The following is a 115,343-nucleotide window of genomic DNA, read 5'->3' on the forward strand; positions in this document are numbered from 1 at the left end:
CTGCGCTTCCTCGGCTCCTTCAGCATCGCCGGGTCGTTCAGCTTGCCCACGGGCTCGGGGTGATCGTGGCTCGTCGTCGACGACTGCAGCTGCTCCTCCGCCCAGCGGAGGAAGACGGGCCGTATCGCCGCCTTGTCCTGGGCCGAGAGGTACCCGTAGATCCAGTCGACCGTGAGGCCGAACGACTCGCCGGCCCAGCGGGCGCGGTCGCCGGTCGAGAACCTGCGGACGAAGGGATCCTGCGGATCCCCCTTGTTCACGCGATCGACGATGTAAAGAAGGATCTTGCGCGCGCGGGCGGCGTAGTCGTTGCGGGCCGCCTCGTCGCTCGAGACGAGCGACATGAAGGCGAACAGCTCCGCGTGCGCCTCGCAGTAGATGCGGGCGTGGGTGCAGTCGCCCTCGGAGGGGATGTTGCCCTTGTCCATCGCCGCCGCGGCCTCGGCCGTCACGGCGGCGAGCTCCTTGAACAGGGGGTTCGCCTGCGTGGCGCGCGCCCGGAGCTTCGGCAGATCGGCCGCGCGCACCCAGAGCCGCGGGTGCCCCTTGGTCGGCGTGGCCGGCGGCGCGGGCGGCCCCTCGAAGCGCGGCGCCGCGGCCGCGAGGGCCGCGGTGGCGGACTGGGTGCCCTCGCCGCTGTGGACCGCCGGCGGCCCCGGGGTCTGCCGCCGCTCGCAGCCGGCGAGGAGACCCGCGAGGCCGAGCGCCAGCCCGAGCGACGCGAGCGACGCCAGCGACCGCCGACCCGTCATGTCGCGCGTTCCTTGAGGTACGTGAACGTCCGCTGGAGGCCCTCCTCCGTGGAGACCAGCTGCTTCCACCCGAGCGCCTTCAGCTTCGTGTTGTCGAACCGGTTCCCCTTCCACGAGGTCGCGCTCTTGTAGGGCGTGAAGATGGCCGGCAGCTGCCCCTTCGAGTAGGCGTGGTAGCGCTCGACGAGCTTCGATATCCCGGTGAGGGCGAAGTAGGGCACCGTGAGCGAGCGGATCGGCTTCACCTCGCGCTTGTAGCGGGCGAGGTAGACGTCGGCCGTGGGCAGGTCGTCGTCGTGGACGTTGTAGACCTGCCCCCGCGCGACGTCGCTCCGGCCGGCGACGGCGATCGCCTCGGCGCAGTTGTCGACGTACGAGAGCGGGAGGATGTTGCGGCCGCCGAGGTGCAGGAACACGCCGAAGAGGCTCATCCCGACGCGGCTGGAGAAGGCGTTGCCGCCGGGGCCGTAGATGACGCCGGGGCGGAGCACCGTCAGCGGGAAGCCGTAGCGCGCCTGGTACTCCCAGAAGAGCTTCTCCTGCCGGAGCTTCGCCTGCGAGTAGAGGTCGCGCTGCGCGGGCCGCGCCTCCAGGGGCGTGTTCTCGTCGACGATGTACCCCCGCGGGAGATCGGCGACGCCGTAGACGCCGAAGGAGCTGACCAGGACGACGCGCGGCGATCGGCCGGTGTGGACGAGCGCCTCGAGCAGGTTCTTCGAGGCGACGACGGTGCTCAGGAACATGTCCGCGGGCGCGCCGCCCATGGCCGCGGCCACGTGGTAGACGACGTCCACGCCCTCGACCGCGCGCTCGGCGGCCTCCTTCGTGGCGAGGGAGCCCACCGCGATGTCGAGGGGGACGCCCCGCCGCTTCTCGATCTCTTCGAGCCGCGAGCGGTTGCTCGCGGGGCGGACGAGGCAGCGGAGGTCGGTCTCGCCATGGGCGAGCAGCCGGTCGACGAGGGCCGACCCAAGGAAGCCGTTCGAGCCGGTGACAAGGACTTTCATGTGCGCGCCTTCTCCTGCGGGACCTGGCGGAAGATCTCATCCATCATCCACGCGACCCGGATCATGTCCCGGTACGAGATGGGCAGCTCCGCGCCCCGCGTGATGCTGTCGTAGAAGAGGCCGATCAGGCGGTTCAGCCCCGAGAAGAAGTGGAAGTCGCTGCGGGCGAACCGCACAACGTTCTTGCCCCCCTCGCGGAGGTACGAGAGGGCCTGATCGAAGGCCGGGACGACGCGCCCGATGGCGCTCGGGAGCTTCGGCGAAGCGTCGAGGGTGACCGTGCGGCTCGTGAAGTCGACGTGGAGCGTGTTCTTCGTGCCGTAGACGCGGAGGAAGTGCCCGGGCGGCCGCGCGTGCGACGAGAAGGTCCCGTAGGCGCTGACGCGCGCGCCCTGCACCGTGACGCGGAGCTCGTCGAGCATGTCGTCGCGCGAGTCGCCGAACCGCTTCTCGCGGAGCGCGTAGGCGGTCGCGGTGACCTTCGGCTGCTCGTCGTCCACGAACTCGACGATCTTGTTCAGCAGGTGATCGACGTTGTTGTGGAACAGCTTGCCCGGGAGGCGGTGGACCCAGTGCGAGCCGTCGCCGAGGAGCGCAGCGCCGAAGGGGCCGGCGAGGTTGTAGCCGAAGCAGCTCTCCACGTGGACGGGATCGCCGAGCACGCCGTCGCCGACGAGCCTGCGCATCTCGACGGCCGGGGGATCGAACTGGTACTCCCAGCCGACGGTCATCTTCTTCCCGGCGGCGGTGCAGAGCTCGATGAGGCGCCGCACGTCCGCGAGGTTCAGCGCAGTCGGCTTCTCCACGTAGACGTGGGCGCCCGCCTCGATGGCTCGCCGGGCGAGGAACAGGTGCGACTGCGGAGGGGTGGTGATGTGGACGACGTCGGGCTTCTCGACGTCGAGCAGGCGGTCGAACGAGTCGTAGTGGCTCGGGATGCCGTAGCGCACCGCGATCTGTTCGGCCATCAGGAGCTCCAGGTCGCATACGGCGACGACCCGAGCCCGCTCCGGCATCTTCTGGATCTCTTCTATGTGGCCGTCGGCGATCTTGCCGCAGCCGACGATCGCGATTTTGAGGGTCATGCGGCGGCGGAGCGTACCGCAACGTGGCAGCCGAGAGCTAGGCTCTCCGCCGGCCCGCCGAACAGCGTGGACGCGTCCACGCGCATCCACGCGCATCCACGCGCATCCACGCGCGTGGAGGAGCTTGATGACGGTCGCGGCGGCCTCGGGTAGGCTGCGCGGCGCAGCATAAAGAAGGGTGGTGATTCGTGCGCGTGCTCCATGTTCTTCATACGTCGCTGCCTGTCATTGCGGGGTACACGATCCGCAGCGACTACATCATCAAGCATCAGGCCGAGCACGGGATGCGGCCGGCGGTGGTGACGTCGGCGCAGCAGGGGTCCGGGGATGCGCTGAAGGACGAGATCGGCGGCATCTCGTACTGGCGGACGCGCGAGCCAACCGGCAAGAAGCTGCCGCTGGTCAGGGAGCTCTCGCTCGTGCGGGCGCTGGAGGCGCGCGTCGAGGACGCGATCCGGGAGTTCCAGCCCGATCTCGTGCACGCGCACTCGCCGATGCTCGTCGGGCTTCCGGCGCTCGCGGCGGCGCGCCGCTTCGGGCTGCCGCTCGTCTACGAGGTGCGCGATCTCTGGGAGAACGCCTCCGTCGACCGTGGCAAATTCAAAGAGGACTCGGCGCCTTACAAGATCGCGGCCGGCCTCGAGACGATCGTCTACAAGTACGCTGACGCGACGGTCACGATCTGCGAGGCCCTGAAGAACGCCGTCGCGCCGCGGGTGCGCAGCACGGACGCGCTCCACGTCGTGGGCAACGGCGTCGACTCGGACAAGTTCGCGCCGCGGGAGGCTCCTCCCGGCGCCTGGGAGCGCTTCGGGCTCGCCGGGAAGAAGCTCATCGGCTACGTCGGCACCTTCCAGCCGTACGAGGGGCTCCAGACGCTCATCGCGGCGATCGGCGACATCGCGCGGGAGATCCCGGACGCGCACGTCGTGATCACCGGGGCCGGCGGCCAGGAGATGGAGCTCAAGGCGTTCGCCCGCGAGCGAGGGGTGGAGTCCAAGGTGACCTTCACCGGGCGGGTGCCGCACGACGAGGTGTTCAACATCTACGCGATGGCGAGCCTGCTCGTGTATCCCCGCATCCGGACCCGGACGACCGAGCTCACGACGCCGCTGAAGCCGCTCGAGGCGATGTCCATGGCCCGGCCCGTGATGGTGAGCGACGTCGCGGCCATGGGGGAGCTCGTCCGTTATGGCGAGACCGGGTTCGTCTTCAAGGCGGGCGACAGCGCCGATCTCACGAAGCGGTGTGTGGAGGCCCTCAAGGATCCGGCGCGCCTCGAGCAGGTCGGCAAGAACGCGCGGGCGTGGATCCTCAAGGAGCGGCAGTGGCCCACGCTGCTCTCGCGGTACGAGACCATCTACGAGCAGGCCATCGCCGTGCGGCGCGGACACGGCAAGTCGCGCGTCGGCGAGCCGCGCGCGGCGTGAAGGGCGGCGACGCCAGCCCGAGCTTCCCACGGCCGACGGCCAGCGTCGCTGCCGCGTAAGCGTCGCGATCCCTAGGCGCGTCCTTGCGCGATCCGGGGTATGATCGCGCGGCCCCATCCCGCCCCTTCGGGAACTGGCAGGAGGTCTCTCAACGTGTTCGAGATCAAAGTCGACCGGATCATCGCCATGGTGGATTTCGTCCTCGAGGGGCGTGTCCGCCTCGAGGAGATGGAGAACTTCGTCAGCGAGCTGAGGAAGGCGTGCGAGAGCCTCCAGGGCCGGGAGATCAAGATCAAGGCCGATGTCCGCGGGTTCAGGCCGATGTCCCCCGATGTGGCGGAGAAGATCCGCGCCGTCCAGGAGTTCGGCCTGGAGCTCGGGGTGATGCGCGTCGCCGAGATCATCGAGAGCGACATCGTCGCGCTCCAGCTGAACCGCGTGGCGCGCGAGAGCGGCACGGACAAGGTCCTCCGGCGCTTCTGGGACGAGGACGCCGCCCACGAGTGGCTCCTCCACGGTGATCCTGAATAGCGCTGAGGCGCGGGCGACGCGTCGCTAGAAGAGGGGCGGCGGGTCGCAGGGGTGCGGGGGGCGGTACTGCTTCAGGATTTCGGCCACTGCGTCTAGCGGGAGGGCGGGGGCGTGGTGGCCGCTGTGGCCGGTCATGTCGACGCCGCCGAACATGGCGTTGAGGATCGCCTCCTCCACGACGTCGACGGTGGCCTCGTAGAGGGCGTCGATCTCGGTGTCGAGGACGAGCTCGGCCATGTGGCGGCCCGGCGCGAGGGGGTGCACGCTGAGCGAGCGGCTCGAGCGGGGGGCGCTCCATTGCTCCGTGGGGACGCGAGGCACACGGTTCGCGGTGCTCCACGCGAGGACGATCTCGCCCGAGTTGTTGGCCGCGTAGCCGCCGGTCCGGCCGATCGCGAGCGCGGCGCGCCGCGCTAGGCGCGCGAGCTGACGATGGATGAGCGGGGCGTCGGTGGCGACGAGCGCGATGATCGAGCCGGCGGGGCCCCGCCGCGGGACGTGGTTGAAGCGATCGCTGATGAGCCGCCCGACCGGGACCCCATCGACGCGGAGCAGCTCGCGATCGCCGAAGTTCGACAGCACGAGCGCCCCGACGACGGCGTCGACCCCGCCGACAGGGACCGAGCGGCTCGAGGTGCCGATCCCGCCCGCGAAGTGGAACGTCTGCATGCCCGTGCCGGCGCCGACGCACCCCTCTGCCACGGGGCCGCTCCGGGCCTCGTCGATCGCCTCGTCGACGTCGGCCTGCGTCACGTGGCGCCCCACGGCGTCGTTGAGGAAGCTGTCGTCGCACTCGGCGACGACCGGGATCACGACATCGTAGTCCTTGCCGATCTTGGGATGGCGGCGCGAGAGCCACGCGACGGTCGCGTCGAGGACACGGCCGACGCAGAGCGTGCTGCAGAGCAGGATCGGCGTCTCACAGAGGCCCCACTCGTTGATCTGCGAGAGGCCCGTCACCTCGCCTGCGCCGTTGAGCACGTAGCTCGCGGTGAACACCCGATCCAGGAAGACGTCGCCGTCGGCCGGGACGACCGCGGTGACGCCCGTGCGCACGGGGCCGAGGCCAGGGACGAGCTCGCCTTCGCCCTCGATCTTGGTGACGTGGTGGACCCGCACCCCGGTGACGTCCGTGATGGCGTTGTCCGGACCCGTCGGAAAGCGGCCGATCGCGACGCCGAGATCGCGCAGCCGAGGGCGCCTGAGCGCGGCCGAGGGCGCGCTCATGGGCCGGCGACCTCGCCGTTCGCGGCGGAGACCGCGTCGGAGAGGGGCGCGGGCTCCGCCGGGAGGGGCGCGGGCTCCGCCGGGAGCGGCGCGGGCCCGGCGTGCGCAGGGCAGGGCGCGGCCAGCAGGCCCGGGTCGGCGGCCGGCGAGGCGGCCGCCGCGCTCGCGGAGGGCGCGGCGGCGCTCGCCGCAGGCGCCGCCGCGGTGAACGCGGGCCGCGGCGTCGTGGCGGCCCGGGCGTCGCGGTGGCGCTTGAGGCAGCCGGCCAGGATCTCGCCGATCAGCATCCGGTAATCCATCCCCGCGACCTTCGCGATCACGCAGAGATCGCTGAAGTCGGGCGTCAGGCCGGGCAGCGGGTTGATCTCGATGACGTACACCCTGCCGTCCTTCGTCATGCGCAGATCGACCCTGGCCACGTCGCGGCACCCGAGGGCCGCGAACGTGTCGCGCACGACCTTCTCGATGCGGCGGAGCTCCGACGGCGTGACCTGCGCGGGGCACTCGAAGCGCACGCGCGGCGTGTCCGTCTGCTTCTCCTCGTAGCCGTAGACGGGGTAGGTGGGCGGGTCGACGAAGACGACCTCCATCGGCGGCAGCACCTTCGGCCGCCGCTCGCCGAGCAGGCCGACGGTGAACTCGCGGCCCGTGATGTACTCCTCGATGAGGGCCGGCTGGTGGTAGCGATCGACCAGCTGCTTCGCCGCGGCGCGCGCGGCGGCCTCGTCCTTGACGACGGACGCGGAGGTGATCCCCTTCGAGGTCCCCTCGGCGTTGGGCTTCACGATCACCGGGTAGCGGAACGGCTTCAGCTTCTCGCGCCCGGTCGTGACCACCTGCCACTCGGCCGTCTCGATGCCGGCCGCCCGCAGGATCTGCTTCGTGAGGCCCTTGTCGAGCGCGAGCGAGAGCGTGGTCGCGTCCGAGCCGCTGTAGGGGATGCCGAGCAGCTCGCAGAGCGCCGGCACCTGCGCCTCCCGGCCGCGGCCGCGGAGCCCCTCGGCGATGTTGAAGACGACGTCGACCCCGGAGGCCGCGAGCGCGCGCGGCAGGTCCGGCGTCGCCTCGAGCGGGACCACGGTGTGGCCGTAGCTCTCGATGGCGCTCGTGATCGCCTGGATCGTGCGCGGCGAGTCGAACTCGGCCTCCAGGTCGTGCATCGTGCCGGGGCCCGCCTTGTCGGCCGCGGCCGTGTCGCTCCGCTTCATGTTGTAGGTGAACCCGACGCGGAGGGCGGTGCGCTTCGCCCGGCGCTGCTGGTTGCTCTCCAGGAGCGGCAGGAGCCCCCGCCGCTTGCAGGCGCTCCTCACGATGGCCCGGATGACGCCGTCGAAGTCGACGCCGCGCTGCGCCGCCGCGACGAAGACGCTGGCGCCCGGCTGGAGGGTGGGCAGCCCGTCGACCTCGAGGAAGTGGACGTCGTGGCCCTGGCTGCGCGAGGGGGACGGCGAGACCCGGAACTCGCAGCGGGCGTGATCCTTGAGGTCCAGGGCGCGCACGACGCGCGCCGTGAGCGACCGGATGCGCTCGATCGTGGCCGGGGGCAGCTGCGCGGGCCGGCGCGTGACCTGCTCGGGCTTCGCGTGCTTCAGGTTGAAGTCGTAGACGTTGTAGCTGCCCGGCACCGCGGGATCGATCACGAACTCGATCGGGGTGAGGACGCCCTCGGGGATGCCGGTGCCGCTCGAGCGCGCGCCGTTCGTGTCCTTGAGGCCGTCGACGAAGGCGCACGCGACGTCGATGCCGGCGATGTAGTGCTCGACGAGCAGGCCCGCCTCGAAGCGCGCGAGCTGCCGCTCGACGACCTCGGCGAGGTGGTGCGCGTCCTCGCAGACGCTCCACTCCCGGAAGATGCCCTTGGAGGAGCCCTCGAAATTCGGCTTCACGATGACGGGGAAGCTCACGTCGTCGAGCGCGCCGCTCTCCAGGGTGGTCCGGTTGACGAGGCGGGCGCGCGGGGTGGCGACGCCGTAGCTCGCGAGGACGCGCTTCGTGAGCGACTTGTCGAGCGCGACGTTCAGCGTGTAGGCGTCGGAGCCTGTGTACGGGATGCCGAGCTCGTCGAAGAGCGACGGATAGAAGGCCTCGCGCGTCTTGCCCTTGTGGCCCTCGGCCGTGTTGAAGATGAGATCCGGCTGGAGCGCCTCGAGCCGGGCGAGGACCCGGGAGGCCGGGCCGCTGACCTCGATCCGCTCCACCTCGTGCCCGGCCCGCTCGAGCGCGCCGGCGATGGCGGCGATCGTCTCCGGGCTGTCGAACTCGGCTTCCTCGGCGGAGCTCGTGATCTTCAGGTTGTGCGTCAGCGCGATGCGCATGGTCTCTCCTGGGCCGGTCGTCCGGGCCGCTGCTCCCCCGGTGCTCTGCCGGAGGCGCACGGACGTGCGAGGTTACGGCCAGCGGGCGTGATTTGCCGCGGAAAAAACGGGAAGCGCCGATGGGGGCTCCGGGGCTCGGCGGGCTCCCGCTCGCGCGGAGGTCGTGCTAGCGACCCCGTGTGGATCGTTTCGCCGCACACGACGCCGACCGCTCTCCGCCGCCCGAGCCTGGCCTCCCTCACGAGGAGCTGAACGAGCCGCAGGCGCGCGCGGCCAGCCACGCGGCGGGGCCGCTCCTCATCTTCGCGGGCGCGGGGAGCGGCAAGACCCGGGTCATCGTGTACCGGATCGCGAACCTCATCGTCACGCACCGTGTCCCGCCCTACCGGATCCTGGCGGTGACGTTCACGAACAAGGCGGCGACCGAGATGAAGCGCCGGCTGGAGGGGCTCATCGGGGCCGACATCGTGAAGGACCTCTGGGTGGGCACGTTCCACGCGGTGTGCGCGCGCCTGTTGCGCCGGCACCACGAGGCGGCCGGGCTCGACAAGAACTTCATCATCTACGACGACGACGATCAGCGGGCGGTCATGAACCGCGTGCTCAAGGAGCTCAACCTCGACGATCGGCGCTATCCGCCCCGCCAGGTGCTCTCGCGCATCCACGCGGAGAAGCAGGAGGGGCGGGGGCCCGCCGAGTTCGAGCGCAAGGGCTACTTCGACGACGCGATCGCGCGGTGCTTCGAGGCGTACGAGCGGCACCTCAAGGCGGCGAGCGCGGTGGACTTCGACGACCTCCTGCTCTCCGTGCTGCGCATCGCGGAGGACCCGACGAGCTACGCCGGCGAGGACCTCCGGGGGCGCTTCCGCCACGTGCTCGTGGACGAGTTCCAGGACGTGAACCAGGTGCAGTACCGGCTCGTCCGGGCGTTCTGCAAGAGCCACGACAACCTCTGCGTCGTCGGCGACGACGACCAGAGCATCTACCGCTGGCGCGGCGCCGACGTCCGGATCGTCCGCGGCTTCCGGCGCGATTTTCCGCACGCGACGGTGGTGAAGCTCGAGCAGAACTACCGCTCGATCGGGCACGTCGTGCGGGGCGCGCTCGGCGTGATCCGGCACGCGTCGGATCGCGAGCCGAAGGAGCTCTGGACGGCGAACCAGGACGGCACGCCGATCGACGTGGTGGCGGCGGACAGCGAGCACGACGAGGCGGCGTGGGTGGTCGAGGGCGTCCGCGAGCTCATCGCGCAGGGCGTCTCGCCGAACGAGATCGCGGTGTTCTACCGGATCCACGCGCAGTCGCGCGTGCTCGAGGAGGTGCTGCGCGAGGCGCGCATCCCGTACCAGATCATCGGGGGCACGCGCTTCTTCGAGCGGGCGGAGGTGAAGAACCTGCTCTCGTACCTGCGCGTGATCGCGAACCCCAAGAGCGACGTGGATCTCAACCGCATCATCAACGTGCCCGCCCGCAAGATCGGCCAGAGCACGGTCGACAAGCTCATCCAGGCGGCGGACTTGCTGGGCGTGTCGCTGTTCGAGGCGATCGATCCGCTCCTGGAGGGGAGGGTGCCGCCGTCGGCGATGCCGGGGGGCCAGCTGCCGCCGCTCGCGCCGGCGGCGAAGCGCAGCCTGCTCGGCTTCCGCGATCTGATCCTGGGGCTCATGACCGAGGCGAAGAGCGCGTCGCCGAGCGCGCTGGCGGAGGAGGTGCTCGCGCGGTCGGGCTACGCCAAGGCGCTCGAGCAGGAGGACAGCGTCGAGTCGGAGGCGCGGCTCCAGAACTTGCGCGAGCTCGTGCAGTCGCTCGTCGACTACGAGCAGGAGGCGACCGCCGCGGGCGACGAGGCGACGCTCGCGGGCTACCTCGAGCGGGTGAGCCTGGTGTCGGACGTCGACGCGCTCGCGGACGTGCCCAAGGTCGCGATGATGACGATCCACGCCGCGAAGGGGCTGGAGTTCCACGCGGTGTTCCTGACGGGCATGGAGGAGGATCTGTTCCCGTTCCGGAGCCAGGATCCGAACCGCAAGGGCGACATCGAGGAGGAGCGCCGCCTGGCCTACGTCGCGATCACGCGGGCGCGCGAGCGGCTCTGGATCACGCACGCGGCGCGGCGGGCGATCTTCGGCCAGACGCGCTACGGCCTGCCGAGCCGCTTCCTCGCGGATCTGCCGCCGGCCTCGGTGCGTCCGATCGCGACGCCCGCCAGCATGATGGCGCAGCGCCGGGTCGAGGGCGGGTTCGGCGGGGGCGGCGGGTACGCCGCGTCCGGGCTCCGGTTCGGCGGCCAGGAGCGCTCGTGGGAGGGCCGCGAGCGGAGGCCCGGGGCGCAGGCGCAGGGTGAAGAGCGGTTCGCAGGGGCGCGGTTCTCGCGGGAGGGCGAGCCGGCGAGGGGGGCGATGGCGCGGAGCATGGACGTCCCCGACAGGGCGCCGGGCGAGCGGTATGTCGAGCGGGAGGCGGTCGACCCGGGCGCCGAGGGCGGCGAGGGGCTCGCGCTGCGGCGCGGGATGCGGGTGTACCACGAGCGGTTCGGGCCGGGCGTGGTCGAGAGCGTGGATCCTGGGGCGGATCCGATCGCGACGGTGAAGTTCTCCGGGTGGGGGAAGAAGCGGATCAAGGTGGCGTTCCTGCGCGCCGGGCCGTGAGAAGGGCGGGGAGCTGGTCGCGCGTTCGCCAGGGACGATTCCGGCTGCGCGAGGCACGTGGCGGAGGTCGGGTGAGCGTCGGAACATCGCCTCGACCACCGAATGAACGGTTGTCCGGACAGCTCCCATCCACGCTGGTACAGAGTCCCCGCGGACGGCGAGGAAATAGCGAGTCTCGACCTAGAGCCACACCTCGCCCAGCAGCGGCAGCACACCCAATCTCACGTCGCGTGACGCCCGGCCGAGGCGCTCTGCCAGCCGCTCTCCCTGCATCGCGGGGAGCGCGACGGCGGGGCGATCGAGGGGCAGAAAGAAGTTGTCCCAGTGCGAGAAGAGCACCGCGCGCGGCGACAGGGCGCGCGCGACGCGCTCGGGGAAATCGCGCGATGCGGTCCAGCCGGCCACACAGAGCAGGAGCAGGTCGGGCTCCCTGCAATCGAGGCCCGCCTCGACGAGCTCCGCGCTGCCCAGGTGGACGATGCGCCGGCCCGCGACCCGGATCTCCACCGCAAAGACGGCGCCGCACCGGTAACGCTCGGCCCGGAGCGGGACCTGGTCGCAATCGGAGATGTCGCCGGGGAAGGGGACCCGGCCGAGCAGCAGGCGGGAGTGGGCGCTCGGGAAGAAGCGCAGCTGGAACGGGCCGACCTCGGCGACCACGGGCTCGCCGCCCGGCGCGCGCTCGACGTCGCGCGCGCGCGCCGCGGGGACGCCGGAAGCGCGGCAGAGCGCCGCCGCGGAGCGCGAGCCGAAGACCGTGGCCCCGGTGCGGAGCGCTATCTCCGGGATGTCGAGCGCATGATCGAAATGGGTGTGGCCCGCGACGACGGCATCGGCGCGAGGCGCGTGGCGCGCGATGGCGGCCACGTCGGGGACGAGCTGACCAACCACGCAACGGAGGAGCGGAGCGCGCGTGAGATAGGGATCGATGAGCACCACCGCGCCGGCGTGCTCGATGGCGAACCCCGCCGTGCCCAGCCACCGCACCCGGACCGCGCCCGCTGGCGCGAGCGACCGCGGAGAGAACGTGTCGGCGATCATCGGCGCGGGCTCGTCCGGCCGGCAGACGGGGTGAGTCGGTGGGGCGTGCTCATCGGGATCGAGACCGGATCGAGATCGAAGCGTACGCAAGTGTCCGTGTTTCGGGCGACCGAAGCTCGTCCGCTCGGTTACGATTGTCCGTCGTGGCAGACCGAACGCGCGCCGGCACGATCGCCGCCCTCGCCGCGCTGTACTTCGCCCAGGGCATCCCGTTCGGCTTCCAGGCGACGGCGCTCCCCGTCTTCCTTCGGGCGAGCGGCGTCTCGCTCTCCGGCGTGGGCTTCGCCGGAGCGCTCGCGATCCCGTGGGCGGCAAAGGCGCTCTGGGCGCCGCTCGTCGACCGCTACGGCTGGGAGCGGATAGGCAGGCGCCGCTCGTGGATCCTGCCGCTCGGGGTGCTGCTCGCGCTCACGTGCGCGGCCGCCGCGTTCGTCCCGCCGTCGCGCCACCTCGGCGCCCTGCTCGCGCTGGTCTTCCTGATGAACCTGCTCGCGGCCACCCAGGACATCGCGGTCGACGGGCTCGCGATCGACCTGCTCGGGCGCGGCGAGCTCGGCCTGGCGAACGCCGCGCAGGTGGTCGGCTACAAGGTCGGAATGCTCGCCGCCGGCGGGCTGCTCGTCTGGGCGAGCGCCTGGATCGGCTGGGGCGGTCAGTTCGGGGCGATGGCGGCGCTCGTGCTCCTCTCGGCGCTGGCCTCGCTCGCGCTGCGCGAGCCCCCCGCGAGCGAGGTCGAGGCGCACGCGCGCCGGTCGCTCCGGGAGGTGCTCGCGACCGTCATCGACGCCCTGCGGGCGCCGGGCGCGCTCTGGGTCGTCGCCTTCCTCGGGACCTACAAGCTCGGGGAGGCGATGGTCGACATGATGTTCAAGCCGTTCCTCGTCGATTCCGGCTTCCTCCCGCACCAGATCGGCCTCTGGGTGGGCACGTACGGGCTCGTCGCGTCGATCGCGGGCTCGCTCGCGGGAGGCCTCCTGTCGCACCGGATCCCGCTGCTCGCCGCCGTCGGGGTGACCTCGGCGCTGCGAACCGTGGCGATGGCGGGCGAGTGGCACCTCGCCGCGGCGGGGGCGCCCACCGCGAATGCCGTCGTCGCGGTCACCGTGGCCGAGCACCTCTTCGGCGGCGCCCTCACGACGGCGGTGTTCGCTTTCATGATGTCGCGTGTCCGGCGCTCGGTCGGCGCGACGCACTACACACTGCTGGCCAGCGTGGAGGTGCTCGGCAAATCACCCGCGGTGTGGCTCTCGGGCGCGCTCGCCCAGCGGCTCGGCTATGCAGGCCTGTTCGCCCTGGGGACCGTGATCTCGGTTGTCTTTCTCGGGCTGCTCTTGCCGCTGCGCGAGCGGAGAGCGGGCGAGGGGTGAGCGGGCCCGGCCGTCCCATTTTGCCCCACTGCCCCATTTCGCCCCAGTTCCGTGACGTGGCGAAATTGAATCGTAGAGGCAAGTAGGACGCCGAAGACGCCGAAGACGCCGAAGACGCCGAAACGCCGAGGGAAAGAGGAGAGATGGAGAATTTTTGCTCTCTCCTCTTCCCTCGGCGCCCACGGTGCCCACGATGGCTCTTTTTCTCACGAGCTCAGGGGACAGCCTTCTTCGTCGCGGCGCTTGCTGGTGCGAAAGACGATGATCCGCTCGCCCACTTCATGATATAACCAGACAGCGCTACGGCTGACCGCTGCAAGAATCGCTCGTGACCGCGCTCGCCCGACTTCATCCATCGCTCGCCCGGCCGGAGACGACCCTCATCCCCCCAGGGAGGTGAGAGCCTCCTGGGGGCCAGGGAGCTCGAGGTCGGCCACGATCCGGGAGGCGAGCGCCTGGTAACGGCCGTGCCGTCGTGCCGCACGCGCTGGTTGATGAATGACGCCTTCAGCGCTCCGCCTTCGGGCAAATGGAGCACCATCTCAGCATCGCCCAATTTGTAAGAAGTATTTTCTAAGTCCACAGCGTGCGGCACCTCGCCGCACTGCGCGGCGCCGCTATGCCGTCGCCGCGACGAGGAGCTCTCCCATGAGAACCGCCTATCTGTCGATCTCTGCCTCTACGCTCGCGCTCGCCTCGATGATTTCCGGCTGCATGGCGACAGCCGAGCCGCTCGACGATAACGAAGACTCCATCGGCGAGGGCGCGGCGGCGCTCCTCTCCTGCTCGGTGCTCCCCTCCGGCAACATCGTCACGAACGGCAGCTTCGAATCGCCGAACGTGTCGTCCGGCACGTCGTCGATATACAACGGCTCGATCACCGGCTGGCAGGCCGCCTATGGCCAGATCCAGATCCATGACCACTCGAACGGCATGAGCCCCGCGCACGGCAGCCAGCACGTCGAGCTGGACGCCACGGACTCGAGCGGCATCTATCAGAACCTCACGACCGTGCCGGGAGCGACCTACCAGCTCCGGTTCGCCTTCGCCGCGCGCCCCGGCACCAACGCGAGCCAGAACGTGCTCGGCGTCGTCTGGGGCGGCCAGCAGGTGGCCACCCTCACGACCGCCAGCTCCGCGTGGGTCAATTACACCTATACCCTCGTGGCCTCCGGCACGACGACGCGCCTCCAGTTCAACGATCTGGGCATCTCGAACGGCCAGGGGACGCTCCTCGACAATGTCACCGTGGTCGCCGCCGATACGGATCAGGACGGGGTGTTCGATTCCTGCGACAACTGCCCGGCGCAGGCCAACCCTTCCCAGGCCGACGCAGACGCCGACGGCATCGGCGACGCCTGCGAGCCCCCCCCGCCGGCCGAGCCCCTGTGCGTGGTCGTGCAGCGCGGCACCTACGGGAGCGTGCAGGATGCGCATATCCAGCCCGGCGTCTCGTGGCCGTACGGCGATTACCCGTATGTCGTCATGAACACGTTCCCCGAGGGCGTGCAGCTGGGCGTGCTGGCCTTCGATCTGTCGTTCATCCCGGCGGGCTCCGACGTCGAGTCCGCGACCCTCTCGCTGTCTCACACGTGGAAGGAGAGCGCCAGCACCATCGAGCTGCACCGCGTGAACGGCCCCTGGCAGGAGTCGACCGTGCACGCCGGCAACTTCCCCGGGTACAACGCGGCCGTCGAGGCCTCGATCTCCACCGTCGCCCAGGCGAGCGCCGTCGTGACCACCAACGTGGCGGCCCTCGTGCAGTCCTGGGTGGATGGTTCCCCGAACTACGGCGTCGCGCTCCACGATGTGAACGGTCGGACCGACATCCGATCGAGCGAGCAAACGAACGTCACCCCCCGGCCGAAGCTCGAGGTCTGCTACACGCCGGCCCAGTAGCGGGATCTGGCCGAGGTGCAGAGGGGCACGCCGGGGCACGATCCCTCGGACGTCCCGGGCGATCTCGGGATGTCGCGACGTCGCGCCTCCTTCGTCACCTCGGCCACGCTCGTTTGCCGAGAACCTGACGCCGCGCTCCGCCTTTGATAGCAAGCGGAGCCGCGGTGATCTCGCGCAGGAAGCTCCTCCTCGGTCTCGCCGGCGCCGCCGGCGCAGCCGCCCTCTCACGGGCGCTCGCCCCGGGCTCCCCGCGCGAGATCGCGGCGCGGCGCGCCCTCAAGCTCCCGATCGCGCCGAGCGGGTGGCCCTTGCCAGGGGCCCGCGTCGTCGCCCCCTCCGCCGTCTTTCCGCCGGATTTCGGGGTCCGCCGCGTCTACCTCGACGCCGGACATGGCGCCCCTGGCAACTCCGGCAACCTCTCGTGCTTCTGCGTCGACGAGCAGGACTTCACCCTCGCCGCGGCGCGCGCCCTCGCCGAGCGGCTCGTCGCCACGGGGCGCTTCGAGGCGCGCGTGGGCAGGACCGGCGACCGGCCGTTGCCCTACGCGGAGCGCGTCGAGGACGCCGCCCGGTGGGGCGCCGACGCCTTCGTCAGCCTGCACTCGGACGTGCGCGGCAGGACCGAGACGTGGTCGCCCGGCCAGGGCCGCCAGTGCCCGCTCAGCCTCGCCGCGCCGGGGTTCGCCGTCCTGTGGTCCGACGAAGGCGAGCCCGCCCTCTGCGCCCTCCGGCTCGCGCTCGCGCGCGGCTTCGCGAGGCGCATGGAAGAAGCAGGCCTGTTGCCCTACGACGGCGCCGCGTACAGCGGCCTGTACGAGCCGGACACCGCCCAGCCCGGCGTCTTCCTCGACCGGCGCCCCCCGGGACAGCGCATCTTCGTGCTGCGCCGCCCCTCCATGCCCTCCATCCTCGTCGAGACCCACCACGCGCTCGACGCCCGCGAGGCGACCCGCTGGACCGAGCCCGCCACGCTCGACGCCTTCGCCGCGGCCGCCGCCGCCGCGCTGGCCGATGCGCTCGGCGCTGCGGGTGCGCCGGCCTGCGCGCTCGGCGGCGCCGGCGCGCCGGCCTCCCCGCCGCCTACCTGAAGCGCGTCAGGATGCCCGCGCGTGCGGCATCTCCTCGGGCGCCTCCAGGCGGATCGAGCGGAGCCGCAGGCAGAGCGCGAGCGCCTCGTCGAGCGTGTTCACCAGGTAGAACTCGAGCGAGCTCCTCACCTCGGCCGGCAGATCGTCGAGATCCGCCTCGTTGTCCGCCGGCAGCAGGATCTCGAAGATCCCCGCGCGGTGCGCCCCCAGCACCTTCTCCTTGATCCCCCCGATCGGCAGCACCGTCCCGCGAAGCGTGATCTCCCCCGTCATCGCGATGTCGCTCCTGACCGGCCTGCCCGACAGGGCGCTCACCAGCGCCACCGCCATCGTCACGCCCGCGCTCGGCCCGTCCTTCGGCACCGCCCCCGCCGGAACATGGATGTGAACGTCCCGCCGCTGCAGCCGATCGGACGGCACGCCGAGCTCCGCCGCGTGCGCACGCGCATAGCTCAGCGCCGCGCGGCCGCTCTCCTTCATGACGTCGCCCAGCTGCCCCGTGAGGACGAAATCGCCCTTGCCGGGCATCACGCTCGCCTCGACGTGCATGATGTCGCCACCCATCTGCGTGTAATACATGCCGGTCGCGACCCCCGGCTGATCGTACTGCAGCCTCCGCTCAAGGCGCATCTTCGCTCGGCCGAGCAATTCCTTCACGTCTTCGTCGGCGCCCACCACAGCCCGCTCGATCTCGCCGCCCGCGATCCTGCGCGCGGCCTTCCGCGCCAGCGCGCCGAGCGTCCGTTCCAGCTGGCGTACGCCCGCCTCGCGCGTGTATCCGCTGATGATCCCGCCGAGCGCCGTGCCCGTCACGCGCAGCTGCTCCTCGCGCAGCCCGCACTCCTTCCGTTGCCGGGGGAGCAGGTACTTCCGGGCGATCTCGTGCTTCTCCTGCTCCGTGTATCCGGCGAACAGCGCGGGCTCCATCCGGTCGAACAGGGGAGGGGCGATCGTCTCCCGGAAGTTCGCCGTGCAGATGAACAGCACCTCGGACAGGTCGAACGGCAGGCCGAGGTAGTGGTCGACGAAGCCGTCGTTCTGCGCCGGATCCAGCACCTCGAGCAGCGCCGCGCCGGGATCGCCCTGGTAGGAGGCGCCGAGCTTGTCGACCTCGTCGAGGACGATCACAGGGTTCTTCGAGCCCACCCGCTTGATGCCCTGGAGGATGCGGCCGGGCATCGCGCCCACGTACGTGCGCCGGTGGCCGCGGATGTCCGCCTCGTCGCGCGCCCCGCCCAGCGAGACGCGGACGTACTTGCGCCCGAGCGCCCGCGCGATCGACTCCGCGATGGACGTCTTGCCGGTCCCGGGCGGACCGAGGAAGAGCAGGATCGGCCCGCGGGAGATCGCGCGGCTCCGCTCGCCTTCGCTCCTCGCCTGCTCCAGGCGCAGCTTCCGGACGGCCAGGAACTCGAGCACCCGGTCCTTCACGTCGCCCAGGCCGTAGTGATCCTCGTCGAGGATCGCCCGCGCCCGATCGAGATCGACGTGGTCGTCGGTCCGCTGGTTCCAGGGCAGATCCGCCACCCACTCGAGCCACGTCATGAGGACCTGCGCCTCGGGCGACGTCTCCCGCCCCATGCGCCGCAGCCGCGCGAGATCGCGCCGGGCCTCCTGCAGGATCTCCGGCGGTAGGTTGGCCCGCTGCAGCTTGTGCTCCAGACGTGCCGCTGCGTTCTCGTCCTCTTCTTCGCCGAGCTCCTTCTGGATCGCGCGCAGCTGCTCGCGCAGGTAGATCTCCCGCTGCCGCTCGCCGAGCTCCTCCTCGACGGTCGTCCTGATCTTCTCCTGGGTCTCGACGATGCCGATCTGCCGGTAGAGGTGCAGCGCGAGGCTGCGCATCCGCTCTTCCGTCGAGAGGATCTCGAGCAGCGCCTGCTTCTCGGGGGTCGGGAGGTCCAGGTAGAAGGCGATGTGGTTCACGAGCTCGGCCGGGCCGTACATGCTGCCGACGAACTGCTTGAGCACGTCCTCCGGCGCGCCGCGGTGCCGGCCGTACTCGACGGCGCGCTCGCGCACCTCGCGGGAGAGCGCCTCGAGGGCGCCGTCCTCCTCTGGACGGAGGGGTAGATCGGCGAGCTCGATGACGGGGGCGCGGATCACGCCGTCGACCTCGGTGTAGCGGGGCGCGGCCGCTCGCCGCTCGCAGTAGAGCACGAGCTGAAGGCCCGACCCGAACCGCTGCACCTGGGTGATGCGGGCGATCACGCCGATCGAGAAGAGGCCGCCCGCGGTGGGCTCCTCGGCGGCGTCGCGCTGGGCGACCGCGAAGATGCGCTTGTCTTCTCCCTCGACCCGGAGGGCGGCCTCCACCGCGCGGAGCGTCTTCAACCGTCCGACAGTGATGGGCGTCGCTATCCCAGGGAAGAGGACGGTGTCGCGCAACGAGAGCACGGGCAACGATCGGCGCTCGGGCATGACCGGCCTTTGTGCGAACGTCATGCCATGGAGGACCGTACCGAAAACTCCTTTCGGCGCGGAAGCATCGAGAATCGTGGTCAGCCGAGCGCGGAGCGGTGGTAGGGTCGGCTCGCGATGCCCGCGGACACCTTCACGTTTCAGGCGGACGACGGCCGAGAGCTCTTCGTGTACCGCTGGCTCCCGGACGGCGGGGCGCGCGGCGTCGTCCACGTCGCGCACGGCATGTCGGAGCACGCGGGCCGCTACGCGCGCCTCGCGCAGGCGCTCTGCGCCGCCGGGTGGGCCGTCTACGCGAACGACCACCGCGGCCACGGCGCGACGGCGCGCGGGAGCGACGAGCTCGGCTTCTTCGCGAGCCAGGGCGGCTTCCAGCGGGTCGTCCGCGATCTCGCGCAGCTCCTCGCGCGCGCGCGGGGCGAGCACCCCGGCCTGCCGGTCGTCCTCTTCGGCCACAGCATGGGCGCCGCCCTCGCGCAGGAGATCCTGATCGAGCATGGCGGCTCGATCGACGGCGCGGTGCTCTCCGGCGCCGCGGGCAAGGCGAACGCGCTCGTGGACGCGGGCCGGCTCGTGGCCCGCGCGGAGCGGAGGCGGCTGGGCGAGCGCGGCAAGAGCCAGCTCCTCCAGACGATGAGCTTCGACAGCTTCAACAAGGTGTTCGCGCCGACGCGCACGCCCTTCGACTGGCTCTCTCGCGATCGCGCCGAGGTCGACGTGTACATGGCCGATCCCCGCTGCGGCTTCCCCGCGACGACCTCGCTCTGGGTCGACCTGCTCGACGCGATGGCGGCGCAGGCGCGCCCCGAGCGGCTCTCGCGCATCCCGAAGGACCTGCCCCTCTACGTCTTCTCCGGCTCTCGCGATCCGGTCGGCGGGCTGCTCAAGGGCGTCACCCAGATGATCGAGGCGTACCGCGCCGCCGGCCTCCGCAGGGTGGCGCAGCGGTTCTACCCCGGCGGGCGCCACGAGATGCTGAACGAGATCAACCGCGAGGAGGTCGTGCGGGACCTGCTCGCGTGGCTCGCCGCCGAGGTGGCGGGCGAGGTGAGAGCTCCGGAGAGGCCCGCGCAATCGGGCGCCGGGCCGCGCGCCGGCGCCGCGCCCGGCTGACGGCGGGGGCCGGCATGGGCAGCAAGGGGCGGCCGTACCGCACGCTCACGATCGATGGCTTCGAGGTGCTCGTCGGCCGCGGCGACGACGACAACGACGCGCTGACCTTCGAGATCGCCGAGCCGCACGATCTCTGGCTGCACGTGGCCGGCGGTACGCCGGGCAGCCACGTGATCGTGCGCAACCCCGAGCGCGTGGAGGTCCCGCGCGAGGTGGTCGAGCGCGCCGCGGCGGCGGCGGCGTGGTACTCGAAGGCGAGGAGCGCCGCCAAGGTGGAGGTCCACGTCTGCCGCGCGGCCGACGTGAGCAAGCCGCGGGGCGCGCCCGCGGGGCTCGTTCAGCTCGCGCGGTGGAAGAGCGTGCGCGTGCGGCCGGAGATCCCCGGGCGCGATCCGGGGTAAGCGAGCGTCGACGAGCGCCGGCGCGCGTCGTGCAATGGCCCCTGCTCGCCAGGCGCTCGCGAACGGCTAGACTGTCGCCGTGCAGCTTCGTATCGAAGGGGATCGATTGACGCTCACCCTGGAAGGCGCCGAGCGGCTGTGGGCCGTGAGGCTCCGGCCCATCGTGGTGCCCCGCGAGCACGTGGCGCGGGCGGAGGCGGCGCTGCCGCCCTCCACATGGAAGGAGATCCGCGCGCCCGGGACGGCCCTGCCGGGGGTCATCAAGGCGGGGACGTACTTCACCGCGCACGGCAAGGAGTTCTGGTACTGGGTGCGGAGCCGGAAGGAGCACCCGCTGACCATCGAGCTCGAGGGGGAGTGGTATCGGCGGCTCGTCCTCACCATCGACGATGCTGCCGGCTGGGCAGAGCGGATCAACGCCTGGGCCAGCGGCTGAGTCATCCGAGCCAGAGGGCCGAGGCGGCGCACCGCCCGCGAGCGGCGGCAGGGTGACGGCGAGCCCCGCGGCGCCCCTGTGGCCGCGAAGGTGGAGCTCGGGCTCCCAGGATCCGGCGCGGTTCGCGGTCCGGGAGCGTCCGTGCGATTTGTGACGGCCGGCAGGGGCGCAGCGCAACCTGAGCGGGACGAGCTCCCTTCCCATCACCCGCAGAGGACCCATGACTCACTCGTATCGACTCGCTTCCTTCTCGATTCTCGGCTTGCTGGTCGCTTGCAGCTCGACGGATCCCGATGCCACGTCGGGCGCAGGCGCGGCCTCTGGAGGAGCCACCGGCGGCAGCAGCGGAAGCACGGCCACGGGCGACGCCACGACGAGCGGCGCCGGTACGGGCGACGCCGGCGCGGGCGGCGCCGGTACGGGCGATGCCGGCGCGGGCGGCGCCGGCGCGGCGGGAACCGGCGGCTCCGGCGGGGCCGGCGGAGCGGCGACGCCGGCGGATGCCGCGGCCATGGTCCCCGACATGGGTATCGGGGCCAACATCGGCAACACGCTGGAGAACACCACCGCCTGGGAGACGGGCTGGGGCCAGCCGCTGATCACGAAGACGTTCATCGACGGCATGGCCAGCCACGGCATCAAGACGGTGCGCGTGCCCGTGGCCTGGGACACCTACGCCGCCAACGGCACGATCGACGCCGCCAAGATGGCCCGAGTCAAGGAGGTGGTGGGCTGGATCGAGGCCGCCGGAATGTACTCGATCGTGAATATCCACTGGGACGGGGGCTGGATCTACAACGAGGACAACGCCGATAAGTACAAGCTCACCGACGCCGTCAAGACCAGGTTCGCGTCCTACTGGACGCAGATCGCCACGGCCTTCAGCGACGTCGGTCACAAGCTGATCCTCGAGGGCATGAACGAGGAGGGGAACTACTGGGTCAACGGCGTTCACGACGGCGGGACGCCGGACTACGCCGCCCTGAACGAGATGAACCAGCTCTTCGTCACCACCGTGCGCGAGCAGGGCGGTTACAACGCGAGCCGCGCCCTGCTCATCGCCGGCTTCGTGACGGACATCGACAGGACCTGTGTGAGCGATTTCAAGGTGCCGACCGATCCGGCCGGCACGAAGAGCCTCTTCCTCTCGATCCATTACTATACGCCCTACACCTTCTGCGGCCTCGACACGGTGGAGAGCTGGGGCTCTCCCAAGACGACGTGGGGCTCGGAGCCCGAGAAGGCGGAGCTGAAGAGCAAGTTCGACACGCTCGGCGCGTTCAGCGCGCAGCGGAGCATCCCGATCATCCTCGGCGAGTTCGGCGTCACGCTGGGCACGAACTACCCCCGTGAGCCCGCGTCGCGGACGCTGTGGATGCGGTCGGTGGTGGAGGCGGCGAAGTCGCGCGGCGTCGTCCCCGTGCTGTGGGACACGGGGACGGACATCAAGCGCACGGACGGCTCGTTCTCGACGGAGTGGCAAGCTGTCGTGAGCGCTGTCAACCGGTAGTCGGCGCTCCGGCGGCGCGGAGGGCGCGCCGCCGGTCGTCGCTTGGTTCGGCTACCGCGAAGCCGGACGGTGGCGCGAAACCACCGAGCGTGGCCCGCGTACCTGGGGTGGCTGGACGAGATGGATCGGTCCAGACCACATCAAGGAGAGGGGCATGTCATCGACACGCAACGTCGGGATGGCGAGATTTTCTGCGTCCGCCGTGCTGTTCTTCGCCGCGGGGGCCTTCGCCGCGTGCGCCGTCCCCGAGGGCGCCGAGCCGTCGGGCGATGAGGAGGGCGCAGGGCCCTCCGGCGATCCTGGTGAGCTGCAGGCTGCGGCCGAATCGACGGCCGAGGCCGACAGCGAGCTCAAGGTGAACGACTGCGTGAACCCGCACCCGTTCGCCGGTTGCAACGACGCGGCCGTCCAGAGCTGCGTTTGCGCGGCGGACCCGTTCTGTTGCGACACCCAGTGGGACTCGCTCTGCGCCGGAGAGGTGACGAGCCTCCATTGCGTGCCGCCGTCCGCGGCCGTCATCGGGCGCCTGCAGTGCGCCGCGCCGGACGGCGCGGGGACCGTCACGAGCGCGCTCGCGTTCGCGCCGGTCAGCATTCCCGGCCTCGGGAGCGGCGTGACGGACGCGAACGGCGATTTCAGGATCCCCATCTCGTCGACCGCGAGCGCGAGCGTGCACCTCGACGTCACGTACGACGGCGTCGTGAGCTCGAGCGGCGTGACGACGCCGCTCACCATCATGGACGACCTGCACGCCCCGCGCGGCCAGGGGGTCGACGTCGCCGGCAGCCCGCGCTCGAGCGGCGATCTCGACGTGGACGTGGTCACGCTGAGCGGCGTCGATTGCGAGCTCTGGCGGCTCGGCGTCGATACCCTGCGCGACTTCCACGCTGCCCGCGGGGCCCAGCCGCCCGCGCACGCGCTGCGCATGCTGCGCTGGAGCGGGGTCTACGTGGGCACGCCCTTCACGTTCTACGATTACATCAACATTCGCACGGACTTCCTCACGAGCACCTGGGGGAGCACGGCCGCGGAGCGCCGGAGGGTCATCACCCACGAGTTCGGGCACAGCGTGCGGCACGTCGCCGACGGCGATCTGAACCACTGGAATGGTGACGACGTGGCCTATGTCTATGGACGATCTCACGACGGCTCCGAGATCGCCAACCCGGGGTACGCCTTCAACGAGGGCTTCGCGAACTACTGGGAGCAAGCCCGGGTCGGCGCGCGCGGCCGCCTCTGCGGCGTCGGGTCCGCGTGCCCGTCGATCCAGTACCGGGACTGGAACGAGAAGCGCATCGCCAACGCGCTGCTCGATCTCTCCGACGTCGTGGGCGACGGCGCGATGATCCAGGTGCTGGAGGCGAACCCGGGTGCGATCCACAGCCTTTACGAGTTCCAGGCGCGCCTCCACGTGCAGAACCCCGCCGTCCCGGCCCCCGCCGCGGTGCCGGCCTGCCCGCCCGGCTTCAGCGATGACGGCGCGACGTGCTCCTCCACGGTGGCAAAACCGAGCTACGGGCGCGGCGTCGGCACGGCGCCGACGCTCTGCGGCGCGGGCCAGCAATACGACGCGGGTCTCTGCTATCCGGCCTGCGCGTCGGGCTACTACGGGGTCGGCCCGGTGTGCTGGCAGAGCTGCCCGTCCGGGTACTCGGACGACGGCCTCACGTGCCGGCGCGACGCGCAGATCATCAACGCCAACAACTCCGCGTGCCCCTGGTATGACGCCTGCGGCCTGACCTTCGCCAAGGGCTGCTCCACGTGCCCGACGGGGTATACCAACGACGGCTGCACGTGCCGGCGCGACGCGCACATCTTCGCCAAGAGCTCTTACGGGCGCGGCGCCGGCTCCGTGCCGACGAGCTGCGGCGCGGGCCAGCAGCTCGACGCGGGTCTTTGCTATCCCGCCTGCGCCTCCGGCTACAGCGGCGCGGGCCCCGTGTGCTGGGGGAGCTGCCCGGTCGGCTACGTCGACTTCGGCGCGACGTGCACGAAGGTCATTTCGAAGTGATCGGCGGGCCGTTTGCCTCCTCGAGGAGGGCGGGCCTCGTTGCACCCCGCCCACCCGCGCGGTAGGCCGAGGAGCACCCCGCCGCTCCGCGGCAGGCGCAGCACCGGAGAGGCGCTCTCCTGCACCACGAGCAGGGTACGAGCCGCCCTCGTCGGCCCCGCGCGGCGCCTCGTCTGTTCGGGTCGGGCGCCGGACACACGCCGACCGGAGCGAGCTCGTCACGCGGCTGCTCCCGGCAGCCCCGAGCGACGCGGACGCGGGCGACGTGCGCCCCCTCGCCGTCGGCTCCCTCATCCCCGAGGAGGGACGCGCCTCGCGCTGGCCTTCCTCGGCGCGAGGCCCTCGCCTTCGATCGTGCCGCGGAGCACTTCGCCGCCGCGCTCGAGGCGGCGCCGGCAGGCGAGGGCGAGGCGCACGGAACAGGACGACCGGCGGCTCGTCGCCGGCGCTCCGAGGGGCTCCTCGACGCTGATTGACAATGCCCCGGCGGCTCCCGCATCCTGGCCATCCCGCGACCCCCCGAGGCTTTGAGCCGCAGGAGATGCCATGAGCACCGTCCTCCACCGTCTGGAACAGTGGGCTAACGAATCTCCTGACGCGCCGGCCCAGCGCTTCAAATCTCAAGGCGAGTGGAAGACGCTGACCGCGCGCGAGTACCGTGACCGGGTCCACCACATCGCGCTGTTCCTCGAGTCCAAGGGCTTCGACGCGAGCCAGGTCGGCGCGATCCTCTCGTACAACTGCCCGCAGTGGGTCCACGTCGACCTGGCGGCGTTGCTCGTCGGGGGCAAGTCGGCGGGCCTCTACCCGAACTCCACCGCGAAAGACATCCAGTACATCCTGAACCACACCGAGGCGACGCTGCTCTCGGTGCAAAACAAGGAGTACTTTCAGAAGATCTCCGGAGAGAAGGGCGAGTATTCCGCCCCTGACAGCGTGAAGTGGATCCTCGTCTTCGATGGCGACACATCGATCTCTCCCAAGGCGATCTCGTACGAACAGGCCCTGGCCGAGGGCCGCGCGCTCGCGGGGCAGCCGGGCGCGAAGACGTTCGCCGACTACCTCGCCAAGATCGACCCCAGGGCCGGCGCGTTCCTTATCTACACCTCGGGTACGACGGGCAACCCCAAGGGGGCCATGCTGTCGCACGACAACCTGGCTTACACGGCCGACATGGCCGTGAAGTACTGGAACCTGCCGTTCGCGCGGGGCACGATGTTCTCGTTCCTCCCGCTCTGTCACATCGCCGAGAAGCTGCAGTGCGTCGGGGCCGGCCTTACCCAGCGCTACACAGTCAGCTTCTGCTCGAAGTTCGAGAACGTCTCGAGCGAGCTCCCCGAGGTGCAGCCCACGCTGCTGCTCTGCGTGCCGCGGCTCTGGGAGAAGATGATGGAAGGCGTGATGGCGAAGGTGCGCGGCGGCAAGGGCGCCAAGAAGAAGCTGGCCGAGTGGGCGCTCGCCGTGGGCGCCCGCGTGGCCCAGGCGAAGTACGCGCAGCGCGCGCCGAGCGCGCTCGACGCCTTGCAGCTCGCGCTCGCCGACAAGCTCGTGCTGGGCAAGGTGCGCGCGGCGCTCGGCCTTGGCAAGGCCGAGGTGCTCGCCTCGGGCGCGGCGGCGCTCGCGCCGCACATCTCGACGTGGTTCCGGGCGCTGGGCCTCGAGATCCTCGAGGATTTCGGCCAGACCGAGTCGACCGGCGTCATCTGCATGACCGAGCCGGGCATCGAGAGCGCGGGCACCGTGGGCAAGCCCGTGCCGGGCGTCGAGTTCAAGCTGGCCGAGGACGGCGAGATCCTGACGCGCGGCCGGCACGTGTTCGTCGGCTATTACAAGGACAAGGCGGCGACGGAGGCCACGCTCGAGGACGGCTGGCTGCACACCGGCGATCTCGGCGAGTGGAACGAGCGCGGGCAGCTCAAGATCCGGGGCCGCAAGAAGGAGATCCTCAAGACCTCGGGCGGCAAGATGATCGCGCCGCTCCCGATCGAGGAGAGGCTCAAGGCGGCGGAGATCATCAGCCAGGTGTGCATGGTGGGCGACGGCCGCAAGTACCTCTCGGCGCTGATCACGCTGACCGAGGGCAAGCTCGCCGAGCTGAAGGAGCGAGGCGCCCTGGGCGGCGACGCCGCGATCACGAGCCCCGAGGTGGTCGGCCAGGTGAAGGCGCACGTCGACGCCCTGAACGCGGAGCTCGCCAGCTTCGAGCAGATCAAGCGGTTCACGGTCCTCGGCCGCGAGTTCTCGGTGCAGGACGGCGAGATGACGCCGACGCTCAAGATGAAGCGCAACGTGATCGAGCAGCGCTTCCGCGGGACCATCGACGAGATGTATCCCGCCGAGTGAGCGGGGGCCGCGGAGCCCGGAGCGGGGGGCGCCTGCTCGACACGAGATCGTCTGGCTGTGCTCGTATCCGGAGCGGGTGAGCGCAGCTCGTCAAGTGGGAGGGAAAAGGCATGAGTCAATCAAGAAGCCACCTCGTCCTCGTGCCCGGCTTTGCGGGCTTCGATATCCTGGGCTCGGTCTCCTATTACTACGGCGTCACGGAGGTCCTCCGGAAGGCGGCCGCCGGGGCGTATCGGGCCCCGCTCTCGGTGCATTGCTTTGCGAACCTGCCCACGGCGAGCGTGGACACGCGCGCGCATGGGCTCCTTCACTGGCTGGCGGATCGCTTCAGGAAGGGGGTGTTCTACGGGGGCGTGGGCACTGACCAGCGGGACTGCCTGCATCTCGTCGGCCACTCCACGGGCGGCAGGGATATCAAGACGCTCATGCTCTTGCTCCTGGCCGCGACCGAGCAGGACCGGTCGGTCTACGGCGTCCCGGCGCAGACCCTCCTCGAGAGCATCTGCTCGATCCAGTTCCTCTCGACGCCGCACCGCGGGACGAACCTCGCCCACGTCTTCCGCCGGTGGAGGCCTGGCGTCATGTCCACGGCCGGCGTCGCCCACGGCCTGCTCAGCCTGGCTGGCCAAAGGTACTCGAGCGTCACGGCCCGCCTCGCAAGGAGCGCCCTGCGGACGCTCGGCCAGTCGGATGGCATCGCCCGCGCCGCGCTCGACACGATCGATCGCTTCCACGCCGCCAAGCGCGACGGCCTCTCCATGGCCGAGGCGCGCAGCGAGTACTTCAACGTGCTCTGCTGGTTGATGAACGTCGCGGAGGACACCGATGCCTTCGACGATCTCGATCCGCTGTCGTCCTCAGGCACGCCGCGGCGCGCCGGGGGCCACTCCCGACGTCGTCTGGCCGTGAGCAGCGTCGCCGCCTGGCGGCGCGAGCTCGCCGTCTGCGCCGAGAGCGCGAAGAAGACAGGGAAAGCCGGGCTGCTCGGGGCCGAGGTCGAGGAGGACCTGAGCGACTACTACAGGCAGAAGGGCATCGCGCTCCGGTCGATCGTCACCAGGGCGAAGCGCGATCCCGGCGGGTCGTTCCTGGGCGTCTTCAGCCTCCTTTATGGCATCACGGCCGACGTGATGGGTCGTCCGAAGGTGGTCGAGGCCCTCGGGCCCTCCTGCGCCGTCCCCTGGCTCGATGATCCGAGCCGGAGCGAGCAGCTCACGCCCGAGATGAACGACGGGATCGTCAACTCCGTATCGATGGTCTACCCGGACGCGGCGCATAGCATCCTTGTCGACGCCGACCACGCGGACGTCATGGGCCATTATCGGTTCATCGATCCGGAGGACGGCGACGGGGCCGATCCGACCTACGGCGGCTACGACCTGCTCCAGTCCCGCTCCGGCTTCGATCAGAGCCAGTTCGAGAAGCTCTGGAACAGCATCGGGGAGTTCGCGATGGCGAGCGACAGGTGCACGACCGCTTCGCGCCGCAGGCCGGCCGTCGTCCCTGCGGAGGCGCCGGCGGCGTCCCCGGCCTCGGCGGCGGCGGCGTCCCCGGCCTCGGCGGTGGCGCCGGCCTCGGCGCCGGCGGTGACCCACTTCCGCGCCGAGCCGTCGGACCCGGAGGGCGGCGCGTAGGCGCCCCCCGGCGACGGGGGACGCCCAGGCCGCCTTCGTGAATCAGGCGTTCGCGAGGTAGGCTTCGAGCTCGTCGGCGCCGCCGATGTACTTGCCGTCGACGAAGACCTGCGGGGTCGTGCCCTTGCCGCTCACCGCGCGGAGGCGGCGCGGCGAGGCCGCCACCTCCTCGTAAGGGATCTTCCGCGCGTCGAGGAGCTGCTTCGCCTTGGTACAGTAGCCACACCCCGGCTTCGTGAACAGCAGCACGTCGTGCGGCGCCTTCGACGACGGATCCAGGTACTTCAGCATCGTGTCGGCGTCCGACACATCGAAGGGATCGCCCGCGACCTCGGGCTCGATGAACATCTTCTTGATCACGCCGTCGTCGACCAGCATCGAGTAGCGCCACGAGCGCTTGCCGAAGCCGAGGTTCGCCTTGTCGACGAGCATGCCCATCTTCTCGGAGAACTCCCCGTTCCCGTCGGGCAGGAACAGGACCTTGTCGGCCTCCTGCGCCTTGCACCACTCATCCATCACGAACGCGTCGTTCACGGACACGCACGCGATCGTGTCCACACCGCGCCGCTTGAACTCGTCCGCGAGCTCGTTGTAGCGCGGCACATGGCTGCTCGAGCAGGTCGGCGTGAAGGCGCCCGGCAGCGCGAACACCACCACCTTCTTGCCAGCGAACACGTCCTTGGTGGTCACGTCCTTCCATTGACCGTCGACACGGGTGCGAAACGTGACATCCGGAACGCGCTGCCCTTCGAGGTTCTTCAGCATGACTGTCGTGCTCCTTGCGTGCTCTTCTCGTCGCCATCGGCGACGGCAACCTTGTCCAGCGTCGTGCGGCGCTCCACGCGGCGCTCTCGGGCCGGCGAGAACTTAGCCCCGAGCCTCGACGCCGGCCAGCGTGATGGCGAGCCCGACCGAGGGCCGCGCCGCAATGGCGAGCTCGACCGAGGGCCGCGCTGCGAAGGCAGCCCGCCTGGGCGGCGGCGGCCGCGCCGGAGGAGGCGCCCCGCTGGGCAGCCCGAGCGCCGCCGCGGGGGGCGGAGCCTCAGCCGCCCCGCGCCAGATCCACCGCGCGCCAGAGGTACCAGCTCGCCACCGTGCGGTACGGCTTCCACCGCGCGCCGCGCTTCTCGAGGTCCGCGCGCGCCGGCGGCTCGGGTCGCTTGAACGCGATCCCGAAACCCTTGCGGATGCCGTAGTCGTCCACGGGCAGCACGTCCGGGCGGCCGAGGCGGAACATGAGGAGCATCTCCACCGTCCACCGGCCGATGCCGCGCACCCGCGTGAGGCGCTCGATGATCGCCTCGTCCTCCATGCCGTGGACCTCCGCGAGCGTGGGGAGCTCGCCGTCCTCCGTCTTCCGCGCGAGATCGCGGAGCGCGAGGAGCTTCGCCTGCGAGAGGCCGGCGCCGCGGAGCTCCTCGTCGGAGGCGCGCAGGAGCTGCGCCGGCGTGGGGCCCTCGTGCGCTCGCGGGAAGAGCGCGCGCACGCGCGCGAAGATGGTCGCGGCGGCCTTCCCGGTGAGCTGCTGGTAGACGATCGACTCCGCGAGCGCGAGGAAGAGGCTCGACGTCCTGTCGATCCGCATGGCGAACGGCCCGACCGCGTCGATGACGCGCGCGAGCGCCGCGTCGGACGCGCGCAGGTGATCGACGGCGGCGCCCGGATCGAAGCCGAAGTCGCCGCCCGGCGCGGCCTCCGGAGCGCCGCGCGCCTGGCCGCTCTCGATCGCGAGGAGGCGGAGCTTCGTCGTGACGCCGCCGTTCGCGGAGAAGCCGCCTGCCTTGCCGCCGGCGGCGAGCACGCGGTGGCACGGCACGATGATGGCGAACGGGTTCCGCCCGAGCGCCTGCCCCACGGCGCGCGCCGAGCCGCTCGCCCCGAGGCGCGCCGCGACCTCGCCGTAGGTCAGCGTCGCGCCCGGCGGGATGGTGCGCGCGACCTCGTAGACGCGGCGGTGGAACGGCGGCACCCGATCCATGTCGAGCGCGACGGCGGACAGGTCGCTCGCCTCGCCGCGCAGGAGCGCGACGATCGCGTCGACCGCGCGCTGCACCTCGGGCGGCGGCGCCGCCGCCCGGGCGCCCGGGAGGCGCTGGAGCAGGCGCGAGCGCGTCTCGGGCTCGCGCGCCTCGGGCAGCTGCAAGGCGGCGACGCCGCGCTCGCCCCACGCGATGCCGCAGCGGCCGATCGCCGTGTCGAACAGGAGGAATCCGTGTGCAGTTGCTGTCATGGGGATGCTCGCGGGCAGGCAGGGCGCCCGCGTCCGGCGGCCATCCTAGGAGCGCGCGGCGAGGCGATCTTGGAAGATCTTGCGATCCCCCCTCGCCGCCTTCCGGAAGCCGCGGGGCGAGACGCCGGCCGCGCGGTGGAAGGTGCGGACGAAGTTGGAGAGGTCGCCGAACCCGACGTCGAGCGCGATGTCGGTGATCGACCGGGCCTCGTCGGCGAGGAGGCGCGCAGCGCGGCGCAGGCGGGCGCGGACCAGGTACTGGTGCGGGGTCACGCCAAGGACCTTCCCGAAGACCCGCAGGAAGTGGAACGGGCTGAGCCCCACCTCCCGCGCCGCGCCCTCGAGGTCGATCGGCTCGTGCGCGTGCTCGTCCAGCCAGAGCGCCGCCTCGACGGCGCGGCGGCGGTCGCGCGCCCCGATGTCCCGCGGCCTTCGCTCCCGGCCGGAGGCGACCTCGACGAAGCGGGCGGCGAGGAGCACCCCCACCTCGTCGACGCCGATGTCGCTCCTGCCCTCGGCGGCCGCCTGCGCGAGCTCGCCGAGCACCATCAGCTCGGGCAGCGGCGGCAGGCCGCCGGCCCGGAACGCGCCGCCGCCGTCGCCGAGCGCCTCGACCAGCGCCGGCGCGAGCTGGAGCGACAGGCACTCGTCGCCGACGACGTGCTCGTGCGAGCACGTGTACTCGTCGCCGGGGTGGCCGACCAGGAGCGACCCGGCCACGAGCTCGAACGCCTCCCCCCGGACGCGGTAGCTGAAGCTGCCCTTGCGCACGTAGGAGACGGAGAAGCCCCGGTGGAGCTCGGCGAACGGCGCGTCCCCAGGTCCAGAGCTGCACCGGTAGTCGACCACCGAGATGGCCTCGCCCCGCACCAGCGTCGTGACCTCCATGGGTCACCGAATGTATCTGCGGCGGCGAGGCCGAGCAACGCGCCCAGCGCTCGCCCTACGCCGCCGCCGCCGCGCGGCGGCCGTGCCGGGTGTGCGTTCATGGCGTTGGCTCCTTGGGCGTCTTGCCTGCGAGACGCAGCCGCCGTGAGCCGATTGCACCTGCATCGTCCGGTTCGGCCCGCCGCTCCGGGCCGGCGCGCTCCGCCGACCTCGACAGTCCCGTGGCGTTCCGGCGACGCCCTACCAGGCCGGTTACGGATAAGGTACCGCTTGCGCATCTCCGTGACGCTCCACGACCTCGGCCTGTGTGCGCTGATCGCCTCGCTCGTGCTCTCCGGGTGCAATGCGATCTCGGGTATCGACGATCTGACCTTCCAGGGCGTGGGCGGGAGCGGAGGTGGTGGTGCCGCGCCTGGCGCCGGCGGCGATGCGTCGGGCGGCGGCGATGCCTCCGGTGGAGGCGATGAATCGGGGGGCGGCGATGCATCGGGCGGAGGCGGCGATGCGTCGGGCGGCGGCGATGCGTCGGGCGGCGGAGGCGGCGGTGGCGAGTGCGACGGGAGTCCGTGCCCGGTGCCGCGAGGCGTCGAGCTCGTGGATCAGACGTTCACCGTGCTGCGCGGCAGTCCCGGCGCGGGTACCGCGGTCATGGACGTGTGCCCGGATGGACAGGTCACCCTCGGCTATCGAGGGGCCGTGGCGCCGCTGGCGGAGTCGTTCGTCCTCGGCAGGATCCAGGCGCAGTGTGGCCACCTGGAGCTCACCGGAGCCGGTCCGTATGCGATCACCACGACGCCCGGCGACGCGACGCCGATCCGGGGCGACTACGGCGACGAGCCGTGGGAGATCATGTGCCCTGAGAACGAGGTGGTCGTGGGCTTCGGCGGCCGGGCTGGCAGCTTCGTGGACTTCCTCTCCATCGGTTGTGCGCCGCTCCTCGTGAAGGGGGAGCCCGGCGATCTCCGCGTCGAGTTCGGGCCCCTCTCGTTTCCGGGCGGCGCGGGCGGCGAAGGCGGCGAGCCGTTCCCGGACACCCTCTGCGACGGCGCCCAGGTCCCGAACGCCGTTCAGACCGTGATCGCGACCGTCGTCAGCGCCTTCGGCATGGGTTGCGCGACGGCCTCGCTCACGTACTGACCCGCTCCATCTCGCCCCCGGGGAGCGCTCGTCCCTGGGGCGGCTTCGGGCCGTCGAGGGGGCCGCCTTCACTCCAAGGCCTGGCCTCCGGGGGGGCGTTCGGCGATGCCTCACGCGCAACGAAGGCCGAACCCGGGCGACGCAGCGCTAGGGCAGGGTGTCCTCGCGGGCGATCGACGACGCGCGGAAGCGGGCCACCTGCGCGTCCACCTCGGCCTGCGACAGGATGGCATCCTTGGCGAAATAGACCCAGTCGACGTCCTCCGCGTACGTCCGTGGCTCGGTCTGCCCAGCGGCGAGCTCGTCGAACCACAGATTGAAGTCGAGGTGCTGGTTGGTCTCGGGGACGTACGTCGCGCCGTGCGTGCAGAGCAGCGTGCCTTCGATGTAGTAACGGATGTCGGACTCGGTGATCTGGATGAGGAGCCTCTTCCAGCCGGACTGGTCCCCGGCCACATGGTTCGACTGCGTGTTCTCCAGCGTGGCCGTCTCCCACGAGGTCAGCCACAGCGTGCTGGTGTCTTCCTGACCCCACCCGCCGTTGGGCATGTACTCGAAATCCTGCTCCGAATAGCCGGGATCGGTCTCGGGGTCGTTGATCCACGGGCTGATCGCGAAGAACGTCTCGACCGGCTTGTCGGCGAGGTGCCGGGGCCCGGTCAAAGGCGTGTTGCTGAATCTTACCCGAGCGGAGTACGTCCCCAGGCGGAACTTGTCGTCGTTCGATTGAAGCTCTGCGTGCGAGGTGCTCTCGCCGGACCCGCGTGTGGTCGCCTCGAGCCGTAGCAGCCTGTTCGAGGCGAGATCGGGATCATCGATGAACGATACATTCGACGGCAGCCATCGGGCCCCGTCGACCCCGGGCGCTCCGTCTTCCGCGCGGACCCACCACCAGCTCGTGAGGTCGTTGTCGGTGATGCCGGTGTAGGTGAAATCGTCGAAGAGCTCGGCCGACACGGTGACGTGGCCACCGCCACCTCCGTCACCGCCGGCGCCGCCACCGCCGGCGCCGTCACCATTGGCGCCGCCACTGCCGGCGCCGCCACTGCCGGCGCCGCCACTGCCGGCGCCGCTGTTACCGTCGCTGCCGCCATGACCGCCGTTGCCCCCGGCATCGCCGCTGCCACCGTCACCGCCGTTGCCCCCGGTGCTTCCGGCACCGCTGCCGTTGGCGGCGGTGTCATTCGAGCAAGCCACCAGCACTTGCGCCGCAAGAAGCATCATGCCCGCACGGCGGATGCAGCGCACGCCGCGAAGCGCACCGTCCTTCGAAGCAACGACGCCCTGAGATTCGCGATGCGTTTTCATCAAGACTGCTCCATTCCAGATCGAGCGGCTGGCCGCACCCAGTGAGACGTCTGGTGAGGGGCCAGATACCACATCTTCCTGTTCCTCGAAGGAGAGCGAATCGGGTCTACGAGATGGAATGCCCCTTCGGTGGGCGTGGCGTCTGCGGGCTGGGCGCCGCCGCGGGCGACGGCTCCGCACCCGGGTGGAGCGGGAGCGGGGCCGCCGACCCGACGGGGGCTCGCTTCGTCTGCGCGACGGTCGCCTCGGGGCGCCGGGCGGCGCCGCGCCGATCGCGCCCCTCGACGTCTTGATCGGACCGGTTGAGCGTCACCTCGGTCGGATCGGCCGCCGCGACGGCGCTCGGGGCGGCCATCGCGATCTCGGCAGGAGCCAGCCACGCGGGCGGGGCGCCCGGCACCTCGACGCCGACGACGACGCGCACCGCCGCGAGCGCTGCTTCCTCCGCGAGCGGGAAGCTGCGCCGCCAGACCAGCGAGCACGACTGCCTGTCGCCGTCGATGTGCAGCGTGTCCAGCACCAGATCGAGCGGCTGCCCCTCCGTGACGCCGAACGCCGAGAGGCCATGCACGCGCGCGAGGGCGCGCGCCCCGGGGAGCCGCGTCCGCAGCGCCGCGAGCGTCGGGTGGAGCCCCGCGAGCACGAGCCACTCGTCGCCGACCAGCGCTTCGACGCGCTGATCGGGAGGGGCCGCCTGGAAGTAGCTCCAGTCGAAATCGTCGGGGATCTCGAGGAGGGGCCCCTCGAGCGCCTTGTGGGGCGTACGCCCGAGCAGCCGCCTGCGCGACGGCCACACGCTCCCGATCGGCGCGAAGCCCGCCGGGCGGTCGCGCCGCGAGGGATCCAGCACGGCCGGGCGATCGGTGCCGAACGGGTTGTCGGCCATGCCGATCCCCCCGAACGCGCGCTCGTAGGCGAGCGGGACCGCCTTCTCCGCGCCGCCGGGCTCGATCGAGAGCGCCTTGTCGAGGATCGGGCGCTCGCCGGCGAAGAGCGCGAGGCGCACGGAGAAGGGCGCCGCAGGCGGGCCCGGCGGCGCGTGCGCGTGGCCCGTGAAGAACACGTCGATGCGCGCGAGGTAGGGCGCGAGGTCGCTCGTCAACCGGACGCTGCGGCCCGGGTTGTTGTGATGGTGGATGTCGGCGTCGATGATCGGCTGCGGCTCGACGGGGACCATCGGCCCGCCCTCGACGAAGGCGAAGGTCGCCTTGGCGATCACCGTGAGGTGGAGCCGCCCGCGCGCGCGCCACAGGACCCCCGCTGCTGCCGTTCCGGAAGGCGCCGCGGGCGCGCTGGGAGTGGGCGAGGCATCCGATGTCACCGTGCCATGAGAGCACCGGGGCTTCACGAGGGTCAAGCCTGCCCCGCAACGACACCGGAGCGTCGTCGCGGGGTTCAGCCGACCGCCCGGGGAGCGTTCGCCCGTGGGGCGGCCTCGGGCTGCCGTCGGTGGTTCGATCGAATGAAATCGATGAGCTAGAGACGATACCCCGGATCGCCGGGTAGCTTGCCGTCGACGCGAAGAATTTTGACGTCCTTCCCAGCCGCGGATGCGCGAACGAATCCGATGGCCCCGTCCACCCTGCCCACGATCCACAGGACCGCAGCCGCATCCGGGACGTGCTTCGGCGGACCGGCTTGTCCACGAATCTTGCGATCGATCCAGTAGAGGCCAATTTGCTCGGGCGACATGCCGAGGACCGCCTTGTCGAAGCCGATGCGCTCCGGAGAACCCCTGGGATACGTGATAGGGACCAGCGGCTTCCCGTTGGCTACGACCGGGCTGCCCATGTAGGCGCGCTTCAGATCTCCAAACGAGATCTCGTTGGTGGGGAAGCTCTTCGAGACGACGATCGCCAGAGGTCCCACGTTCTCCGCGCCGTACGATTCGGCCAGCGTCACCGAGGTGATCGCCGCGAATGCGAATGCGCACGATATCAGGAGGGTTCTTCGATCGATCATCCTAGAAACTCCACGCGACCTGCGCGACCAGTTGATCCATGTCGGGGCTCTGCTTCTTCAGGTAGGGCATCCATACATGCACGCCGACGAGCTTCAGGACGACGTTGTCCGTGGGGCGGATGTTCAAGCCGCCGACGAGAGCGGCTCCCTCGTACACGGGGCTGGACTTGCCGAGGCGGTCGTACTCGAGGCCGAACCACGGCATGACGCCGTACCAGGGCAATCGATAGCCCGTTTGAAAGTAAGCGCCCCAGGTGCGGTTGTCGGGAGCCCATGTCCCCGGGATGATCCCAGCCGGCCGATAGTCGTCGTCGTAGCGTACGTCATGCATGATGTACTCGGACTGGAACAGGAACTCGCCCCAGGTGTACTTGAGATCGGCGGCCAGGCCGAGCTCGTCGTACCTCGCGGTGACGGGGAACTTGGTGACATACGCGCCGTCCTCCAGCGCTGCGACCTGCCCCGCGTCGGTGTAGCGGCCCTTGTAGCCCGATGTGCCGACCGTGACGGTGCCGTATGGAGTGTCTTGCTGGAGCCAGAGACGCCAGCCAACGGCCTTGTTCTTGTCCAGATCCATGTAGCTGTCGACCGGGCCGCGGCCGTTTGAAACGGTGAGGTGGTAGCCCACCTGTGTGTCGCTGATGCCATGGCTGCCATACGCTTCGATGCCGGTTTGTCGTTGCGGCAGCCACTCGGCGCCGATGATATAGGGGCGCGTGTTGCTCAGGATGACCGGTGACCCGTGGTCGACGTTCCAGATCCCATAGGGGGTGAGCCACTGTCCGGCCCGGATGTTGAAGAGCGGATGGGCTGCGTATTCGAGCCACGCGCGCTCGATGATCACCCCACCCACCTTCTTCGTCCTGGAAAAGTCGGTGTAGTCCGGAAAGGCGGCGCTGACGCGGGTGTTCTGGAACGTCGCCGGATCGAACATGATCGCCCCGTCGGGCAGGTAAGTGAAGCGGACCTCGATCAAGGAGCGGAACTTCTTGCCCAGATTCGAGTCGAGGTAGACGTTCAGATTGCCGACGTAGAAGCTCGGGTTCGGGCCCACGCCGGTCGAGGCGCCCGATGTCTTCGCGTCGCTGAGCAGCGTGGAGAACGTGAAATCAGCAAAGCCATAGATGCTGATCTTGGTCGCTTCGTCGGTCAGGTCCTCCGCGACCGCCTCGGCGGCCGGCGCGTACGCATCGGCTCCTTCGCCGGCCTTCGGGGTAGCGCTGGCGTCGACCGTGCCGGCAGCCCCTGTCCCTGGTTGAGGTGCCACGGCGCCCGGGGCCGGGCTGGCCGCCAGCGCAGGCGCGCTCGCTGCGCCCGGCTGCGCGCTCGTGCCGGGTTGAGCCGGAGAGGCTGGCTCCGGAGGTTGAGCCCCACCCGACGCGTCCGGTGCCGGAGCCGGCCCGGAGGGGGCTGCTGGACCAGCCGTCTCCGCAGGCGTCGGAGCTGCTTGAGCCGCCGCGAACGACGACCCGAGCAGCAGCGCGGAGGACATGGCCAAGATAACGTGAATGGGCACGCCACGGAATACAACGGATCGCGTTCTCAATTGATGCAGCTCCCTTCCGCGACGCACTGGTACTGGGCAACACCATAGGCGGTAAAGTCGCAGCATACGGTGCCGGTGAAGCAGTTGTCCGGCGAGAGCGTGCAGCCTTGAACCTGGCACTTCTGCGTCACGGCGGTATTGCAGTACGTGGCCTCGGTCCCCGCACACTCCGCGTCGCTGGCGCAGGGTTTTCCCGCCCCGACGGGCGGTCGGCGACAGTAGGATGGGGTGACCGTGAGATCGCACATGTGTCCGCCGGCGCAGTCGGCGGAGCTCGTGCATCCTTGGCTGGTGCAGTAGCCAGCGGTCCCCGAGACGGCGTGGCAGTGATTGTACGTTGCGTTGGGACAAGGCGTCGTCGCTGTATCGCATGCTGCGTCCAGGCCGGCGGGGGTCGCCGTGCATGGCGCCCCGGCGGACGCCCTGCTGAACCCGGTCGCGCATTCGCATGCCCCCGTCGCTCCAGTCACTTCGTTCTCGCCACAGGCATCGCAGGGGGCCGCGGCGTCAGCGCGGCCATATCCGGCTTTGCAGACACAGCCATTGGCCCCGGCCTCCTCGTTTTCGAGGCAGCGCACGCAGCCCGTCGTCGTCGCGGCATAGCCCTCGGCGCAGACGCAGAGCGCCGAGTATTCGGAGTTGGCCTTCAGGGTCTGGCCGGGTCCGCACGGCTGATCACTGTCGTAGACGCAGCCAATGATCGGGAGAGTGACGGCAGTTGCCATCAGGAAGACTCGGCCCCATCGCCGTGACGCCGACGCTGGAGATTCATGTGGCAGTCTCGCGCACATTGTGCTCGTTCCTTGTCGTTGGGTGAGTGGGGACACGGACCCGCTTGCGTCTGATCGCAGCACGCTCAAGTGGCGCTCATGGATTGTGCATGGCCGTGATGGCTCATGGATCCCCTCTTCGAGCTCAGCCAACCGCAAATTTGCGTTAAAAGCAATGCTTTCTCACCCCCCAACCGACGTTGGCTCCGCCGAGGCAAGGAATCCTGGCGGCGTGGGTTGACCAACGGATCTGTGTGAGTGTCACGCCTGCGATGTCGCTCCGAGGCTTCGCAGCGCCGCTCGAAGCGGCGGACATCCCTCCGGATCGTGAGCTTTTGCCCCGCGCCCGTATCGGGGCACGCGCAGCGCCGTCACACCCTCGATTCCGGGCGGGAGCTTGGGCCCGCTCCCAGCCGTGCCCGGCGCATCGCCGGCGCCGCGCCGCTCGGCCCCGCAGGCTGTGGAGTGAAGGCGGCAGGCCCTCCGGGGGGGCGGGGGCCTCAGGCTGCGCCCTCGAAGCCGGGCAGGGGATCGTAGTCCTGATCGGGGTCGTCCTCCTCGCCGGGCTCGGCGCAGACCGGCTCGTCGCCGTCCTCTCCCGTGCTGCCGGTGTCGTCGAGCAGCCCATCGAACGGCCCGGGGAGCGGCTCGTCCTCGTCCGCCTCGAGCAGCGCGTCCATGCCCTCCACCTCGCCGGTCTCCAGGTAACGCTCCCACGCGTCCGGGTGATCCCGGGCGCAGAGCGCCGAGAGCGCGGCGACGCCCAGGCGCACGATCGGCTTGCCATCCGTGCTGCTGCGGGGCCGCGCCCTCAGATCGCGCGGGGCGTACACCGTGAGCTCCAAGGGCGCCGCGTCCGCCACGTGGTAGTGGACGTACTCCCGGAGCTCTCCGCCCTTCTGGAGGGTCACGCGCTCGCGGTCGAACGTCCAGCCGAGCGCCCGCACGTGCCGCTCCAGCGCCTCCTCGTCGGCCGGGAACACGTGCAGATCGACGTCGCTGCCGCGGCGGATATGGCCGGTGGAGACCGAGCCGATGAGCCGCGGCGAGAACGGCGCGAGCGCGCGCATGGCCTCCAGCGCCACGATGCGCAGCGCGAAGAGCCGGCGCGTCCGCTGGCTCCCCTCGGCGCGCTCGGCGAAGAGGAGCAGCGCCTCGCGGATCTCGCCGTTGGAGGGCAGGTCCGCGGGCCGGTAGCGCGCCCGCCGTCCCTCCACCGCGCCGAGGATCCGCTTCGCGGCCATCCGCTTGGCGGTGAAGTACTGGTCCACGCCCTCCTCGTACATGAGGCGCGCGGCCTCCGCGGCGATGCGGGCCCGCATCCCGCCGAAGCGCTCGGCGCTCATCGGGCCACCCGCGCCGAGCGCGTCGCTGGCGCCGTCACCGCGCGCGTCGCTGGCGCCGTCACCGCGCGCGTCGCTGGCGCCGTCCCCCGCGCTGTCGCTGCCGCCGGCGCTGCGGCGACCGCCGGCTCGAGGGCCTGCCGCAGCCGGAGCATCGCGCCGCCGACCACCCGGCCGCCCCGCGGCGCCCCGAACAGGCGCTTCTGCACGACCTGCTGCGCCACGCCGAGGCGGCGCGCGATCTCGCCCTGCGACAGGCCGTCGAAGAAATAGGCCTCGACGACCTCCCGCTGCTTCGCCGTCAGCGCGGTCTCGACCGCGTCCCGCACCGCGGCGCAGAGCCGCTCTCGCCCGGGCGGCTCGGCCTCGCCGCCCCAGAGCCGGCGATCGTCGCCCCAGCGGTCGACGTCGTCGCAGAGGACCTCACGGCGGATCTTGCGCTCAGGCGAGCGGCTCCTTTTGCAGGTCATCGGAGGGGGCGGGCTCGCCGCCGATCGACAGGAGGGTCCAGTCTGCGCCGTCGAGCAGGAGCTCCACGGCGGCCTCGGGGCGGAGCACGGTCGCCTCGGGCGAGCGGCCGCCGACGTCCCAGCGGCGGAGCCGCGTGAGATCCGCGAGCGCCTTCGTGCGCCGCAGGCGCCGCCTGGTCGCGCCGGGCGCGCGCAGCAGGTGGAGGTGGTGCCGCACGAGCCAGACCACCCGCGGGCACACGAGCTCCGCGAGCACGTCGGCCCCCTCCTCGGCGTGGTCCGCGCAGGCGAACGCCTTGCCGACGTCGTGGAGCAGGGCCGCGGCCCAGAGCGAGCGATCCGCGGTCTCGCGGCGGGCCAGGTCGAATACCTGCAGGGAATGGAAGAGCGCGTCGCCCTCGGGGTGCCAGCGCGGATCCTGCGGCACGCGGTCGAGGGCGAGGAGGAGATCGAGGAGGTCCTGGTGCATCGACGGGAGGGCGGTCAGGCCGCCCGCGGGCTGCGGGCGAGCGGTGCCCCTTCACCCTGGGGCGCGGTCACACCCACCGGGAGGCCGCGCTCGCCGGGCGAGCCGAAGCATAGCGCGTGCGCCTGCGCCAGGAGTCAGGGAGTGAACAGGGTGGCCGATCGCTTCTTCGGCGCGGTTGGCGGGTGCGCGGCCGTCTCCTGGGTCTGACGTGCGCCTGCAGCCTCCAGGCGGACCAGCCGGAGCACGGTGCCCCCGACGATGATCTGGCCGTTTTGCGGGAGCAAGGCGCTCGTGATGCGCTGATCGTCGATCTTGGTCCCGTGCGTGCTTCCCTGGTCGATCACGCGCACCTCCTCCGCTCCGACGACGATCGTCGCGTGTTTTCGCGACACCTTCGGATCATCGAGGCGGATGAAGCAGTCGGGCTCTCGCCCTACCCTGAACTCTCCAGGGTGGAGCACGAACCGCCGACCTTCGAGGGGCCCGTTGCACACGAAGAGCTCGTAGGTGATCGCGGCGTTCCCGCCCGACGCCGGGATCGTGGGCCGGAGCGGGGCCTTGGCGATGCGCAGCCGCCCCTCGTACTTCTGCGTCCACATCTGCGGGGTTTGCCGGCCTCCCTCGGCCTTGATGCTCGCTTGCACGTACTCGCAGAGCTCGTGGACATCGACGTATCCGTCTCGGTCCAGATCGGCTGTGCCCGTCGACAGGCCCTCGACGAGGTGGCGCGTGAATATCGACTGCGAGGGCACCCCCACGGGCTGGTCGGCCTGCCATGCCAGCTGGACCGACGTCGTGGCGGAGATCACGACGCGACCCGAGCCGTCTCCCATGAACGTCCCGGCGATGTCGACGCTGTCCTGCTCGCTCTTGGCGGAGTTCTCGTACGCGCCGCTGTAGCAACAGTCGAGGATCAGGACGATGCGCTTCGCGGGGCACTGATCGATCTGGCGGCTGATCCATGCCGCGTCGACCGAGGTCGCGCTGAAGAGCTCTTTCTCCGTGTCGCGTGCGGCGAGGTGGAGGTGACCCCAGTCGTCCTTCAGGCCATGACCGGAGTAGTAGAGGACGAGCAGATCCTCCGGATGGCGACGATGGAAGAGGGCGCCGATGGCCTTCCGGACCTCGAGCTGGCTGCCATCGACGCAGAGCTGGACGCGGAAATCGCCGATGTCCGGGCTTTCCAGCGTGTCGGCGAGCTTCGATGCGTCGAGGGCGGGCGCCTGAAGCGAGCGCAACCTGCCGTCCGCATACATTCCGTTCGCGATGATGAGCGCGATGCGGTCCCGTCCACCGAGCAGTAGATCTCTGTCCAGGGCTGTCATTTGATTGCGCTGATGCGGCGCGCGAGGTCGAGCACTTCCTTCTCCCCGAGCGGCTTGTCCGAGGTGAACTCGACCTCCAGACCGTTCTTCCCCCGGATGCGAATGCGGCGCTTCGGCGCGCGGACGACCCACTCATTGACGAGCTGAATCACCTGAGGAAGCACCGCGGGGAGCGCGGCGACCGCGATCGCGCCGACGGTGAAGGCGTCTCCCTTCGCGTTCTTCGGGAGGCGCCCTTCGACGACGCGGGCCGGGGTCGCGCCTGCGGTGCCGACGTCGCGCATCAAGCTCTCGAGCATCGCGTCCAGCTGGTCCGCCTCGACCTCGGCGTCGTGAAAATTGAATTGCATGTCCATCGGCCATGCACCTCCTCGCTGTTACGAGTCGCCGAGGAGCGTATCAGCGCTCGCCGGAAGGTGCCAGCCGCGCGGGGGAGTCGCGTGGTGCGCGCGGCGCTGTCTCGACCTGCGGAGCGCGCCTGAGGCCTGCTTCGCGATCGTCCAGCCCATCTCATGTCCATGCTGATTCCCACGTGAGAGGCCTTGGCGGATCCGTGCAGGTCGGCCAGCAGCGAAGGTGCTCCTTGCGCGTCGTCGTGACTGCAAAGACACACGAGGCGGAGGTGACGGGAACATACTGCCGTGCGAGCTATCCTGCCCCTCGTGCTCTCCCTCGCCCGCCCCTCGGATGCCGTGATCCACGCCTTCCTCGCTCGCCAGGCGGATCGGCCGCTCTCCTACGCGGAGGTCGGCTGCACCGGCGCCGGCGACGGCCGCCCGTGGCCGCCTGCCGGCTTCAACGTCGACCACCACCGCGTGGTGCTCGGCCGGGGCGCCGCGCTCTTCGACCGCGCTGTCGAGGCGATGCGGTGCTGGGCACAGTTCCGGCTCGGCTGGGTCGAGCTCTGCTATCCCGACGCTCCCCTCCAGACCGGCGTCACCGTGGCGATCCTCGTCCGCGTGCTCGGGATTCACTGGCTCAACGCGTGCCGGATCGTCTACACGGTCGATGAGACGAGCGGCCCTGTGCGCCGGTTCGGCTTCGCCTACGGGACGCTCGAGGAGCACGGCGAGCGCGGCGAGGAGCGCTTTCTCGTCGAGCACGACGAGCATTCCGGCGAGGTCGCCTACGACATCTTCGCCGTCTCCCGGCCGAACCACCTCCTCGCCCGGATCGGCTTTCCCTACGCGCGCCGGGTCCAGGCGCGGTTCGCCCGCGACTCCATGCGCGCCATGCGCAGCGCCGTGACCTCGCCGCCGTGAGGCGCGCCGGGAGCCCTGGGACCAGCTGATCGCGCAGGCCGCGGGGCCCCGCCGGTCACGCCCTCTCCTTCACGAACTCCACAAGATCCGACAGGCTCGCTCCCGTCGCGTCGGCGCTCACGCCGAGCTCCTCGGCCGGCAGGCCCAGGCGGTTGACCCAGAACGTCGGATAGCCGAACCACCGGGCCCCCGCGGCGTCCCAGCCGGCGAACGCGACGAACGCGATCTCCTCGCGCGTGAGGCCGAACGCGTCGAGCGCCATCCGGTACGCGCGAGGATCCGGCTTGTACGTCCTCGCCTGGTCCGTGCTGAGCACGTGCTCGAACAGGCCCCCCAGACCGGAGCTCTCGATGGCGGCCCCGAGCATCTTCGGGGTGAAGTTCGACAGGAACGACAGCCGGATCCCCGCGCCTCTCAGCGCCCCGAGCGCCGGCAGCACGTCAGGCCACGCCCGGAGATCGAGGTACGCGCCGAGGAGCCGCGCCCGCTTCTCCTCTCCGAGATCGAGCGCCAGCGCGCGCTCGGCGAACACCAGCGCATCCGCCGTCACCTGCCAGAAGTCGGCATACTCGTGGGAGGCGACCCGGAGCCACGTGTACTCGAATTGCCGGGTGCGCCACGCCTCGCTCAGCAATGCACCCTTGCCAGGACAGAGCTCCTCCGCGAGCGCCGCGATCGGCCGCGGATCGAAGATCGGAAAGGCGTCGAAGGCGATCGCCTTGATCTTCGATCCCGCCGCCGGCCGCGGCGGCGCCGGCCCGTGCTGCGCGGCACAGGAGGTGGTCCCGGCCGGCGCCGAGCCCAGGAAGCCCGCCGCGGCCGTTCCGGTCACGCGGTGGAGAAACTCACGACGATTCGTCAACATACCAGCCTCCATCCGACCATCCGATGTGAAACACACGACCTGCGAGAGCGCGAGAACGCGAGTGCCCGAGCGCCCGAGCGCCCGAGCGCCCGAGTGCCCGAGTGCGAGAGTGCGCGGGGTCGCGGGTGCGCGAACGCACGCTGGAGAGCATGCGCGGTCCGCCGTTGCCGGGGGATCCACCATCGACGTAGACTCGGCATGCACCTTTGCATGGCGCGGAGCGCTCTCCGGCAGCAGCGCCCCGCGCCCCGGAGCCATGCTCGACTGGGACGATCTGCGCTACTTCCTCGCCGTCGCGCGGCACGGCAACCTCTCCGCCGCCGCGCGCGCGCTGAAGGTCACCCAGCCGACCGTGGGGCGGCGCGTCGCGGCGTTCGAGCGGCACCTCGGGGCGAGGCTCTTCCAGCGCTCGCCGTCGGGGTTCACGCTCTCGGCCGCGGGCGAGAGCGTGCTCGGCCACGCCGAGCGCATGGAGCAGGACGCGCTCGCGGCCGAGCGCGCCGCCGCCGGGCGCGACGCGGGCCTGAGAGGCCACCTCCGTATCACCGCGTCCGAGTGGCTCGCCACGCGCGTCCTCGGGCCGCTGCTCGTCCCGTTCCTCGCGCGCCACCCCGCCATCTCCGTCGATCTCATCGCGGACGCGCGGTGGCTGAGCCTGCCGCGGCGGGAAGCGGACATCGCCCTTCGCCCCGCCGCGTTCGAGCACCACGAGGTCTTCCAGCGCGAGGTCGCGCGGATCGGGTTCGGCCTCTATGCATCGGAGGCTTACCTCGCCGAGCACGGCCCGCCGGACTGGGGCCGGCAGTGCGAGGGCCACGCGCTCGTCACCATGAACGACGATCCTCCGGCGATCGCCGACCTGTCGTGGGTGCGCGCCGTCGCCGCGAAGGCCCGCGTCGCCGCGCGCACCAACGGCCGCGAGCCCCAGGCGACGATGGGGGCCGCCGGCGTCGGGCTCGTCTGCCTGCCCCGCTACCTCGGCGACGCGACCGCCGGCCTCCGCCTGCTCTCGCCGCCCTCGCCGCCGCCAGGGCGCAAGCTGTGGCTCGGGGTGCACCGCGATACGCGCGGGGTGCCGCGCGTGAAGGCGCTCGTCGCGTTCGTCGTCGACGCCCTCGGGCCGCTCCGGAGCGCCCTCGACCCCGGCGCGCGGCCGCGCGCGTCAGGCGGCGAGCGCCCCCGCTACCGGCCCTGATCGCGCTGACACGCCCTGAGCTGCTCGAACGGCGCGTCGCACGTCTGGGGCAGGAAATCGGTCCTGCACTCCCGATCGCGCCCGCTCAGGCAATCGAAGAGCGACGCGATCGACGGCGCGAGGAACTCGCAGGGGATCCGGTCCGCGGAGACGATGGTCTCGCCCATGCAATCGAAGAAAGGAGCGGTCTGCGCGTTGCAGGGGCGCTGCTCGGAGAGCAGGTCGGCGCAGCGCTCGCGACACCGGAGCTCCGGACACGTGACGCCGTCGAAGAGCGAGCAGAAGAAATCGCACGAGGCCTTCTGCTCTTCGATGGACGGCCGGCCGGAGCTCGCCGACTGCGACCCCTCGGCCGCGCCTGCGCCCCCGGCGCCGTCGGAGCTCTCGGGGAGCCCGTCGACGACGACGGCCCCGCCGCAGGCGCCCGCCCCCGAGAGCGCGACGACCGAAGCCAGGAAAGCGAAGAGCGGCGTCGTTCTCATCACGGCATCTTATAGCGCGGCAAGCACGGCAGGGGCGCGCCTCGGACGTCCCGCACGTCCCGCGCGCCCGCGCCGCTCACTCCACCGCCTGCGATTGCTCGATCGCGTCCTCGCGGCGCTCGCGGCGGTTGCACGCGAGCACCTTCTTGCGGACGCGCACCGCGTCGGGCGTGACCTCGACGAGCTCGTCGCCGTCGATCCACTCCATCGCCGTCTCGATCGTGAGCAGCCGCGGGCTGGCCAGGAGGACGTTCTCGTCCTTGCCGTGGTTGCGCACGTTCGACAGCTTCTTCTCCTTGATGACGTTGACGTCGGTGTCGTTCGGCCGGTTGTGCTCGCCGATGATCATCCCCTCGTAGACCTCGACGCCGGGGACGATGAAGAACATGCCGCGCGGCTGCAGGTGGTGCAGCGCGTACGGGGTCGCCACGCCGACGCGATCGGCGACGATGGCGCCGGTCGGGCGGCGCATCATCGGGCCGCCCCAGGGCGCCCAGCCGTCGAACATCGTGTTGAGCAGGCCCGTCCCGCGCGTCGCCGTCAGGAACTCGCCGCGGAAGCCGATGAGCCCGCGCGACGGCACCCGGAACTCGAGGCGGGCGCGGCCGAAGCCGGGGTTCGTCATCTTCACCATCCGGCCGCGCCGGGAGCTGAGGCGCTCGGTCACGATGCCGACGTAGGTGTCCGGCACGTCCACGACCACGAGCTCGAGCGGCTCCATCACCTCGCCGTCGATCTCGCGCGTCACCACCTCGGGGTTCGAGAGCTGCATCTCGTACCCCTCGCGCCGCATCGTCTCCACGAGGATCGCGAGCTGGAGCTCGCCGCGGCCGAGCACCACGAACGTGTCGGGCACCTCCGTCGGCTCCACCCGGATCGCGAGGTTCTTCATCGCCTCGCGCTCGAGCCGCTCCTTCAGGTGACGGCTCGTCAGGTACTTCGACTGCTTGCACTTGCCGGCGAAGGTCGACGTGTTGACGCCGATCTTCATCTTGATCGTCGGCTCCTCGACGACGATCCGCGGCAGCGCCTCGGGGTGCGCCGGATCCGTGATCGTGTCGCCGATCGTGACCGCGTCGATCCCGGCGATCGCGATCACCTCGCCCGCGACGGCGCTCTCGACCGCGACGCGCTTCAGCCCCTCGTAGGCGTAGAGCATCTTCACGTAGCCGCGCGACTGGCCGCCCTCGGCGAGGAGCGCGACGTCGGCGCCGGACCGGGCGGTGCCGCGGACCACCCGGCCGACCGCGAGCCGGCCCACGTACTCGTCGTGGGTCGTGTTGCAGACGATGACCTGGAGCGGACCGTCGGGGTCGCCGGAGGGGCCGGGGACCCGCTCGAGGATGGTCTCGAAGAGCGGCTCGAGGTCCTTCGCCTCGTGCTCGAGCTCGCGCTTCGCCTGGCCGAGCTTCGCCACGGCGTAGAGCGTCGAGAAGTCCATCTGCGCGTCGCTCGCCTCGAGGTCGCAGAAGAGGTCGAACACCTCGGAGAGCACCTCGTGGGCGCGCGCGTCGCTCCGGTCGATCTTGTTGATGACCACGATGACCGGGAAGCCGCGCTGGAGGCACTTCGAGAGCACGAAGCGCGTCTGCGGCAGCGGGCCCTCGGCGGCGTCGACGAGGAGGAGCGCCCCGTCGGCCATCATGAGCGTGCGCTCGACCTCGCCGCCGAAGTCGGAGTGGCCGGGCGTGTCGACGATGTTGATCTTGACCCCGCGGTACCGGATGCTCGTGTTCTTCGCGAGGATGGTGATGCCGCGCTCCCGCTCGAGGTCGTTCGAGTCCATGACCCGCTCGGCCACGACCTCGTTCTCTCGGAAGGCGCCCGACTGGCGGAGCATGTGATCGACGAGGGTCGTCTTCCCGTGGTCGACGTGGGCGACGATGGCGATATTGCGGAGATCGTTACGGGGCATATACGGCGGCGGCCGTGTAGCACGCGACCCACGGAGGAGCGAGCCCATCCTCGCTAGAGCCCGAACGTTCGGCCTGCACGGCAGCGGCGCGGCAGCCGCGCAGGGAGGCGCTCGGATGGAGAGCGCGAGGCGCGCGCGTGGCGCGGGCGAGCCCGCGCCGGGCGGGCGAGCGGAGCGCTAGCGATTGACAGCCGAAGGCGCGCGGCCATAGGGTGCGCGCCGTGCTGGTGCCCGGGCGTTCGCCTGGGCCGAAGAGGGAACCCGGTGAAATTCCGGGGCTGCCCCGCAGCGGTAAGCGAGAACGACCTCCACCCCAAGCACTGGCCCGACGAGGGCTGGGAAGCGGTGGACAGTAGGGAGCCGGCCAGGCCGGAGCGCTCGCGAGCCCGAAGACCTGCCAGCGCCCGGCGGCGGGAGACATCCGGCGCCGGTTCGACCTGGGAGCCTCGAGGGAGGCGGTGAGGTCCGAGCCGGTGCAGCTCTGCCTCTGCCACGTCCCGGATACCGAACCGCCCCCGCGTCGCCTTCCGGTCGCCCGCGGGGGCGAGAGGTCGGTCCAGCGCACCGTGCGATGGCCAGCCATTTCGTCCTCGCGGAGCTCGACGCGAGCGGCCCGAAGCCGCTCCGCGCGATTGCGGCGAAGGAGGACACGAATGCTGCGCGAGACGGTCACGACGAGCCACGGGCACCGCCATCCATTTCATCTGCTCGCCGCGTTATCCATGGTGCTGGCCGCCGCGCGGCCCGCGCGCGCCGAGGGCGACGCCCCCGCGGCGCCCGCCGCCCCGCCGGAGGCCGCCGCTGCACAGCCCACCGGTGAGGGCACGCCCGCGGGCGGCGCCGCGACCCCTGCGGGCAGCGCAGGCGCGCCCGAGGGCGACGCCGCGATCGAGGTCACGATCCAGGCGGAGAAGCCGGGCAGCGAGGCCGCGTCGCGCGTCTCCGTCGGACACCGGGAGCTCGAGCTCAGGCCGAGGCTGCGGCCGGGCGACATCCTCGAGTCGGTCCCCGGGCTCTTCGCCGTGCAGCACGCGGGCGGCGGCAAGGCGAACCAGTACTTCCTCCGCGGGTTCGACGCGGACCACGGGACCGACGTCGCCTTCTTCGTCGACGGCGTGCCCGTCAACATGGTCAGCCACGGCCACGGGCACGGCTTCACCGATCTCTACTTCATGATCCCGGAGCTCGTGACAGGGCTCGACGGCTACAAGGGGCCTTATTACGCCGGCATCGGCGACTTCGGTACGGCGGGCGCCGTCAACCTGCGCTTCGCCGAGAAGCTCGAGGAGAGCTACGCGCAGGTCAGCCTGGGGCAGTACGGTATCCAGCGCGGCCTCGTCATCGCCTCGCCGGATCTCGGCGACGCGTGGCGCGCTGTGGCCGCGGCGGAGATCTACCGGAACGACGGGCCGTTCGTGAGCCCGGAGCGGCTCAAGCGCTTCAACGTGTACCTGCGGGCCACGCACGATCTCGGCGACACGGGGAAGGTCCAGATGACATGGATGTCGTATGGATCGACCTGGCACGGCTCCGGCCAGATCCCCGCGCGCGCCGTGTGCGGCGAGGGCGAGCAGGGCGGGCTGAACCCGCCGCCGTCGGCGTTCGGACAGCCGTGCATCGACCATTTCGGCGCCGTGGATCCGACCGAGGGCGGGGCGACCGAGCGGCACATGGCGTCCCTCGCCTACTCGACGGCGTGGCGGGACGCCGATCTGAGCGCGCTGGCCTACCTCGTCCGCTACCGCTTCACGCTGTACTCGAACTTCACGTTCTTCAGCGAGGACGCCGTCCACGGCGACCAGATCGAGCAGAACGACGACCGCACCGTCGGGGGCGCCGATCTCCGGTTCCGCAGGCAATACGAGATCGGCGGGGCGAGATTCACGACCTCGCTCGGCGCGCAGATCCGCGCGGACGCGATCGACAAGTCCCTCCACCACGACGAGGCGCGCGAGCGGCTCGAGGAGAAGAGCAGGACCCACGTCGACGAGAGCCAGATCGGCGTCTACGTCGAGCAGGACGCCCGGCTCCGGCGCTGGCTCCGCGTCGTGCTCGGGGCGCGCGGGCAGTGGATCGACGTCAACGTGGACGACCCGGGCGAGGACCTCGAGAGGACGGGGAACAGGTCGAGCGGCACCCGGGGGCAGATGCAGCTGCTCCCGAAGCTCACGGCGATCGTGTCGCCCGTCGAGGGGCTCGATCTCTTCGCCCACTTCGGGCGGGGCTTCCACTCGAACGACGCGCAGGGCGCGGTGCTGGGCGAGGGGGCGGCGACGTTGATCACGCCCGCGACGGGCTATGAGGTCGGCGTGCGGGTCGCGCCCTTGCGCGGGCTGTCGCTGAGCGGGGCCGGGTTCCTCCTCGACGTGGACTCGGAGCTGGTGTGGAGCGGCGACGCGGGCGCGACCGAGGCGTCGGGGCAGACGCGGCGCTACGGGATCGAGATCGGCGGGCGCTACCGGCTCGGGAGCTGGCTCTTCGCGGACGTGGACGCGACCTTCACCCGCGCGCGCTTCCGCGAGAACGCCGGCAACGCGAGCGCGGTCGCCCTCGCGCCGACCCGGACGCTGACCGCGGGTGTCGGCGTCCGCCCGACGTTCGGCGCCTTCACGCCGTTCGCGGCGCTGCGGGTCAAGGCGATCGGCGCGCGGCCCGCGACCGAGGACGAGTCGCTCACCGCCGAGGGGTTCACGGTCGTCGACGCCAACGCCGGGCTGCGGTGGAAGCACGTCGAGGTGGCCGTGGACATCCAGAACCTCTTCGACACGACGTGGCGCGAGGTCCAGTTCGCGAGCGAGTCGCGGCTGCCGTACGAGCCGGCCCCGGTCACCGGGATCCACTACTCGCCGGGGTGGCCGTTCACGGCGATCGGGCGGGCGACGCTGTACTGGGAGTAGACGCAGCGCCGCCTGAAGCGATGTCGACTCCGATGGTCCGCGCCGTCCCCGCCGCGCGTTCCACTCCACTCATGCCGGGTGGTCCTCAGGAATGCGCGACAACCCTGCTCTCGACCCATCCACGGCGCCGTCATGGCCCCTCCACGCTGCGGCTGGCCGGGGAGCTGGGGCGCCGTAGCGCTCGCCAGTCGCGGTGTCCTCGAGGTCGGGTGGCTCGCGCTGGACACGCTCGATGGCTCCACGATCGATGAGTCCGCCTTGACACGCTCGAGCCGCTCCAGCGGGTCGCGGTGGCCCTGCGCGGCCGCCGGCGGACGCTCTCGACGCCGGTTCATGTGGCCATTGCTGTGCTCGTCGCTCGCCGCTGCCAGCCGCCGTGATGACGGCTCGCGGACGCGGAGAGCAGGACAGGAAGGGAGAGCATGGCGTGGCGAACGTGTAACCATGCTGTAGGCTGTGCCGCATGGATCCGACAGGGCTCGGCGCCGATCTGCAGTTCCGCATGCTGGTCGAAGGCGTGAAGGACTACGCCATCTTCATGCTGGACACCGAGGGTCGCGTGATCACGTGGAACGCCGGCGCCGAGCAGATCAAAGGATACTCCGCGCAAGAGGTGATCGGCACGCACTTCTCGCGCTTCTATCCGGCCGAGGCGATCGAGCGGAAGTGGCCACAGACAGAGCTCGCCGAGGCGCGGCGCGTAGGCCGCTTCGAGGACGAAGGCTGGCGCGTGCGCAAGGACGGCTCGATGTTCTGGGCGAACGTCATCATCACCGCCCTCCACGGCCCCGACGGCGAGCTGCGCGGCTTCGCCAAGATCACGCGCGATCTGACCGAGCGCAAGCGCCAGGAAGAGTCGCTGCGGCAGAGCGAGGAGCGCTTCCGCACGCTGGTCGAAGGCGTGAAGGATTACGCCATCTTCATGCTCGACCCCGAGGGCCGGGTGGCCACGTGGAACGCCGGCGCGGAGCGGATCAAGGGATGCTCCGCGCAAGAGGTGATCGGCACGCACTTCTCGCGCTTCTATCCGGCAGAGGCGATCGAGCGCGGCCGGCCAGAGGCGGTGCTCGCCGAAGCGCGGCGCGAAGGCAGCTTCGAGGACGAAGGCTGGCGCGTGCGCAAGGACGGCTCGTCGTTCTGGGCGAGCGTCCTCGTCACGGCCATCCGCGGCCCGAGCGGCGAGCTGCGCGGCTTCACCAAGATCACGCGCGACCTGAGCGAGCGCAAGCGCCTGGAGCAGATGGAGTCCAACGCGCGCCAGATGGAGGAATTCGTGGCGATGCTGGCGCACGAGCTGCGCAATCCGCTGGCGCCGATCGCCAACGCGACAAGCGTCCTCAAGCTCGAAGGCAAGGACAACGCCCAGGTCGTCTGGGCGGCCGGCCTGATGGAACGGCAGCTCGGTCAGCTCGTGCGGCTCGTCGACGACCTGCTCGACGTGAGCCGCATCACGCGCGGCAAGATCGCCCTGGAATCCAAGCGCATCGATCTCGCCGACGTGGTGACGCGCGCGGCGGAAGCGTCCCGGACCTGGATCGACGCGCGAGAGCAGGTCCTCGAGGTGCAGCTGCCCGCCGAGCCGCTCGCCATCGTCCAGGGCGACCTGGCGCGGCTCACGCAGGTGGTGATCAACCTGCTGCACAACGCGGCGAAGTTCACGCCGCCGCGCGGCTCGATCCGGGTCACCGTGGAGGCGGACGGCGCGCAGGCGACGCTCCGTGTCCTCGACAACGGCGCGGGGATATCGCCCGAGCTGCTGCCGCAGGTGTTCGACCTGTTCACGCAGGGGGATCGCGGCCTCGATCGCTCCGAGGGCGGGCTGGGCCTCGGCTTGCCGATCGTGCGCCGGCTTGTCGAGCTGCACGGCGGGACGGTCCAGGCGCTCAGCGAGGGGCCCGGCCGCGGCAGCGAGTTCATCGTGCGATTGCCGCGGCGGACGCGCCCTCTCGCGCCGCCGACGGTGGGCGCACCCGCAACGCAAGCCGGGCGCAAGCTGCGCATCCTCGTCGTCGACGACAACCGAGACTCGGCCGAGAGCATGGCGCTGTTGCTGAAGCGCATGGGCCACGACGTGCATGCGGTGTTCGACGGTCCTTCAGCGCTCGATCTCGCGGCGCAGCTCCAGCCGGACGTCGTGCTCCTCGATATCGGCATGCCGGGCATGACAGGGTATGACGTCGCGCGCGCGCTGCGCCGCATTCCAGGCCTCGCGGGCCTATCGCTGTTGGCGATGACCGGTTACGGCCAGGAAGCGGACCGCCGCATGAGCCGGGAGGCCGGGTTCGACGTGCACCTGGTCAAGCCGATCCGCGCGGACGTGCTGAAACAGCACCTGGCGGACATCTCCGCTCGTTCTGGAGCCGGCTGAGCGCCCCATCCCGTCACGCGCCCCCGAGGCGGCCGCGACTCCGCCGTGGCGTCGCGAGGCGCCATCACGCGAGCGGTTCGTCGCGCGCTGTAAGCTGCGCCTGGCCGCCCCGTTGCGGAGAGGTGCGCCGCGGCCATCTCGCCGAGGCCTCTTCAACGAGGGCTCCCATGCCGTTCTCTGTCCACACGACCCACGCCGCGGCGCGCTGGCGCCTGTCCACGGCGTCCGCCCCGCTCTTCCTGGCGCTCTTTTCGCTCCTCCTCCTCGCGGGCTGCGGCCCCCGCCTCGTCCCGTTCACGCACGAGCTCCGGGTGCAGCACGACCTGAGCGACAGCGACGTGAAGAACCTCCAATTCTACGTCTCGCACCAGATCGCGCTGCGCCGCGAGCTCACGGCCGAGAGCTCGCAGGTGACGAGCAGCCACAAGCTCCTGCTCGTCTCCGGGAAGGTCATCGAGGAGGTCGTCGTCGAGGAGCGCACGCCCGGCGTCGTGGTCGCCGCCCGCGGCGGCGCCCTGTCGGTGAGCTTCGAGCCCGGCGCGTCGCTCACGTTCTCCGCAGGCCCCGAGCCCTTCGCCTCCTCGCCGCCCGCGCCGCCCGCGCCGTCGTTCCCGGGCTTCGCGACCCCGCCCGACCCGTTCCCCGGCAACGCGGAGCCGCTCCTCGCCAGCCCGAGCGCGGCCGGCGACGGCGGCGGCCCCGGCGGCAACTACTGGCTCGCGGCCGGGCCAGGCCGCGAGATCCGTTACCAGGGCAAGGTGTTCTCGGCGATCGAGGACAGCCTGCGGGCGCACCTCCTGATCGACGCCGACGCGCTCGACGAGGTCGTCGAGCGCCGCACCGTCCTCCCGGGCGTCCGCCTCCCCGGCCGCTGACGCGCGGAGGCGCGCCCCGCCGCGAGGCGGGGGCGCCGTTGCGAGGGCGCGCGCCCTGCGCTTCCATGCCGCCCGCCTCGTGACCACGCCGCCGCCGCCCCCGACCGCCGTGCTCCGCGCCCCGCGCGTCCGCGCAGAGCTCGTCGCGACCGGCTGGGAGCTGTTCTCGGCGCTCCTGTTCCTCTCCGCCGTCGTTCCCGCCGCCCTCACGACGCCGTGGCCGGCGATCCTGCTGCTCGCCTCCCTGGCCGCCTCGGCCGCGCTCTCGGGCGCGCTGACCCGCCGCGGCGACCGCGGCTTCGCCGTCGCCGCGGCGATCCGTACCCTCTCGTGGCCGCTCGCGGTCTTGCCGCTCGCGTTCCGAGACGCCCCGACCGCGCCCCCCTCCTGGCCAGGGCCGCTCGGGATCGGCCGCGCGACGCCGCCGTCGTGGCTCGGCCTCCTGGTGACCGCGGTCGCCTTCGGCGTCATGGCGGGCGGCATGCGCCGCGCGATCTACCGCGCCCTGCTCCGCGAAGGCGCCGTCGAGGGCGGCGCCGGAGACGCCGCCTCGGCGCGCGCCCTCGCCGCGGCGCTCCGGCCGAGGCTCGCGGAGTCGGCGGCGACCGCGGGCATCGTCGGCGGGCACGTCATGCTGCTCTTCTGCGTCGCGTTCCTCCGCACCCAGAGCCAGGTCGTGTTCCAGGCGTGGTTCGAGGTCGTCCCCCTCCTCGCCCTCTCCGGCACCCTCGGCTTCACCCTGGCCGTGCGCCCCGCCACGCGCCCGACCGTGGCCGCCCTCGCGGCCGGCCCTTCCGGCGACCGCGCCCTGCTCGGCCGCGGCCTCGCCCGCGCCGAGCGGCTCCCCGACGTGCTCGCCTCCTTGAACTTCGCGCTGTGGCTCGGGTGCACCGCGATCGGCATGGCCTACGTGCGCGTCAGCGCCACCTCCAGCGTCGCCGACGCGCTCATGCAGCTCGGCTTCGGCGCCCTCTTCGCGTTCGGCGTCTCGTTCTACCAGCGCGCCTGGCACAAGGACTCCGTCGCCCGCGCGGTGGACCTCCTGCGCGCCTGGACGGGCGCGCCCGAGCACGGCGGCGCGCCCCCGATGCCCCTCCGGCGGCGCATGCTCCGCGACTTCGGGCTGCCCCTCCTGTTCACGGGGCTCCTCTCGCTCTTCTCCTCGATCGGCCTCTACCGCGCGCTCGCCACCGGCTCGTCCTTCGACGAGGACTTCAACGCCATCGCCGCGCTCTTCGCCTCGCTGTCCCTCCTCGTCCTCGCCGCCCTCGGCGTCGTCGCGCGGGCGGCGCGCGAGCTCTCCCGGCCGATGGCGCGGCTCGCCCGCGCCGCCGACGAGGTCGCGCGCGGCGAGCTCGACGCCGCCGTGCCGCGGCTGTCGGGGCCGAAGGAGGTCGTGGGCCTCGGCGAGAGCGTCGAGCGCATGCGGCAGGCCCTGTCCCGGACGATCGCCGAGCTCGAGGCCGAGCGCGCCGGCCTCGAGGAGAACGTCGCCGCGCGCACCGCCGAGCTCACGCGCGCCCTGTCCGAGCTGAAGCGGGCGCAGGCCGCGCTCATCCAGGGCGAGCGGCTCGCCTCCATCGGCGAGCTCGTGGCCGGCGTGGCGCACGAGATCTACAACCCGCTGAACGCCATCGCCGGCGCCGCCCAGCCGATCGAGGAGCGCGCCGCGGAGCTCCGCGCCGTCCTCGACGCGTACCGCGAGGCGGAGCGCGATCTCCCGGAAGACCGCCGCCGCGCGCTCGAGGCGCTCCGCGAGCGGCTCCAGACCGAGGCGGCGCTCGACGATCTCGTCGGCATCTCGACCCTCGTCCACCGCGCGGTCGAGCGCAGCGTCCGCATCGTCACGAACCTGAAGAGCTTCTCGCGCGTCTCGGGGGAGCCGCTGCCGGTCGACCTGCACGCGGGGCTCGAGGAGACGCTGCTCCTGCTCGGCCCGCGGCTCCGGCAGGCGCGCATCGAGGTGATCAGGCGCTACGGCGAGCTGCCGCCCGTCACCTGCCGGGGCGGCGAGATCAACCAGGTGTTCATGAACCTCCTCGTCAACGCCATCCAGGCGCTCGAGGCGCCGCCGGCGCCCGCCGCGCCGGCAGAGGAGGGGGCCTCCGGCGGCGGCGCGGCGCCGCGGACGCCCGGCGCGCCGGCGATCTGCGTCGAGACCTGGATCGACGAGGACATGGCGGCCGTCGCGATCTCGGACAGCGGGCCGGGCGTCCCGCCGGACCTCGCGCAGCGTATCTTCGATCCGTTCTTCACCACGAAGCCGCGAGGGCAGGGGACCGGCCTCGGGCTGTCGATCTCGACCGACATCGTCCGGAGGCACGGCGGCACCCTCGCCCTCGCGCCGGCGGAGGACGGGCGCGGCGCAGGCCCGCGCCCGTCCTCCGCCGGCGCGAAAGCCTCGTTCCACGGCGCGCGCTTCGTCTGTCGCTTACCCCTCGATCCTCGCCCAGCGAGCGCCCGTCCGCAAGGCGATGCCCCCCCTCCCGCACGGCCGCCCGCGGAGGCGTGCCCGCCCGCACGGCCGCCCGCAGAGGCGCACCCGCCCGTACGACCTGTCGCGCAGGCTTGACGCGCGCGCCATCGGCGCCGGTCTCCCACCCCACCTCCAAACGGAGCGCGAAGAGATTCATCGCAACCCGACCGCGGGCCCGTAGACCAGCTGTTTCAAACCGGATACGTTCAGCGAGCGATCCGACTCACCGCACAGCGCAATAAGGCCCTGAGAGACGCGAACGGCTCTTCTGGGGAAGCGCTGAGGAGAAACGAAGGCACCATGGAGCGCGCGATTCAGCGACCGGCAGGTCCCAAGGCTTCGAGCACCGATCCGTTGATCGGCAAGGTCGTGGCCGGCAGGTACCGGCTCGAGGCACGGCTTGGCGAAGGCGGCATGGGCGTCGTTTATCGCGCTCGCCACGTGCTGATCGACCGGGTCGTCGCCCTGAAGCTCATCCGGCCCGATCTCCGCGGAGAGACCCATCTCCGCGCGTGGATGCTGCGCGAGGCGCGCGCCGCAAACCGCGTTGATCACGCCCACATCATCGATATCCACGACATCGGCGAGACCGAGGAGGGCGAGCTCTATCTCGTCATGGAGTACCTCGTCGGCACGCCGCTCTCGGCGGAGCTCGCGCGCGGCCCGATGCCGATCGCGCGATCGGTGGACATCCTCGAGCAGATGTGCGCCGCGCTCGCGCGCGCCCACGACCTCGGCGTCGTGCACCGCGACCTGAAGAGCGACAACATCCTGCTCACCCACCGCGGCGGCCGGAAGGATTTCGTCAAGATCCTCGACTTCGGCCTCGCCGCCATCGCGCGCGACCCGCGCCTCGCCCCGAAGGGCGCGGTCTTCGGGACGCCCGAGTACATGTCGCCCGAGCAGGCGCGCGGCGAGGAGGCGACGGCGCAGTCCGACCTCTACGCGCTCGGCGTGCTCTTCTTCGAGATGCTGACCGGGCAGCTCCCCTTCCGCGCGAACGACCGCGACACGCTCCTCGAGATGCAGCGGACCCACGCGCCGCCGCGGCCCCGCTCGATCCGCCCCGACGCGCACGCGCAGGGCGAGGCGATCGTGCTGCGCCTGCTCGAGAAGGACATCCGCAAGCGCTACCGCGACGCCCACCACCTCCAGGAGGAGCTGAAGGCGCTCCAGCGCGGGCTCCCGGCCCACGCGTGGGAGGTGGAGGGGAGCGACGGCGTGCCGGTGCCGCCGCCGCCGCCGCCGCCGCAGAGCGCCGGCGTCATCGAGTGGGCGAGCCGGGCGGCCCTGTTCTCGCGCATGGTCTCCCGCGCCTACCCGTCCGGGCAGGTGCCGCAGGAGGTCCAGAACGGCCTTGCGCAGGCGTGGGACCTCGCCGCGCGCGCCAACAAGCTCGAGGGCGAGGTCGCGAGCCTCACCCGCAAGCTCGAGGCGCTCGAGCGCCGCGGCCGCGCGCTGCGCGCCGAGATCGGCCGCAAGGTCGAGGAGCTCGCGCACGAGGAGTCGCGCGTGATGCGCGAGGCGATGGCCGACGGCGAGGACGTCGAGAAGGTCCGCGTCGAGCTCGCCGCCGCCGAGAAGCTCGCGCTGTCGGCGCGCCAGCTGGCGGACGGGGCGGCCCGCCAGGGCAACCACGATCCGCTCGTCTACGAGCGCGCGGGCGCGGCCGGCGCGACCGCGCAGGCGAAGCGCGAGCAGCTCGGGCGTTACGAGCACAAGAAGAACACGCGCGAGGCGAACGCGCGCGACCTGCGCCGCCAGATCGACGAGCTCCGCGCCCAGCTCGCCCGCTACGCCGAGGCCCTGGAGGAGGACCTGGCGCAGGGGCGCGAGCGCGTCGCGGCGCGCACGCGCGAGGGGCTCGCCTACGAGAAGTCGTTCAGCGAGGCGTCGAACCTGCTGCTGAGCCACCTCCGCAACAAGCCGGAGTGTCGGGATCTCGTGGCGGAGCTCCTCACGTCCCACGCCAGCCCTGGCGCGGACTCGGGCTCGGATCAGCGGCTCTCCGGCTCGGATCGGCGGCTGAACAACGCGACCGAGCGCAACTGAACACGGCCGAGCACAGCTGAACACGATCGAGCGCGGCTGAAAGCGTCCGAGCGCAGCTGAATGCGACCGAACGCGACAGCGTGTGACGGCGTTCGGTCGTCAGCGCTCGTTTCTTTTCCCACCATCGTACGTAATCTCCCATCGTCGTACGTAATCTCCCTACGCCATCTCCTGACGACGCGCTGCTGACAGGCCTTCTCGTCGTGGGCGCGCATCGCGCCCTCTCGACGGCGTCTCTGGTGCATGGTAGCTAGCGCGCGCCTCGGGGGTCCGGTCACGGTGGAGGCATGCCTGGCAGCACTGGGCACTCCGTCACCCTCCGGTCGTCGAGGGACGAGGCTGTGCTGAAGCGTCGGCGTTAGAGCAAGAGCCCCTCCGGCACGCGCCGGTCCCCTTCCCCTTTACGCAGGCGGCCAACCCCTCGGAACCACGAAGCAGCGGGCGGCGATGGCGCCGTCTTCTGCCTCTGATTTTGCGATGGAGGCACACCGTCCATGAACGTTCTCCGGTCCCACAAGGCCTGGCTCGCGCCGCTGCTTGCCGGGCTCGCTGCGCTTGCCCTGCTGCTCAGCGGCGGGCTCGCCAGCGCCAGTGAATCCGATCTGATCCTCCCCGACCTAAGCACCCAGTCCTTCGGCGGCGTCGACGGCCGCACGCTCCTCATGGGCGGCATCGGCGTCTGCGCGCTCGGGTTCGTGTTCGGGCTCGTCACCTTCTCGCAGCTGAACAAGCTCCCGGTCCACCGCGCGATGCGGGAGATCTCGGAGCTCATCTACGAGACCTGCAAGACGTACCTGGTCACGCAGTTCAAGTTCATCCTGATGCTCGAGATCCTGATCGGCGCGGTCATGGTTCTCTACTTCGGCGTGCTGCGTCACATGGATGCCGCGAAGGTCGTGGTCATCCTGCTGGCCAGCCTGGTCGGCATCGCCGGCAGCTGCGGCGTCGCCTGGTTCGGCATGCGCATCAACACGTTCGCGAACTCGCGCGCCGCGTTCGCGAGCCTCAAGGGCAAGCCGTTCCCGACGTACGCGATCCCGCTCAAGGCCGGGATGAGCATCGGCGCGGTCCTCATCAGCACCGAGCTCATGCTCATGCTGATGATCCTGCTCTTCATCCCCGCCGACTACGCCGGCCCGTGCTTCATCGGCTTCGCCATCGGCGAGTCGCTCGGCGCCTCCGCGCTCCGCATCGCGGGCGGCATCTTCACGAAGATCGCCGACATCGGCTCCGACCTCATGAAGATCGTCTTCAACATCAAGGAAGACGACGCGCGCAACCCGGGCGTCATCGCCGACTGCACCGGCGACAACGCCGGCGACTCGGTCGGCCCGAGCGCCGACGGCTTCGAGACCTACGGCGTGACCGGCGTCGCCCTCATCTCGTTCATCCTCCTCGCCGTCCCCGACCACGCCGTCCAGGTCCAGCTGCTCGTCTGGATCTTCGTGATGCGCATCGTGATGGTCCTCGCGAGCATCGGCTCGTACCTCCTCAACGAGGCGATCGCGAAGGGGTCCTACGCCGACGCCGACAAGATGAACTTCGAGGCCCCCCTGACGCGCCTCGTCTGGCTGACCTCGATCGTGTCGGTCGCGCTCACCTACGCCGTGTCGGCGTTCATGATCCCGAGCCTCGGCGGCGACACGACGCTCTGGTGGAAGCTCTCGTCGATCATCACCTGCGGCACCCTGGCGGGCGCCATCATCCCGGAGATGATCAAGATCTTCACCTCGACCGAGTCGCGCCACGTCCGCGAGGTCGTGACCGCGTCGCGCGAGGGCGGCGCCTCGCTGAACGTCCTGTCGGGCCTGACGGCCGGCAACTTCAGCGCGTACTGGATGGGCATCGTCCTCGTCGTGCTGATGGGCATCTCGTACTACTTCTCCTCCCTGGGCCTCGGGCAGCTCATGATCGCCGAGAGCGTCTTCGCCTTCGGCCTCGTGGCGTTCGGCTTCCTCGGCATGGGCCCGGTGACCATCGCGGTCGACTCCTACGGCCCGGTGACCGACAACGCGCAGTCGGTCTACGAGCTCTCGCTCATCGAGAACGTCCCGAACGTCGAGGCTGAGCTGAAGAAGGATTTCGGCTTCACCCCGAACTTCGACAAGGCGAAGCATTACCTCGAGGAGAACGACGGCGCGGGCAACACCTTCAAGGCGACGGCCAAGCCGGTGCTCATCGGGACGGCGGTCGTCGGATCGACGACGCTGATCTTCTCCATCATCGTCGTGCTCACGAACAAGCTGACGTCGAACGTGGACAAGCTCTCGCTGCTCCACCCGCCGTTCCTGCTCGGCCTCGTGACGGGCGGCGCGATCATCTACTGGTTCACCGGCGCGTCGACCCAGGCGGTCTCGACCGGCGCTTACCGCGCTGTCGAGTTCATCAAGGCGAACATCCGCCTCGAGGGCGTGGAGAAGGCCTCGATCACCGACAGCAAGAAGGTGGTCGAGATCTGCACGCAGTACGCGCAGCGGGGGATGTTCAACATCTTCCTCGGCGTCTTCTTCTCGACGCTCGCCTTCGCCTGCCTCGAGCCGTTCTTCTTCATCGGCTACCTCATCAGCATCGCGCTCTTCGGGCTCTATCAGGCGATCTTCATGGCGAACGCCGGCGGCGCCTGGGACAACGCGAAGAAGCTCGTCGAGGTGGAGCTGAAGGAGAAGGGCACGCCGCTCCACGCGGCGACGGTCGTCGGCGACACCGTGGGCGACCCCTTCAAGGACACCTCGTCCGTCGCGATGAACCCCATCATCAAGTTCACGACGCTGTTCGGCCTCCTCGCGGTCGAGCTGGCGATCGAGATCGACCGCGGGACGAGCCTCGTGCTCGCGGGCATCTTCTTCGTGCTCTCGATGGTGTTCGTTTACCGCTCCTTCTACGGGATGCGGATCAAGTCGGACGAGAAGGCGACCGCCGCTGCCGGCGCTCGCGCCACGGCCTGAGCCGGGCGTCTCCTCTCGCGCTCGGCGCTCCCTGCGCCCTGGCGCTCCCCTCACACGCGCTGACCTCCCCCGCCGCCCGACGCCGCTCCGCTGTCGATGGCGCGCGGGGGGAGGGCCTTGCGCCCAGCGCGCCCGCACTATAGTGACCCTTCATGCGAGCGCTCTGCCCCACCTGCGGCTTCCATCACGAGGTAGTCCGGGTCCTCGAAGACGGACACGGCGAGCAGCGCAAGGACGTCTATCAGGTAGAGCCGCTCCTCGGCTGTGAGCGCACCTGGATCTCGGACAAGGAGCTGCTCGAAGCGCGCGCGCGCTTCGGTCAAGACGTCGTCGTGCCCGACGAGGACGACGAGTAGCGCAGCGACGACGGGCGCGCGGTGACGACAACCGTGCGGTGATGACGGGCGCGCGGTGATGGCGGGCAGCGCGGCGGCGCCGGTCCTCTGAGGGATCTTCGCCGCGGCCTCTGCGCGTGGCCGCCGGTCGTGTGGTGCTCATGACACGCCTGCTCGAGGGTCGGGCGGTCTCTGACAACAACTCGTCGCGTGAGGGGCATTGGGGCGCCACCGTCGCCAGGCATCGTCTGCGGCCATTACCCGGCGGAGACGAGGAAATGATGACGAGGCGGACCCTGAGGACGGCGTTGCTTCTGGTGCTCGCAGGCGGCCTTGCCGCGATCGGGAGCGGTTGCGGCGAGGATGGCGCGAAGGGCGCGCCCGGCGCGCCCGGTGAACAGGGCGCACCGGGCAAGGACGGCGCGAACGGTGAGCAGGGGAAGCCCGGTGAGCAGGGGGAGCAGGGGGAGCCCGGGGCGCCCGGTGAGCCCGGGGCGCCCGGTGAGCCTGGGGCGCCCGGTGAGCCTGGGGCGCCCGGTGAGCCCGGGGCGCCCGGGGCGCCCGGTGAGCCTGGGGCGCCCGGTGAACCCGGAGCACCCGGCGAGCCCGGAGCACCCGGTGAGCCCGGGGCGCCCGGCGAGGACGCGCCGGTGTGGAGCAGCGCCGGGAACCTCGCGGACTACGTGAGGGAGCGCGTCGCGCTGTTCGCCTCCGGCACCTTGCCCGAGGGCGAGCAGTTCCCGCTCCGCGCGGCCGCGACCGACACCATCCGGGCGCTCGCCGGCGTGCGCTCCGACATCGTTGTGACATGGCTCGATCCGCTGACCTTCAGCACCGCGCCGGACGCGCCCCGCTTCGGCGCCAACAACGATTACACAGCGTTCTTCGGCGAAGGGTGGGCCGCCACCGCGGGGGACGCGCCGCAGTGGAACGGCTCCGCCATGGCCGGGTGGCTCTGGGTCAACCACGAGTACGTCTCCGGGCGAAGCCCGACGGTCAGCTCCGCGCCGACCGGGCAGCACCTCACGCTGGCCCGGCACCTGCGCAAGCTCGGCGTCCTCACGAACGACGTCGAGTCGAACGTCTGGTCGCAGGCGGACGTCGACACCTATATCCGCTGGGAAAAGAAGGAGGTCGGCGGCTCCTGGCTCCGGACCGTGCAGGACCCGGCGACGGGCGCGTGGTCGGTCGACAGGAGCGCGACCGCCGTGCGCTACGACGCGACGAGCAAGACGCTGAGCCGCCTCGCGGGGCACGAGCTCTCGAGCCCGGGCCACGACGACACGACCGGCGCGGCGCTCGCGGGCGGGCTCGTGGCCGGCATCATGGGCGACTGCGCCGGCGGGCAGACGCCGTGGGGCACGGTGATCACCGCCGAGGAGAACGTGCAGGACTACTACGGTGATCTCGAGGCGAGCTGGTCGGGAGATCAGCGGTTCCTCGCCGGCCGGGGCTTCGACCCGGGCGCGCCCGTGAGCCCGGTCTTCGAGGCGAGCACCAGCGCGGAGTTCGGGCGCATCTCCGATCCGAACGGCCGGCAGCCGCGCGACCACTACGGCTACCTCACCGAGATCGACCCAGGGCAGCCCGCGGGCGAGTACGACGGCAAGACGCAGCCGGGCACGGGCCACAAGAAGTTCGGCTTCATGGGCCGCGCCCGCTGGGAGGCCGCGACGTTCGCTGTCGACGACGCGTGGAGGCTCGTGCCGGGCCGGCCGATCGTTGCCTACGGGACCGACGATCGCCGCGGCGGCCGCATCTACAAGTACGTGACCCGCGGCAACTACACGGCCGGGATGACGCGGGCGGCGATCCGCGCGCTGCTCGACGAGGGCAAGCTCTACGCGGCGCACATGGCAGGGCTCGACAACACGACCGGCAACACCCTTGTCGCGACCCACGCGGCCCCGACCGAGGCGGCCCCGGGCACGGGGCAGTGGATCGAGCTCTCCGTCGACAGCGCCGCCATCGCGCCGAACGCGGCCGCGCTCGGCGCGCCGGCCAAGACCGTCGGCGACGCGCTGCGCGACGTGAACTGGAACCGGATCGGCGGCTTCCAGACCGATTACGACGTCTGGCGCGCGCTGTTCACGGCGAGCAACAAGGTCGGGATCATGGAGCTGAACCGGCCCGAGGACATCGAGTGGAACCCGCGCGACCCGAGCGGCAAGCCGCGCCTCTACGTGGCGTTCACCAACCACACGGGGCAGACGTCGCTCGATCAGGGCGGCGCGGTCTACGATCCGGCGACCCACGCGACCCAGTCCCCGAAGCGCGCGGACGCGGTGGGCTCGATCTTCTCCCTGGAGGAGTCCGACCCCGAGAACCCGGGCGCGTCGACCGAGTTCCTGTACTTCGAGGTGTGGCACGGCTCGAAGGGGCAGGGCGACTTCGACGCCTCCTGCCCGGACAACCTGCTCCTCGACCGCGATGGCGGCGTGTGGTTCGGCACCGACGGCAACTTCGGCGTGGCCTCCCACGCGGACGCCTTCTACTACCTCGATCTCGACCCCGCCCACCGCGCGGGCCAGCCGGGCGTGACCCAGCCGAGCTTCGGCAAGGCGTTCCGCGTCGTGGCGCTGCCGAGCGACGCGGAGGCGACCGGCCCGTCCTTCACGCCCGACATGGGCACGATCTTCATGTCGGTGCAGCACCCCGGCGAGAACGCCTACAGCACGTGGCCGAAGGGCGACGCCTCCCTGTCGAGCGTGATCGCTGTCACCTTCCTGCCCGAGTGATCTCCGCCATGCCCGCTCGCCGCGCGCGCCTGCTGTCCGCGCCCCTGGCCTTCGCGGCGGTGTCCGCCGTCCTCGCCGCGGGCGCGCGCTGCGGCGGGGGCGGCTACGACCCGCTCGCCACCGCGGCCGCGCGCGCAGGGCACGCGGGCAACCCCGAGGCGTCGATCCCGCCGATGTGTTACGCCACCACGGCCGGCGGCGCGAACGGCTGCTGGACGTGCCACACGATCGGGATCGGACCGAACACGCTCGCCGATCACGAGCTCCAGCGCGAATACACGTTCTCGGACGCCGCCCGGAAGAACCCCTGGACGAACCTGCTCGAGGACCTCTCGGCCGCCGCCGCCCGGACGAGCGACGCGGAGATCCTCGAGTACATCCGGGAGGACAACTACGCGCCGCTGCGCGAGGCGCTCGCCGCGCGCCTGGATTACCCGGGCTACGTGCCGGATCTCGACCTCGGGGCCGGGCTCGACGAGGAGGGCTTCGCGCGCGACGGGAGCGGCTTCCGCGCGGTCCGCTACAAGCCGTTCCCCGGCAGCTTCTGGCCCACGAACGGCAGCGCCGGCGACGTGTTCCTCCGGCTGCCCGCCGCGTTCCGCGAGGACGCCTCGGGCGCGCCGTCGCGCGAGGTGTACAAGCTGAACCTCGCGCTGCTCGAGGCGGCGATCGCGTCGCCGTCGCCCCTGCCGAGGGAGGGCGCGGCCGGCCCCGCTGACGCGGCCGCCGGGCGGGAGGTGGAGCCGGTGAGCGAGCTCCTCGCCGGCGTCGATCTCGACGGCGACGGCGCGCTCGAGCCCGCGGTGACGCGGATCGTCCGCCTGCCCGCGCGGTACGCCGGCGGGGCGGCCGGTATCCCGGTGCGGGCGTGGCTCTACCCGGGCGGGGCGGAGCTCCTTCACTCGGTGCGGTACCTCGACCCGGATCGCCCGGCGCTGCTCGCCGCGCGGATGAAGGAGCTGCGCTACGCGCGCAAGGTCGACGAGCCGGACGACTGGGCCATCGCGCGCGCGTACGAGCGCGAGGCGGAAGAGAAGGACGAGGGGCAGCCGCCGTTCCACCCGGGCGGGCCCGAGGTCGGCCTGCGCAACGCGTTCGGCTGGCAGATCCAGGCGTTCATCGAGGACGAGCAGGGCCGGCTGCGGCTGCAGACGGCGGAGGAGCACCGGGCGTGCATGGGCTGCCACGGCGCGGTGGGGGTGACGGTGGATCACACCTTCTCGCTGGCGCGCAAGGTGCCCGGCGCCGCCGGGTGGCGGCACCAGGACTTGCGCGGCATGCCCGACGTGCCGCAGGCCGGCCACGCGGAGCCGGAGGTGCTGACCTACCTGCGCCGCGCGCGCGGGGCCGACGACTACCGCGGGAACGCGGAGATGCTCGCCCGCTTCTTCCCGGGCGGCGCGCTCGATGAGGCGGAGGTGCGGCGCGGCGCGCCCGGCGGCGACCGCGATCTCGCGTACCTCGTGGCGCCGTCGCGCGAGCGGGCCCTCCTGCTGGACAAGGCCTACCGCGCCCTGGTGCGAGCGCAGCGCTTCGAGGCGGGGCGAGACGTGGCGCTCGGGCCCGCGACGGGCATCCTGCGCGTCGTGGAGGGCGAGTCGACGGGCCTCGGCGAGGCGCAGCGCGTGTACCTCGACGGCAGGGCCCACCTCGCCTGGTGAGGCCTGGGGCGCGGGCGCGAAGAGGGCGGAGCGACGCGCGGCGGGAACGAGAAAAAACGCAAAGCGACGCGCGGCGGGAACGAGAAAAAACGCAAAGTCGCAAAGGCGCAAAGGCGCAAAAAAGAGAGAAGAATGAGTGAGCGCTGCTGGGCGCACGGCGACGCGCCGAAGCACGGAAACGGGCTGTCCGTGCAAGACGACGCCCGGAGCTGAGAGGTTCTATCTCTCTCCCTTGCGTCTTTGCGTCTTTGCGTCTTTGCGTTTCTTTTCTTCTTCTCTTCTCGAGTTGGCTCGTTCGTTGATTTATAAGCTTTCGTAACTGCTCATCTTTTGGATCTTTGTCCCACCTCCGGCCAGCGCTCCCACCCCGGCGCGCTATGGTGGCGCCCCTTTATCGAGCCGGTGAACCCTTGAACCTTGCTTCTGCCCCTCTCGCCGCGGACAGCACGCGGTCCGAGCTGCGCGTCCTCGCGCGCCTTGCGCTGCCGATCGCGGTGGCGCAGGCGGGGCTCATCGCGATGGCGCTCGTCGACGTCGCGATCGTGGGGCGTGTCTCGGTGAACGAGCTCGCCTCCTGCGCGATGGGGAGGACCCTCGTCCACACGAGCAACGCGCTCGGGACCGGCGTCTCGGCCGCTGTCGATCCGCTCGCGTCGCAGGCGATCGGCGCCGGTCGCCCGGGGCTGGCGTGGGCGGCGCTGCGCGCGACCCTGCGCGCGAGCCTGCCCGTCAGCGCCGTCGCGTTCGGGGCCGCGCTCGCGGCGACCTTCGCGCTCGCGCCCATGGGCGTCGATCCGGCGCTCGTCCCCGGCGTGCGCCGGTACATCCTCGGCCACGCGCTGTGGATCTTCCTCTGGCCGGTGTTCCTCGCCGGGAAAAACTTCCTCCAGGCCCACGGCGCGACGCGGCCCGCGCTCGTCGCCGTCATCGCGGCGAACGCGGTCAACGTCGTGGCCTGCAACCTGATGGTCCGCGGCGACGAGGCGCTGCGCTGGGTGGGCCTTCCGCCGCTCGGCCTGCCGCAGCTCGGCGCGCTCGGCGCGGGGCTCGCCGCGAGCCTCGCCAGCGCGGTGCTGTCGTCGATCGTGCTCTTCTCCGCCCGGCGCCGGCGCGCCGCGCCCCGCGAGGAGGACGGCGAGGGCGCGGTGCCGGTGGCGGTAGTCTACCGGCTCGGCGTGCCGATGGGGCTGCAGATCCTCGCCGAGGTCGGCGTGTTCGGGATGACGGCGCTGCTCGCCGGGCGGCTCGGCGCGACCGTGGTCTCGGCGCACCAGATCGCCATCGGGCTCGCCGCCTTCACGTTCATGGGCGCCATCGGCGTCGGCGGCGCCACCGCCGTCCGCGTGGGGCACGCGGTCGGCGCGGGCCGGTCGCCGCTGCGCCCCGGCGTGCTCGGGCTCCTGCTCGGCGCCGGCCTCATGTGCGTGAGCGCCTCGACGTACGCCGCGTTCCCTCGCGCCCTCATCGGCGCGTTCACCCCGGACGCCGACGTCCTCGCCATCGGCGTCCCGCTGCTCCGCATCGCCGCGCTCTTCCAGCTGTTCGACGGCATCCAGGCGGTCGCCGCCGGCGCGCTGCGCGGGGCGGGCGACGTGCGGTTCCCCTTCTGGGCCAACCTCGGAGCACACTGGGCCTTCGGCCTGCCGCTGTCGATAGGGCTCGCCTTCGGGCTCGACCTCGGCGTCCGCGGGCTCTGGTTCGGGCTCACCGCAGGGCTCATCGCCGTCGCGGCGGGGCTCTCGGCGCGCTTCGTCCGGCTGGCCCGCGCGCCGGTGACGCGGGCGCTGCCGCACGCCGGTTGACGTGCGCGCTCCGTTGGTTGGCTGGGCGCGCGGCGCCGGCGCCTCGGGCGAGGCGCCCGGCCGGCCCGCGCACGCTCAGTTGGGGGCGAGCGGCCCCGGCGTCTCGGGCGGCTGGTCGGCGAGCGGCCGGTTGCGCCCGTCGACGCGGAGCACGCGTGGCGTGTGCCGCCGCGCCTCGGCGTCGTCCATGTCCGCGAACGTCGCGATGATCACGAGATCGCCGGGCTGATTGAGGTGCGCCGCCGCGCCGTTGATGCACACGACGCCCGAGCCGCGCGCCCCGGCGAGCGCATAGGTGGTGAGCCGGGAGCCGCGCGTCACGTTCCAGATGTCGACCGCCTCGTACGGCAGGATGTCGGCGGCCTCCAGGAGGTCGGCGTCGATCGTGACGCTGCCCTCGTAGTGCAGATCCGCGTGGGTCACGGTCGCGCGGTGGATCTTGCTCTTGAACATCCGTCGGTTCATGCGTGATGCCCTCTGCCCTTCCCGACCAGGGACGGCGGCGCGCGCGCCGGGTCGAGCGCGCGCCGCAGGCCCGCGGGCGAGGCGGGCCTCCCCCGCCAGGGAAAGGACGGGCTACCTCATGCGCGCAGGCGTCGGTCAGTCAAGGAACAATCGCTGCCGCAGGAGCCGGCCGCCCGCCTGGTGGACGGCGTTCTCGTCGGGCAGCGGGTCGTCTGCGCCCGGCAGCGCGTCGGGGTGGCCGACCACGAGGACGACCTCGCAGGGGCCCTCGGCGACGTCCCGGAACAGCTCCTCGCGCGTGCCCGAGATGCGCCCGCCGCCGGCGCCGTCCAGCGCCACCTCCACGGACCACGGGCGTGTGCTCCCGCCCTGCACAAGGAAGGCCCTTACCGCGACCGGCGCTGGCACGCGCGTACCGGGCGAGAGCGCCATCGTGAGCCTGGCGCCCCTGCCGACGTGGCGCGGGGTGCCCGGCCCGCGGTCGCCCTGCTGCTGGCCGTCGCCGAGGGTCGTCGCGAGCGTGTAGTCGGGGAGCGGGGCGGCGCCCGGCGCGAACGGCGCGGGCCGCAGCGCGAGCAGCGACACGAGCGCCGCCGACACGACCCATCCGACCACGCCCACGGCCGCCCGGGCCCGCGCCGCCGGAGCCGTCCGCCGCGCGGTCCGCCGCTCGACGGCCAGCTCGGGGTATGGCAGGTCCTTGCGCGGCGGCCTGGCGATGGCGTCCGCGCCGTCCTGCGCGCGCTGGGCAGGCTGCCCGGGCGCCGCGCTCGAGCGCGCATCCCGCGGCGGCTCCGATGTCCCGGGCGGCACCGATTCGCCGTCGATCGCGCGACACACCGGCGCGTCCGTGGTGGACGGCGCGCTCGTCCCGCTGAGCGAGTCGGCGTCCGCGCCCAGCGGCGAGGCGTCGGCGACGTCGCTCGCCTCCTCCGCGTCGCAGTCCCACTCCTCGGGGCACCGGAAGCGGATCCCGGACTTCCGATCGACCGCTGGACGCGCCAGCGGAGACGGCGCGGGCGCACCGCCGCGCGGCTCCCGGAGCTGGGCGAGGAGCTGGTCGGCGAGCCGGGCGCGCGTCTCGTCGTCGAGGGGCGGCCGGACTTCGCGCGCCTCGCGCTCGGCGCTCGAGCGCGCCGCGGTCTCCGCGGCGTCTCCCGGAGCGTTCTGCGCGTCCTCCGGGCGCGTCTCTTCGGCGAGCCTGCGCCAGCGCGGATCGGTCGTCGGATCCCGCTGTGCGATGCGCGTCAGGGCGCGCAGCAGCTCGTCGTCGTCCATCAACAGCTCCCCACGTCGAGCCGCGCGGTACCGCGCTCGAGCCGCCGGCACCGGCTCAGGAGCGCCGGCGCAGCAAGGGGGGCGGGGAGGGGAGGGCGCCGCTCGCCGAGCGTCAGGGTAGTCACCCCGTCGCTCAGATTCGCCTCGTGGATCAGCGCGAGCGGTCGCTCGGGCATCTGATTCCCTTCCCCTGGGGATCGAAGAACCCCAGTTTGCTATTCACGTTATCCGGTTCTCATCGCGCCCGTCAATGGAGCTCAGGGCCGCGCCCGGGGCGCTTCTGCCCCCAGCGCTTCTCGGCGTGACTGTGAACGTAAACATGGTCGATGACGACACGCGATCGCGTTGCGGACGGCGCTGAAATTTTCTCACCATCACGTCTATTTTTTCGGTTTGGTCGCGTTGGTCGTGTTGGTCGCCCCGGCTGCGGTTGCGTCGGTTGCGCTGGACGCCTCGGCCGCCTTGGTTGTGTCGGCCGTCAAGACGCGCACGTTGTCACCGACAATCTCCAGCGCTGCTGGTTTTCCGCCGTAATGCGACGCCATGCCGACGTCGATCCGCCAGATCTTGTCGCCGCAGGCCGACGTGACGCCGTGCCTCTGGACTGTGTGGCCGACGACCATGCGCTTCGCGGACATCGCCGCGAGGGTCTGGTCCAGCGCCGCGCAGGGGGGCGACCCCGGGCTCGGCGGCGGCTCGATTGAGTAGAGGCGCGCCCACACCGGGCTGTCCTCGGCCGCGATCACGGCCGGCGCGGAGGGGCTCTTGCCCTCCATCCACGCGCGCACCTCGCGGTTGATCCGCGCGACGCCGTAGCGCGTGTGGGCCGGGAGCACGCCGCCGTGCGTGAAGACGGTGTCTCCGACCGCGATGATCACGTCGCGCGCCGCGAGCTTCTTGGCGTAGGGACCGCCGGGGACGAACGCGGCGGCGCGGGCTCGCGCGGGGGGCGGCACCGGCGTGAGGCGAGGGCCCGAGGTGTCGAGCCCCGGCACGTCCTCGAAGTCCTTGAAGCCGCCCTCGGTGACGTAACGGAAATCGAGCTGGACGTTCATCACCTCGTGGTTGCCGTTCAGCGCGTACACGGCGCCGCCGGCGGCGCGCGCCTCGACGGCGAGGCGATCGAAGAGGTCGACGATCTCCTGCTCGCCGTCGCCGCGGTCGATCTCGTCGCCCGTCTGCACGAGCACGAGCTTGCCGCCGATCCAGCGATCCGCGCCGTCGATCGCGCCCGCGATCCGCAGGGCCGCGCGCGTCGCCGCGAGGTCGCCGTGGACGTCGCCGATGGCGACCACGCGTTCGGCGGCCGGGTAGGCGTAGGAGCGATCCGCGTCGGGCGGCGGCGAGGCCGTGGCCGCGGCGGAGCGCGCGGGCGGAGACGAGGCGGCGGCGGCGGGGCCGTGCGCCGTCGAGGCGGGTCGGTCGGCGTCGCAGCCCGCGGCGAGCAGTGCGGCGAGCAGCGCGGTGAGGCGGGGAGCGGCTGACATCGGACGCGATCCTCCGGGGGATGATCGGGGGTGTACCATGGCGAGCGGTGGACGCGCCGCGGCGCGTCCGCGGCGGCGCCTCGACGCGCGCGATCAGGCCGGGAGCTTGGCGGAGAGGAAGGACTTCAGCTTGATCAGGTTCTTCGCGTCACGGCTGAAGCTCGGGGCGGTGTAGCTCGACGCCCAGCCGGTGATCTCGTGCATGAACGAGGTGCGGACCTGCTCGTCGCCGAGGATGTCGTCGACGGTGCGGCCGCGCGCGGCGCCCTTCTCCAGCGAGCGCACGTAGCCCTTGAGCCGGGCGTAGTCGCCGCCGAGCAGCTCGGCGATGAGCTCCGCGTCGCGGGCGAGCCGCGCGAGGGCCGGCGCCTGGTCGCGCAGCTCCGGGCTCTCCGCCGCGGCGAAGGACGCGGCGACGCGCAGCACGAAGGCGTCGTCGAGGAAGCCGAGATCCTCGATGCCGTCCGGGATGAGGTCGAGCGACTTGAAGAGGTAATTGAGGCCCCCCGCGAGCGAGCGGCGCGTGGCCTCCGGGCTGTCCGGCGAGGCGAGCAGGCTCGCCAGATCCGTGGCGTCCGAGGCGAGGCTGCGCAGCCACTCGGGGAACGTGTCGAGACAGCGGTCGTCGAGATCGGTCATGGGATCCTCCCGGCGGGAGCCGGAGGGTAGTCCGAGGGGCGCGGCGCCGTCCATGCCATCCATGCAGACGAAGGCGCTGGGCGCCGCTTCGGGCGCCGGGCGCCGGGCGCTGCGACCGGGACGTCCTTGTCAGCGCGAGCGCGCGTCGCCGGCGCGGGCGCGCGTCGATCGGGGCTCGCCAGCGGCGCGCCGCGCGGCGCGCGCGCTCTCCCGCGGCAGCCCCGCGATCATTGGTGCGTGAACCCGTACCCGACGAGCCCCGTGACGCTCGAGCTCGCGCGCACGCTCACCTGGATGCGCTCCGACGCGCTCTTCGAGGCCTCGGCCGCCCCGGCGACGCACGCGAGCGCGCGCGCTCCCGCGTCGCCCACGAGCCGCGGGAGCGCGGCGCCGACCTGGACCACCGCCTGGGCGTCGCCGAGGAGCCGGTGGCCGAGCGCCTTCTGGGCGTGCAGCAACGCCGGCAGGTTGGCCTGCAGCGTCGCCGCGAGCCGCGCGGCCATCTCGCCGCCCTGCACCACGCGCGTCTGGACCAGCGTGGGCGTGCAGGCCGCGTGGACGGCCGCGTACGCGCGGCAGCACGCCTCGCACTCGGCGTCGCCGCTCGGGGGCCACTCGATCCAGGAGCACTGCAGCTCCTGCCAGGTGCCCGCGCAGCGCTCGTGGCACGTGTCGTCGCAGCCGCCGTCGCACTTGCCGTCGCACTGCCCCACGCAGCGGCCCTGCGCGTCGTAGGCGGAGCACTGCCCCCCCCAGCACTGCCCGGTGCAGCGCCCGTCGCACGGCCCGTAGCAGCGGCCCCGGCAGTAGCCGGAGAGCCGCGCGGGATCGCAGTACACCACGATATCCTCGGGAGTCAGGTCCACGTTGCACGAGCCCCTGCACCGCGCGCCGCTCGGCTCGCAGTCCGGCTGCGTCAGCGTGACCCCCACCCAGGCGTCCTGGAGGAAGATGGCGTCGATCGCCGCCGAGACCGGGCCGCAGGCGCCGCTGGCCTGGCCCCCCACCTCGTCGCGAGGCGCCATCTGCGCGGGGGGTATCCCGAGATCCGCGCCCATCCGGCGGCACGCGTCGGCCACCTGCGCCTCGATGACGACCGACACGACCGCCATGTCCTTGGCGGCCTGCACGAACGTCCTCACCTTCGCGTTCGCCCGGGCGTCCGCGGTGAGCTGGGCCCCGAGGACGTCGCCCGGGCCGTGCAGCTCGGGGCAGGAGGCCTCGCCGGCGCCCTCGACGTGCCGGAGGTTCGCGGCGGCGGCGAGCTGGGCCCGGAGGACGTCGCCCTGGCAGCGCAGCTCGGGGCAGGAGGCATCGGCGGCGCCCTCGACGTGCGGGAGCTCGGCGCAGCTCGGGCCGGCGATGGACGCGAAGAGCGCGAGGGCGAGAAGCCCTCGCGCCGACCGAGCGACTTCACCGCGCATGCGTGGCGTTTACCACGATCGCGCGGGCCGCGCGCGGCGGCCTCCGGCTACGGGCGCGCGCCGCCGGCCGCGCTCGCGCTCTTCGCATCCATCGCCGGCCGCCAGCCGAGGATGCGCAGCGCGTTCTGCGAGAAGATCTTCACGACGTCCTCACGCGACATGCCGCGCTGCCTGAGCCGCGCGGCGAGCGACGGCAGCGCCGACGCGTCGCCGAGCCCCCTCGGCGGGACGATGCCGCCGTCGAAATCCGAGCCGATCGCGACGTGATCGACGCCGGCCACGCGGACCATGTGATCGACCTGCGCGACCACGTCGTCGACGTCCGCCTCGTTCGTGCCGTTCACGAAGGGGGCGTGGAAGTTGAGCCCCGCGACCCCGCCGCTCCGCGCGATGAGCCGCAGCTGCTCGTCCGTCAGGTTGCGCGGCCGGTTCGCCACCGCGCGCGCGTTCGAGTGGGTCGCGACGATGGGCGCGCCGTGCGCCGCGGCGATCGGGACGAGATCCGCGAACGCGGCGTCCGAGATGTGCGAGACGTCGATCAGGGCGCCCTGGTCGTAGACGCGCTCGCAGAACCGCTTGCCGAGCTCGGTCAGCCCGTACGCCGCCGGCTCGCCGGTCGCGGACGACGAGAGCCGCGAGTTCTTCGCGTGGTTCGGGCTGATGAGCCGCACGCCGCGCGCGATGAAGCGGTCGATCTGCGCGATGTCCGCCGCGAACGCGCCGGCCCCCTCGATCGAGAGGAAGGTGCTGATCTTCCCCGGCTCGGCCCGCGCCGCGCCGAGCGGGAGGAACACCGGGTTCTCGGCGATGATCGCCTCGATCGTCGCGAGGACCGCGCTGGCGTCCTCGATCTGCGGGCCCTCGGGGCGCGCCTGGTCGGGCAGGTAGATCGGCAGCACGATGCCGAGGTAGTGGCCCGCGACGAGCGTCTCCCTGCGGGCGTGACCTTCGCCGAGGCGCCTGTCGCGCCCCTTGAAGTGGACCTGCCAGGGCACGTCGACGTGCAGATCGACGACCGGCACGGGGGGCTCCGCGGGCGGGTCGCCGAGCGTGGGCTGCGGCGCGCCCAGGGCGCCGGCGGCGCAGGTGACGGCGAGCAGGGCGCGGAGCCGGGAGCTTCCGTTCATGCGCTCACCGGCTCACCAGCACGCCCAGCGCGAAGCCGACCCCGAGGCACACGAGCCCGATGAGCCCCACGAGCCACCAGGCAGCGCCCTCCGAGCCCCCGCCCTCGGCAGCCAGGGGGACCTCCACGACCCGCACGTCGTAGTGGCCGCCCGTGAGCGTCGGCACGCCGGCGGGCTGCTGCGCGCTGATGTGGGTTGGCCTGGCCGAGAAGGTCGCCGTGGGCGCCACCGACGGGGACGCCTGGATAGGCGGCGCTGACATGCGCGGCGGGGGGACCGTCGGGATCCTGGACCCGACCGGCGGCACGCTCTGCACCGGCTGCGTCACGTTCTGCGGCGGCAGCGCCATGTTCTGCGGCGGCTGCGCCACGTTCTGCGGCGGCAGCGCCATGTTCTGCGGCGGCAGCGCCATGTTCTGCGGCGGCTGCGGCGGCGGCAGTGAGGGCAGCTGGTGCGTCAGCGCGGGCGACGCCGGCGCATCGGGCCGCGCGCTGGGCGTCGCGATGCCCGTGCGGTGCGCGATGGCGCCCAGCGTCTGCGCCATCTCCTCGGCCGTCTGGAAGCGCCCCGCCACGTCCTTGGAGAGGGCGCGCTGGAAGAAGAGGCCCCAGGCCGCGAGGTGGGGCGCGACCTGCTCGATCGGGCGCACCTCCTTGGCGAGCACGGCGGTGAGCCGCGCGAACTCGTTCTCGGCAGGGAACGGCTGCGTCGCCGTGAGCATCTCGTAGAAGATGATGCCGACGCTCCAGAGATCGGCGCGCGCGTCGACGCCCTGCGCGTTCTTGATCTGCTCGGGGCTCATGTAGCCGGGCGTCCCGAGGAGCGTGCCAGCGCGGGTCTTCAGGCCCATTCCGCCGGCTGCGTCCATCACCTTCGCGATGCCGAAGTCGAGCACCTTCACGCGGAAGCCCCCGCGCGGATCGCGGATGAGGAACAGGTTCTCCGGCTTCAGATCGCGGTGGATCACCCTGTGGCTGTGCGCCGCCATGAGCGCCTGGAGCACCTCGTGGATGATCGGCACGGCCTGCTGCGGCGGGATCGGGTTGCCCGCGTCGATGTAGGCGGAGAGCGGGACGCCCTGCAGGAGCTCCATGACGAGGTAGGGCGTGCCGTCCTCGGCGCGGGTCGCCTCGAAGACCGAGGCGATGTTCTGGTGGGCGAATCCCCTCGTCGCCTCGGCCTCGGCGAAGAAGCGGTGGAGGACCTGCTCCTCCTGCGTGAACTCGGGGTGGAGCACCTTGATCGCCCGCTTGCCCTCGCCGCGCAGGCTCTCGGCCTCGTAGACCGCGCCCATGCCCCCCTCGCCGAGGAGACGCACGATCCGGAAGCGCCCGTTGAGCACGGCGCCCACGAGCTGATGGGAAGGGCTCGATGGGTCGATCACACGCGGACTCTACCAAAGCTTCACCGCGGCCCGCTCGCTGAAACCTCGGCGGCGTGCGGCTTCCGCGCGCGCTTCGGCGCGCGGCTTCCGCCGGCGCGGGTCAGGGCGCGGCGTTCGCCACGGCCGAGCGCGCGGCCGGGCTCGCGGGGAGCGGCGTCCGCAGGGCCTCGCCCGGCTGAGCGCCGGCGTAGAGGAGCTCGTAGACGGCGAGGCTCGTCATCACGCGCTTCGTGTAGAGCCGCGTCTCCTCGTACGGGATGCGCTCGACCCACAGGTCGAAGCTCTGCGAGGGGCGCTCCGCGATCCATCGCTTCGGCGCGCCGCCCCCCGCGTTGTAGGCGGGGATCGCCAGCAGCGGGTTGTCCGAGAACTGGCCGCGCAGCTCCGAGAGGTAACGGCAGCCGAGCGCGATGTTGACCTCGGGGCGCTTCAGCGCGTCGGCGCTCCACGGCAGCCCGAGCGGCTTGGCCACCCGCTTCGCGGTCGGCACGATGAGCTGCATCAGCCCGAACGCTTGAGCCGGCGAGGCGACCCGCGGATCGAAGGCCGACTCCTCGCGCATGATCGCGTAGGCGAGGGCCTCGGGGATCCCGCTCCGCTTGGTCTCCGCGGTGACGACGCCCGAGAACGGGCGCGGAAAGGCGAGCTCCCACGCGCCGCGCCAGCGCCCGACCGGGTAGTGATCGACCCACTCGCCCGCGAGCTCGACGGCCGTCGGCGCCGCCATGGCGGTGCGCAGGATGCTGTACGACTGCGGCAGCGCGCCCGCGCGCGCCAGCAGGAACGCCGAGGCCCACATCACCTCGCGCGGCGCCGTCTTGCCCCCGACGCCGAGCAGGTCGAGCTCGCGCCGCGCGAGCCTCGCTTCCCCCTGGCGCGCGAGCTCGACCGCGCGCGTGAAGGCGGGCTGCGCGAAGAGCGGGCTCCTGAGCTCGGTGTACGGCGCGCTCGCGTCGCGCTCCAGGGCCGCGGACAGGGCGCGCTGGGCGGCGGCCGGGTCCACGTCGGCGAGCCGCGCGTGGGAGAGCGCCATGTAGAAAGAGAGCGGGTAGTCGCGGATCACCTGCTCGAGCAGCGCCTTCCCCTTGTCGGGCGAGCCCGTCTCGATGTGGGCGCGCCCGAGGTAATAGGGGAGCCTGCCGGCGGCGTGGTACGCGCGCTCGTGCGGGAACCGCTCCAGCGCGCGCTCGAGCGGCCTGACCGCGCCCGCCCAGTCGCCGCGCTCCATCTCGAAGAGCGCGAGCTCGAACAGGCCGTCGGCGACCATGTCGCCCGACGGGTAGTCGTCGGGCATGGCGGTGAGCAGTTGCACGAACTGCGCCTGGTCCCCGAGCCCGAGCAGCGCGCGCGCGCCGAGGTAGCGCGCGTCGTCGGCGAGCCGGTGATCCGGGTATTCCTTCTCGAGCAGCGCGAAGCGCGCGGCCGCCTCGGCGTGCCGATCGACGCGGAGCGACGCGCGCCCGGCGTTGTAGAGGGTCTCGGGCCGCCGCGGGGCGGGCGGTCCGCTCGCGGGGGCGGGCGTCACGCCTGCAGCGGCGGGCGCCGCGCTTGCGGCGGCGGGCGCAGCCGGCCCGCAGCGCTCGATCGCCGTTCCGAAGAGGTCGGCGGCCTCGGCCCGCCGCCGGAGGCGCCCGAGCGCCTCGCCGCGCGCGGCGAACGCGTCGCAGGCGAAGGCCGAGGGCGCCTGCGCCTCGGGGAGGGCGATCAGCGCGTCGGTGACGGCGAGCGCTTCCTTGTCCTGGCGCGAGGCGAGCAAGGCGCGCGCGCGGGCGAGCAGATCGGCGGGGCCCAGGTCGAGGAACGGCTTGCGCCGCGCGAACGGCAGCGTCGACAGGGCCTGGTCCTGGATCTCCTTCGCCTCCCCGGCGCCGGCGCCGCCCGGCGCCTCGTCGATGACGCGCCGGGCGACACGGAGCGCCTCCTCGGCGTGGTCTTCGCTCGGGTGGCGGAGCAGCGCGCGGGCGAAGCGGAGCGCCTCGGGCACCCACGTCGACGCCGGCAAGCTGCGGGAGAGGTACGCGCGCCAGCGCGCGGCCGCGCCCTCGATGTCGCCCTTGTCGGCGAGCGCGCCGGCGACGACGCGATCGAGCTCGTCGGCGATCGCGACGTCCGACGCGACGGCGCGCGCGCGCTCGAGCGCCGCGTCGGGCTGCCCCGCCCTGGCCAGGAGATCGGCCGCCGCGAACCTCGCGTGATCCGCGAGCGGCCCGCCCGCCGCCGCGGCGGCGTCGTACTCCTTCGCGGCGCCCAGGGGATCGCCCGCGAGGGCGCGCAGCCGCCCGAGCTGGTAGCGGAACGCCGCCGCGTCCGCGGGCGACAGGGGCGCCGAGAGCGCCTGGGCCATCGCCGCGGCCGCGCCTGGGTACGCCTCCTGCTCGACGAGCTTCTGCACCTGCGCGAGCCGCGGGTCGTCGAGCACGAGGGTGAGGCGCTCGGGGTCGAACGCCGGCGCCTCGCCCGGCGTGCCCGGGACGACGGGCCCCGCCGGCGCTGCGCTCGGCGGGGGCGCCGGCTGCGGGCAGAGCGGCGGGCAAGCCGTCGCCCCGCGCTGCGCGGCGGGCGCGCCGGCGCACGAGGCGCCGAGCGAGGCGGTCAGCGCGAGCGTGGTGACCAGCGCGAGCGCGGCGGCCCCGGAGCGGGCATCCAGCCTGAACATGCCTGCACCATACTCCGGATCGCGCGGTCGCACAGCGTATCGAGGCGAGCGGCGCGCCAGCGAGCCGCCGGAGCGCCCTCTCGTGAGCTGGCGCGCCGGCGTTCGGACGTGAGAAGCGGGCGCGGCGTTACTGGGCCGCGTCGCAGGCGAGGTAGACCCGGATGGCCTCGATCGTGTCGTCGGAGAGCTTCGAGCCGATGGGCATCCCGTCCCCGCCGTTCGCCCCGCCGATCCGGATCTCCTCGAGGATCTCCGCCGCCTCGGCCCTGACGCTGGCGGGGTCGTCGACGTTGACATCGTCCGGAGCGCCGATGCGCGACGCGCCCTCCGAGGTCGACAAATGACAGGGCGCGCACTGGGTCTGGAGCGCCTGGTAGCCCGTATCCGCCTGCGCGGCCGAGTCCGGCGGACATTCACCGAGCGACGATCCCCCGGAGGTGTCGCCCCCGCCGTCATCACCGCCGCAACCTTGGAGAGCGCCAATGACGAAGGGCGCGAAGCAGAGCAAGAGCATCGTACGAACGGGCATCAAAGCACCTCAACAGCTTGTTAGGGGAAGGGGAGCGAGCCAGAGTCGAGCCTCCAGCCATGCAGGCCGGCCGGGCGCTGCGCGCCGATGGTGCCTGGGGCCGCGCACCGGGTCAACAAAGACGGATCGGTGTGAACGGAAAGAGATCAGGGTCGTCCGAGGGGGGCAACCTTGTACAAGTGCGAGGCGCCGCGGGTCGTCCGAGGGGGGCAACCTTGTACAAGTGCGAGGTGCCGCGGGTCGTCCGAGGGGGGCAACCTTGTACAAGTGCGAGGCGCCATGGGGATCCACGCATCGACGATGAGGCGGCCTTCGCTCCACGGCCTGTGGGTCTCCCGCTCGCCGATGCGCTTCTCTTTTGCTCTTTCACGAGCGGCATCCTCGCGTCGCTCGCAGAGCGACCGGGCGCCGTCTCCCGGATGTCACGCGCTGGTGCTGGCGCCGATACCAGGCGCGTGCGCTGACTCGGTGCTCGCTCGGGGCAGCTCGAACCAAAAGAGGCTCCCTTGGCCCACGACCGTGCGGAGCCCCACGCGGCCGCCGTGCGCCTCGGTCAAGCGTTTGACGGTGGCGAGTCCCAGACCCAGACCCGGCACTCGAGCGCCTTGCGCTCGGACGTGAGGCTCGAACACCATCTGCTCGAGGGCCGGCGCGATGCCGGGCCCGGTGTCCTCCACCTCGATCCGCACAGCATCTCTCGCGTCGAGCACCCGGATCACGACGCGACAGACCGCCGCGTCGCCGAGGTACTTGAGCGCGTTGCGGATCAGGTTGGCGAGGATGCTCGTCAGCACGCCGGGGCTCGCGGCCACCGCGCACGGAGCGAAGGGCTCCACGCGGAGCTCGGCGCCGAGCTCTACCGCGGCAGGGACGAGCTCGGCCATGAGATCGTCGACGACGGGGCGCACCTCGGCGCGCGCGCCTGGCTCCGGCCTCGCGCCCGCGCGAGCGAACTCCAGCAGCCCGTCGGTCATGCGCTTGACTCGCATGATGGCCTGCCCGCCCCGTTCGAGCGCCTTTCGCGCCGGATCTCCCTCGCCGCACCGCCGCAGGGCGACGTCCAGCGCGAGCGCAACCGCGCCGAGGGGGCTGAGCACATCGTGGGCGACCCGGCCGGCGAACTGCTCCAGCTCATCTGCTCGGCGCTCCAGGAGCACGCCCTGCTGCCAGAGCAGCCTCACATGGCGCCGGATCTGCACGGCGGCCGCCGCGCAGGCCAGCAGCGCGGACGTCACGCTCGCCGTGTTGAGCCCGAGCGCGATCCGACGAGAGTGAACGCGGTTGGTTGCGATCTCGATCCCCAGACGACCTGCCTGCCGTGCGTTGAGCTCGATGCTCGCCATCACGGCCTCGCTCGTCGAGTTGAAGTCGGCTCGCAGCGCGGCGTCCACGAGCTTGTTGGCCTCGTCCGGATGGCCGTTCGCCACCAGCGAGAGGACCCGGTCCGTGTCCTGATCGAGCTTTCCGAGCGCCTGCGCGACGGTCTGCCACTGCTTGAGCTCTCCTGGATAGACGGGCATTCCGAGGTAGGCGTCGATGCTCCGGGATAGATTGTCGCGCGCCTCGTCGAGCTCGTGGCGGTCGCGCGGGCGGCCTAGCGCGGCTTCGTTGACAAGGTCGCTCAGGAGCGCCTGGGTATGCCTCAGCTCGGCGCGCGCGGCCGCCAGGTGCATGATGCTCGGCGTGGCGTTCTCCGCCAAGCTCGTGGCCGCCGCGTCGATCTCGGCGGCTCGGTGCTCTGCGTAGCCAGCGGAGATCACGAAGCTCGCGATAGCGACGAAGAACGCCGCAAACAGCGACAGCAGGATAGACGGCAGCCGCTCGAGCATAAGAGAAGACTTCGACCTCGCCGGGTCCTTCCGCCCTCGCATCTCCATGCCGGGATGCTGTTCCGCCGTCCGCCCGAGCGCAACGCGGGAAGCGCGCCGGAGCCGCGGTGGATCGCCCTCGCTGTATCAGCGGATGTCCCCCAGGCTCCTGTCGAGGGATGATGAAATGACCACCACGTTCACAATTACGTTTACGTTGGTGAGCGCTGGGGGGTGGAGGGGATCGGGCTTGGTGAACACCGAAGCGGCCCCCCGGAGAGGGAGTCCGTGGGGCGGCGCGGGGGACGGACCGCTGTCTGAGCGCTGGGGGGTGGAGGGGGGCGGGCTTGGTGCCCTGAGCGCGACCGAACGAGCTTGGTGAACACCGAAGAGGCCCCCGGAGAGGGAGTCCGTGGGGCGGCGCGGGGGACGGACCGCTGTCTGAGCCCGCTCGACGCTCTATCTCCGGCGTGCTCAGCGCGCCGGAGATAGAGCGTCGAGCGGGCGAGTTCGGTGGGGCCCCCGCGCCGCCCCACGGACTCCCTCTCCGGGGGCCGGGCGGCCGGGACCAGCCCCCTCTCCGGCGATCAGGCCGCGCAGCGCTAGCTCACCCGCCGTCGCTCCAGGTGCGTCTTCATCGCCTTGAGATCCCCGTGCACCGCCTTCTTGAAGCTCCCGATGAACAGCCGCCCGAGCGTCTCCATGAACCAGCCCATCCCGGCGATCTCGCCCTCCATCTTGAGCAGCGTGCCGGCGCCCTCGGGCTCGAAGACATACCGGAAGCGGTAGGCCCCCCGCCCCGTGGTGCCCTTCTGCCCGTCGACGAAGAGGTCCAGACGCTTGCCAGGCTCGGCCGCCGTCACCTCGAACAGCTCGGTCGATTCCTTGCCGAACATCTTGCGGGTCTCACGCCACATCGCGCCCTTGCCGACGACGGCGCCCGTGAGCTTCTCTGCACGCACGAAATTGGGCATCCAATCGCCGAACGAGTCGATGTCGGTCGCGAGCCGGAAGACGTCCTCGGGCGATGCATCGAAGCGCTCTTCAATGGTGAACAGGAGCGGCATCTCGTTCTTCTCCTAGGCTTTCCCGCGCGGCGTGCCATCGTGCCGGAACCGCTCCTTCTCCGTCAACGAGCGCGTCGAGCGCGCGCAGCCGCCGAGACGCTGGCGCTGCGCCATCTCGCATCGTCCGGCTTCCGTCCGATCTCCTCGCGCGGCCCGGATCCGGCGTCGCGAGCTCAGCCCTTCTTGCCCGGCGGCAGCAGCATGCCCCGGTTGCCCGTCGCCCCCTGCATCGGGCGGTGAAGGACGATCTTTCGCCCCGCCTCGCGCCCGTGCGCGTGCGCCGCCGTCCGCTGGTTGCCCGCGTGGCGCAGGTGCTGCACGTGCGGGTGGCGCGTCCGATAATAGCCGTCCAGATCGGCGTCCCTCACCCAGACGAGCCCCTGCTCCACGGACACCTTCCGCTCCGTGTTCAGCTTCTCCAGGAACCCGAGCATCACCCCGGCCTGGTAGGTCCGGCGGTCCTTGTTGCCCTTCACCCCGTGGGTCCGCTTGTGCTCGCGCCACAGCTGCTCGGCCGTGTGGTGCAGGAACGCGTGCACGTAGGCCGCCATCTCCAGGTTCGCCGGCGTCCCGCAGATCTCGAGGACGCTGCCCCGCTTGCCCTCGAGAGGCACGTAGACAGGCACCCAGATCGCCTCGACGAAGAAGTGCTTCCCGAGGATGCCGCCGACGATCCGCTCCGTCTCGCCCACGCGCCCGCTCGGCGCGCCGAGGTGGCGGAAGCCGTACTGCCGCGCGGCGCGCGCCTTCGCGACGTCGAGGTTGTACTTCAGCATCAGCCGCTGCGCGGCGCTCATCGCCGCCTGCGCCTCGTTCGCGTTCGGGCTGTCGGCGAGCGCGAGCAGCCGCGCGATGCGATCGAGGATCCGCGCGTCCACGCTCGCCTCCGACGCGTCCCCGTCGCCGCGCGCGGCCGGATCCGCCGGCGAGCGTCCCGCGGCCGGCATCCCGGCCGCCGTCCCGTCGATGCCGAGGCGCGTGCACACCTCGCGGAACGCCGGCCCGTGCGCCGCCTCGTCCCTGACGCCCAGCACCTCGTGCACGTACTGGTGCGCCATCTCGTGCTTCAGCACCTCGATCACGACGCCCCACGGCTGCGTCAGGACGAGCGGCCGCGAGATCTCGATCGCGCGCGCCTCCGAGACCCATCGCCCGAGCCGGCTCGCGGCGTCGGACAGCTCGATGGATGCAGACCGCAGCTTTCGCCGGAAATGCGTGTAGTTCAGGCTCTGGTACGCCGCCATGAGCTCGCGCACGAGCGCGGCCTCCAGCTCGGCGCTGAGCCTGGCCGCCGTCTCGAGCGGCGGCTCGGGCGCCGGCGCGCCCGGCGCCGGCCGCGGCTCGGGCTGCGCGGCGGCCTCGGTCGACGCGGGTTCGGCCGGCGGCGCCGCGGCCCCGGAGGCCTGCTGCGCGCCGCGGATCCCGTTCAGGAAGAGCTGCTCCGCCATGCGAACGCCTCCATGGCACGCCTCGCGCGGCGGTCGAAGGGTTTTCTCGTCCCCCGGGCGGGCAATCCCGGCCGGCGCCGTCACCCCGATGCCACCGAGCCGACTCAGAAACGTTCCCGATACGCCACGTCCTCGGTAAACTCGCGCGCCTCCGTGCTCCGCTCCAAGGCGCTCAACGATCCCCCGTCGGTCGAGGCCGACGCCGCAAGCCGCTCGTCTCGCGGCCTCGCCCGCGATCTGGGCGCAGATCGCGCCGCGGCGCGCGCGCGGCTGCGCGCCGTCGCCCGCGTCCGCCGCCGTTACGGCCGCCTGTTCCTCGCGCTCCCGCTGCTCCTCATCGTGGTGGCGGACGTCCACATCCGCGGCGATCGCCTGCTCGATCTGGGCGGGAAGCACATCGCGAGCTACGTCGGCGCGATGGTCGAGAGCGCCGCGCTCTGGGGGCTCCTGCTCTTCGCGGCCTCGTCGCGGCGGGGCGCGTCGCGGTGGCTCGCGGCGCTGCTCTTCGTGGCGCTCGCGACGCTGTCGCTCGGCGGCCAGCTCTACTTCCACCGCCAGTACGCGACGTACCTCAACCTCGACGCGACGCTCTTCGGGACCTCGCTCTCGGCCAGCCTCTTCGGCCAGCTCCGGGCCGACGGCGAGAACTTCCTCCGCTCGGTCCTCCCGCCGCTCCTGCTCGCTATCGCGCTCGTGTGGCTGGGCCGGCGGATCGTGCGGCCCGGCCGCACGGCGTGGGCCCGCGCCGCCCGCCTCGCCGCGCCCGCGGTCGTGGTGGCCGCGTTCGTCCTGCCGTGCTCCTACCGCACGGTGCAGGCCTCCACGCCCGACGTCATCTACTTCCACGCGATCGGCGGCCTGCTCAAGGAGCTCGCCGGCGTCCAGACCACCGCGCAGGTGCGCCCCGGGCTCCGCACGCCGCCCTCGCTGCCGCCGGTCACCCCGCGGCCGGGCCCGCGGCGCAACGTCCTCTTCATCCTGACCGAGAGCGTGCGCGCCGACGCGACGTGCTCCGCGCGCGTGCCCGTGCCTGTCGACGCCGGCCAGGCGCCCGTCGCGTGCCCCGGCACGCCGCGCATCGACGCGGCGGTCCCCGATCGGCTCCCGCTCACGCAGATGCGCTCGAACGCCTCGACGACGGCGATCGGGCTCGCGGTGCTCTGGTCCGGCCTCCAGCCGACAGCGACCCGCGAGGCGCTCCACACGGCGCCGCTCGTCTTCGACTACGCGCACGCCGCCGGCTTCGACAGCGCCTACTGGACGAGCCACCACATGATGTTCGCCAACTCGCGCCTCTACGTGCAGGACCTGCCGGTCTCGCACCAGTGCGGCGCGACCGAGCTCGATCCGCTCGCCGACATCGATCTCGGGGCCGACGACCGGCTGCTGTCGGCGCACGTCCAGTCCGAGGTGCTCTCGCTGCGCGAGCCGTTCCTCGCGGTCGCTCACTTCGGGAACACCCACGTCCCCTACCTCGTCGACCCGGAGGACGCGCCGTTCCAGCCCGCCCTCGAGAGCAAGGCGCCGGACGACAACGAGGCGTACCGCAACTTCTACAGGAACGCGGTCCACCGTCAGGACGCGGCCATCGCGGAGCTCATCCGCTTCGTCCGCAGCTCTCCGGTCGGCGAGCGCACCGTCATCGTCTTCACGTCGGATCACGGCGAGGCGTTCCGGGAGCACGGCCAGCTCGGCCACACGGGCTCGATCCTCGACGAGGAGATCCGGGTGCCCGGATGGGTCGACGCGCCGCCGGGCACCCTGACGGCCGCGGAGGAGGGCGCGCTGCGCGCGGCCCGGGACGAGCCGGTCTTCCACACCGACGTGACGCCGACCGTGCTCGACCTGATGGGCCTCTGGGAGGAGCCGGCGCTCGAGGGGTACCGGGCGGCGATGGTCGGGCACAGCCTGCTCCGGCCGTCGCCGGGGCCGGTGGCGCTGGCGCTCACGAACTGCACAGGGATCTGGGGCTGCGCGTTCAAGAACTGGGGGATGATGCGCGGCAACATGAAGCTCGAATCCCGCGCCTGGGACACCGCCTGGCACTGCTACGACGTGCTCGCCGACCCCCGCGAGCAGCGCGACCTCGGGCCGGCCGCCTGCGGCGACCTGCCCCGCCTCGCGGACGCCCTCTACGGCGGCCCCGCCGGCAGCGTCGACGTCCCCGCCCACCTCCGCGATCTCGCGGCGGTGCCTCGCCACGACTGATCCGGATGACCCAGGACATCGACCGAGAGGGCGGCGCGCTCGCCGAGCCGCCCGCGTCCCCCGCCGTCATCCTGCCCGCGCACGCGGACGAACGCCCCGCGCGCGCCGACGCTCGCGCCGCGCGCGACCTCGCCCGCGCCCGCCCGCGCGCCGCGCGGAAGGCCGCGCTCCGCCGCGGCCGGCTGATCCGCGTTGCCCTCCTGGCCTCGCCCGCGCTCTGGCTCCTCGTCCTCGACGTGCTGCGCCGGGCCCGCCACATGACCACGTTCGATCGGCCGCACGCCGCGGGGTACGCCGCGACCGTGGCGGCGTCGCTGGGGTTCTGGGGCCTCTTGCTCTACGTCGCCTCGGGCCGCCGCGGCGCGGCGCGCGGCGCCGTGGGCGCGCTGTTCGTCGCGCTCTTCACGCTCGCGTGCGGCGTCCAGGGGGGCTTCCACGCCCTCTACAACATCTACTGTTCGATCGACTCCCAGATCCACTCCCAGTCGATCCCCTGGTCGATCGTGGGCACGCTCCCGCTCGGGCACCCGAGCGTGATCGCCCACTTCGCCGTCGCGCTCGGGTTCGCCCTTGGGGCGCTCCGGCTCTCTCGCCGGCTCGTGCGCCCCCGGCGGCTCCGGCGGCGCCTCGCCGCCGCGGTCGTGCCGCTCGCGCTGGCCGGCGTGGCGATGATCCCGGTGAGCTACCGGGTGATCCAGTCGTCGTCGGCCGACATGATCTACTTCCACGGCATCACCGCCCTGGTGAAGGAGCACCTCGGCATCACGAACGACTCCCCGGATCTGCGGGTGCAGCGCCGCCACCCGGAGCGCGTGCCGCGGCTCTCGGCGCGGCCTGCGCGGCCGCGGAACGTGGTGCTCATCCTACAGGAGAGCCAGCGGGCGGACGTGACGTGCGTCGCGTACGACCCGGCCTGCGACAAGGCGACGCCGTTCTCCAACGCCGCCGCGCCCCGCCGCATGCCGCTCCTGCAGATGCGCGCTCACGACTCGACGACGGCCATCTCCATCTCGAACATCTGGTCCGGCGTCCCTCCGACGGAGAGCCTCGCGGTGCTCGGCTCTGCCCCGCTGCTCTGGGACTACGCCCACGCGGCCGGGTGGGACACCGCGTACTGGACGAGCCAGAACCTCATGTTCGGGAACGCTCGGCTCTATGTGCAGGATATCCCTGTCTCGCACAGGGCGGTCGCGACCCAGCTCGATCCGGGCGCCGACCTCGATTACGGCGCCTATGATCGGCAGCTCACGGATCGGGTGATCGAGGAGTGGGACGAGCTCGTCGAGCCGTTCTTCGCGGTCGTCCATTACTCGAACGTCCATTTCCCGTACGTGAGCGATCCGCTCCATTCGCCGTTTCAACCGAGCGAGCTGACCAAGGCGCCCGAGAAGAACGAGCACTTCAAGAACTACTACAAGAACGTCGTTTACCTGTCGGACATGGCGGTTGGCCGGCTCATCGAGCACATCCGCGGGGCGCCGAGCGGCGAGCGCACGGTCATCGTGTACACGTCGGATCATGGCGAGTCGTTCCGGGAGCACTGGCAGCTCGGCCACACGAGCTCGCTCTGGGACGAGGAGATCCTCGTCCCGACGTGGGTCGACGCGCCGGAGGGGACGCTCGCGCCGGAGGAGCGGGCGAGCATCGAGGGCGCGAAGGACACGTTCGTGTGGCACCTCGACCTGGCGCCGACGTTCCTCGATCTGATGGGCCTCTGGGACGAGCCCGGCCTCGATCCGTTCCGCCGGCGGATGATCGGACATCCATTGACGCGGCCGGAGCGCACGGTCGCGCCGATGCCGCTCACGAACTGCACGTGGGTGTGGGGCTGCGCGTTCCGCAACTGGGGGATGATGCAGGGGCCGATGAAGATCGAGGCGCGCGAGTGGGACGGCGAGTACCACTGCTTCAATGTGCTCGACGACCCGCTGGAGCTCACCAACCTGGGCGAGCAGGCGTGCGCGCCGCTGCCCGACCTCGCGCGGGGGCTCTTCCACGAGATGCCGAACGTCACGCCGCCGGGGAGGCCGAAGGTCGACTGGGGCGGGTGAGCCTGTACGGGGCGCGGGCGGCGCGGGGCGCTACGCGCCGAGGCGTCGCTCGAGGTCCGCGACCTCCGGGCACAGGGAGCGAATGCGGCTGTACCGCGAGGCTGCTTCGCGGGCCAGGATCCCGCGCCCCTCTGCCGGCTCCTGGAGGACACCGCGCTTCTCGGCGAGGGGTTGATAGTATTGCTCCTTCGGGTTTTCGTGGGCCCGTACTTCCTTCCACGCCCACTCGGAGGGCAGATCGTGCCCGGCGAGGAGCCACACTTCAACCTCTTGCCAGGCGTTCTCGGCCAGAAAGCGTTTTCCCGGGGGAAGAGCGGTGCTGGCCAGCGACTCCAGTCTATCGAGCGCCTCGCGCCGCCCCGGTTTGCCGTCGCGATCGACGATGAGCAGGAAGCACTCGATCATGGCCTGATAGCGCAGGAGTATCTCCCGGAGGCGCTCCCACCGGAGCGCCTGGTCCACGCCGCCGAGGAGCGGATCGCGGCAGACGAGCACCTTGGCTTTACGGCCGATCGACTCGAACATCTTTGTGATGATGGGCTCGAGGACGTACTGATCTTTGCGAAAGTCCTCGGGGATGACGAGCACGCGATAGCTCACTGGGCGGCCTCGCCTGTGTCGTCAGCCATGAGCTCGACCATGTCCTCGAGCCAGCCCGAAGCGTGGAGGCGAGCGAGGTCCTGCGTCTCGAGGACCCGGTTCAGGTCGGGGAGGTCGACCACCTTGCGCACGCTCGACTCGTCGGCGCCGCGGAGCCGGTAAATAAGGAGGGCGCTCTCCCTGGACTCCGGACTGAGGAAGCCGAGGAGCTGGGGCGAATGGGTCGTCGCGATCACCTGGACATCCCTGGTGCGACACTGCTGCTCGATGAGCTGCACGAGGAGGTGAAGGCGTGTCGGGTGGATGCCGTTCTCGATCTCCTCGAAGAAATAGAAGTGAGCGGAGTCGGTGTCGAGCAGCGCGGCGAGGATCGCGAGAAAGCGCAGCGTGCCGTCCGAGGCGCTGTAGGCCGAGATCCTGCGCCCGCCCTGCTCCACGAGGTGCACGAGGACGCGTCCGGCGAAATCCTGGGGAAATTCGAGATCCATCACGTCGAGCGGCGTGAGGGCGCGGATCCACTCGAGGAGCGTGTCTCTTCGCTTCGGATCCTGGGAGATCGCTTGCAGCACGGACGAGAGGTTTTCGCCGCGATCCCCGAGCACCTGTCGGCCTGGCAACGAGGGGAGCCGCGCAGCGTCCGGTGAGAGATCCAAAAAGCGCATCGAGCGCAGCGTGTGCAGCGTCCGCTTTGCTTGTCTCCGGACGTAACGGGGATCCCTGACCTGCGCGATCGCAGGCGAGCTTATCGCAGGCGAGCTTGACAAGGTGGATTCCTCACCACCTCGCGCGAGGCGCACGAGCAAGCGGTCGTTGTCTCTCTGCGTAGGCGCGTTTTCAGCAGGGTGCGAGTCGAAGTCCATGTCTGTGCTCCCGTAGAGGGCCTCGCGTATGACCCTGGGAGCAGCGTTCGAGAGCCCGGTCGCGACGGAGATTCGATACTTTATGTGGTATTGGTTCTCAATCTCGTTGAGCTCTGCTCCGATCGAGAACTCTGCTCCTCCTCCGAAGACGACCTCCTTTGTACCGCCTCGGAGCCCTTTCCACTGAAGCTCGCCGCCCTCGCCGTACTTCTCTCCCAAGATCTCCGCCAGCGAATAGCCGCGGCCGACGCCATGGAGAAAGCGGAACGCGTCGCGGAGGTTGCTCTTGCCGGAGGCGTTCGTCCCGACGAGCAGGGTGAAGGGGCCCAGCGGGATCGCCGCCTTCCGGAAGCTCTTGAAGTTCTCGAGTGTGATCGAGGTCAGCATGGGCTCTCGGCGTGGAGTGTAGCTGCCGCGCTGCCCGTCGTTTGGCTGAATCGCTCGACGGTGCGCCCGCGCCCGGTGAAGCGTGCGGACTCTGGACAGGCGGCGGACGTTCCAGGCCCAGCACGCCCCGCGGTACGGGTCGGTGAGCCCGCGCTCGGCCTCGGCGCTCAGCCCTCCTCCAGCAGCGCCGCCTGCACGGCCCGGAAGCGCGCGCTCTGCGCCGCGCCCTTGCGCCAGGCCAGGTGGATCGTGTTCCGGGCGCCCCGGCGCCCCTTGGCCGGCCGCGGCCCCACCACGACGACCTGCTTCGCCGCGACCGCCTCGGCGATGAAGTAGTTCGGCAGGACCGCGATCCCGACGCCCGCGATCGCGAGCGCCAGCATCTCGTCGAGGCTCGTGATGCGGCAGGCGATCTTCGGCGGCAGCGGGGCCTTCCTGCCGAACGAGGCCCGCCACCACGCGGCGTGCATCGCGAGATCCGCGTCGAAGACCACGAACCTGTGCTCCGCGAGCTCCCGCGCCGTCTCCGGGCGGCCGCGCGCGCCGAGGAGCGCAGGCGACGCGACCGCCGAGAACTCCTCGACGTAGACGGGCCGCGCCTCGAGCCCAGGGGTGTCCTCGGCGCTCACGAGCAGGCTCAGATCGTCGTCCCCCGCGAGCAGGCGCCGCGCGAGCACCGAGGGCACGTCGAAGCGCACGTCGATGACGAGCTCGGGGTGCTCGCGGAGGAGCCGAGCGAGCCGGGGCCGCAGCCACATGCGGGAGAACGGGCCCGGCCCGCCGATGCGCACGGCCCCGCGGACCTCGCGGTGGTCGTCCGACGCCGCGGCGAGCGCGTCGTCGATGCGCGCGAACGCCTCGCGCAGCGCGCCGACCAGGCCCTCGCCCGCCGGCAGGAGCCGCGCGTTGCGCCCGACCCGCTCGAACAGCGGGACGCCGAGCTGCGCCTCCAGCGCCTTGATCTGGTGGCTCACGGCCGACGGCGTGACGCGGCGGCGCCTCGCCGCCTCGGCGAACGTGGGCGCGACGCCGGCCTCGAGCAGGGTGCGGAGCAGCTCGTAATTGATGAGCATGGCTCATCTATAGCGTGAGATCATCTCGCTGGTTTGCATCGACTCGAAGGCCTAGGTTCATCCCGTCACCGCGGGCCCGAGCGCCTCGGGCGCGAGGGGCGCGACCGCAACGGGCGCAGAGGCGCCCAGAGGAGCGAGACGCCATGAACGCGAGGGTTCTCTTGATCGTCACCAGCCACGCACGCCTCGGCGACACCGGGCAACCGACCGGGTTCTGGCTCGAGGAGCTCGCCGCGCCGTACCGCGCGTTCGTCGAGGCCGGGGCGGACGTCGACATCGCTTCGCCTCAGGGGGGTAAGCCGCCGGCCGACCCGAAGAGCGCCGAGGATCCGTCCGACGCCGTGCGGGCGTTCCTCGAGGACGAGCGGGCGAAGGCGAAGCTCTCGTCGACGCTCCGCATCGACGGGATCGCCGGTGACCACGACGCGTACTTCGTCGTCGGTGGCCACGGCGTGATGTGGGATCTCGCCGAGGACGCCGCCGCGGCGAGGCTGCTCGGCCGCGCGTTCGATCAGGGCAAGGTGGTCGCCGCCGTGTGCCACGGTCCCGGCGCGCTCGTGAACGTCCGGCTCGCGAGCGGCGAGCCGCTCGTGAAGGGGCGGCGCGTGAGCGCCTTCTCGGACGAGGAGGAGCAGGCCGTGGGCCTCGCGGCCGTCGTCCCGTTCGCCCTCGAATCGCGGCTGCGCTCCCTGGGCGCGCGCTACGAGCGAGGGCCGGTGTGGAAGCCGTTCGCCGTCCGCGATGGTCGGCTCGTCACCGGGCAGAACCCGGCGTCGTCGGCGCTTGTCGCGCGGGAGACGATCGCGGCCCTCGCCGAGAAGGAGCCGAGGGAGAGCGCGCGCTGAGCGGGCGCCGCGCGGGGCCGACGTCCACCGCCGCCGGGGAGCGGTCGGGGTCGCAGGCCGGCGGGGAGGCCGAGGCCGCCTTGGTCACAGGTCGCGGAGGTCGAGCGACCCGATGAAGTCGCCCTTGCCGACGTCGAGCCCGTTGTGCCGCAGGATCGAGTACGCGGTGGTGGCGTGGAAGTAGAAGTTGGGGAGCGCGAACTGGAACACGAACTCCGGGGCCTTCATGCCCTTGCCCGGCAGGAAGAAGAGCGGAAGCGTGCGGTCCTCCGCGCCCTTCAGCTGCTCCGGCTTCAGCGCCTTCACCTGCTCGATCGTCTTGCCGATGCGCGCGCGCAGCTCGGCGATCGTCTCGTCACGCGCCTCGAACTGCGGCGGCTCCACGCCGGTGAGGAGCGCGCCCAGCCTCACGGGCCAGGCGATGAGGGTCTGGATCTGACGCCTGAAGGGCCACTGATCGGGCGCGAGGCGCGCGGCGAGGAGCACCTCCGGATCGAACTTCTTCTGCTGCGCGTAGGCCTCCGCCTTGTCGAGCCAGACCAGGACCTGGCCGAGCATGCGAGTCATCTGGGGGAACGAGCTGTCGTAAAGGCTCATGATCTTCTCCTCGTCAGCAGGAACAGCCGGCGCCTCTGGTCCACCCGCGGCCTCCGCGCGTCAACTCCGCGCGCGCGCCGGCCACAGTCCACATCGCGCGGTCGCCTGGAGCGGCGGTCGAGCCCGGTGGTACGCTTCGAGGAGAAGTGACGAGCCCGGCGGAGCCTCAGGCGGCGGCGGGGCTCGCCGGGGCTCCGCGGGCCTTCCGGGGGACGCTCAGTCGACCTGGTGGAACACGCCCGCTGGATCGAGCGTCCACAGCCTCGCGCCTTGCCCGCCGCCGTCCGGCGTCCGGACGTGGATCAGCCGGATGCCCTTCTCTTCCAGCTCGGCGAGGATCGCGGGATCCAGGCTGGGCTCGAGGCGGGGCTCGAAGATGAAGTCCTCCGAGAAGTTGTGGTGCTGCGGGCGGTACGTCTGCGCGTGATAGCCCTTGAGCACGATCGGAGCGCTCGTCAGCCCCTCGATGCGCGTCCCCACCCACTTGTGGAGCGGCGCCGTGTACCCCGCCGTGGGGCCCGTGGGGGCCGGCGGCCAGTAAAACGCGGTCTCCACGGTGACGCCGGACGTCCATGAGAGCGAGCGCTCCTGGAGCAGCGCGCCCGCCACCGGGGGGCCGTCCGCGGGACAAGCGTCGAGCTGCACCACCTCCGAGGACACCGCGAGCGGCGTGCCGTCCCAGTCGAGCGCCGGCGCGGGCGTGGCGTAGGCGGCGCTCAGCATCATCCCGACGTCGCGCAGCGCGACCAGCGGGCCCAGCGACGGCGGCAGGAGCTCGGGCACCGGAGAGGCGGCGAGCGAATAGGTGATCTCCGAGGCCCCGGCGCCGTCCACGAAGGAGTCCGTGGTCGTCTCGCTATCGTACGCGTGGGACGCGGCCGGCCACGCAGCGGGGCTCCCCGAGAGCGTCGCCACCGATCCACCGGAGAGGTAGTCGAGCCGCGCGTCCTCGAAGAGCGTGCCGGCGAGCGCCGCCGGCGTGAGGAACCCGCTCTTCGCCGAGAGCCTCGCGCGCACCTTGAGCCGGTGGTTCGCGAACACGTCGCCGAACTCGCCCTGGAAGGTGCAGACCTCCCGGGGCTCGTCGAGCAGGAACGGCGTGAGGCTCGGCGTCGTGTCCGGGAGCGCGACCTCGCGCACCTGCTTCACGACGAGATTCCCAGGCTTCATCTTCTTGAACTCGTAATCGAGCAGGAACGACTTCCTGCCAGGGTTCAGCTCGCTGAACCGCGCCTCGACGCGGCCGAGCAGGGCGGCGAGCGCGTGGTAATCGTCCTCCCATCGCATCACGTGGCCGCCGAGCGGGACGAGCGTCGAGCCGGACAGGAGGTAAACGGAGGTCTCCTGGTCGAAGAGGCTCGCGGTCACGACCTCCGGCTGCGCTCCGCCTTCCGGGTTGGTGACGGACGTCGCCCCGAGCTGCGTCACGATCTGGATCTGGTCATTGACCAGCTCGCGCCGCGTGAGCGTCGCGACGCCGTTCGCCATCTCGTCCTCGTCGGGATAGGAGTGATGGACGAGGACGCCCATGCCGACCTCCGCCTCGTCCACGCCATGGAGGAGCCGGGCGAGGAAGGCGTTGTCGTTGTAGAAGCTCGCGTACACCTTGCGGATCGCGCGGAACACGCCGCGCTCGCCGGCCTCGCCGGGGTCGCACAGGCTCGGCCCCTCCTGATCCGCGTCCCGATCGTCGGCCAGGCAGCCGCTGTAGCTGTCGTAGAGGCCCGCGCCCGTGAAGACGGCGCTGTCCTCCACGTTGGTCGAGCTCCGGAACCGGATCTTCTTCGTGGGCGTGAAGCCCTCGAGCGCCGCCTCGATCGCCTGCCGCTGCCCCGCCGAGAAGGCGGTCTCCCCGGTGATCCGCGCGCGGATGGCCGCGAGATCGGCCTTGAGCGCCAGCATGTCGGGCGGGTAGCTGTGGCCTGCGAGGCGCTCCGCGATCTCGGCGCGCAGCGTGCGGCCGCCGGGCATGACCTGATCGAGGAAATCGTCCCAGAGATCGAACGACAGCGCGACCGCGACATCGGAGCTCTCCGGGATGGCGTCCCGCAGCAGGCCATAGTTCGCGGCTTTGCCCCCGAAATGGACGATATCCGCGGGGCCGAGATCCTCGGTGGACCCGGCGTAGGCGCCGAGGGGCTCCTTGGGCTGGATCCCGAGCTCGCCGGGCCGCTTCAGCGCGAGGAGCTGCTCCCTGTCCGCCGGCGCGATCCCTCCGGCCTCGAAGAGCGCGGCGCGGCAGATGGCCCCGTACTGCAGCGAGGCGCGCAGCGCGACCTCCTCGCCGTCGAGCGCCTTCGCCGCCTCCGCGGCGGCCGGATCGCCGAGGTAGACGAAGGGGATGCCGAACGAGGTCGCGAGGAGGGCAGTGTGCGCGTTCGGCGTCGCGGGCGACAGCGAGACGATGCCCGCCACATAAGGCACCTCCGCAGGGATGGAGTCGGTGAGCAGGATGTCCTCGGCCCGGAGCTCGCCGCTCGCATAGGCGGCGTCGATCGCGTCCGGCGGGACATAGCGGAGCCGGCCCACGGCCCAGCCCGTCGCATAACACGCGTCGCCGTCCAGCCACCGCTCGACCGAGCTCACCGGGAACCCGCTCGCCTCGAAGAACGCGCTGTTCTCCGCGGCCGACGCCGATTGCTCGTACGTCGGGAAATAGAAGGGCTGCGCCCCCTGGGGCGCGATGACGCTGTCCTTCACGAGCTCCAGGACGACGCGCGCCACCTCGGGATCGTAGGCCTCCTGGCGGACGAGCTGGATACCGTATTCCGGCACGCTCTCCGGGGTCGGCGGGAAGAGCACGGCGCCGAGGATGGCCTTCTGCCCCTCCTCGTGCAGCGAGACCTGGTCGAACTCGGCCTGCGACATGTCGAAGAACGGGTCGAGCCGCGTCGTGGCGAACTCGCCGTGGAACGGGAACTTGTTGCTGTCCTGGTAATAGACCTTGGTGGGATCGTGCATCAGCACGGTGAACTTCACCCAGCCCGGCGTCTGGAAGGTCGGGGGCCAGGCGGCGAAGGGCTCGAAGGGGAAGGTGATCTGGTTCTTCCAGTCCTCCGATGGAGTGATGTCGATCGGGTAGGTGTCGACGGGCCATGAAGCGCCGCCTCCGGCGCTCCCGCCATTCCCCCCACCGTCGCCGCCCGCGCCTCCTTCGCCGCCGGTGGCGCCCCCGCTGCTCGTGGCGCCGCTGCCACCCGTCGCCTCTGACGAGTCCTCTCCGCAGGCGGCGAGCGTCCCCGCGCCGAGGAGCGCGAGCGCAAGACAAGCCGGTCGACCGATTCGCTGAAGTCTCATGAACAACATCGCGGTACAACTGCCGTGCCACCGTGCGATGAGCGGCGCCTCGGGGCTGCGCGGCGGGGCGTCGCTGTCGCGCGCGTGGCGCACGCAGGCACAGCCGTACGGGCGGGGCGATAGCCGCTCGCGCTGGCGCCGCTCGCGGCCACCCTGCCGATTTTTCTTGGGGTTTCAACCGGTTCGGCGTTCTACGATGCCGCGATGACCGAGCGGAGAGCGGCGCTGATCGTCAACCCTGCTGCGGGCCATGCGGGTGATGTGGTCGAGTCGCTGCCTGCCCGGCTCCAGCGCGAGCTCACGCTGAGCGTCTACGAGACGAGCGCGGACCGCTCTGCCGCCGCCTGCGCCGATGCAGCGCGGCGCGAAGGCGCTTCGCTGGTGATCGCGGCGGGCGGCGACGGGACGATCTCCAGCGTGGCGTCCGCGCTCCTCGGGACCGATGCGTGCCTGGGCATCCTGCCGCTCGGAACGGCGAACTCGATCGCGCACTCCCTGGGAATCCCCGACGACCTGGAGGGCGCGATCGAGGTGCTCGTCCACGGCGAGCCGACGCGCATCGACGCCGCCCGCGCCAATGGGAAGACCATGATCCTGCTCTCGGCGGTCGGGCTGCACGCCGACACGGTCGGCGAGACCCCGCAGGACGAGAAGCAGCGCTGGGGTGTGCTCGCGTACATCCGCACCGGGCTCAAGAAGCTGATGAGCCTCGAGCCGTTCGCGGTCGAGATCGAGACGGAGGACCAGCGGATCCACTGCCGTGCGGTCGCGGTGACCGTCGCGAACATGGCGCCTCCGCGCACCGTGCTGGCGCAGGGGCCGCCCGTCCTGTCCCCCGACGACGGGCGGCTCGACCTCACCATCGTGTCGGCCACGACGCTGGTCGAGGCGGTCGCGACCGGGCTGCACCTCCTGAGGACCGCGATCGACGGCGAGCCGGCCGAGCGCGACAACGTCGGTTTCCTCGCCGCCCGGCGGGTCAGCATCACCACCGATCCGCCCCAGAACGTGCTCATCGACGGCGAGGAGTCCGGGACGACTCCGCTCGTGGTGGAGTGCCTCCCGCGCGCCCTGATGGTGATGGCGCCCCGCCGCGAGGAGGCGCGTGAAGCTCCGCCGCCGGCGGACGTCGAGGTGAAGCTCGCGGGCTTGCCCGAGCTCGAGGTCGAGCCGAAGCGGTGAAGCGCGCTCGGGCCGCGAAGGCCCGGGGAAGATCCAGATGGCCGGGGCCGGATCGTGGTCGTGGTCGTTTACGTTTACGTGGTCGTTTACGTGGTCGTGGTCGTTCACGTGGTCGTGGCCGTGGTCGTTCACGGCCTATCGTTGACGACCACGACCACGACCACGACCACGACCACGACCACGACCACGTAAACGACCACGACCACGACCACGACCACGACCACGACCACGTTCTGGGGTTGCGGCGGCGCGGCGAGCAGAATCGTGACGGACTCGTCAGGGAGGAATCGACGCCGCCCGGCGTAAGGAAACGTGGTTCTGCCGCGGCAGGGCTCGATTCTTGACCTTTCATCGGGAGTGCAGAGGAATGCGAACGACGTTCTGGGCTGGGGTGGTGGGAGCGTGCTTGGCTTGCGGCCTCTCGGGGCTGGGCTGCGGGGGAGACGACGACGGGGCGACGCCGAGCGGCTCGACGGGTTCGACGGGTTCGTCCGGGGGCGGGGGCTCCGGGGCTGCGTCCTGCTCCGGACTCGACACGTCGGTGCTCGTCAGCGAGCTCTCGCCAGCGGAGGTCGAGCAGGCGTGCAAGGGGTATCGCCGCTGCAGCGCCGAGGAGGTGACCGTCGAGTACGTGTGCCTCATGCAGGGCGTGCTCGGCGCGGCGTACGGGGACGATCCCGGGACCAACGACGCCGAGCTGCAGGCGAAGTGCTCCGAGCTGGTCGAGGGGTGCATGGCCGATCCGAGCCAGGCAGAGCAGCTGATAGAGCAGGCCCTCGTGGAGGTCGAAGCAGAGCCCTGCGGCCAGCCGAGGCAGTGCACGGCCACCATCGCGGAGATCGACGCCTGCGCCGCCGAGATGCGAGCGTACACGCGCGGTGTGCTCCCCGCGTGCAGCGCGCTCACCATGGCTTTCTACGAGCAAACCGACAGGGGCGACACGCTGCTCGACGGGGCTTGCGGCAAGCTCGGCGTTGGCTGCTTCCAGCTCTTCACGACGCCGAACGACGGGTGACCGGAGGCGGACGCGGCGCGCCTCGGGCCGCCTGCTCCCCGCTCCGGCACCGAACGCCGCGCTGGCTCGCGGCAAAGCGCCGGCCGCGCTTCCGGCCGCGCCTTTCCCCGGCCATCCCGGCGTGATAGACGGGATGGACGGGACCGACGGGAGCGACGTGTGGCATGAGGCTGACCGAGCGAGCCATCGAGCTGCCGGCGCTCGCGAGCGCCCACTCCCATGCTTTCCAGCGCGGGATGCGCGGTGAAGCGCAGCGGCCGGGGCCGTCGGGGGCGGACGACTTCTGGTCGTGGCGCAGCGCCATGTACGCGCTCGCCGAGTCGCTCACGCCGGAGTCCATTCATGCGATCTCGAAGGTGGCCTATCGCGAGCTCCGCGCCGCGGGCGTGCGCACGGTGGGCGAGTTTCATTACGTGCACCACCAGCCCGGCGGCGCGCCCTACGCGGATCGCACGGTCCTCGCGGACGCGGTGATCGAGGCCGCGCGCGAGGAGGGCCTCCGGATCGCGCTCCTCCGGGTCGTTTACTCGCGCGCGGGCGCGGGCAGGGCGCCCGAGGGGGCGCAGCGGCGGTTCTCGGACGCCTCGCTCGACGCGGCGCTCGCGGACGTCGAGGCGCTCCGGGCGCGCTACGCGGGCCGCGAGGACGTGCGCGTCGGCGTGGCGCCCCACAGCGTGCGCGCCGTGCCCCCGGCGTGGCTCGGCGAGATCGCGCGCTACGCCGCGGAGCGCGGGCTCATGGTGCACATGCACGTCGCCGAGCAGCCGGCCGAGATCGAGGCGTGCCTCGCCGAGACGGGCCGGCGGCCGGTGGAGCTCCTCGCCGAGCGCGGGGTCCTCGGCGAGCGCTTCGTTGCGGTGCACGCGACGCACCTCGCGCCGCACGAGCCGGCGCTGCTCGGCGCGGCGAGGGCGTTCGCGTGCCTGTGCCCGACGACCGAGCGCGACCTCGGCGACGGATTGCCCGACGTGGGCGCGCTGCGCGCGGCGGGCGTCCGGCTGTGCGTCGGGATCGACAGCCACGTGATCACCGATCCGTTCGAGGACATGCGCGGCGTCGAGCTGGGCGAGCGGCTGCGGACGGGCCGGCGCGTGACGCTGCGGGGCGAGGGCGGGGCGACGCCGGCCGAGGCGCTCTGGGAGATCGGCTCGCAGCGGGGGGCGGAGGCGTGCGGGTTCGCGGATCCCGGCGGCAGCATCTCGGTGCGCCGGGACGCGCCGTCGCTCGCGCTGGTGCGGGAGGAGCGGCTGCTCGACGCGGTGGTGTACAGCGGGAGCCCTTCGATGGTGGAGGGGAGCCCCGCGCCCTCGGGCCCGCCTGCGCATTGATGGATCGACGCGAGTGATCGACGCGAGGCGCCGGCGCGCCTCGGCGCCGGGGGATCGAGGCGGGCCCGGGCCGAGCGGGCGAGCGTGAAGCGCGCTCACACGTGGTGTGTGGCGTGGTTTGTGAGGAGCCGTTCCCTGCGTCTCGCCTGCGTCATGCATGGGAAACGAACGGCGAAGCAAGGAATGGCTCGACTGGATGCCCCTGGCGGCGCTGCTGCCGATCGGCGTCGTCTTGCTCCTGAGCCTCCACGAGATCCAGGACGTCCATCGCAGGAACATCGCGGCGACGCTGCAGGCGGTGCTCTCGACGACCCGCGAAGGGCTCCTGACGTGGGCGCGGCAGGCGAAGGGCGCCGCGGGGTTCTGGGCGAACGAGCCGAGGGTACGGCGCGCGATCGCCGCCCAGGTCGAGCTGCGCCGCAGCGATGGCCCGCTCCGCGATAGCCCGTACCTCCAGGAGCTGCGGCTGGAGCTGGAGAACGTCGTCGAGCGGGAGCAGTTCCTCGGCTTCGACGTCATCGCGCTGGATGGCACCCATATCGCCTCGGATCGCGATGAGCTCCTCGCCACCAAGACGCTGAGCGCCCACGATCCGGACACCATCGCCGCGGCCCTGCGCGGCTCGACCGTCATGGGTACCCCTTTCGCCATGCGGTCTCCCGTCCTCGGCAGGGTCACCCCCGTCCTCGTCATCGCGGCGCCGGTGCGCTCCATCGCCGGGGAAGGGGAGATCATCGCGGCGCTCGCCTTCCGCATCGATCCAGGGAAGGAGCTAACGCAGATCGCCCATCGCGGACAGGTCGGCGCGGCAGGGGAGACCTACGCGTTCGACAGGCACGGCCGTGTCGTCACGGAGCTCAGGTTCGCCCAGAACCTCCGCGACATGGGCCTCCTCGCGGCCGGCGAGCGCACGAGCCTCAACGTGGAGATACGCGATCCCGGGGGCGAGGTGCCGGACGGCTCCGCGCGCCCCTTGCCTCGCATGGAGCAGCCGCTCACGCGCATGGCGACGAGCGCCGTCGCGGGGATCGCCGGGGTCGACGTCGAGGGATACCGCGATTACCGCGGCGTCGAGGTCGTCGGCTCGTGGCTGTGGGATCACGAGCTCGACCTGGGCCTGGCGACCGAGATCGACAAATCCAGCGCTTATGGCGTGTATGTCGTGACGCGCCGTGTGGTCCTCACCGCCTGGGGCGTGATGGTGTTCGCCACGCTCGTCCTGACGATCCTGCTGCAGCGGCGCGCCAAGGACCTGGCCACCGGCGTGCGGCGCGAGCAGGCGCTGCGCGCGGAGCTCGAGGATCGTGTCCGTCGCCTGGAGTGCGCCGAGACGGACCTGAAAGAGGCCATCCGCGTCCGAGAGGAGTTCCTGCGGTTCGCCTCGCACGAGCTGCGCACGCCGCTGACGAGCCTGCGGCTCCTGTACGAGCACATGCTGCGATCGCGATCGCAGCCCCTCATGGTGACGCTCGGCTCGAAGGACATCAGCCGCTTCTTGAAGGTGTCGTCGCGAGAGCTCGCCCGGATCACGCAGGTCATCAACAACATGTTCGTCGTCGCGAGCTTCGCGACCGGCCCGCCGGCGCTGAACCTGCAGAGGACTGAGCTCAACGAGATCGCGCGCAGGACCGCCCGGCAGGTGGCAGAGCAGCTCGAGGCCGACGGGTGTTCCCTGGAGCTCCAGCTCGACCGATCCGTGTTTGGCTACTGGGACGACGTGCGCATCGAGCAGGTCGTCACGAACCTGCTGTCGAACGCGTCACGGCACGGCGCTGGACAGCCGATCACGCTGTCGGTCGTCCGGCAGGCCGGCTTCGCGGTGATCTCCGTGCACGATCGCGGCGTCGGCATCACGCCGGAGCAGCGGGACAGGCTCTTCGAGCCGTTCCGGTGGACACCGGAGGCGCACAGCGGGCTCGGCGTCGGCCTCTACGTCTGCAGGTTGATCGTGTGGGCGCACGGCGGGGAGATCGTGGTCGACAGCGAGCCTGGCCAGGGCACGACATTCCGCGTCCGGCTGCCGCTGCCTCCGGAGATCGAGGGAGGCGACTCCGCCATGGTGCCCGAGAGCGAGCGGAAGGCGGCGGAGGAGCGGAGGGACGGAGTAACGAAGTAACGAGTAACGGAGTAACAAGTAACGGAGTAACGGAGTCGGGAAGCAGCGGGCGCTCATCGCATCGCGCCCGCGATGAGCTGCGCCGCCCTCAGGACGAGCGCCACGACCGCACCGACGTTCCACGCGCGCGCGAGCCACCACTGCACCTCGGCGCCGTTGATCCACGGCGGCACCCACGCCGGCGGCGCCAGCAGATCGGCGACGGTGAGGACCCGCTCTCGCTCCTGCGCCGCGCGGTAGCCGCCCTCGCCCCCGCGGACGTGCTCCTCCGCCCGCACGAGGGCGAAGAGCCGCGCGCCGCGGCCCTCGGGGAGCAGCGCCGCGGCTGCGCGCAGCGCCTCCGGGGTCGCGGGCAGCTCGACGGACCGGCCGCGCTGCGCGAGGCGGAGCGCGCCGTCCCCCGCGCGCTCGACCCGCCCGCGGACCCAGCCCTCGGAGCGCTCGCCGCCCAGCACCGACGAGAGGGACGCGAGCTCGGGATCGGGGCCCAGCCGGGGCGCGCGCTGCCCCGAGAAAACGCGCGCGGCGAAGAGCCAGAGGGCGATCGGGAGCACCGACAGGAACGGATTCAGATCGAGCAGGCTGGCCACGCCCGCCACCCCGTCGAGCACCGGCAGGGCGAGCACGCCCGCGCCGGCGAACGCGCCCACGGCGATCGTCGCGCCGAAGCCGCCGACGACGCCGAGGGCGACATTGCCGATCGCGACGACGCCGACGGCGACGTTGCCGATCGCGATGAAGCCGCGCGCGACGTTGCCGATCGCGATGAAGCCCGTGACGACGTTGCCGAACACGAGGAACCCGTTCGCGATGTTGCCGGCGTCGACCCAGCGCGCGCGCTCTGCGGCGCTCGCGCCACCTTCGCCCCGGAGCGGCCAGCTCATTCCGTCACCTCGAACGCGGTGCGGCCGACGAGCTGGCCGTCCTCGGTCTCGACATCCACCGTCCAGTGTCCTGCCAGGCGGCGCGGCAGGCTCCCGCCCACGAGCTGCGACTTCAGCCGCACCGCGCCCTCCGGGCCGGGCACGCGCAGCGTCTCCTCCGGCGCGCGGAGGACCTCGCGCCCCTCGCGCCGCCAGACGTGGAGGAGGCGATCGCCGTCGCCGCCCGGCACCACCACGTCGGTCACCGCGCGGAGCTCGCGGATCACGGAAAAATGAAGCGACTTCACGGACATGGCGAGCCGCCCGTCCGGGAGCACCGAGGGGCCCACGGCCGCGGAGGACAGGTGCATCGGGACGGGTGGGATGAGCTCGCGCGTCCCGTAGGCGAGCCCGACCCCGGCGGCCATCGCGACGACGAGGAACACGACGCCCATCCGGCTCCAGAGGGCCCCGAACGGCAGGTGCAGCGTGCAGAAGCCGAGCACGGACACGAGGGCGGCGGAGAGCAGCGTGTACAGCGTGCGGGTGTCGGGAAGGAGCGCGGGGATGACGAGGTTCAGGCACGCGAACAGCGTCACCCCGTAGAACACCGAGGCGAGGGTCTTCCAGCGCATGAGCACGCGGTCGAAGACGAGATCGAGCGTCGAGAGCACGGCGCAGGCGGCGAGGAGGAGGACGAACCACCGGTTCGGCGCGTCCAGGCTGGCGCTCTTCCAGTAGAACGGGAGGAGGAAGAAGAGCATGCCCTGATAGAGGTTCTTCAGGACATAGGTCATCACGAGGAAGCGCAGCCGGGCGCCGCGCCACGCCGTCGCGAAGTCCTGGCGGGCGCCGGTGCCGAAGAGCCGGAAGAAGAGGAGCACGAGCAGCCAGGCGACGCTGACCGTGACCGCGAGGAAGCGGGCGTGCTGGAACCCCTTCTGCGCGAAGGTCACCACGAAGGCGCCGAGGCTGAGCGCATACGCGGTGTGCAGCCACCAGAGCTTCTTGTGATGGCGCTTGAGGAAGGCGCGGGCGGACGACCTGAGGTCCCCGGGCTTGTCCTCGTCCTCGGCGTTCAGGTCGACGTAGGACGCCTTGGGCTCTGCCTTGACGGTCGGCGCGTTGTCCTCGTCCGCCGCCGTGCCGCGCGCTGGCCGCTCGGGCATCTTGAGCGTGCGGTCGTCGTGCTCCCCGCCCGGGGTGCTGGCCCTGGGCGGCATGCGCAGGGTGGCCTCGTCCCCGGCCTGGGCGCCGGCCCTGGAGGGCATGCGCAGGGTGGCCTCGTCCCCGGCCTGGGCGCCGGCCCTGGAGGGCATGCGCAAGGTGACCTCGTCGATAGCGCCTCGGTCGCGGTCTCCGGGCGCAGCGGCGCCGCCGGCCGCGGTGGGCCGGGCCTGCTTGGCTGCGGCGGGCGGGGCAGGTTCTGGCGCGCGATCGGGCTCGTCGCCCGGCATGTACATGATCGTGGGCGCCTCCCCGAACGCCTCGGGGACGCGCGTCTTGTGGACCTGCGTGGTGGCGCTGGAAGGCGGCGACGGCAGCGATGGCGCGTTCGCGTGGGCCCCGGGGGCCGGGGCGTCAGGGGAGCGCGGCGCGTGCTGTTTCATGTCCGGGCCGCAGCGTACCCGACGGGCGGTCCACCTTCGAGCGCCGCACGGGTTCCGCCCGCCAGAAATCCGGACTTTCGCTCCGGTCGGGCGAACGTTCGTGCACGTGCCGCCCGTTCGCCCGTTCCACCGATCGCGCCGCCGCCCGCCGCGAGCCGCCTGACACCGCGCCCTGCCAACCGAGGTTCCGGGAAAGCGCCGTTCACTCGTCCTGGGCTCCGATGAGCCGGAGCCCCCTCAGCCCGTGAACGCCTATGTTTTCTCGCGGTTGGCCGGAACGACGATGCTCAAGGCCCAGCGCTCATTCCATCGAGAACTTCACGTTGGCCTTCCCGCTGCTTTGATATCCTTCCACGGTCATCGAGACCTCGTACAAGCTCCCCATGCTCATCCCCGCCTTCTGCCATGCGTCGAAGTGGTTGGCTACGGTGATGGTTCCGCTCGTGCGTTTCTGCGTGCGAACGCTCCAGAACTGATAGAACGTCTTGTTGCCTTCGATGGAAGGCTGGTTGACACGCTGGGTCCGATAGATGTCATAGGTGCCTCCGTCGCTGTTGACGGTGCCCATTTTTCCTTCTCCGCCCGGCGGACGCCAGTTGCCCCAGCTGTCGACGATGTAATACTCGACGAGCGGGTTTTTCGTCCACCCATAGATAGTCAGGTAGGAATTCCCGTTCGGCTGGTAGTCGGCATCGTAGGTGACGACCAGGTCCTTGGTTCCGGGCCTGATGCCTTTACGACCCAACAGGTTGTTGATGTTGCTCCAGTCTACGCTGAAGCCCTCATTCGTGTTGACCAGGCAGCCGCTTCCGTTGTCCTTCCAGTACTCGTAGGTGTACCCGCAGTGCTGGCCGGTTTTGTTGTCGCAGATCTTCGCGTCGCCTTCCGTGCACGCCACAGGCGTGCTGCCGGTTCCGGTCGAGGCCGTGGTGCTCGCGGTGGTGCTGCTCGTGGTGGAGCTACTCGTGGTGGAGCTGCTCGTGGTGGAGCTGCTCGTGGTGGAGCTGCTCGTCGTCGTGCTGCCAGCGCCCCCGACCCCGTCCGAGCCCCCGGTCCCGCTCGTGGTCGACCCGCTCGTGGCCGACCCGCTCGTGGCCGACCCGCTCGTGGTGGTGCTGCCCGTGGTCCCGCTCGTCGTCGACCCGCCCGGGCCCCCGGTGGTGGCGGTGGTGCCGGTGGTGCCGGTGCTGCCCGCGGTCACGCCGCCCGTCCCAGACGAGCTGCCACCCGCTCCGGTCTCTGCAGAGGAGTCGTCGTCCGGCCCCGCGCAGCCCACGGCAACCAAACCCACGATGATAGTAAAATGTTTTAACAAAGTTAAATTCACGGCTCCTCCTTGGCGAAGTGATTCAATTCCCTGCAGCCGATCTCGTGATCATGGCTAGCACCAGGGCTCGGTGGCGACAACGGCCTGTAGAGTCATTCCAGCCGTTGGTCCAACGCTCGACCCGGCCGAGCCGCGGACGAGGTCGCGCAACCGCCGCCCGGTACGGTGGGGCTGCGAACAGCTGCCGTGGCAGGCGCTTCACCCCGTCACCCTGGATCCCTGGCGCGCTGGATCCCTGACGCGCCGAGCCTTGTGAAACAGCGCAAGAGAACTACATGAGGGCGGGAAGACGGGGGCGGCTCGGGTCCCATCTTCCACGCTCCGCGCCGTCATGCTCTCATGTTGCCGCTCTCGGGAAGACGCTGCCTGTTCGGCGCCATGTCCGGCCGGACAGATCATCGACCACCTGGGAGAGCTGTTGAGACCTCTCACCGTGGAGCGACCGGGAGGCGCCCGAGCTCGGAAACGGCCCATGATGACCAGGACGTCGAGAACCTCGTCCCTCCTCGCGATCGCCCTGGTCCTCGTATCGGGCTGCGGCCATGACTCGGCAGCTCCCTCGGGCGAGGCCGGGTCGCACGGAGGAAGCGGCGGCGCGCCCTCGACCGGAGCAGGAGGAGAGGGGGGCTCGGGAGGGGCGCTGGCGGGCTCCGGCGGGGCAGGGGCGGTGAGCGCGGCTTCGACCAGCGGCGGCTCGTCGGGCGCGAGCGGGGGCGCGCCGAGCGAGCCACGCCCCACGGTGACCGCCGCTCCGGGCACGGAGCTCGTCACGGTCGACACGAGCGTGACGCACCAATCCTTCGAGGGCTGGGGCACGAGCCTGTGCTGGTGGGCCGATCACGTGGGCGGATGGCAGGAAGCCAAGCGCAACGCCGTGGTCGAGGCGGTCGTCGATCCGGTGAATGGGCTCGGCTATAACGTGTTCCGCTACAACATCGGCGGCGGGGAGAACCCGTCCCACGACCACATGAAGGAGCACCGCGAGATGCCGGGGTTCCAGAGCGCCGACGGGACCTTCACGTGGTCGAACGACGCCAGGCAGCGCGCCGTCCTCCTGCGCATCGCGGAGCGCGGAGCGGATCTGATCTTCGAGGCGTTCTCCAACTCTCCCCCTTACTGGATGACGAACAGCGGTTGCGCCTCGGGCAGCAGCAACGGCAAAGACAACCTCAAGGCGGACCATTACGACGACTTCGCCCACTACCTCACGGAGGTCGTCCGTCACTACAGCGACGAGTACGGGATCACCTTTCGCACGCTGGAGCCGCTGAACGAGCCCTTCGCCGATTGGTGGAAATCGAACGGCTCCCAGGAGGGCTGCCACTTCGACCGGGCGAGTCAGGAGAAGATCATCCAGGAGGTGGCCAGGCAGCTGACCAGCAAGGGCCTCGGCGAGACGGTGGTCAGCGCGTCGGACGAGAACAGCATGGATGACGCCGTCCGGAACATCGGCGCTTTCGGCGCGGAGACGACCGCGGCGTTCCAGCAGCTCAACGTCCACTCGTACGCCGGCAGCCAGCGCGACCAGCTCCGGCAGCTCGCGACCAGGCTGGGCAAGCGGCTGTGGCAATCGGAGTCGGGGCCGCTCGGGCAGAACATCAGCGACGACACGGACGCGGCGCTGTTCATGGCCGAGCGCATCATCAAGGATCTGCGCGAGCTGAAGCCGGAGGCCTGGGTGGACTGGCAGTCGGGCGATCCGTCGCGCAGCTGGGCGAGCTTCACGCTGAACGACAGCGAGCAGTCCTACGCGCCCCTCAAGCGCTTTTACATGCATGCCGGCTTCAGCCGTTACATCCGGCCAGGCGCGCGCTTCGTCGACGTCGATAGCGAGGACATGGTGGCCGCGGTCAGCGCCGACGGGAGCTCTCTCTCGCTCGTGGTCCGCAACGGGGATCGCGACGCGAGCCGCGGCTACACGCTCGATCTCACCCGGCTCCCAACGGTCGGCCCCGCCGCGGAAGTGCACCGCACCTCGCGCACGGAGGACCTCGATCGGCTCCCCGACATGGCGATCGAAGACTATCGCCTGGTGGTCATGGTCCCGGCCTTTTCCATCACCACCTTCGTCATCCCGATGCCCTGATTTTCCTCCGGAGCGGCATCCATGATCGAGCGTCGGAGCACCCGCTTTACGGGCCTGTTCATCGGCGCGTTGTGCGGGACGCTCATGGGCTGCAGCGAGCGAGGCCCCGCGGCAGACACCTGGAGCGACAAACGGGTTGAAACTGCCTGAAAAGCGCAGGTTTCGAACCGCCAAGGCGCCAAAAGACGCCAAGATATTTTGTTATTCTTATGGCGCCTTATGGCGTCTCATGACGCCTTGGCGGTTCATTTCTCGCTTGAACAACGTGAACGGTATTCCAGGTAGCCAAGGCTGCCGGTCTGAACCGTTACCCAGGCCACCGGTCCGTACCGTCAATCGACCGGATAGCCCCGCCACATCCAGCGCAGCGTGTCGGGGAGCGTCTGCCTGAGCACTCTCCCGTCGCAGTGGCTGGCGCCCTTCGCGTAGACGAAGCGGTAATGGTACCCCTTCTCCTTGAGGATCGCCGCCACGCGCTGGTTCGCCATCAACCAGTTGTGGTGGCTGGCTTCATCGCGGTCGGCGCCGAGGTCGTTCTCGCCGGCCGTCAGGAAGATGCGCAGCGGCTTGCGCGGGTTGTCCCGGATGAGCCCCTCCGTGTACTCCCAGGCGCCGTCGGGATACTCGGCCTCTGTGGGCGCGCGGGGGTTCTGCTGGTCGACGAACGTGCCGGAGTAGGTGACGATCTTGCGGTAGGTGTCGTGGCCGAACCAGCCCATGGTCAGCGCCGCCGCCCCGCCCGAGCTGCATCCGTACGAGGCGCGGCCGTCCGGGTTGCTCGTGAACTTCAGGTTGGGGTACGCGGCGTGGACGGCCTGGTTGTTCTTGACCGCCTCGAGCAGCTCCGTATCGACGAACCTCTGATAGGCGTCCGACATGGTGTCGTACTCGAGCCCCCGCTCGCTGCCGTACGAGTCGCCCCCTCCGCTCGCGGCGAAGATGGCGATGACGCTCGGAAAACGGTTGTTCGGGTCCGCGACGAAGTTGTTGATCGTGTTGACGATCTCGTTCCTGTTGGTCGCGTCCTGGACGACCATGAACGGCGCCTCCGCGCCGTCGACGTACGTCGCGGGGATCGCGACCTCCACGTGGCGGTTGAAATCCCCCTTGGCGTTGTCGTTCAACGTCGAATCGTGGCCGGTGAAGATCTCGCTCTCCCGGGACGACAGGGAAAACGAGAACGTCCGCCCCTGGGGAACGCCGTCGATCCTCTTGATCTCCGGGGCGTCCTGGTAGTTGGGCCCGATCTCGAAATCGCCGTCGCCTTCGGTGCCGACCGGATCGACCGTCCCGCCCTGTCCTCCCCCGCCGCTCGGGTTCGGGTCGTCTGTGCCGCCCGCGCCCGAGGTGCTGCCGCTGCTGCTCGAAGAGCTGCTGCTGCTGCTCGAAGAACTGCTGCTGCTGCTGCTCGAAGAGCTGCTGCTGCTGCTGCTTCCGTTTCCTCCGCTGCCGCCCGAGCCGTCGGCGGCGTCTTTGTCGGACCCGCAAGCAACGATTGAAAGCGCGACAAGGAGCGAGATACTGCATGGGATCGAGCGGGTCATGGATCCTCCTGGGATTGGATTGCGTTGCACGCCATCGGCGTGTGCGGCGCCGACGTCGGGCCGGGGCGCTGGCGCGCCGGTCGGCGGACGTGAGGCCGATCGTGACGTTCGCGTGAGCGCGCAGGCGCCGCGAGGCCGCGCGGGTGACCGTCGACGAGCTACTCGGTGGTGAACCGGAAGACGGCCGTCTGCGCGTAGCGCTGGCCGGGCTTGAGGATGACCTCGTTCTTCCAGGCCGGGACGTTGATCGAGTTCGGGAACCTCTGCGGCTCGAGGCACAAGCCGCTGTACTGGTTGTAGACCGCGCCGCCCTTGCCCTTGATCGACCCGTCGAGGTAGTTGCCTGTATAGAACTGGATCCCCGGCTGATCGGCCTCGATCGTCAGCACCCGACCGGTCTTCGGATCCTTGACCCGAGCCGCCTCGCGGAGCGTGTGCGGATCGCCGCTGATGACCATGTTGTGGTCGTATCCGACCGGCTTGCCGCCCACGGCTTCGAGGTCCTTGCCGATCGGCTTGGCGGCGGTGAAATCGAGCGGCGTCCCCTTCACCGGCTTGATCTGGCCTGAGGGGACGCCGGTGGCGTCCGGCGGGGTGTAGCTGTCGGCGTGCAGCGTCAGCTCCTGGTCGGCGACGGAGCCCGAGCCGTGCCCTCCCAGGTTGAAGTAGCTGTGGTGGGCCATGTTGACGATCGTGGTCTTGTCGGTCGTGGCCGACATCTCGACCCTGAGCTCGTTTTTGTTGGTGAGCGTGTAGGTCGTGGTCGCGTTGACCGTGCCGGGGTATCCCTCTTCCCCGTCCTTCGATACGTACGTGAGCTTGAGGGACGGGCCGTCCGGCGTCTCGGTCGCTTCCGCGTCCCAGACGACCTTGTCCCAGCCTTTCTTGCCGCCGTGCAGCGTGTGGGCGCCGTTGTTCGCGGAGAGCTTGTAGGTCTTGCCATCGAGCTGGAACTGCGCGTTCTTGATGCGATTGGCCACGCGGCCGACCGTCGCCCCGAAGTACGGGCTGCTCTTCAGGTACCCGTCGAGGTTGTCGTGGCCGAGGACGATGTCGCCCATCTTCCCTGTCTTGTCGGGGACGTGGAGCTCGGTCACCGTCGCGCCGTAGGTCATCACCTTCGCGACCAGGCCGTTCGCGTTCGTGAGCGTGTAGAGGATGACCTCTTTGCCATCGGCGTTGCCGAAGGGCGCCTTGGAGACGGAAGCGGGCTTTGCGTTCACGGCTTCACCACCAGGTGGCTCGGGTTTGGCGGCCGGGGCCGCTGGAGAGGCGTCCGGCGCGGGGGCCGCCGCCGGCGCGGGCGGCGCCGCCGCAGGGGGCGTGTCGACGGTCTGCGCGCCGCCGCATGCGCCGGCGAGGCACGCCGTCATCGTCAATCCGAACCACGATCTCGTCCTATCTATCGCCATGCTGTTCCCTCCGCCAGGATTGTCTCACCTGGATCGGCTCCACCTGAGCAAGCCCAGCGCGGGTGAGCCCCCGCGATCTCGCCATGGCTTGCATTCACGACACCCGGTTGGAGTCGGCGCAGAGATCGATCCCGATACAAAGGATCAAGAGTCCGGCGCGCACGACGGCTACCCGGGGCAAAGCGGAACGACACCCTGAGACGAAATTGTGAACGTTCACATTGTTCATGTCAACTCAAATGAACCGGCGCGAGGCGAGCCAGGATCCCGAAATTGGAATCCACATCGAACAATACCGTGGCCCTGCGCCCGCCCTCTTGACGCGCCGCTCCGGAGGCGACTTGCCAGCCATCCGATGTCGAGCTTGGCCGTGGACTGACGGATCATCGCTGACATCAAAAAAATGTGAGCGGTCACAATCGCGTTGTTCTGGCCGGTCGAGACGATCGCGCCGGCGTTCATTCACTCCTGGTACGCGCTCCAGCCGACCTCGTCGCTCTTCGTGCCGACCTGCATGTCGTTCTGGACATCATCGTTCGAGACGCTCGAGCGCAGATCCGGAGCGCCCATCCCGGGTCGCCGCGTCCGCGGCGCCGCCGCGGTGGTACGTCCCGCGAACCAGATCCCAGAGCGGGAAGGTGACGTTGAAGTTCCACTGCCGCATCAACGACGGCCGGTGGTGCGCGCTGTGGTGACGCCGGAGCCGCGCCACGACGCGGCTGCGGCCTATCCTGCTGTCCGGCGGGAGGTGGTACGAGAGATGGAGACACTCGTACAGCACCATGTACGCCATGCACGTCGCCACGAAGAGCGACGCGAGGTTGCTTTGACCGGCCGCGCCGAGCGCGAGCGCGAGCGGGAGCGTCAGCGCGAAGACTCCCGCGATGCCGTAGGAAGGGATCAGAACGAAGCCGAGCTCGCGCGGGGTGCGGATGGCCATGTCGTTCTCGACGAACACGCGGTGGTGCACCGGCGTGTGCCGGTCGTAGAAAGCCTCGAGGAAGCGCCGCCTCCGGTGAAGCAGACCCCGATGCGCCCGCCACTCGACGGCGTTGCAAAAGACGAAGAAGAGCGGGATCGCGGCGAGCTCCCAGGCCTGCAGGCCTCGCAACCGCGTGAGCGAGAGCGCCGCGAGCCCACAGCCGAGGCCGACCGTGCTCGCGAGGTGGAGCCAGGGAGAGTACCACCGCGGCATCGACATCACCCGGCGCCGCCGCAGCTCGGCCCGGCCCGCGTCGTCGAGCGGGGCAGGGTCGGGCGAGCCGCCGTGGCCAGCCGCGCTCACCCGCCTGCCCCGCGCCCGGTGTCGAACGCCCGGTCCCAGAGAGCGGAGCTCACCCCGAAGCGCGCGCGCGGCGCGGCGTGGTGCCGGAGGTGGTGGCGGCGCTGCGCTGGAAGAGGGTGTTCGGCCTCGCCGAGCAGGTGCGCCGCGAGGTGGGAGAGCTCATAGAGAAAATAGCCGGCGACGAGCCCGGCCCAGAGCGGCGCGGCGCGAGAGACCCCGGCGGCCGCCGCGGTCGCGCAGAAGCCGGCGGAGAAGGCCCCGAGCGTGGCAGCGGGTGGTTTGACGATCGGCGTTCGGTGCGGGTCGTCGTGGTGCGCGAGGTGGATACGGGCGCCGACGAAGGCGAGCGGGTGCTCCGCCGGCAGGTGGAAGAGGAAGCGGTGGAGCAGGTACTCAATCAAGGTCCAGCCCGCGAGCCCAACCGCCCAGAGGAGCCCTCCGGCGAGCGCGCCGACTCCGCTCCACACGACGATCCCCAGAAGGATCACCTCGGCTACCGCGACGACGGCGAGCCGCCGCGCGTCGGCGGGGTCCCGGAACATGGCGCGACGCAGGGTCGACATGCGGTCTGCTGCTCACATGAAGATGCCGTCGACGAGCGTCCAGGGCTCGCGCGTGAGGACGCGCCGGGCGAAGTCGAGGAGGACCGCGTTGAAGTCGCCCCGCGGATAACGCGCGAAGCCGTCGCGCACCGACGTGGCGTCGAGGTCGTAGCGGCGCACACCGAGGGAGTGGTCCATCCACACCGACTGCCGGAACGCCGTTGATTCAGGGCATAACGCCGGCGTCGGGCGGAGCCGATGGTTGTAGAGGAGGCACTCGTCGGCCACGCGCAGGTCGTACGGGGAGAGCTCGAACGACCTCGCGGCGAAGGCGCGGTGGAACAGCGAGCGGCTGCGCTGCATGTAGTCTCCGCCCTGCTCGTCGGGGCACAGCAGCCCGAGATCGTGAATCATCGCCAGCGCGTAGAGCAGGTCTGGATCGGCCTTCTGGCGGCGGCGCTCGAGGAGCAGCGTTGTGAAGTGGAATACGCGAAGACAGTGGTTGCGCAGCCCGTCGCCGCGGTAGGGGCAGAGCTCCTCGAAGAGCTCCTGCGCGCGTGCCCCGAGCGCCGAACGCGCTCCGAGGCGATGCGACGGCGCGGTGTCCGGCGTCGGCATGAGCTCGGCCATGATGAGATCCTACCACGGAGCGCGCCGGCGCTGGCGCGCCGATCGTCGCCCGTGTCAGAGACTCCAGCGTCCGATGCCCGGCGGTTCCACATCGTGGGTAACCCCCTCCAGCGTGGGCTGGTCCTCGTCGAGGTAGGCAACGCCGATCGCGTCGTCGCTGCGATGGGACGCTGTGGTACTCCTGTCCGCCGGGGAGGCTACTATGGCGCCAGTTCCGCGTTGGTTGCTCCGGGCATTCATCCCGCTCTGGATGTTTCTCGCTTGCGTGCTCGCGTCGGGCGGGTGCCAGTGCGTCTTCGGTGAGCCGCTGCCGGAGCCGCCTGGCCTCGTCGCCTGCCGGACACAGCGCGCGCACAGCCCTGCCACGTCCCGCCCCGCGCCAGAGGTAGAGACCGTCGCCGCCGGCACCATCCCGGGGACGTTCTCCACCACGAGCACCGGCGAGTCGGTGTACACCATGGACCTGGCCACCCCGCCCTCGCGTGCGGGCATGGGGCCTGGGCTCCAGATCGTCTACCGCAGCGACGGCGGCGACGGCGTGCTCGGCAACGGTTTCTCCCTCACCGGGCTGTCCGCGATCACACCATGTCCGAAGAGCCTCGCGCAAGACGGGGAGATCCGCGGCGTGCGCTACGACGGAGACGACGGGCTCTGCCTCGACGGCCAGCGCCTCGTGCCCGTGGGGCAGGCGCCGGGGACCATCGAGTACCGGACGTTTCCGGATACCTTCGTCAAGGTGGTCGGTCACTATCCGCCGGACGGTGGTGGGCACGCCGAGGCGCTCTTCTTCGAGGCGTATCTGCCCTCTGGCCGCGTCGTGGAGTACGGGCGTACCGAGGGCAGCAAGCCGCTCGCGCGAGGTGGCGTCCCGCGCGCGTGGCTCGCGAGCGAGGCCCGTGACGGCCGCGGCAACGCCATGACGTACGCGTACTGCCTCGCAGAGGCCGAAGATGGCCATGCGGCCGAATATGCGGTCGACGAGATTCGATACACGAGCTTCGAGGGCACGCCGTCGCTCGAGCCTTCCCGGGCGGTGCGCTTCGTGTATGGGACCAAGGACTCGGCCGCGGTTCGCACGGGCTACTCGGGCGGCGTGGCGCTCCAGCGCTCGCTTCGCCTGGAGGAGATCCAGATGCTCGGTCCGGGCGACGCGCTGGTCCGGAGCTACGGTTTCCGCTACGAGCTGAGCCCGACGACGAGCCGGACCCTCCTCACCCAGGTCGAGGAGTGCGCGAGCGACGGGGTCTGCAAGCCCCCGACACGGTTTCAGTACAGCCGCGGAAAGCCCGGATTCGAGCGGCTCACGACGGACATCGACAAGCCGGTCTCCGAGAAGGCGAGCCCGATGGTGTTCGACATCGACGCCGACGGCCTCGACGATCTCGTGATTCCGGACATCGTCGCAGGGCCCAGCACGCCGTCGCATCCGATCACCGCGTGGCGGGTGGCGCGCAACCTCGGGCCCCGCGCCTCGCCGTCCTTTCTCGCGTCGCCGGAGCTCGCCTTCCTCGAGGATTGGCTGTTCGTCGCCGATCCGGATGGACCGTCCGACCCGGCCCTTCTTCAGCCCGAGCTCGGGACGGTCCTCGATTACAACGACGATGGGCAGATGGACGTCTTTCTCCACGACGTCTTCGACACCAAGACCACATGGCACGTGCTCCTGTCCCAGTCGGACCGGACCTTCGCGCTCCATGACACGGGCATCCGCCGGCCGTTCCCGCTCGGGGTCACGCCTGCGCCGCCGAGCCTGAGGCGCGCCGGCGCCTCGGTGCACCTCGCCGATCTCGACGGCGACTCGGTGCCGGATCTGATCCAGTGTCAGGACCACGCCGAGGAGCTGGTGCCGGACCCGCTCTCCGCCGTGTGGACCGTCCACCTCTGGAGGCCCGCGCGCGGCGCGACGCCTGCGGGATTCGACCCCACGGGCGAGTCGATCGAGCTGCTCACCGGCTATCCCTGCGCAATGGAGCTCCACACGCTCGACATCGACGCCGACAGCAAGATCGATCTCATCGTGCCCTCCGTGAGGTTGTTTGACGACGGGACGGCCCTCATCAAAGATAGCTACGAGGCGATCATGCGCCGGGGCGAGGGACGCTGGGGGGTCATCGATACCAAGCTCCCTGTCGTGCCGCGCGAGGGCCGCGTCGTCTTTCTCGACGTCAACGGCGACGGCCTGCCCGATGCCGTCGAATCCGGCTTTAGTGGCCAGCTCTACACCTACCTCAACACGGGGTCGACGTTCGTGATATCGCCGTTCCGGACCGTCGACGCGTTCAGCTTCGGCGATGTGCTGGGGGTCCCGGACCAGGACGCGCTTTTCCGCCTGGCGGTGCCGCTCGACTTCAACGGCGATGGACGGCAGGATCTCCTCATGCCCGTCCCACCAGGCATGCTGCTGAGTGGCTCCAATGTCCTCCCCTCCTGGGCCGTCCTGCAAGCGACGGGCGACCTGGCGGGGCCGCCGTTCAAGCTCGTCGACGCAGGGGTTCCATTCGAGGCCAAGCTCGGTGACGCGATCACGCTCGCCGATCCGCACGGGCCGCGCACCGGCGATCTCAACGGGGATGGGGCCCAGGACGTGATCCTGCCCCTCGGCGGCGTGTTCAACGTCTTCCAGAACCTCTCGGCCGACCAGGATCTCCTGGTCGCGGTCTCTGACGGGATGAACGCGCACGAGCCGACCGAGCCGGGCTTCGTGCCCAACGTGAGCATCTCGTACGGCCACCTGACCGATGCGCCGGTTACGAGCGGAGGCGCGGAAGAGGATCCGGACCGGAGGAGCGCGCTCTACGTCGCGCGGTCCAGCGCGGCGGACGACTGCGGCTATCCGCGGCGCTGCGTCGTGGGCCCTCGCCGGGTGGTCAGCGCGTACGCGCTCAACAACGGCGCGGATCGAGCAAGGCGCTTCGAGGTCGGCTACCGCGACGGACGCTACCACCGGCTGGGCCGCGGATTTCTCGGGTTCGGCGAGCGGCTCGTCACCGACCTGGATACGGGTGCCGTGACGATCGACGTCTACGACCACGTCACCTTCGACGACGAGCTCCAGGTCTTTCCCTTCGCGGGGAGCGTGCAGCGGACGTGGCACGGCGCTCCGGGGCTGCCCAGCCAGCTCAGACCGGAGCAGATCGAGCTCTCGTTCAGCGATGTGACGCGGACGCTCGTGCCGACCAACGACGGCGCCACATACTTCACGCTGCCCACCGAGCGCCGGGTGAGGCAAGCGCAAGGGGTCTATCCGCCCCCGGGCGGCGCGACGCCCTCCGTCGAGGCGTACGTGCGGGAGATCGGGCGAGGCGGCGACGGCGCGACGCTGCTGCGCGACTCGGTCTCGAAGGTGACGGACTTCGACACGTTCGGCAACATCCGCGCCGAGGAGGTCTCGACGGAGGGCGTCGACCTGACGCTCGAGGTCACGCGGACGTTCAAGAACGACACGGAGCGCTGGGTCCTCGGCCAGCTGGAGACGCAGAAGGAGTGCAGCGCGGCGGCGGGGATGTCGCAGTGCCGGACCCTCAAGCGAACGACCACGATCCACGGCGAGGTGGAGACCGAGTCCACCGAGAGCGACGATGGCCTGCCGGACACGAAGCTG

General features: G+C 71.2%; 83 protein-coding genes, 1 pseudogene and 1 riboswitch (2 of these 85 running past the window's edge). Of the genes and pseudogenes, 35 read left to right on the forward strand and 49 right to left on the reverse strand.

The genetic code is table 11. The features are described from left to right. The 3 genes in view from WMF29_RS04680 to WMF29_RS04690 are tightly spaced (each overlapping or abutting the next) and all read right to left on the reverse strand, a layout consistent with a single transcriptional unit that may run on beyond the window. A protein-coding gene (locus WMF29_RS04680) for a hypothetical protein (protein ID WP_437327678.1) crosses the window boundary here: on the reverse strand, positions 1 to 752 show its 5' end (the start). Its footprint begins 1,723 nt before the window's first position; the window shows 752 of its 2,475 coding nt (coding positions 1-752); it begins with the start codon at positions 750 to 752; its stop codon lies beyond the left edge, outside the window. Next, on the reverse strand, positions 749 to 1,759 hold the full coding sequence (locus tag WMF29_RS04685) for an NAD-dependent epimerase/dehydratase family protein (protein ID WP_272100189.1): 1,011 nt from the start codon (positions 1,757 to 1,759) through the stop codon (positions 749 to 751). Before WMF29_RS04685 ends, WMF29_RS04680 begins: the two co-directional genes overlap by 4 nt. After that, complete coding sequence (locus tag WMF29_RS04690; protein ID WP_272100191.1) at positions 1,756 to 2,844, reverse strand: Gfo/Idh/MocA family protein; 1,089 nt, start codon at positions 2,842 to 2,844, stop codon at positions 1,756 to 1,758. Before WMF29_RS04690 ends, WMF29_RS04685 begins: the two co-directional genes overlap by 4 nt. A gap of 188 nt (positions 2,845 to 3,032) precedes the next feature. Between WMF29_RS04690 and WMF29_RS04695 the strand changes: the two genes are divergently transcribed. Beyond that, positions 3,033 to 4,274 (forward strand): glycosyltransferase, encoded by a 1,242-nt coding sequence (locus WMF29_RS04695; RefSeq protein WP_437327679.1) that lies wholly within the window; start codon positions 3,033 to 3,035, stop codon positions 4,272 to 4,274. Between the two features lie 153 nt (positions 4,275 to 4,427). Beyond that, complete coding sequence (locus tag WMF29_RS04700; RefSeq protein ID WP_272100194.1) at positions 4,428 to 4,805, forward strand: STAS/SEC14 domain-containing protein; 378 nt, start codon at positions 4,428 to 4,430, stop codon at positions 4,803 to 4,805. Between the two features lie 24 nt (positions 4,806 to 4,829). Here the strand turns inward: WMF29_RS04700 and WMF29_RS04705 are convergent, their stop codons facing one another. Together WMF29_RS04705 and WMF29_RS04710 are read right to left on the reverse strand one after the other, a co-directional pair. Continuing rightward, on the reverse strand, positions 4,830 to 6,032 hold the full coding sequence (locus WMF29_RS04705) for a P1 family peptidase (RefSeq protein WP_437327680.1): 1,203 nt from the start codon (positions 6,030 to 6,032) through the stop codon (positions 4,830 to 4,832). Beyond that, the gene (locus WMF29_RS04710; protein WP_437327681.1) at positions 6,029 to 8,347 is read right to left on the reverse strand and encodes a D-alanine--D-alanine ligase family protein; all 2,319 of its coding nucleotides are present in this window, start codon (positions 8,345 to 8,347) and stop codon (positions 6,029 to 6,031) included. Before WMF29_RS04710 ends, WMF29_RS04705 begins: the two co-directional genes overlap by 4 nt. A gap of 179 nt (positions 8,348 to 8,526) precedes the next feature. Between WMF29_RS04710 and WMF29_RS04715 the strand changes: the two genes are divergently transcribed. Continuing rightward, positions 8,527 to 10,995, forward strand: coding sequence for an ATP-dependent helicase (locus WMF29_RS04715; RefSeq protein WP_437327682.1), 2,469 nt, complete (start codon positions 8,527 to 8,529; stop codon positions 10,993 to 10,995). Positions 10,996 to 11,175: 180 nt separating this feature from the next. On the opposite strand, the gene WMF29_RS04720 is transcribed toward WMF29_RS04715, so the two are convergent. After that, entirely contained in the window at positions 11,176 to 12,036 is an 861-nt protein-coding gene (locus WMF29_RS04720; RefSeq protein WP_437327683.1) for an MBL fold metallo-hydrolase, read from the reverse strand. A gap of 143 nt (positions 12,037 to 12,179) precedes the next feature. On the opposite strand from WMF29_RS04720, the gene WMF29_RS04725 reads away from it, so the two are divergent. From WMF29_RS04725 to WMF29_RS04735, 3 genes are all read left to right on the forward strand, one after another. Next, positions 12,180 to 13,403, forward strand: a complete 1,224-nt coding sequence (locus WMF29_RS04725) for an MFS transporter (protein ID WP_437327684.1) — start codon at positions 12,180 to 12,182, stop codon at positions 13,401 to 13,403. A 648-nt stretch (positions 13,404 to 14,051) separates the two neighbouring features. Beyond that, positions 14,052 to 15,302, forward strand: a complete 1,251-nt coding sequence (locus WMF29_RS04730) for a DNRLRE domain-containing protein (RefSeq protein WP_437327685.1) — start codon at positions 14,052 to 14,054, stop codon at positions 15,300 to 15,302. 164 nt (positions 15,303 to 15,466) lie between these two features. Continuing rightward, positions 15,467 to 16,390 (forward strand): N-acetylmuramoyl-L-alanine amidase family protein, encoded by a 924-nt coding sequence (locus WMF29_RS04735; protein ID WP_437327686.1) that lies wholly within the window; start codon positions 15,467 to 15,469, stop codon positions 16,388 to 16,390. Between the two features lie 6 nt (positions 16,391 to 16,396). Here the strand turns inward: WMF29_RS04735 and lon are convergent, their stop codons facing one another. Continuing rightward, entirely contained in the window at positions 16,397 to 18,832 is a 2,436-nt protein-coding gene (gene lon, locus WMF29_RS04740) for an endopeptidase La (RefSeq protein ID WP_437327687.1), read from the reverse strand. Positions 18,833 to 18,925: 93 nt separating this feature from the next. Here lon and WMF29_RS04745 point away from each other — a divergent pair, with 93 nt between their 5' ends. From WMF29_RS04745 to WMF29_RS04775, 7 genes are all read left to right on the forward strand, one after another. Continuing rightward, positions 18,926 to 19,921, forward strand: a complete 996-nt coding sequence (locus tag WMF29_RS04745) for a lysophospholipase (protein WP_437327688.1) — start codon at positions 18,926 to 18,928, stop codon at positions 19,919 to 19,921. 14 nt (positions 19,922 to 19,935) lie between these two features. Continuing rightward, positions 19,936 to 20,322 carry an NFACT RNA binding domain-containing protein gene (locus WMF29_RS04750; RefSeq protein ID WP_272100216.1) on the forward strand — a complete coding sequence of 129 codons (387 nt, stop codon included), beginning with the start codon at positions 19,936 to 19,938 and terminating at the stop codon, positions 20,320 to 20,322. 79 nt (positions 20,323 to 20,401) lie between these two features. Then, complete coding sequence (locus WMF29_RS04755; protein ID WP_437327689.1) at positions 20,402 to 20,758, forward strand: hypothetical protein; 357 nt, start codon at positions 20,402 to 20,404, stop codon at positions 20,756 to 20,758. A 220-nt stretch (positions 20,759 to 20,978) separates the two neighbouring features. After that, positions 20,979 to 22,268, forward strand: a complete 1,290-nt coding sequence (locus WMF29_RS04760) for a glycoside hydrolase family 5 protein (RefSeq protein ID WP_437327690.1) — start codon at positions 20,979 to 20,981, stop codon at positions 22,266 to 22,268. A gap of 154 nt (positions 22,269 to 22,422) precedes the next feature. Continuing rightward, on the forward strand, positions 22,423 to 24,279 hold the full coding sequence (locus WMF29_RS04765) for a hypothetical protein (RefSeq protein WP_437327691.1): 1,857 nt from the start codon (positions 22,423 to 22,425) through the stop codon (positions 24,277 to 24,279). A gap of 546 nt (positions 24,280 to 24,825) precedes the next feature. Beyond that, positions 24,826 to 26,622: an AMP-dependent synthetase/ligase gene (locus tag WMF29_RS04770; RefSeq protein WP_437327692.1), complete on the forward strand. Its 1,797-nt coding sequence runs from the start codon at positions 24,826 to 24,828 to the stop codon at positions 26,620 to 26,622. Positions 26,623 to 26,732: 110 nt separating this feature from the next. Then, positions 26,733 to 28,256, forward strand: coding sequence for a hypothetical protein (locus tag WMF29_RS04775; RefSeq protein WP_437327693.1), 1,524 nt, complete (start codon positions 26,733 to 26,735; stop codon positions 28,254 to 28,256). A gap of 42 nt (positions 28,257 to 28,298) precedes the next feature. Here the strand turns inward: WMF29_RS04775 and WMF29_RS04780 are convergent, their stop codons facing one another. From WMF29_RS04780 to WMF29_RS04790, 3 genes are all read right to left on the reverse strand, one after another. Continuing rightward, complete coding sequence (locus WMF29_RS04780; protein WP_437327694.1) at positions 28,299 to 29,021, reverse strand: glutathione peroxidase; 723 nt, start codon at positions 29,019 to 29,021, stop codon at positions 28,299 to 28,301. 277 nt (positions 29,022 to 29,298) lie between these two features. Beyond that, positions 29,299 to 30,486 carry a methylated-DNA--[protein]-cysteine S-methyltransferase gene (locus tag WMF29_RS04785; RefSeq protein ID WP_437327695.1) on the reverse strand — a complete coding sequence of 396 codons (1,188 nt, stop codon included), beginning with the start codon at positions 30,484 to 30,486 and terminating at the stop codon, positions 29,299 to 29,301. A gap of 45 nt (positions 30,487 to 30,531) precedes the next feature. Next, positions 30,532 to 31,374: a helix-turn-helix domain-containing protein gene (locus tag WMF29_RS04790; protein WP_437327696.1), complete on the reverse strand. Its 843-nt coding sequence runs from the start codon at positions 31,372 to 31,374 to the stop codon at positions 30,532 to 30,534. Positions 31,375 to 31,644: 270 nt separating this feature from the next. On the opposite strand from WMF29_RS04790, the gene WMF29_RS04795 reads away from it, so the two are divergent. Next, positions 31,645 to 32,511, forward strand: coding sequence for a hypothetical protein (locus WMF29_RS04795; protein WP_437327697.1), 867 nt, complete (start codon positions 31,645 to 31,647; stop codon positions 32,509 to 32,511). Positions 32,512 to 32,658: 147 nt separating this feature from the next. On the opposite strand, the gene WMF29_RS04800 is transcribed toward WMF29_RS04795, so the two are convergent. The 9 genes from WMF29_RS04800 to WMF29_RS04840 form a co-directional block, all read right to left on the reverse strand. Next, positions 32,659 to 33,819 carry a glycoside hydrolase family 16 protein gene (locus tag WMF29_RS04800; protein ID WP_437327698.1) on the reverse strand — a complete coding sequence of 387 codons (1,161 nt, stop codon included), beginning with the start codon at positions 33,817 to 33,819 and terminating at the stop codon, positions 32,659 to 32,661. Between the two features lie 106 nt (positions 33,820 to 33,925). Then, on the reverse strand, positions 33,926 to 35,140 hold the full coding sequence (locus tag WMF29_RS04805) for a DUF2169 family type VI secretion system accessory protein (RefSeq protein WP_437327699.1): 1,215 nt from the start codon (positions 35,138 to 35,140) through the stop codon (positions 33,926 to 33,928). A 155-nt stretch (positions 35,141 to 35,295) separates the two neighbouring features. Next, a complete protein-coding gene (locus tag WMF29_RS04810) occupies positions 35,296 to 35,781 on the reverse strand; it encodes a hypothetical protein (RefSeq protein WP_272100236.1) in 486 nt (161 codons plus the stop codon). 1 nt (position 35,782) lies between these two features. Further along, on the reverse strand, positions 35,783 to 37,273 hold the full coding sequence (locus tag WMF29_RS04815) for a hypothetical protein (RefSeq protein WP_437327700.1): 1,491 nt from the start codon (positions 37,271 to 37,273) through the stop codon (positions 35,783 to 35,785). A gap of 1,324 nt (positions 37,274 to 38,597) precedes the next feature. Beyond that, complete coding sequence (locus tag WMF29_RS04820) at positions 38,598 to 39,443, reverse strand: nucleotide-binding enzyme (RefSeq protein ID WP_437327701.1); 846 nt, start codon at positions 39,441 to 39,443, stop codon at positions 38,598 to 38,600. Beyond that, positions 39,440 to 39,910, reverse strand: coding sequence for a sigma factor-like helix-turn-helix DNA-binding protein (locus WMF29_RS04825; RefSeq protein ID WP_437327702.1), 471 nt, complete (start codon positions 39,908 to 39,910; stop codon positions 39,440 to 39,442). Before WMF29_RS04825 ends, WMF29_RS04820 begins: the two co-directional genes overlap by 4 nt. After that, a complete protein-coding gene (locus WMF29_RS04830; protein ID WP_437327703.1) occupies positions 39,882 to 40,379 on the reverse strand; it encodes an HD domain-containing protein in 498 nt (165 codons plus the stop codon). Before WMF29_RS04830 ends, WMF29_RS04825 begins: the two co-directional genes overlap by 29 nt. Positions 40,380 to 40,513: 134 nt before the next feature. Continuing rightward, positions 40,514 to 41,704, reverse strand: a complete 1,191-nt coding sequence (locus WMF29_RS04835) for a caspase, EACC1-associated type (protein WP_437327704.1) — start codon at positions 41,702 to 41,704, stop codon at positions 40,514 to 40,516. After that, positions 41,701 to 42,060: a hypothetical protein gene (locus tag WMF29_RS04840; protein WP_272100248.1), complete on the reverse strand. Its 360-nt coding sequence runs from the start codon at positions 42,058 to 42,060 to the stop codon at positions 41,701 to 41,703. The genes WMF29_RS04835 and WMF29_RS04840 overlap by 4 nt, the downstream gene beginning before the upstream one ends. Positions 42,061 to 42,345: 285 nt before the next feature. Here WMF29_RS04840 and WMF29_RS04845 point away from each other — a divergent pair, with 285 nt between their 5' ends. Continuing rightward, positions 42,346 to 42,966: a DUF1990 family protein gene (locus tag WMF29_RS04845; protein WP_437327705.1), complete on the forward strand. Its 621-nt coding sequence runs from the start codon at positions 42,346 to 42,348 to the stop codon at positions 42,964 to 42,966. A 55-nt stretch (positions 42,967 to 43,021) separates the two neighbouring features. Here the strand turns inward: WMF29_RS04845 and WMF29_RS04850 are convergent, their stop codons facing one another. Further along, positions 43,022 to 43,831: a haloacid dehalogenase type II gene (locus WMF29_RS04850; RefSeq protein WP_437327706.1), complete on the reverse strand. Its 810-nt coding sequence runs from the start codon at positions 43,829 to 43,831 to the stop codon at positions 43,022 to 43,024. A 256-nt stretch (positions 43,832 to 44,087) separates the two neighbouring features. Between WMF29_RS04850 and WMF29_RS04855 the strand changes: the two genes are divergently transcribed. Further along, positions 44,088 to 45,026: a LysR family transcriptional regulator gene (locus WMF29_RS04855; RefSeq protein ID WP_437327707.1), complete on the forward strand. Its 939-nt coding sequence runs from the start codon at positions 44,088 to 44,090 to the stop codon at positions 45,024 to 45,026. Here WMF29_RS04855 and WMF29_RS04860 read toward each other — a convergent pair. Together WMF29_RS04860 and typA are read right to left on the reverse strand one after the other, a co-directional pair. Continuing rightward, positions 45,014 to 45,508, reverse strand: coding sequence for a hypothetical protein (locus tag WMF29_RS04860; RefSeq protein ID WP_437327708.1), 495 nt, complete (start codon positions 45,506 to 45,508; stop codon positions 45,014 to 45,016). The two genes, WMF29_RS04855 and WMF29_RS04860, sit on opposite strands and share 13 nt — an antisense overlap. Before the next feature lie 76 nt (positions 45,509 to 45,584). Further along, positions 45,585 to 47,471, reverse strand: a complete 1,887-nt coding sequence (gene typA, locus WMF29_RS04865; protein ID WP_437327709.1) for a translational GTPase TypA — start codon at positions 47,469 to 47,471, stop codon at positions 45,585 to 45,587. 160 nt (positions 47,472 to 47,631) lie between these two features. Beyond that, a riboswitch (cobalamin riboswitch) is annotated at positions 47,632 to 47,839 on the forward strand. A 237-nt stretch (positions 47,840 to 48,076) separates the two neighbouring features. Between typA and WMF29_RS04870 the strand changes: the two genes are divergently transcribed. From WMF29_RS04870 to WMF29_RS04915, 10 genes are all read left to right on the forward strand, one after another. After that, on the forward strand, positions 48,077 to 50,320 hold the full coding sequence (locus WMF29_RS04870; RefSeq protein WP_437327710.1) for a TonB-dependent receptor: 2,244 nt from the start codon (positions 48,077 to 48,079) through the stop codon (positions 50,318 to 50,320). A gap of 463 nt (positions 50,321 to 50,783) precedes the next feature. Then, positions 50,784 to 52,688, forward strand: coding sequence for a hybrid sensor histidine kinase/response regulator (locus tag WMF29_RS04875; RefSeq protein ID WP_437327711.1), 1,905 nt, complete (start codon positions 50,784 to 50,786; stop codon positions 52,686 to 52,688). Between the two features lie 167 nt (positions 52,689 to 52,855). After that, complete coding sequence (locus tag WMF29_RS04880) at positions 52,856 to 53,563, forward strand: DNA-directed RNA polymerase (RefSeq protein ID WP_437327712.1); 708 nt, start codon at positions 52,856 to 52,858, stop codon at positions 53,561 to 53,563. A gap of 79 nt (positions 53,564 to 53,642) precedes the next feature. Next, the gene (locus WMF29_RS04885) at positions 53,643 to 56,135 is read left to right on the forward strand and encodes a sensor histidine kinase (protein ID WP_437327713.1); all 2,493 of its coding nucleotides are present in this window, start codon (positions 53,643 to 53,645) and stop codon (positions 56,133 to 56,135) included. Between the two features lie 204 nt (positions 56,136 to 56,339). Beyond that, entirely contained in the window at positions 56,340 to 58,091 is a 1,752-nt protein-coding gene (locus WMF29_RS04890; RefSeq protein ID WP_272100271.1) for a serine/threonine-protein kinase, read from the forward strand. Between the two features lie 494 nt (positions 58,092 to 58,585). Beyond that, the gene (locus tag WMF29_RS04895) at positions 58,586 to 61,036 is read left to right on the forward strand and encodes a sodium-translocating pyrophosphatase (RefSeq protein ID WP_437327714.1); all 2,451 of its coding nucleotides are present in this window, start codon (positions 58,586 to 58,588) and stop codon (positions 61,034 to 61,036) included. Between the two features lie 152 nt (positions 61,037 to 61,188). Then, positions 61,189 to 61,392, forward strand: coding sequence for a hypothetical protein (locus WMF29_RS04900; RefSeq protein WP_272100273.1), 204 nt, complete (start codon positions 61,189 to 61,191; stop codon positions 61,390 to 61,392). Between the two features lie 257 nt (positions 61,393 to 61,649). Continuing rightward, on the forward strand, positions 61,650 to 64,109 hold the full coding sequence (locus WMF29_RS04905) for an alkaline phosphatase PhoX (protein WP_437327715.1): 2,460 nt from the start codon (positions 61,650 to 61,652) through the stop codon (positions 64,107 to 64,109). Between the two features lie 8 nt (positions 64,110 to 64,117). Continuing rightward, the gene (locus WMF29_RS04910) at positions 64,118 to 65,770 is read left to right on the forward strand and encodes a hypothetical protein (protein ID WP_437327716.1); all 1,653 of its coding nucleotides are present in this window, start codon (positions 64,118 to 64,120) and stop codon (positions 65,768 to 65,770) included. Between the two features lie 410 nt (positions 65,771 to 66,180). Beyond that, the gene (locus tag WMF29_RS04915) at positions 66,181 to 67,572 is read left to right on the forward strand and encodes an MATE family efflux transporter (RefSeq protein ID WP_437327717.1); all 1,392 of its coding nucleotides are present in this window, start codon (positions 66,181 to 66,183) and stop codon (positions 67,570 to 67,572) included. A 75-nt stretch (positions 67,573 to 67,647) separates the two neighbouring features. Here the strand turns inward: WMF29_RS04915 and panD are convergent, their stop codons facing one another. The 13 genes from panD to WMF29_RS04980 all read right to left on the reverse strand — a co-directional run bounded on the left by panD (position 67,648) and on the right by WMF29_RS04980 (position 82,884). Continuing rightward, the gene (panD, locus tag WMF29_RS04920; protein ID WP_437297999.1) at positions 67,648 to 68,037 is read right to left on the reverse strand and encodes an aspartate 1-decarboxylase; all 390 of its coding nucleotides are present in this window, start codon (positions 68,035 to 68,037) and stop codon (positions 67,648 to 67,650) included. Between the two features lie 135 nt (positions 68,038 to 68,172). Further along, positions 68,173 to 69,315: a hypothetical protein gene (locus WMF29_RS04925; protein WP_437327718.1), complete on the reverse strand. Its 1,143-nt coding sequence runs from the start codon at positions 69,313 to 69,315 to the stop codon at positions 68,173 to 68,175. After that, positions 69,315 to 69,491, reverse strand: coding sequence for a hypothetical protein (locus WMF29_RS04930; RefSeq protein ID WP_437327719.1), 177 nt, complete (start codon positions 69,489 to 69,491; stop codon positions 69,315 to 69,317). The genes WMF29_RS04925 and WMF29_RS04930 overlap by 1 nt, the downstream gene beginning before the upstream one ends. A gap of 204 nt (positions 69,492 to 69,695) precedes the next feature. Further along, complete coding sequence (locus tag WMF29_RS04935; RefSeq protein WP_437327720.1) at positions 69,696 to 70,802, reverse strand: metallophosphoesterase; 1,107 nt, start codon at positions 70,800 to 70,802, stop codon at positions 69,696 to 69,698. A 93-nt stretch (positions 70,803 to 70,895) separates the two neighbouring features. Further along, positions 70,896 to 71,441 carry a DUF1232 domain-containing protein gene (locus WMF29_RS04940; RefSeq protein WP_437327721.1) on the reverse strand — a complete coding sequence of 182 codons (546 nt, stop codon included), beginning with the start codon at positions 71,439 to 71,441 and terminating at the stop codon, positions 70,896 to 70,898. 227 nt (positions 71,442 to 71,668) lie between these two features. After that, on the reverse strand, positions 71,669 to 72,865 hold the full coding sequence (locus WMF29_RS04945; protein WP_437327722.1) for a hypothetical protein: 1,197 nt from the start codon (positions 72,863 to 72,865) through the stop codon (positions 71,669 to 71,671). 47 nt (positions 72,866 to 72,912) lie between these two features. Next, positions 72,913 to 73,992, reverse strand: a complete 1,080-nt coding sequence (locus WMF29_RS04950) for a dipeptidase (RefSeq protein ID WP_437327723.1) — start codon at positions 73,990 to 73,992, stop codon at positions 72,913 to 72,915. A gap of 4 nt (positions 73,993 to 73,996) precedes the next feature. After that, a complete protein-coding gene (locus WMF29_RS04955) occupies positions 73,997 to 75,376 on the reverse strand; it encodes a protein kinase domain-containing protein (protein ID WP_437327724.1) in 1,380 nt (459 codons plus the stop codon). Between the two features lie 100 nt (positions 75,377 to 75,476). After that, a complete protein-coding gene (locus WMF29_RS04960; protein WP_437327725.1) occupies positions 75,477 to 78,032 on the reverse strand; it encodes a transglycosylase SLT domain-containing protein in 2,556 nt (851 codons plus the stop codon). A gap of 127 nt (positions 78,033 to 78,159) precedes the next feature. Beyond that, a complete protein-coding gene (locus tag WMF29_RS04965; protein WP_437327726.1) occupies positions 78,160 to 78,561 on the reverse strand; it encodes a c-type cytochrome in 402 nt (133 codons plus the stop codon). A 422-nt stretch (positions 78,562 to 78,983) separates the two neighbouring features. Further along, positions 78,984 to 80,390, reverse strand: coding sequence for a sensor histidine kinase (locus WMF29_RS04970; protein ID WP_437327727.1), 1,407 nt, complete (start codon positions 80,388 to 80,390; stop codon positions 78,984 to 78,986). Between the two features lie 581 nt (positions 80,391 to 80,971). Continuing rightward, entirely contained in the window at positions 80,972 to 81,436 is a 465-nt protein-coding gene (locus WMF29_RS04975) for an SRPBCC family protein (protein ID WP_437327728.1), read from the reverse strand. Between the two features lie 173 nt (positions 81,437 to 81,609). Then, positions 81,610 to 82,884, reverse strand: a complete 1,275-nt coding sequence (locus tag WMF29_RS04980) for a SprT-like domain-containing protein (RefSeq protein ID WP_437327729.1) — start codon at positions 82,882 to 82,884, stop codon at positions 81,610 to 81,612. A 153-nt stretch (positions 82,885 to 83,037) separates the two neighbouring features. Between WMF29_RS04980 and WMF29_RS04985 the strand changes: the two genes are divergently transcribed. After that, positions 83,038 to 85,092 carry a sulfatase-like hydrolase/transferase gene (locus WMF29_RS04985; RefSeq protein WP_437327730.1) on the forward strand — a complete coding sequence of 685 codons (2,055 nt, stop codon included), beginning with the start codon at positions 83,038 to 83,040 and terminating at the stop codon, positions 85,090 to 85,092. A gap of 5 nt (positions 85,093 to 85,097) precedes the next feature. Then, entirely contained in the window at positions 85,098 to 87,143 is a 2,046-nt protein-coding gene (locus tag WMF29_RS04990) for a sulfatase-like hydrolase/transferase (protein ID WP_437327731.1), read from the forward strand. 30 nt (positions 87,144 to 87,173) lie between these two features. Here the strand turns inward: WMF29_RS04990 and WMF29_RS04995 are convergent, their stop codons facing one another. From WMF29_RS04995 to WMF29_RS05005, 3 genes are all read right to left on the reverse strand, one after another. Then, entirely contained in the window at positions 87,174 to 87,743 is a 570-nt protein-coding gene (locus WMF29_RS04995) for a hypothetical protein (protein WP_437327732.1), read from the reverse strand. Further along, on the reverse strand, positions 87,740 to 88,990 hold the full coding sequence (locus tag WMF29_RS05000) for an AAA family ATPase (protein WP_437327733.1): 1,251 nt from the start codon (positions 88,988 to 88,990) through the stop codon (positions 87,740 to 87,742). The genes WMF29_RS04995 and WMF29_RS05000 overlap by 4 nt, the downstream gene beginning before the upstream one ends. A gap of 167 nt (positions 88,991 to 89,157) precedes the next feature. Then, on the reverse strand, positions 89,158 to 90,063 hold the full coding sequence (locus WMF29_RS05005) for a LysR family transcriptional regulator (protein ID WP_437327734.1): 906 nt from the start codon (positions 90,061 to 90,063) through the stop codon (positions 89,158 to 89,160). 143 nt (positions 90,064 to 90,206) lie between these two features. Between WMF29_RS05005 and WMF29_RS05010 the strand changes: the two genes are divergently transcribed. Next, positions 90,207 to 90,908, forward strand: a complete 702-nt coding sequence (locus WMF29_RS05010) for a type 1 glutamine amidotransferase domain-containing protein (RefSeq protein ID WP_437327735.1) — start codon at positions 90,207 to 90,209, stop codon at positions 90,906 to 90,908. A gap of 84 nt (positions 90,909 to 90,992) precedes the next feature. Here WMF29_RS05010 and WMF29_RS05015 read toward each other — a convergent pair whose 3' ends face one another. Together WMF29_RS05015 and WMF29_RS05020 are read right to left on the reverse strand one after the other, a co-directional pair. Further along, positions 90,993 to 91,505 carry a DUF1993 domain-containing protein gene (locus WMF29_RS05015; RefSeq protein WP_437327736.1) on the reverse strand — a complete coding sequence of 171 codons (513 nt, stop codon included), beginning with the start codon at positions 91,503 to 91,505 and terminating at the stop codon, positions 90,993 to 90,995. A 216-nt stretch (positions 91,506 to 91,721) separates the two neighbouring features. Continuing rightward, entirely contained in the window at positions 91,722 to 94,802 is a 3,081-nt protein-coding gene (locus tag WMF29_RS05020; protein ID WP_437327737.1) for a PEP/pyruvate-binding domain-containing protein, read from the reverse strand. Positions 94,803 to 95,006: 204 nt separating this feature from the next. Here WMF29_RS05020 and WMF29_RS05025 point away from each other — a divergent pair, with 204 nt between their 5' ends. From WMF29_RS05025 to WMF29_RS05040, 4 genes are all read left to right on the forward strand, one after another. After that, a complete protein-coding gene (locus WMF29_RS05025; RefSeq protein WP_437327738.1) occupies positions 95,007 to 95,984 on the forward strand; it encodes a YegS/Rv2252/BmrU family lipid kinase in 978 nt (325 codons plus the stop codon). A 367-nt stretch (positions 95,985 to 96,351) separates the two neighbouring features. Further along, positions 96,352 to 96,999: a hypothetical protein gene (locus WMF29_RS05030; RefSeq protein ID WP_437327739.1), complete on the forward strand. Its 648-nt coding sequence runs from the start codon at positions 96,352 to 96,354 to the stop codon at positions 96,997 to 96,999. Positions 97,000 to 97,163: 164 nt separating this feature from the next. After that, positions 97,164 to 98,327: a formimidoylglutamate deiminase gene (locus tag WMF29_RS05035; RefSeq protein WP_437327740.1), complete on the forward strand. Its 1,164-nt coding sequence runs from the start codon at positions 97,164 to 97,166 to the stop codon at positions 98,325 to 98,327. A 157-nt stretch (positions 98,328 to 98,484) separates the two neighbouring features. Then, positions 98,485 to 100,443: a sensor histidine kinase gene (locus tag WMF29_RS05040; protein ID WP_437327741.1), complete on the forward strand. Its 1,959-nt coding sequence runs from the start codon at positions 98,485 to 98,487 to the stop codon at positions 100,441 to 100,443. Positions 100,444 to 100,496: 53 nt separating this feature from the next. Here the strand turns inward: WMF29_RS05040 and WMF29_RS05045 are convergent, their stop codons facing one another. From WMF29_RS05045 to WMF29_RS05055, 3 genes and pseudogenes are all read right to left on the reverse strand, one after another. Continuing rightward, positions 100,497 to 101,327 carry a hypothetical protein gene (locus WMF29_RS05045; RefSeq protein ID WP_437327742.1) on the reverse strand — a complete coding sequence of 277 codons (831 nt, stop codon included), beginning with the start codon at positions 101,325 to 101,327 and terminating at the stop codon, positions 100,497 to 100,499. Next, positions 101,324 to 102,916, reverse strand: coding sequence for a DUF5924 family protein (locus WMF29_RS05050; protein ID WP_437327743.1), 1,593 nt, complete (start codon positions 102,914 to 102,916; stop codon positions 101,324 to 101,326). Before WMF29_RS05050 ends, WMF29_RS05045 begins: the two co-directional genes overlap by 4 nt. A 319-nt stretch (positions 102,917 to 103,235) precedes the next feature. Beyond that, positions 103,236 to 103,787, reverse strand: a pseudogene (locus WMF29_RS05055) (glycoside hydrolase family 11 protein); the annotation flags it as partial. Positions 103,788 to 104,910: 1,123 nt separating this feature from the next. On the opposite strand from WMF29_RS05055, the gene WMF29_RS05060 reads away from it, so the two are divergent. Next, positions 104,911 to 106,329 carry a glycoside hydrolase family 30 protein gene (locus tag WMF29_RS05060; protein ID WP_437327744.1) on the forward strand — a complete coding sequence of 473 codons (1,419 nt, stop codon included), beginning with the start codon at positions 104,911 to 104,913 and terminating at the stop codon, positions 106,327 to 106,329. Between the two features lie 332 nt (positions 106,330 to 106,661). On the opposite strand, the gene WMF29_RS05065 is transcribed toward WMF29_RS05060, so the two are convergent. The 6 genes from WMF29_RS05065 to WMF29_RS05090 all read right to left on the reverse strand — a co-directional run bounded on the left by WMF29_RS05065 (position 106,662) and on the right by WMF29_RS05090 (position 112,201). Then, complete coding sequence (locus WMF29_RS05065; RefSeq protein ID WP_437327745.1) at positions 106,662 to 107,873, reverse strand: alpha/beta hydrolase; 1,212 nt, start codon at positions 107,871 to 107,873, stop codon at positions 106,662 to 106,664. Between the two features lie 158 nt (positions 107,874 to 108,031). Next, positions 108,032 to 109,285, reverse strand: coding sequence for an aldose epimerase family protein (locus WMF29_RS05070; RefSeq protein WP_437327746.1), 1,254 nt, complete (start codon positions 109,283 to 109,285; stop codon positions 108,032 to 108,034). Between the two features lie 529 nt (positions 109,286 to 109,814). After that, positions 109,815 to 110,570 (reverse strand): sterol desaturase family protein, encoded by a 756-nt coding sequence (locus tag WMF29_RS05075; RefSeq protein WP_437327747.1) that lies wholly within the window; start codon positions 110,568 to 110,570, stop codon positions 109,815 to 109,817. Further along, entirely contained in the window at positions 110,567 to 111,133 is a 567-nt protein-coding gene (locus WMF29_RS05080) for a sterol desaturase family protein (RefSeq protein ID WP_437327748.1), read from the reverse strand. Before WMF29_RS05080 ends, WMF29_RS05075 begins: the two co-directional genes overlap by 4 nt. Positions 111,134 to 111,145: 12 nt before the next feature. Further along, positions 111,146 to 111,742 carry an HD domain-containing protein gene (locus WMF29_RS05085; RefSeq protein WP_437327749.1) on the reverse strand — a complete coding sequence of 199 codons (597 nt, stop codon included), beginning with the start codon at positions 111,740 to 111,742 and terminating at the stop codon, positions 111,146 to 111,148. 54 nt (positions 111,743 to 111,796) lie between these two features. Beyond that, positions 111,797 to 112,201: a hypothetical protein gene (locus WMF29_RS05090; RefSeq protein ID WP_437327750.1), complete on the reverse strand. Its 405-nt coding sequence runs from the start codon at positions 112,199 to 112,201 to the stop codon at positions 111,797 to 111,799. Here WMF29_RS05090 and WMF29_RS05095 point away from each other — a divergent pair. Further along, a protein-coding gene (locus tag WMF29_RS05095) for an RHS repeat-associated core domain-containing protein (protein ID WP_437327751.1) crosses the window boundary here: on the forward strand, positions 112,200 to 115,343 show its 5' end (the start). It continues 3,252 nt past the right edge of the window; the window shows 3,144 of its 6,396 coding nt (coding positions 1-3,144); the start codon lies at positions 112,200 to 112,202; its stop codon lies off the right edge, out of view. The genes WMF29_RS05090 and WMF29_RS05095 overlap by 2 nt on opposite strands.

This window comes from Sorangium sp. So ce381 (genome assembly GCF_051473845.1).
GTDB classification, from domain to species: domain Bacteria; phylum Myxococcota_A; class Polyangia; order Polyangiales; family Polyangiaceae; genus Sorangium; species Sorangium atrum.

Coding starts and splice junctions, on each gene's coding strand:
- WMF29_RS04685 (WP_272100189.1), bottom strand. CDS start 1,759: ATGAAAGTCCTTGTCACCGGCTCGAACGGCTTCCTTGGGTCGGCCCTC.
- WMF29_RS04690 (WP_272100191.1), bottom strand. CDS start 2,844: ATGACCCTCAAAATCGCGATCGTCGGCTGCGGCAAGATCGCCGACGGC.
- WMF29_RS04705 (WP_437327680.1), bottom strand. CDS start 6,032: ATGAGCGCGCCCTCGGCCGCGCTCAGGCGCCCTCGGCTGCGCGATCTC.
- WMF29_RS04710 (WP_437327681.1), bottom strand. CDS start 8,347: ATGCGCATCGCGCTGACGCACAACCTGAAGATCACGAGCTCCGCCGAG.
- WMF29_RS04720 (WP_437327683.1), bottom strand. CDS start 12,036: ATGATCGCCGACACGTTCTCTCCGCGGTCGCTCGCGCCAGCGGGCGCG.
- WMF29_RS04730 (WP_437327685.1), top strand. CDS start 14,052: ATGAGAACCGCCTATCTGTCGATCTCTGCCTCTACGCTCGCGCTCGCC.
- lon (WP_437327687.1), bottom strand. CDS start 18,832: ATGACGTTCGCACAAAGGCCGGTCATGCCCGAGCGCCGATCGTTGCCC.
- WMF29_RS04745 (WP_437327688.1), top strand. CDS start 18,926: ATGCCCGCGGACACCTTCACGTTTCAGGCGGACGACGGCCGAGAGCTC.
- WMF29_RS04750 (WP_272100216.1), top strand. CDS start 19,936: ATGGGCAGCAAGGGGCGGCCGTACCGCACGCTCACGATCGATGGCTTC.
- WMF29_RS04760 (WP_437327690.1), top strand. CDS start 20,979: ATGACTCACTCGTATCGACTCGCTTCCTTCTCGATTCTCGGCTTGCTG.
- WMF29_RS04765 (WP_437327691.1), top strand. CDS start 22,423: ATGTCATCGACACGCAACGTCGGGATGGCGAGATTTTCTGCGTCCGCC.
- WMF29_RS04770 (WP_437327692.1), top strand. CDS start 24,826: ATGAGCACCGTCCTCCACCGTCTGGAACAGTGGGCTAACGAATCTCCT.
- WMF29_RS04775 (WP_437327693.1), top strand. CDS start 26,733: ATGAGTCAATCAAGAAGCCACCTCGTCCTCGTGCCCGGCTTTGCGGGC.
- WMF29_RS04780 (WP_437327694.1), bottom strand. CDS start 29,021: ATGCTGAAGAACCTCGAAGGGCAGCGCGTTCCGGATGTCACGTTTCGC.
- WMF29_RS04785 (WP_437327695.1), bottom strand. CDS start 30,486: ATGACAGCAACTGCACACGGATTCCTCCTGTTCGACACGGCGATCGGC.
- WMF29_RS04790 (WP_437327696.1), bottom strand. CDS start 31,374: ATGGAGGTCACGACGCTGGTGCGGGGCGAGGCCATCTCGGTGGTCGAC.
- WMF29_RS04800 (WP_437327698.1), bottom strand. CDS start 33,819: ATGAAAACGCATCGCGAATCTCAGGGCGTCGTTGCTTCGAAGGACGGT.
- WMF29_RS04810 (WP_272100236.1), bottom strand. CDS start 35,781: ATGATCGATCGAAGAACCCTCCTGATATCGTGCGCATTCGCATTCGCG.
- WMF29_RS04815 (WP_437327700.1), bottom strand. CDS start 37,273: ATGTCCTCCGCGCTGCTGCTCGGGTCGTCGTTCGCGGCGGCTCAAGCA.
- WMF29_RS04820 (WP_437327701.1), bottom strand. CDS start 39,443: ATGAGCGCCGAGCGCTTCGGCGGGATGCGGGCCCGCATCGCCGCGGAG.
- WMF29_RS04825 (WP_437327702.1), bottom strand. CDS start 39,910: ATGACCTGCAAAAGGAGCCGCTCGCCTGAGCGCAAGATCCGCCGTGAG.
- WMF29_RS04830 (WP_437327703.1), bottom strand. CDS start 40,379: ATGCACCAGGACCTCCTCGATCTCCTCCTCGCCCTCGACCGCGTGCCG.
- WMF29_RS04835 (WP_437327704.1), bottom strand. CDS start 41,704: ATGACAGCCCTGGACAGAGATCTACTGCTCGGTGGACGGGACCGCATC.
- WMF29_RS04840 (WP_272100248.1), bottom strand. CDS start 42,060: ATGGACATGCAATTCAATTTTCACGACGCCGAGGTCGAGGCGGACCAG.
- WMF29_RS04850 (WP_437327706.1), bottom strand. CDS start 43,831: ATGTTGACGAATCGTCGTGAGTTTCTCCACCGCGTGACCGGAACGGCC.
- WMF29_RS04855 (WP_437327707.1), top strand. CDS start 44,088: ATGCTCGACTGGGACGATCTGCGCTACTTCCTCGCCGTCGCGCGGCAC.
- WMF29_RS04860 (WP_437327708.1), bottom strand. CDS start 45,508: ATGAGAACGACGCCGCTCTTCGCTTTCCTGGCTTCGGTCGTCGCGCTC.
- typA (WP_437327709.1), bottom strand. CDS start 47,471: ATGGGCTCGCTCCTCCGTGGGTCGCGTGCTACACGGCCGCCGCCGTAT.
- WMF29_RS04870 (WP_437327710.1), top strand. CDS start 48,077: ATGCTGCGCGAGACGGTCACGACGAGCCACGGGCACCGCCATCCATTT.
- WMF29_RS04875 (WP_437327711.1), top strand. CDS start 50,784: ATGGATCCGACAGGGCTCGGCGCCGATCTGCAGTTCCGCATGCTGGTC.
- WMF29_RS04880 (WP_437327712.1), top strand. CDS start 52,856: ATGCCGTTCTCTGTCCACACGACCCACGCCGCGGCGCGCTGGCGCCTG.
- WMF29_RS04890 (WP_272100271.1), top strand. CDS start 56,340: ATGGAGCGCGCGATTCAGCGACCGGCAGGTCCCAAGGCTTCGAGCACC.
- WMF29_RS04895 (WP_437327714.1), top strand. CDS start 58,586: ATGAACGTTCTCCGGTCCCACAAGGCCTGGCTCGCGCCGCTGCTTGCC.
- WMF29_RS04900 (WP_272100273.1), top strand. CDS start 61,189: ATGCGAGCGCTCTGCCCCACCTGCGGCTTCCATCACGAGGTAGTCCGG.
- WMF29_RS04905 (WP_437327715.1), top strand. CDS start 61,650: ATGATGACGAGGCGGACCCTGAGGACGGCGTTGCTTCTGGTGCTCGCA.
- WMF29_RS04910 (WP_437327716.1), top strand. CDS start 64,118: ATGCCCGCTCGCCGCGCGCGCCTGCTGTCCGCGCCCCTGGCCTTCGCG.
- panD (WP_437297999.1), bottom strand. CDS start 68,037: ATGAACCGACGGATGTTCAAGAGCAAGATCCACCGCGCGACCGTGACC.
- WMF29_RS04925 (WP_437327718.1), bottom strand. CDS start 69,315: ATGGACGACGACGAGCTGCTGCGCGCCCTGACGCGCATCGCACAGCGG.
- WMF29_RS04930 (WP_437327719.1), bottom strand. CDS start 69,491: ATGCCCGAGCGACCGCTCGCGCTGATCCACGAGGCGAATCTGAGCGAC.
- WMF29_RS04935 (WP_437327720.1), bottom strand. CDS start 70,802: ATGTCAGCCGCTCCCCGCCTCACCGCGCTGCTCGCCGCACTGCTCGCC.
- WMF29_RS04940 (WP_437327721.1), bottom strand. CDS start 71,441: ATGACCGATCTCGACGACCGCTGTCTCGACACGTTCCCCGAGTGGCTG.
- WMF29_RS04945 (WP_437327722.1), bottom strand. CDS start 72,865: ATGCGCGGTGAAGTCGCTCGGTCGGCGCGAGGGCTTCTCGCCCTCGCG.
- WMF29_RS04950 (WP_437327723.1), bottom strand. CDS start 73,992: ATGAACGGAAGCTCCCGGCTCCGCGCCCTGCTCGCCGTCACCTGCGCC.
- WMF29_RS04960 (WP_437327725.1), bottom strand. CDS start 78,032: ATGTTCAGGCTGGATGCCCGCTCCGGGGCCGCCGCGCTCGCGCTGGTC.
- WMF29_RS04965 (WP_437327726.1), bottom strand. CDS start 78,561: ATGCCCGTTCGTACGATGCTCTTGCTCTGCTTCGCGCCCTTCGTCATT.
- WMF29_RS04970 (WP_437327727.1), bottom strand. CDS start 80,390: ATGCTCGAGCGGCTGCCGTCTATCCTGCTGTCGCTGTTTGCGGCGTTC.
- WMF29_RS04975 (WP_437327728.1), bottom strand. CDS start 81,436: ATGCCGCTCCTGTTCACCATTGAAGAGCGCTTCGATGCATCGCCCGAG.
- WMF29_RS04980 (WP_437327729.1), bottom strand. CDS start 82,884: ATGGCGGAGCAGCTCTTCCTGAACGGGATCCGCGGCGCGCAGCAGGCC.
- WMF29_RS04990 (WP_437327731.1), top strand. CDS start 85,098: ATGACCCAGGACATCGACCGAGAGGGCGGCGCGCTCGCCGAGCCGCCC.
- WMF29_RS05000 (WP_437327733.1), bottom strand. CDS start 88,990: ATGCTGACCTCGATCACACTCGAGAACTTCAAGAGCTTCCGGAAGGCG.
- WMF29_RS05005 (WP_437327734.1), bottom strand. CDS start 90,063: ATGCTCATCAATTACGAGCTGCTCCGCACCCTGCTCGAGGCCGGCGTC.
- WMF29_RS05010 (WP_437327735.1), top strand. CDS start 90,207: ATGAACGCGAGGGTTCTCTTGATCGTCACCAGCCACGCACGCCTCGGC.
- WMF29_RS05015 (WP_437327736.1), bottom strand. CDS start 91,505: ATGAGCCTTTACGACAGCTCGTTCCCCCAGATGACTCGCATGCTCGGC.
- WMF29_RS05020 (WP_437327737.1), bottom strand. CDS start 94,802: ATGAGACTTCAGCGAATCGGTCGACCGGCTTGTCTTGCGCTCGCGCTC.
- WMF29_RS05025 (WP_437327738.1), top strand. CDS start 95,007: ATGACCGAGCGGAGAGCGGCGCTGATCGTCAACCCTGCTGCGGGCCAT.
- WMF29_RS05030 (WP_437327739.1), top strand. CDS start 96,352: ATGCGAACGACGTTCTGGGCTGGGGTGGTGGGAGCGTGCTTGGCTTGC.
- WMF29_RS05035 (WP_437327740.1), top strand. CDS start 97,164: ATGAGGCTGACCGAGCGAGCCATCGAGCTGCCGGCGCTCGCGAGCGCC.
- WMF29_RS05040 (WP_437327741.1), top strand. CDS start 98,485: ATGGGAAACGAACGGCGAAGCAAGGAATGGCTCGACTGGATGCCCCTG.
- WMF29_RS05045 (WP_437327742.1), bottom strand. CDS start 101,327: ATGAGCTGGCCGCTCCGGGGCGAAGGTGGCGCGAGCGCCGCAGAGCGC.
- WMF29_RS05050 (WP_437327743.1), bottom strand. CDS start 102,916: ATGAAACAGCACGCGCCGCGCTCCCCTGACGCCCCGGCCCCCGGGGCC.
- WMF29_RS05065 (WP_437327745.1), bottom strand. CDS start 107,873: ATGACCCGCTCGATCCCATGCAGTATCTCGCTCCTTGTCGCGCTTTCA.
- WMF29_RS05070 (WP_437327746.1), bottom strand. CDS start 109,285: ATGGCGATAGATAGGACGAGATCGTGGTTCGGATTGACGATGACGGCG.
- WMF29_RS05080 (WP_437327748.1), bottom strand. CDS start 111,133: ATGTCGACCCTGCGTCGCGCCATGTTCCGGGACCCCGCCGACGCGCGG.
- WMF29_RS05085 (WP_437327749.1), bottom strand. CDS start 111,742: ATGGCCGAGCTCATGCCGACGCCGGACACCGCGCCGTCGCATCGCCTC.
- WMF29_RS05090 (WP_437327750.1), bottom strand. CDS start 112,201: ATGGTGTACACCGACTCGCCGGTGCTCGTGGTGGAGAACGTCCCCGGG.